This is a genomic window from Arthrobacter sp. 9MFCol3.1 (assembly GCF_000620385.1).
Taxonomy (GTDB): Bacteria; Actinomycetota; Actinomycetes; order Actinomycetales; family Micrococcaceae; genus Arthrobacter.
This window is the reverse complement of sequence record NZ_JIBJ01000013.1, coordinates 1-112,820: the sequence shown is the minus strand read 5'-3', so window position 1 is coordinate 112,820 and position 112,820 is coordinate 1. Positions and strand designations below refer to the sequence as shown.

At 67.1% G+C, this 112,820-nt stretch carries 107 protein-coding genes, 1 tRNA gene and 1 pseudogene (1 of these 109 running past the window's edge); 60 read left to right on the top strand and 49 right to left on the bottom strand.

Annotated elements, in window-relative coordinates; genetic code table 11:
* Together pepN and C560_RS0114385 are read right to left on the bottom strand one after the other, a co-directional pair.
* Window positions 1–1,354, bottom strand: the 5' portion of a protein-coding gene (gene pepN / locus C560_RS0114390; protein ID WP_026538739.1) for an aminopeptidase N. The gene continues 1,289 nt to the left of window position 1, outside the view; only the first 1,354 of its 2,643 coding nucleotides appear in the window; it begins with the start codon at window positions 1,352–1,354; the stop codon falls past the left edge of the window.
* Between the two features lie 34 nt (window positions 1,355–1,388).
* Window positions 1,389–2,414: a YeiH family protein gene (locus tag C560_RS0114385; protein WP_081801728.1), complete on the bottom strand. Its 1,026-nt coding sequence runs from the start codon at window positions 2,412–2,414 to the stop codon at window positions 1,389–1,391.
* Between the two features lie 143 nt (window positions 2,415–2,557).
* Between C560_RS0114385 and C560_RS0114380 the strand changes: the two genes are divergently transcribed.
* From C560_RS0114380 to C560_RS0114370, 3 genes are read left to right on the top strand one after another with little or no spacing between them, the layout of a single operon-like run.
* Complete coding sequence (locus C560_RS0114380; RefSeq protein ID WP_043423179.1) at window positions 2,558–4,156, top strand: circularly permuted type 2 ATP-grasp protein; 1,599 nt, start codon at window positions 2,558–2,560, stop codon at window positions 4,154–4,156.
* Window positions 4,149–5,075 (top strand): alpha-E domain-containing protein, encoded by a 927-nt coding sequence (locus C560_RS0114375; RefSeq protein WP_026266338.1) that lies wholly within the window; start codon window positions 4,149–4,151, stop codon window positions 5,073–5,075. The genes C560_RS0114380 and C560_RS0114375 overlap by 8 nt, the downstream gene beginning before the upstream one ends.
* Window positions 5,072–5,923 carry a transglutaminase family protein gene (locus tag C560_RS0114370; RefSeq protein WP_018772947.1) on the top strand — a complete coding sequence of 284 codons (852 nt, stop codon included), beginning with the start codon at window positions 5,072–5,074 and terminating at the stop codon, window positions 5,921–5,923. Before C560_RS0114375 ends, C560_RS0114370 begins: the two co-directional genes overlap by 4 nt.
* Before the next feature lie 93 nt (window positions 5,924–6,016).
* Here C560_RS0114370 and C560_RS0114365 read toward each other — a convergent pair whose 3' ends face one another.
* Window positions 6,017–6,514 (bottom strand): pyridoxamine 5'-phosphate oxidase family protein, encoded by a 498-nt coding sequence (locus tag C560_RS0114365; RefSeq protein ID WP_026538736.1) that lies wholly within the window; start codon window positions 6,512–6,514, stop codon window positions 6,017–6,019.
* 157 nt (window positions 6,515–6,671) lie between these two features.
* On the opposite strand from C560_RS0114365, the gene C560_RS0114360 reads away from it, so the two are divergent.
* Entirely contained in the window at window positions 6,672–8,372 is a 1,701-nt protein-coding gene (locus C560_RS0114360; protein WP_051533198.1) for a GAF domain-containing sensor histidine kinase, read from the top strand.
* Window positions 8,373–8,421: 49 nt separating this feature from the next.
* On the opposite strand, the gene C560_RS0114355 is transcribed toward C560_RS0114360, so the two are convergent.
* Complete coding sequence (locus tag C560_RS0114355) at window positions 8,422–9,153, bottom strand: response regulator (protein WP_026538734.1); 732 nt, start codon at window positions 9,151–9,153, stop codon at window positions 8,422–8,424.
* 309 nt (window positions 9,154–9,462) lie between these two features.
* On the opposite strand from C560_RS0114355, the gene C560_RS0114350 reads away from it, so the two are divergent.
* On the top strand, window positions 9,463–9,906 hold the full coding sequence (locus C560_RS0114350) for a universal stress protein (RefSeq protein WP_026538733.1): 444 nt from the start codon (window positions 9,463–9,465) through the stop codon (window positions 9,904–9,906).
* Window positions 9,907–9,930: 24 nt separating this feature from the next.
* On the opposite strand, the gene C560_RS0114345 is transcribed toward C560_RS0114350, so the two are convergent.
* The 3 genes from C560_RS0114345 to glgC form a co-directional block, all read right to left on the bottom strand.
* Window positions 9,931–10,398 (bottom strand): pyridoxamine 5'-phosphate oxidase family protein, encoded by a 468-nt coding sequence (locus C560_RS0114345; protein ID WP_026538732.1) that lies wholly within the window; start codon window positions 10,396–10,398, stop codon window positions 9,931–9,933.
* Between the two features lie 95 nt (window positions 10,399–10,493).
* Window positions 10,494–11,987 carry an SDR family NAD(P)-dependent oxidoreductase gene (locus C560_RS0114340; protein ID WP_051533197.1) on the bottom strand — a complete coding sequence of 498 codons (1,494 nt, stop codon included), beginning with the start codon at window positions 11,985–11,987 and terminating at the stop codon, window positions 10,494–10,496.
* A 61-nt stretch (window positions 11,988–12,048) separates the two neighbouring features.
* The gene (gene glgC, locus C560_RS21985; RefSeq protein ID WP_043423177.1) at window positions 12,049–13,464 is read right to left on the bottom strand and encodes a glucose-1-phosphate adenylyltransferase; all 1,416 of its coding nucleotides are present in this window, start codon (window positions 13,462–13,464) and stop codon (window positions 12,049–12,051) included.
* 102 nt (window positions 13,465–13,566) lie between these two features.
* On the opposite strand from glgC, the gene glgA reads away from it, so the two are divergent.
* On the top strand, window positions 13,567–14,772 hold the full coding sequence (gene glgA / locus C560_RS0114330) for a glycogen synthase (RefSeq protein WP_043423194.1): 1,206 nt from the start codon (window positions 13,567–13,569) through the stop codon (window positions 14,770–14,772).
* Between the two features lie 93 nt (window positions 14,773–14,865).
* On the opposite strand, the gene C560_RS0114325 is transcribed toward glgA, so the two are convergent.
* Together C560_RS0114325 and C560_RS0114320 are read right to left on the bottom strand one after the other, a co-directional pair.
* The gene (locus C560_RS0114325) at window positions 14,866–17,046 is read right to left on the bottom strand and encodes an acyl-CoA dehydrogenase family protein (RefSeq protein ID WP_026538730.1); all 2,181 of its coding nucleotides are present in this window, start codon (window positions 17,044–17,046) and stop codon (window positions 14,866–14,868) included.
* Between the two features lie 72 nt (window positions 17,047–17,118).
* Window positions 17,119–17,859 (bottom strand): TetR/AcrR family transcriptional regulator, encoded by a 741-nt coding sequence (locus C560_RS0114320; protein WP_155855790.1) that lies wholly within the window; start codon window positions 17,857–17,859, stop codon window positions 17,119–17,121.
* 61 nt (window positions 17,860–17,920) lie between these two features.
* Between C560_RS0114320 and C560_RS0114315 the strand changes: the two genes are divergently transcribed.
* Genes C560_RS0114315 through C560_RS0114305 form a run of 3 tightly spaced genes read left to right on the top strand, consistent with a single transcriptional unit; the run spans window position 17,921 to window position 21,583 of the window.
* Window positions 17,921–19,321, top strand: a complete 1,401-nt coding sequence (locus C560_RS0114315; RefSeq protein WP_026538728.1) for an acetyl-CoA C-acetyltransferase — start codon at window positions 17,921–17,923, stop codon at window positions 19,319–19,321.
* Window positions 19,322–19,331: 10 nt separating this feature from the next.
* Window positions 19,332–20,672 carry a 3-oxoacyl-ACP reductase gene (locus C560_RS0114310; RefSeq protein ID WP_026538727.1) on the top strand — a complete coding sequence of 447 codons (1,341 nt, stop codon included), beginning with the start codon at window positions 19,332–19,334 and terminating at the stop codon, window positions 20,670–20,672.
* Complete coding sequence (locus C560_RS0114305; RefSeq protein WP_026538726.1) at window positions 20,669–21,583, top strand: MaoC family dehydratase; 915 nt, start codon at window positions 20,669–20,671, stop codon at window positions 21,581–21,583. The genes C560_RS0114310 and C560_RS0114305 overlap by 4 nt, the downstream gene beginning before the upstream one ends.
* Window positions 21,584–21,656: 73 nt before the next feature.
* On the opposite strand, the gene C560_RS21980 is transcribed toward C560_RS0114305, so the two are convergent.
* From C560_RS21980 to C560_RS0114280, 5 genes are all read right to left on the bottom strand, one after another.
* Window positions 21,657–22,808, bottom strand: a complete 1,152-nt coding sequence (locus C560_RS21980; protein WP_231494358.1) for an FUSC family protein — start codon at window positions 22,806–22,808, stop codon at window positions 21,657–21,659.
* An 82-nt stretch (window positions 22,809–22,890) separates the two neighbouring features.
* Window positions 22,891–24,006, bottom strand: coding sequence for an EstA family serine hydrolase (locus C560_RS0114295; protein WP_026538725.1), 1,116 nt, complete (start codon window positions 24,004–24,006; stop codon window positions 22,891–22,893).
* Complete coding sequence (locus C560_RS0114290; protein ID WP_026538724.1) at window positions 24,006–25,073, bottom strand: glutathione S-transferase family protein; 1,068 nt, start codon at window positions 25,071–25,073, stop codon at window positions 24,006–24,008. Before C560_RS0114290 ends, C560_RS0114295 begins: the two co-directional genes overlap by 1 nt.
* A 48-nt stretch (window positions 25,074–25,121) precedes the next feature.
* On the bottom strand, window positions 25,122–25,886 hold the full coding sequence (locus C560_RS0114285) for a M50 family metallopeptidase (RefSeq protein WP_026538723.1): 765 nt from the start codon (window positions 25,884–25,886) through the stop codon (window positions 25,122–25,124).
* The gene (locus tag C560_RS0114280; protein WP_018772929.1) at window positions 25,883–26,236 is read right to left on the bottom strand and encodes a TraR/DksA family transcriptional regulator; all 354 of its coding nucleotides are present in this window, start codon (window positions 26,234–26,236) and stop codon (window positions 25,883–25,885) included. Before C560_RS0114280 ends, C560_RS0114285 begins: the two co-directional genes overlap by 4 nt.
* Before the next feature lie 155 nt (window positions 26,237–26,391).
* On the opposite strand from C560_RS0114280, the gene malQ reads away from it, so the two are divergent.
* Window positions 26,392–28,635: a 4-alpha-glucanotransferase gene (gene malQ, locus C560_RS0114275; protein ID WP_026538722.1), complete on the top strand. Its 2,244-nt coding sequence runs from the start codon at window positions 26,392–26,394 to the stop codon at window positions 28,633–28,635.
* Between the two features lie 127 nt (window positions 28,636–28,762).
* Window positions 28,763–29,794 (top strand): alkaline phosphatase family protein, encoded by a 1,032-nt coding sequence (locus tag C560_RS21975; protein ID WP_051533195.1) that lies wholly within the window; start codon window positions 28,763–28,765, stop codon window positions 29,792–29,794.
* Window positions 29,795–29,924: 130 nt separating this feature from the next.
* Here the strand turns inward: C560_RS21975 and C560_RS0114265 are convergent, their stop codons facing one another.
* The gene (locus C560_RS0114265; protein WP_018772926.1) at window positions 29,925–30,194 is read right to left on the bottom strand and encodes a hypothetical protein; all 270 of its coding nucleotides are present in this window, start codon (window positions 30,192–30,194) and stop codon (window positions 29,925–29,927) included.
* A gap of 243 nt (window positions 30,195–30,437) precedes the next feature.
* Here C560_RS0114265 and C560_RS21970 point away from each other — a divergent pair, with 243 nt between their 5' ends.
* From C560_RS21970 to C560_RS0114240, 5 genes are all read left to right on the top strand, one after another.
* Window positions 30,438–31,955 (top strand): CYTH and CHAD domain-containing protein, encoded by a 1,518-nt coding sequence (locus tag C560_RS21970; protein ID WP_051533194.1) that lies wholly within the window; start codon window positions 30,438–30,440, stop codon window positions 31,953–31,955.
* Window positions 31,916–33,127 carry an AI-2E family transporter gene (locus C560_RS21965; protein ID WP_051533193.1) on the top strand — a complete coding sequence of 404 codons (1,212 nt, stop codon included), beginning with the start codon at window positions 31,916–31,918 and terminating at the stop codon, window positions 33,125–33,127. The genes C560_RS21970 and C560_RS21965 overlap by 40 nt, the downstream gene beginning before the upstream one ends.
* A gap of 121 nt (window positions 33,128–33,248) precedes the next feature.
* Window positions 33,249–35,228 carry an APC family permease gene (locus C560_RS0114250; RefSeq protein ID WP_026538721.1) on the top strand — a complete coding sequence of 660 codons (1,980 nt, stop codon included), beginning with the start codon at window positions 33,249–33,251 and terminating at the stop codon, window positions 35,226–35,228.
* A gap of 409 nt (window positions 35,229–35,637) precedes the next feature.
* Entirely contained in the window at window positions 35,638–36,222 is a 585-nt protein-coding gene (locus C560_RS22690; RefSeq protein WP_051533192.1) for a hypothetical protein, read from the top strand.
* A gap of 30 nt (window positions 36,223–36,252) precedes the next feature.
* Window positions 36,253–36,477, top strand: coding sequence for a hypothetical protein (locus C560_RS0114240; protein WP_026538720.1), 225 nt, complete (start codon window positions 36,253–36,255; stop codon window positions 36,475–36,477).
* 108 nt (window positions 36,478–36,585) lie between these two features.
* Here C560_RS0114240 and C560_RS23640 read toward each other — a convergent pair whose 3' ends face one another.
* The 3 genes from C560_RS23640 to C560_RS23370 form a co-directional block, all read right to left on the bottom strand.
* Entirely contained in the window at window positions 36,586–37,062 is a 477-nt protein-coding gene (locus C560_RS23640; RefSeq protein WP_026538719.1) for a hypothetical protein, read from the bottom strand.
* 184 nt (window positions 37,063–37,246) lie between these two features.
* On the bottom strand, window positions 37,247–37,546 hold the full coding sequence (locus C560_RS0114230) for a hypothetical protein (RefSeq protein WP_026538718.1): 300 nt from the start codon (window positions 37,544–37,546) through the stop codon (window positions 37,247–37,249).
* 126 nt (window positions 37,547–37,672) lie between these two features.
* Window positions 37,673–38,023, bottom strand: a complete 351-nt coding sequence (locus C560_RS23370; protein ID WP_155855789.1) for a hypothetical protein — start codon at window positions 38,021–38,023, stop codon at window positions 37,673–37,675.
* Window positions 38,024–38,322: 299 nt separating this feature from the next.
* Here C560_RS23370 and C560_RS0114220 point away from each other — a divergent pair, with 299 nt between their 5' ends.
* From C560_RS0114220 to C560_RS0114210, 3 genes are all read left to right on the top strand, one after another.
* Entirely contained in the window at window positions 38,323–38,844 is a 522-nt protein-coding gene (locus tag C560_RS0114220; RefSeq protein WP_026538717.1) for a hypothetical protein, read from the top strand.
* Window positions 38,845–38,925: 81 nt separating this feature from the next.
* A complete protein-coding gene (locus C560_RS0114215; RefSeq protein WP_026538716.1) occupies window positions 38,926–39,111 on the top strand; it encodes a YegP family protein in 186 nt (61 codons plus the stop codon).
* A gap of 361 nt (window positions 39,112–39,472) precedes the next feature.
* Window positions 39,473–39,877 (top strand): hypothetical protein, encoded by a 405-nt coding sequence (locus C560_RS0114210; RefSeq protein WP_026538715.1) that lies wholly within the window; start codon window positions 39,473–39,475, stop codon window positions 39,875–39,877.
* 34 nt (window positions 39,878–39,911) lie between these two features.
* Here C560_RS0114210 and C560_RS24100 read toward each other — a convergent pair whose 3' ends face one another.
* Together C560_RS24100 and C560_RS0114195 are read right to left on the bottom strand one after the other, a co-directional pair.
* Window positions 39,912–40,481, bottom strand: coding sequence for a hypothetical protein (locus C560_RS24100; protein WP_231494357.1), 570 nt, complete (start codon window positions 40,479–40,481; stop codon window positions 39,912–39,914).
* Between the two features lie 65 nt (window positions 40,482–40,546).
* Window positions 40,547–40,858, bottom strand: a complete 312-nt coding sequence (locus tag C560_RS0114195; RefSeq protein ID WP_026538713.1) for a hypothetical protein — start codon at window positions 40,856–40,858, stop codon at window positions 40,547–40,549.
* A 435-nt stretch (window positions 40,859–41,293) separates the two neighbouring features.
* Between C560_RS0114195 and C560_RS0114190 the strand changes: the two genes are divergently transcribed.
* On the top strand, window positions 41,294–41,617 hold the full coding sequence (locus C560_RS0114190; protein WP_155855788.1) for a hypothetical protein: 324 nt from the start codon (window positions 41,294–41,296) through the stop codon (window positions 41,615–41,617).
* Between the two features lie 310 nt (window positions 41,618–41,927).
* On the opposite strand, the pseudogene C560_RS23635 reads toward C560_RS0114190, so the two are convergent.
* Window positions 41,928–42,128: pseudogene (locus C560_RS23635) on the bottom strand (DUF4158 domain-containing protein); the annotation flags it as partial.
* Between C560_RS23635 and C560_RS21950 the strand changes: the two are divergent.
* On the top strand, window positions 42,127–42,552 hold the full coding sequence (locus C560_RS21950; protein ID WP_231494356.1) for a recombinase family protein: 426 nt from the start codon (window positions 42,127–42,129) through the stop codon (window positions 42,550–42,552). The pseudogene C560_RS23635 and the gene C560_RS21950 overlap by 2 nt on opposite strands.
* 441 nt (window positions 42,553–42,993) lie before the next feature.
* Here the strand turns inward: C560_RS21950 and C560_RS0114175 are convergent.
* Window positions 42,994–43,076: transfer RNA gene (locus tag C560_RS0114175), tRNA-Leu, on the bottom strand.
* A gap of 164 nt (window positions 43,077–43,240) precedes the next feature.
* On the opposite strand from C560_RS0114175, the gene C560_RS0114170 reads away from it, so the two are divergent.
* Complete coding sequence (locus tag C560_RS0114170) at window positions 43,241–44,557, top strand: M20/M25/M40 family metallo-hydrolase (protein ID WP_026538711.1); 1,317 nt, start codon at window positions 43,241–43,243, stop codon at window positions 44,555–44,557.
* A 16-nt stretch (window positions 44,558–44,573) separates the two neighbouring features.
* Window positions 44,574–45,737 carry an acyl-CoA dehydrogenase family protein gene (locus C560_RS0114165; RefSeq protein WP_026538710.1) on the top strand — a complete coding sequence of 388 codons (1,164 nt, stop codon included), beginning with the start codon at window positions 44,574–44,576 and terminating at the stop codon, window positions 45,735–45,737.
* Window positions 45,738–45,809: 72 nt separating this feature from the next.
* Here the strand turns inward: C560_RS0114165 and C560_RS0114160 are convergent, their stop codons facing one another.
* The gene (locus C560_RS0114160) at window positions 45,810–46,043 is read right to left on the bottom strand and encodes a DUF5703 family protein (protein ID WP_018772920.1); all 234 of its coding nucleotides are present in this window, start codon (window positions 46,041–46,043) and stop codon (window positions 45,810–45,812) included.
* Window positions 46,044–46,082: 39 nt separating this feature from the next.
* On the opposite strand from C560_RS0114160, the gene C560_RS0114155 reads away from it, so the two are divergent.
* Window positions 46,083–46,355: a hypothetical protein gene (locus C560_RS0114155; protein ID WP_018772919.1), complete on the top strand. Its 273-nt coding sequence runs from the start codon at window positions 46,083–46,085 to the stop codon at window positions 46,353–46,355.
* A 29-nt stretch (window positions 46,356–46,384) separates the two neighbouring features.
* Here C560_RS0114155 and C560_RS0114150 read toward each other — a convergent pair whose 3' ends face one another.
* Complete coding sequence (locus C560_RS0114150; RefSeq protein WP_026266333.1) at window positions 46,385–47,320, bottom strand: aldo/keto reductase; 936 nt, start codon at window positions 47,318–47,320, stop codon at window positions 46,385–46,387.
* 50 nt (window positions 47,321–47,370) lie between these two features.
* On the opposite strand from C560_RS0114150, the gene C560_RS0114145 reads away from it, so the two are divergent.
* Window positions 47,371–48,204 (top strand): undecaprenyl-diphosphate phosphatase, encoded by an 834-nt coding sequence (locus tag C560_RS0114145; protein WP_026538709.1) that lies wholly within the window; start codon window positions 47,371–47,373, stop codon window positions 48,202–48,204.
* Between the two features lie 15 nt (window positions 48,205–48,219).
* The gene (gene mshC, locus C560_RS0114140; protein WP_026538708.1) at window positions 48,220–49,500 is read left to right on the top strand and encodes a cysteine--1-D-myo-inosityl 2-amino-2-deoxy-alpha-D-glucopyranoside ligase; all 1,281 of its coding nucleotides are present in this window, start codon (window positions 48,220–48,222) and stop codon (window positions 49,498–49,500) included.
* A 9-nt stretch (window positions 49,501–49,509) separates the two neighbouring features.
* On the opposite strand, the gene C560_RS0114135 is transcribed toward mshC, so the two are convergent.
* Entirely contained in the window at window positions 49,510–50,028 is a 519-nt protein-coding gene (locus C560_RS0114135) for a DUF1269 domain-containing protein (RefSeq protein WP_026538707.1), read from the bottom strand.
* Window positions 50,029–50,177: 149 nt separating this feature from the next.
* Window positions 50,178–51,083, bottom strand: a complete 906-nt coding sequence (locus C560_RS0114130; RefSeq protein WP_018772914.1) for a PAC2 family protein — start codon at window positions 51,081–51,083, stop codon at window positions 50,178–50,180.
* A gap of 153 nt (window positions 51,084–51,236) precedes the next feature.
* Here C560_RS0114130 and C560_RS0114125 point away from each other — a divergent pair, with 153 nt between their 5' ends.
* The 19 genes from C560_RS0114125 to C560_RS0114035 all read left to right on the top strand — a co-directional run bounded on the left by C560_RS0114125 (window position 51,237) and on the right by C560_RS0114035 (window position 73,309).
* Window positions 51,237–52,034, top strand: a complete 798-nt coding sequence (locus tag C560_RS0114125) for an HAD family hydrolase (protein ID WP_081801724.1) — start codon at window positions 51,237–51,239, stop codon at window positions 52,032–52,034.
* Window positions 52,027–53,214, top strand: a complete 1,188-nt coding sequence (locus tag C560_RS0114120) for a site-2 protease family protein (protein ID WP_026538705.1) — start codon at window positions 52,027–52,029, stop codon at window positions 53,212–53,214. The genes C560_RS0114125 and C560_RS0114120 overlap by 8 nt, the downstream gene beginning before the upstream one ends.
* Before the next feature lie 101 nt (window positions 53,215–53,315).
* Window positions 53,316–54,416, top strand: coding sequence for a tRNA (adenine-N1)-methyltransferase (locus C560_RS0114115; RefSeq protein ID WP_026538704.1), 1,101 nt, complete (start codon window positions 53,316–53,318; stop codon window positions 54,414–54,416).
* A gap of 84 nt (window positions 54,417–54,500) precedes the next feature.
* Window positions 54,501–56,312, top strand: a complete 1,812-nt coding sequence (gene arc / locus C560_RS0114110; RefSeq protein WP_026538703.1) for a proteasome ATPase — start codon at window positions 54,501–54,503, stop codon at window positions 56,310–56,312.
* Complete coding sequence (dop, locus tag C560_RS0114105) at window positions 56,309–57,982, top strand: depupylase/deamidase Dop (RefSeq protein ID WP_026538702.1); 1,674 nt, start codon at window positions 56,309–56,311, stop codon at window positions 57,980–57,982. The genes arc and dop overlap by 4 nt, the downstream gene beginning before the upstream one ends.
* 90 nt (window positions 57,983–58,072) lie before the next feature.
* Entirely contained in the window at window positions 58,073–58,276 is a 204-nt protein-coding gene (locus C560_RS0114100; RefSeq protein ID WP_026266331.1) for a ubiquitin-like protein Pup, read from the top strand.
* Window positions 58,277–58,362: 86 nt separating this feature from the next.
* Window positions 58,363–59,205: a proteasome subunit beta gene (gene prcB, locus C560_RS0114095; RefSeq protein ID WP_026538701.1), complete on the top strand. Its 843-nt coding sequence runs from the start codon at window positions 58,363–58,365 to the stop codon at window positions 59,203–59,205.
* A gap of 1 nt (window position 59,206) precedes the next feature.
* Window positions 59,207–59,914 carry a proteasome subunit alpha gene (gene prcA / locus C560_RS0114090; RefSeq protein WP_026538700.1) on the top strand — a complete coding sequence of 236 codons (708 nt, stop codon included), beginning with the start codon at window positions 59,207–59,209 and terminating at the stop codon, window positions 59,912–59,914.
* A gap of 1 nt (window position 59,915) precedes the next feature.
* On the top strand, window positions 59,916–61,280 hold the full coding sequence (gene pafA / locus C560_RS0114085; RefSeq protein ID WP_026538699.1) for a Pup--protein ligase: 1,365 nt from the start codon (window positions 59,916–59,918) through the stop codon (window positions 61,278–61,280).
* Window positions 61,281–61,391: 111 nt separating this feature from the next.
* Window positions 61,392–62,327, top strand: coding sequence for an FKBP-type peptidyl-prolyl cis-trans isomerase (locus tag C560_RS0114080; protein ID WP_026538698.1), 936 nt, complete (start codon window positions 61,392–61,394; stop codon window positions 62,325–62,327).
* Window positions 62,328–62,375: 48 nt separating this feature from the next.
* On the top strand, window positions 62,376–62,771 hold the full coding sequence (locus tag C560_RS0114075) for an FKBP-type peptidyl-prolyl cis-trans isomerase (protein WP_018772903.1): 396 nt from the start codon (window positions 62,376–62,378) through the stop codon (window positions 62,769–62,771).
* A 177-nt stretch (window positions 62,772–62,948) separates the two neighbouring features.
* Window positions 62,949–65,012, top strand: a complete 2,064-nt coding sequence (locus tag C560_RS0114070; protein ID WP_026538697.1) for a helix-turn-helix transcriptional regulator — start codon at window positions 62,949–62,951, stop codon at window positions 65,010–65,012.
* A gap of 5 nt (window positions 65,013–65,017) precedes the next feature.
* Window positions 65,018–65,425 (top strand): hypothetical protein, encoded by a 408-nt coding sequence (locus C560_RS0114065; protein ID WP_026538696.1) that lies wholly within the window; start codon window positions 65,018–65,020, stop codon window positions 65,423–65,425.
* Window positions 65,426–65,460: 35 nt separating this feature from the next.
* A complete protein-coding gene (gene tatA / locus C560_RS0114060) occupies window positions 65,461–65,730 on the top strand; it encodes a Sec-independent protein translocase subunit TatA (RefSeq protein WP_018772900.1) in 270 nt (89 codons plus the stop codon).
* 48 nt (window positions 65,731–65,778) lie between these two features.
* A complete protein-coding gene (gene tatC / locus C560_RS0114055; protein ID WP_018772899.1) occupies window positions 65,779–66,573 on the top strand; it encodes a twin-arginine translocase subunit TatC in 795 nt (264 codons plus the stop codon).
* Window positions 66,574–66,597: 24 nt separating this feature from the next.
* Entirely contained in the window at window positions 66,598–69,531 is a 2,934-nt protein-coding gene (locus C560_RS0114050; protein WP_026538695.1) for a DEAD/DEAH box helicase, read from the top strand.
* Window positions 69,532–69,635: 104 nt separating this feature from the next.
* Window positions 69,636–71,318 (top strand): amidohydrolase, encoded by a 1,683-nt coding sequence (locus C560_RS0114045; RefSeq protein WP_026538694.1) that lies wholly within the window; start codon window positions 69,636–69,638, stop codon window positions 71,316–71,318.
* 471 nt (window positions 71,319–71,789) lie between these two features.
* The gene (locus tag C560_RS0114040) at window positions 71,790–72,524 is read left to right on the top strand and encodes a polyprenol monophosphomannose synthase (protein ID WP_026538693.1); all 735 of its coding nucleotides are present in this window, start codon (window positions 71,790–71,792) and stop codon (window positions 72,522–72,524) included.
* A 47-nt stretch (window positions 72,525–72,571) separates the two neighbouring features.
* Entirely contained in the window at window positions 72,572–73,309 is a 738-nt protein-coding gene (locus C560_RS0114035; protein ID WP_026538692.1) for a VOC family protein, read from the top strand.
* A 149-nt stretch (window positions 73,310–73,458) separates the two neighbouring features.
* Here the strand turns inward: C560_RS0114035 and C560_RS0114030 are convergent, their stop codons facing one another.
* The 4 genes from C560_RS0114030 to C560_RS0114015 all read right to left on the bottom strand — a co-directional run bounded on the left by C560_RS0114030 (window position 73,459) and on the right by C560_RS0114015 (window position 76,835).
* Window positions 73,459–73,806, bottom strand: a complete 348-nt coding sequence (locus C560_RS0114030; protein ID WP_026266329.1) for an RNA polymerase-binding protein RbpA — start codon at window positions 73,804–73,806, stop codon at window positions 73,459–73,461.
* A 420-nt stretch (window positions 73,807–74,226) separates the two neighbouring features.
* A complete protein-coding gene (locus tag C560_RS0114025; protein WP_026538691.1) occupies window positions 74,227–75,183 on the bottom strand; it encodes an SPFH domain-containing protein in 957 nt (318 codons plus the stop codon).
* Between the two features lie 89 nt (window positions 75,184–75,272).
* Entirely contained in the window at window positions 75,273–75,734 is a 462-nt protein-coding gene (locus C560_RS0114020; RefSeq protein WP_026266328.1) for an NfeD family protein, read from the bottom strand.
* A gap of 234 nt (window positions 75,735–75,968) precedes the next feature.
* Entirely contained in the window at window positions 75,969–76,835 is an 867-nt protein-coding gene (locus tag C560_RS0114015; protein ID WP_026538690.1) for a methyltransferase domain-containing protein, read from the bottom strand.
* Between the two features lie 167 nt (window positions 76,836–77,002).
* Between C560_RS0114015 and C560_RS0114010 the strand changes: the two genes are divergently transcribed.
* Window positions 77,003–79,066 carry a S9 family peptidase gene (locus tag C560_RS0114010; protein WP_026538689.1) on the top strand — a complete coding sequence of 688 codons (2,064 nt, stop codon included), beginning with the start codon at window positions 77,003–77,005 and terminating at the stop codon, window positions 79,064–79,066.
* 22 nt (window positions 79,067–79,088) lie between these two features.
* Here C560_RS0114010 and C560_RS0114005 read toward each other — a convergent pair whose 3' ends face one another.
* The 5 genes from C560_RS0114005 to C560_RS0113985 all read right to left on the bottom strand — a co-directional run bounded on the left by C560_RS0114005 (window position 79,089) and on the right by C560_RS0113985 (window position 84,113).
* Window positions 79,089–79,799: a peptide deformylase gene (locus tag C560_RS0114005; RefSeq protein ID WP_026538688.1), complete on the bottom strand. Its 711-nt coding sequence runs from the start codon at window positions 79,797–79,799 to the stop codon at window positions 79,089–79,091.
* A gap of 9 nt (window positions 79,800–79,808) precedes the next feature.
* Complete coding sequence (locus tag C560_RS0114000) at window positions 79,809–80,834, bottom strand: hypothetical protein (protein ID WP_026538687.1); 1,026 nt, start codon at window positions 80,832–80,834, stop codon at window positions 79,809–79,811.
* A 93-nt stretch (window positions 80,835–80,927) separates the two neighbouring features.
* Entirely contained in the window at window positions 80,928–82,106 is a 1,179-nt protein-coding gene (locus C560_RS0113995) for an FAD-dependent oxidoreductase (protein ID WP_026538686.1), read from the bottom strand.
* Complete coding sequence (locus C560_RS21945) at window positions 82,099–82,809, bottom strand: class I SAM-dependent methyltransferase (RefSeq protein ID WP_197026169.1); 711 nt, start codon at window positions 82,807–82,809, stop codon at window positions 82,099–82,101. Before C560_RS21945 ends, C560_RS0113995 begins: the two co-directional genes overlap by 8 nt.
* Before the next feature lie 62 nt (window positions 82,810–82,871).
* A complete protein-coding gene (locus C560_RS0113985) occupies window positions 82,872–84,113 on the bottom strand; it encodes a type III polyketide synthase (RefSeq protein ID WP_026538685.1) in 1,242 nt (413 codons plus the stop codon).
* Between the two features lie 173 nt (window positions 84,114–84,286).
* Between C560_RS0113985 and C560_RS0113980 the strand changes: the two genes are divergently transcribed.
* From C560_RS0113980 to C560_RS23360, 4 genes are all read left to right on the top strand, one after another.
* A complete protein-coding gene (locus C560_RS0113980) occupies window positions 84,287–84,667 on the top strand; it encodes a helix-turn-helix transcriptional regulator (protein ID WP_231494355.1) in 381 nt (126 codons plus the stop codon).
* Window positions 84,668–84,672: 5 nt separating this feature from the next.
* On the top strand, window positions 84,673–85,083 hold the full coding sequence (locus C560_RS0113975; protein WP_043423172.1) for a VOC family protein: 411 nt from the start codon (window positions 84,673–84,675) through the stop codon (window positions 85,081–85,083).
* A 108-nt stretch (window positions 85,084–85,191) separates the two neighbouring features.
* Window positions 85,192–87,606: an ATP-binding cassette domain-containing protein gene (locus C560_RS0113970; RefSeq protein ID WP_026538682.1), complete on the top strand. Its 2,415-nt coding sequence runs from the start codon at window positions 85,192–85,194 to the stop codon at window positions 87,604–87,606.
* 35 nt (window positions 87,607–87,641) lie between these two features.
* The gene (locus tag C560_RS23360; protein ID WP_155855787.1) at window positions 87,642–87,761 is read left to right on the top strand and encodes a TetR family transcriptional regulator; all 120 of its coding nucleotides are present in this window, start codon (window positions 87,642–87,644) and stop codon (window positions 87,759–87,761) included.
* Between the two features lie 58 nt (window positions 87,762–87,819).
* Here C560_RS23360 and C560_RS21940 read toward each other — a convergent pair whose 3' ends face one another.
* From C560_RS21940 to C560_RS21935, 6 genes are all read right to left on the bottom strand, one after another.
* Window positions 87,820–89,574, bottom strand: a complete 1,755-nt coding sequence (locus C560_RS21940) for a CocE/NonD family hydrolase (protein ID WP_043423171.1) — start codon at window positions 89,572–89,574, stop codon at window positions 87,820–87,822.
* Window positions 89,575–89,592: 18 nt separating this feature from the next.
* Window positions 89,593–90,534 (bottom strand): MBL fold metallo-hydrolase, encoded by a 942-nt coding sequence (locus C560_RS0113955; protein WP_026538681.1) that lies wholly within the window; start codon window positions 90,532–90,534, stop codon window positions 89,593–89,595.
* Window positions 90,531–91,463: an alpha/beta hydrolase gene (locus C560_RS0113950; protein ID WP_026538680.1), complete on the bottom strand. Its 933-nt coding sequence runs from the start codon at window positions 91,461–91,463 to the stop codon at window positions 90,531–90,533. Before C560_RS0113950 ends, C560_RS0113955 begins: the two co-directional genes overlap by 4 nt.
* A 4-nt stretch (window positions 91,464–91,467) precedes the next feature.
* A complete protein-coding gene (locus C560_RS0113945) occupies window positions 91,468–92,610 on the bottom strand; it encodes an FAD-dependent oxidoreductase (RefSeq protein WP_026538679.1) in 1,143 nt (380 codons plus the stop codon).
* 78 nt (window positions 92,611–92,688) lie between these two features.
* Entirely contained in the window at window positions 92,689–93,642 is a 954-nt protein-coding gene (locus C560_RS0113940) for an aryldialkylphosphatase (protein ID WP_026538678.1), read from the bottom strand.
* Entirely contained in the window at window positions 93,639–94,706 is a 1,068-nt protein-coding gene (locus tag C560_RS21935; RefSeq protein WP_051533189.1) for an aryldialkylphosphatase, read from the bottom strand. Before C560_RS21935 ends, C560_RS0113940 begins: the two co-directional genes overlap by 4 nt.
* A 316-nt stretch (window positions 94,707–95,022) precedes the next feature.
* Here C560_RS21935 and C560_RS0113930 point away from each other — a divergent pair, with 316 nt between their 5' ends.
* From C560_RS0113930 to C560_RS0113910, 5 genes are read left to right on the top strand one after another with little or no spacing between them, the layout of a single operon-like run.
* Window positions 95,023–96,753, top strand: a complete 1,731-nt coding sequence (locus C560_RS0113930) for an MFS transporter (protein WP_026538677.1) — start codon at window positions 95,023–95,025, stop codon at window positions 96,751–96,753.
* A 54-nt stretch (window positions 96,754–96,807) separates the two neighbouring features.
* The gene (locus C560_RS0113925) at window positions 96,808–97,980 is read left to right on the top strand and encodes a cytochrome P450 (protein WP_026538676.1); all 1,173 of its coding nucleotides are present in this window, start codon (window positions 96,808–96,810) and stop codon (window positions 97,978–97,980) included.
* Window positions 97,977–98,171, top strand: coding sequence for a ferredoxin (locus C560_RS0113920; RefSeq protein WP_018772872.1), 195 nt, complete (start codon window positions 97,977–97,979; stop codon window positions 98,169–98,171). The genes C560_RS0113925 and C560_RS0113920 overlap by 4 nt, the downstream gene beginning before the upstream one ends.
* The gene (locus C560_RS0113915; protein WP_026538675.1) at window positions 98,168–99,412 is read left to right on the top strand and encodes an NAD(P)/FAD-dependent oxidoreductase; all 1,245 of its coding nucleotides are present in this window, start codon (window positions 98,168–98,170) and stop codon (window positions 99,410–99,412) included. Before C560_RS0113920 ends, C560_RS0113915 begins: the two co-directional genes overlap by 4 nt.
* A gap of 28 nt (window positions 99,413–99,440) precedes the next feature.
* Window positions 99,441–100,055 carry a TetR/AcrR family transcriptional regulator gene (locus C560_RS0113910; protein ID WP_026538674.1) on the top strand — a complete coding sequence of 205 codons (615 nt, stop codon included), beginning with the start codon at window positions 99,441–99,443 and terminating at the stop codon, window positions 100,053–100,055.
* Window positions 100,056–100,290: 235 nt separating this feature from the next.
* Here the strand turns inward: C560_RS0113910 and C560_RS0113905 are convergent, their stop codons facing one another.
* The 4 genes from C560_RS0113905 to C560_RS0113890 form a co-directional block, all read right to left on the bottom strand.
* The gene (locus C560_RS0113905) at window positions 100,291–101,049 is read right to left on the bottom strand and encodes a maleylpyruvate isomerase family mycothiol-dependent enzyme (protein WP_026538673.1); all 759 of its coding nucleotides are present in this window, start codon (window positions 101,047–101,049) and stop codon (window positions 100,291–100,293) included.
* Window positions 101,049–101,885, bottom strand: a complete 837-nt coding sequence (locus C560_RS0113900; protein ID WP_026538672.1) for a fumarylacetoacetate hydrolase family protein — start codon at window positions 101,883–101,885, stop codon at window positions 101,049–101,051. Before C560_RS0113900 ends, C560_RS0113905 begins: the two co-directional genes overlap by 1 nt.
* The gene (locus C560_RS0113895) at window positions 101,885–103,015 is read right to left on the bottom strand and encodes a cupin domain-containing protein (RefSeq protein WP_026538671.1); all 1,131 of its coding nucleotides are present in this window, start codon (window positions 103,013–103,015) and stop codon (window positions 101,885–101,887) included. The genes C560_RS0113900 and C560_RS0113895 overlap by 1 nt, the downstream gene beginning before the upstream one ends.
* A 117-nt stretch (window positions 103,016–103,132) precedes the next feature.
* Window positions 103,133–103,954, bottom strand: coding sequence for an IclR family transcriptional regulator (locus C560_RS0113890; RefSeq protein ID WP_026538670.1), 822 nt, complete (start codon window positions 103,952–103,954; stop codon window positions 103,133–103,135).
* 153 nt (window positions 103,955–104,107) lie between these two features.
* On the opposite strand from C560_RS0113890, the gene C560_RS0113885 reads away from it, so the two are divergent.
* Window positions 104,108–105,328: an MFS transporter gene (locus C560_RS0113885; RefSeq protein ID WP_231494354.1), complete on the top strand. Its 1,221-nt coding sequence runs from the start codon at window positions 104,108–104,110 to the stop codon at window positions 105,326–105,328.
* Window positions 105,321–106,607, top strand: coding sequence for an FAD-dependent oxidoreductase (locus tag C560_RS0113880; RefSeq protein WP_026538668.1), 1,287 nt, complete (start codon window positions 105,321–105,323; stop codon window positions 106,605–106,607). Before C560_RS0113885 ends, C560_RS0113880 begins: the two co-directional genes overlap by 8 nt.
* Before the next feature lie 8 nt (window positions 106,608–106,615).
* On the opposite strand, the gene C560_RS0113875 is transcribed toward C560_RS0113880, so the two are convergent.
* A complete protein-coding gene (locus C560_RS0113875; protein WP_026538667.1) occupies window positions 106,616–107,278 on the bottom strand; it encodes a hypothetical protein in 663 nt (220 codons plus the stop codon).
* Window positions 107,279–107,364: 86 nt separating this feature from the next.
* On the bottom strand, window positions 107,365–107,931 hold the full coding sequence (locus C560_RS0113870) for a dihydrofolate reductase family protein (RefSeq protein WP_026538666.1): 567 nt from the start codon (window positions 107,929–107,931) through the stop codon (window positions 107,365–107,367).
* Between the two features lie 107 nt (window positions 107,932–108,038).
* Between C560_RS0113870 and C560_RS0113865 the strand changes: the two genes are divergently transcribed.
* Window positions 108,039–108,476 (top strand): VOC family protein, encoded by a 438-nt coding sequence (locus C560_RS0113865; RefSeq protein ID WP_026538665.1) that lies wholly within the window; start codon window positions 108,039–108,041, stop codon window positions 108,474–108,476.
* A 386-nt stretch (window positions 108,477–108,862) separates the two neighbouring features.
* Here the strand turns inward: C560_RS0113865 and C560_RS0113860 are convergent, their stop codons facing one another.
* Window positions 108,863–109,084, bottom strand: a complete 222-nt coding sequence (locus C560_RS0113860; protein ID WP_026538664.1) for a hypothetical protein — start codon at window positions 109,082–109,084, stop codon at window positions 108,863–108,865.
* Between the two features lie 105 nt (window positions 109,085–109,189).
* Window positions 109,190–109,726, bottom strand: a complete 537-nt coding sequence (locus C560_RS0113855) for a hypothetical protein (protein ID WP_155855786.1) — start codon at window positions 109,724–109,726, stop codon at window positions 109,190–109,192.
* 904 nt (window positions 109,727–110,630) lie between these two features.
* Here C560_RS0113855 and C560_RS0113845 point away from each other — a divergent pair.
* Window positions 110,631–111,182 (top strand): GNAT family N-acetyltransferase, encoded by a 552-nt coding sequence (locus C560_RS0113845; protein ID WP_043423169.1) that lies wholly within the window; start codon window positions 110,631–110,633, stop codon window positions 111,180–111,182.
* 439 nt (window positions 111,183–111,621) lie between these two features.
* Window positions 111,622–112,788, top strand: a complete 1,167-nt coding sequence (locus C560_RS0113840; RefSeq protein ID WP_026536638.1) for an IS30 family transposase — start codon at window positions 111,622–111,624, stop codon at window positions 112,786–112,788.
* The last annotated feature ends 32 nt before the right edge of the window (window positions 112,789–112,820 follow it).

Genomic DNA, 112,820 nt, shown 5'->3' with positions numbered 1-112,820 from the left:
ATTCGCCGAGGTCGCGGCCGGACGCCGCGCTCAGGGCGGCCAGCAGTTCAGCGAGGGTGGTGTTGCCGTAGGCGTGGTCCCGGAAGTACTGCCGGGACCCGGCGATGAACGCCTCGAACCCGACGTAGGCCACCAGCTGCTTCAGCACCGACGCGCCCTTGGCGTAGGTGATGCCGTCGAAGTTCTGCTTCGCGGCTTCCAAGTCCGGGATGTCGGCGACGATGGGGTGCGTGGTGGGCAGCTGGTCCTGGACGTAGGCCCACGCCTTGCGGTTGTTGGCGAAGTTCACCCAGGCCGTGTCCCAGTCCGTGGTCCGGTCCACGCCGAGGGTGCCCATGTAATCCGCGAAGGATTCCTTGAGCCACAAATCATCCCACCACTTCATGGTGACGAGGTCGCCGAACCACATGTGCGCCATCTCGTGCAGGAGCGTGTTGGCGCGGGCCTGGTACTGCGAGTCGGCGGCCCGGGAGGTGAAGACGTAGCTTTCGGTGAAGGTCACCAGGCCGGGGTTTTCCATGGCGCCGAGGTTGTACTCGGGAACGAACGCCTGCTCGTATTTGCCCCACGGATAGGGGAAATCGAAGAGCTCGTTGAAGAAGGACAGCCCGTTCCTGGTGAGGCGAAACAGGGCGTCGGTGTCGAAGGACGCGGCCATGGAGGCGCGGCAGTAGAGCGCCAGCGGCACGTCCAGGACGGTGCCGTCGCCGAGTGTGCCCCGCCAGGTGTCCTCTGCCTTGAAGTACGGTCCGGCGAGGACGGTGGTGATGTAGGTGGACATCGCCTTGGTGGGCGCGAAGTCCCAGCGGCTGGTGGCGGGATCGCTCGTCAGTTGGGTGCGCAGCACCTCCGCGCCGTTGGAGGACACCTGCCAGTCGGAGGGGGCCATGACGTGGAAGGTGAACTCGGCCTTCAGGTCGGGCTGTTCGAAGTTCGCGAACACCCGGCGGGCGTCGGCGGGTTCGTACTGCGTGTAGAGGTAGCACTGGCCGTCGGCGGGGTCCACGAAGCGGTGCATGCCTTCACCGGAGGTGCTGTACAGGGCCGTCCCCGTGATGGTGACCTGGTTCTCCGGCTGCAGGTTCTCAAGCCGGATCCGGGATCCGTCCACGACATCGGCGACGGCGAGCCCCTTGCCGTTGAGGAAGACGCTGTGCACGCTGCCGGCGATGAAATCCACGAAGGTCGTCGCCCCGGGTTCGCTGGCCGAGAAGGAGATGATGCTGCGGCTCGTGTAGCCGGCGACGTTCGGGTCGGCCGCCTGCCGGACGTCGAGGGAGACATCGTAGCTGTGAGTGGTGATGAGGGCGGCGCGGGCCGCGGCCTCGTCGCGGCGCAGATTCTGGTTTGACACCCAGCTATCTAATCACGGGAGCGTGTGCGCCCGGTCACGCCGGCGGGAACATCAGGAAGGCGGCCGCCAGGCCCAGCAGGGCGATCAGCAGCCAGGACGCCAGTGCGGCCAGCAGCGCGCGTGCGCCGGTGTGCACCAGCTGCCGCACCCGGACGGCGGAGCCCAGCCCGAACAAGGCCATGCCCAGCAGCAGGTCCTGGAGGGCGGCGGCCGCGTCCAGGACCGCGGGGGACAGCCACCCGGTGGTTCGCAGGGCCGCCAGGGCCACGAATCCGATGACGAACAGCGGGATCACCGGGGGGCGCTTGGCTCCGTCGGCCGCGGTGCCCAGCCGGTGGTGGAAGCCCGCGGCGGCGACCATCGGCGCCAGCAGGATCACCCGGGTGAGTTTGACGACGACGGCGACGGCCAGGGCCGCGGTGCCCGCGGTCTGGGCGGTGGCGACCACCTGTCCGACGTCGTGCACCGAGGCGCCGGTCCACGCCCCGAAGAGCTCCGGCCCCAGGCCCAGCGGCCGCGCGAGCAACGGCAGCACGCCGATCGCCAGCGTTCCGCACAGGGTCACGAGCGCCACGGGCAGCACGGTTTCTTCCTGCCGGATTTTGCGCACGGCGGCCATCGCCCCGATCGCGGACGCCCCGCAGATGGCGAAGCCCGTGGCCACCAGCAGCGCCACGCGGGGAGGCAGCCGGAAAAGCCTGCTGATCCCGTACGTGCCGGCGAAGGCGGCCAGCACCACAGCGGTCACCAGCAGCAGCGCCGCCCAGCCCAGGCCCAGCACGTCGCCGAGGCTGACTTTCAGGCCCAGCAGCACGATTCCGGCCCGCATGAGGTGTTTGCCGGCGAAGTCCAGCCCGGGCCGCGCCGGCCCGGCGGTCCAGCCAGACACGCCCGGCAGGTTGGCCGCCAACAGCCCCAGGAGCACGGCCAGGGTCATCGCCGGCAGCGCGGGGAGGAACAAGTGGACGGCGACGGCAACGGCGACGGCCGCCGCAGCGCCGGTCAGGCCAGGCGCGGCCGCTGTCAGGCCTGACGCGGCGGCGGATCTCTTCGGGGGCACGCCCCTACATTGCCGTACCCGGCCGGAAAAGCCGTAACCGCGGCCATTCCGGCAGGCGGCTGCGGGCCGTGCGGCCGGCACTGAGCCCCGCGCCGCGGGCCGTCGAAATGATTTCGTAACGAAAAAGTGGTTGGCTAGTGACCATGTCTGACCTATTCCAGGAGTACTCCGAGGCCGCCGGCCGCACCGGCGCCTACGACGAGATGTTTGCCCCCGGCCAGCAGGCCCGGAAATCCTACGGGCAGGTGGCCCTGGCCCTGCGCGAACTTTCGTTGGCTGATGTCAGCGCCCGTGCCGATTCCATGGCACGGACCTTCCTGGACCGCGGCGTGACGTTCGACTTTGCCGGTGAGGAACGGCCCTTCCCCCTGGACATCGTCCCCCGGGTGATCCCCGCCGACGAGTGGAGCGTCCTGGAGCGCGGCGTGGCCCAGCGCGTCCGTGCGCTTGAAGCCTTCCTCAATGACGTCTACGACAAGATGACGGTGGTGTCCGACGGCGTCATCCCGCGCCAGCTCGTCACGACCAGCGCCCACTTCCACCGCCAGGTGCACGGTTTTGAACCGGCCGGCGGCGTCCGGGTCCACATTTCCGGAATCGACGTCGTCCGCGACGCCGAGGGCACGTTCCGGGTCCTGGAGGACAACGTGCGCGTGCCCTCGGGCGTCAGCTATGTCCTCGAGAACCGCCGGGCCATGGCCAAGGGCCTGCCCGAGGCTTTCGGCCAGCAGCTCATCCGCCCGGTCGAGGAGTACCCCCGCCGGCTCCTGTCCGCCCTGCGGAAGACGGCGCCCTCCGGCGTCGACGATCCCACCGTGGTGGTCCTGACCCCCGGCGTCTTCAACAGCGCCTACTTCGAGCACACCCTGCTCGCCGGCCTCATGGGCGTCGAACTCGTCGAGGGCCGCGACCTCATCTGCCGCGGCAACCGGGTCTACATGCGCACCACGGCGGGCGAGCAGCGTGTGGACGTCATCTACAAACGCATCGACGACGAATTCCTGGACCCGCTGCAGTTCCGTGCCGATTCCATGCTCGGCTGCCCCGGCCTGGTCAACGCCGCCCGCGCCGGCGGCGTCACGATCGCCAACGCCGTGGGCAACGGCGTCGCCGATGACAAGCTGGTCTACAGCTACGTGCCCGACCTCATCCGGTACTACCTCAATGAAGAGCCCGTGATCGCCAACGTGGACACGTTCCGGCTCGAAGAGAAGGAGGCCCGGGAACACGTCCTGGACCGCCTGGACGAGCTCGTCGTCAAACCGGTGGACGGCTCGGGCGGCAAGGGCCTGGTGATCGGCCCGGACGCGTCCAGGGACGAACTCGATGCCCTGCGCAAGCGGATCATCGCCGACCCCCGCGGATGGATCGCCCAGCCGGTGCTGCAGCTGTCCACGGTGCCCACGCTCAGCGGCGACAAGTTCGGCCCCCGGCACGTGGACCTGCGCCCCTTCGCCGTCAATGACGGCGAGGACGTCTGGGTCCTCCCCGGCGGACTGACCCGTGTGGCGCTCAAGGAGGGCTCGCTGATCGTCAATTCCAGCCAGGGCGGCGGCTCCAAGGACACCTGGGTCCTGGCCGACTCCCCGCAGGTCCCCGTCGAAGTGATCCCGCGGCCCACCATCCCAGTCCGCGAGCGGGTTTCGGTCTGGCCGGTGGAGAGCAACTGGCGCGACAGCCAGAAAGAGCAGCAACAGCAGCAGCAGATTTCTGATGCGCAGGAGGTAACCGCGAATGCTTAGCCGTATTGCCGAGTCATTGTTTTGGATCGGCCGCTACGTGGAACGGGCCGACGGTACCGCCCGGATCCTCGACGTCCACCTCGAACGGCTCAACCATCTGCCCATGGAGGAACAGCGCAGCGTGGCGCAGGAACTCCTGGCCGTCATGGGCGCCCGCGCACAAAGCGACGATTTCGGCCTGCCCGAACTGCTCAACGCCCTCGCCTACGACAAGCAGAGTGCCACCTCCATTGCCGGTTCCCTCGGTGCCGCCCGGGAAAACGCCCGCCGCGCCCGCGAGACCGTCTCCTCCGGGCTCTGGGAGAGCCTCAACACGACCTACTACGGGCTGAACCAGCACCGCAAGGACGTGGTGGGCACCTACCGGTTCTGCAACTGGGTCCTGGAGCGTACCGCCATGGTCAGCGGCCTGGCGGACACCACCGTCAGCCATGACGAGAGCTGGCAGTTCCTGGTCCTGGGCCGGTCCCTGGAGCGTGCCGATATGACCGCGCGCATGCTCTCCACCCGCGATGTCCTCTCGGCCGGCATGTCCTGGGTGAACATGCTCCGCTGCGCCGGCGCCTACGAATCGTTCCTGCGGACCCGCCGGGCGGCGTTCGGGGACCAGCACGCGGCCGAATTCCTGCTGCTGGACCGGCTGTTCCCGCGGTCCATTGTCTACGCCCTGCGCGACGCCGACGAGTGCCTGGCGAAGCTCGACCCCTCGGCCCAGCGCGTCGGCTTCATCAACGACGCCCGCCGGATCGTGGGCCAGGCCCGCACCTTCCTGGAGTTCCACCGCACCGATGACCTCATGTCGGAGCTGCCGGAGCACATGGAGCGTGTGCAAAAAGCCGTGTCGCAGGCCTCGGACGCCATTTCCCGTAAGTACTTCAATCAGGCAGACGAACTGGCCTGGGTGGGAGAAGTTTCATGACCCGGCTGAACATCGTCCACAAGACGGCCTACAAGTACAACAAACGCGTCACCCTGTCCTACAACGAGGCCCGGATGACCCCGCTGACGGACCCGCAGCAGGTGGTGCTGGAGTCCTCCATGAAGGTTTCGCCTTCACAGGCGGCCCTGAGCAGCTACCGCGACTACTGGGGCACCCGGGTGACCGCCTTCGACATGCAGATGCCGCACGAGCACCTCGAAGTCCTGTCCACCACCACCGTCGAGGTTCACCGGGTCGAGAAGATCGCAGCCGAGGCCGACATCGTCGGGTGGGACGTCCTGTCCGCTCCGGAGACGCTGAACCAGTTCAGTGACTGGATTCCGCAGTCCCAGCTGACAGGTCCCGGCTCCGAAGTGCTCGCCATCATTCCCGGGGTTGTCGAGGGGAAATCGCCGCACGAGGCCGCCATGGCGATCTTTGCCTGGATGCGCGGTGAAATGACCTACATGAAGGGCTCCACCGGCGTCACCACCAACGCCGAACAGGCCTGGAACCAGCGGCAGGGCGTCTGCCAGGACCTGGCGCACCTCGCCATCGGGTCACTGCGCAGCTGCGGTATCCCGGCCCGCTACGTGTCCGGCTACCTTCACCCGCGTTCGACGGCGGAGCTCGGCGAGACGGTTGCCGGCCAGTCGCATGCGTGGCTCGAGTGGTGGGACGGTGAATGGCGCAGCTGGGACCCGACCAACCACAAACCGGCGGGGGACTTCCACGTCACCGTGGCCCGGGGCCGCGACTACCGCGACGTGCCGCCGCTGAAGGGCATCCTGTCCGGCGGCGGGGGATCGGCCCTCAGCGTCAGCGTGGAAATCACCCGCGTCGCGTAGGCGCACCCCACACCTCGCGTTGCGCTATCAGACCGGGCTGCCCTGAAGCCCCACGGCAGCCCGGTCTGATAGCGCAAGAGGTGTTTGTGGGGGTTACTCGAGGCCGGAGCGCGTGGCGTCGTCCAAGGGTGTCCACCACGTTTGCGGCGGCACCACTTTGAAGCGCCGGCCCGTGACGGTATCCGGCGTGATCCGGACGAAGTGTTCCTTCTTTCCGGCCTGCCACGGGAACAGCAACAGGCCCACCGTGTCCATGACCTCCTGGGGGTTCTGCACTGGCGCGGCCTGGCCCTTGATGACAACGCTCCAGGCGACTCCGGTGTCCGCGTTGATGCCGTCGGCCTCCACGGCCACCGGCGTGCCGCCGGTGGCCGCCTGCAGCTTGGTGCCTTCCGCGGTCCGGAACACCAGCGTGCCGTGGTCCACTTTGTAGTTAATGGGGAAGATGTCGGGATGATCGTCCACCCAGACCGCCAGCCTGCCCACCGAGACACTGCGTAGCAGCTGCCAGCATGTGTGGTGGTCGAGGTCTTCGACGGCGTGGGTCTGGTCCTTTGGCTCGTGACGGCCCGGGCTCGATTCAGTACTCATGCCGGCGAGCGTACGCGGCCGGGCTTACGGCGGCTAGGGCAAATGGACCCAGCCGCCGGGTTTATCTCCGAATTCCGGGGCTTTCCTGAGTCGTTCGCGCTATTCTGGCATAGGGCCGTCAGCGTCTACATTGGCCGGAGCGATTGGGGGCAATGACATGCATTCAACGGGTGAGGGCTCAGGCCATACCGTGTCCGAGCCAAATCCCGTAGTTGAGGAGTTGCTGAAGGGGTTCGGTGCCCGGGCGGAAGAGCTGCTTCAATCCAAGGAACGCATCGCCGGCCTGCTGGAAGCCGTCGTCGCCCTGGCCGAGGACCTGAGCCTTGATGCCGTCCTGGAACGCGTGGTCGGGTCGGCCTGCCGGTTGTTGCACGCTCGGTTCGGCGCCCTTGGCGTCATCGGTGATGACCACGCTCTCAGCCACTTCATCACCGTCGGCATCGATGGCAAACTGGCGCGGCAGATCGGTCCGCTGCCAACCGGCCACGGCGTCCTCGGCCTCCTGATCACAGACCCGCGGCCGCTCCGGCTGCATGAACTGAGCAAGCACCCCGAGGCCTACGGGTTCCCCGCGCACCACCCTCCCATGAAGTCCTTCCTGGGGGTACCGGTCCGCGTCCGGGACGTGGTGTTCGGAAACCTCTACCTCACGGAAAAAGAAGGCGGTGAGGACTTTTCCCCCGAAGACGAGGCCTTGGCCGTCGCCTTGGCGGCAGCAGCCGGCGTAGCCATCGAAAATGCCCGGCTCTACGACGACGCCCGCCGCCGGGCACGCTGGCTGGAGGCCTGCATGGACGTCTCCGGGCTGATGCTGAGCACGGACCGCGACTACACCTCGGGCGGCCTGGACCCGATCGCCGGCCGGGCGCTCCAGGAGTCCGCGTCCTCGCTCGCCCTGCTGGTGGCCCCCGCCGCCAACGGGGTGGCCCACGTGGTGATCGGCGTCGCCGGTGAGCGCGGCACGGCGTTTTCAGGACGGTCACTGCACCTGGAGTCAGAGCTCCTGGAAGATGTCCTCGAAGGCGGCGAGCCGGTCCTGTTCGACGACGCATCCGAAGTGCTGGGGGAGGTCGACGGCGCCGTCACCGGCCCGCTGCTGGCAGTGGCGCTGAGTACCCAGGGCGCCCACCACGGCCTCCTGCTGCTGGCACGGGACAAGGAGTCGGTGCGCTACGCCCGGACCGACATCGAAATGGGGGCCGTCTTCGGCTCCCACGTGGCCCTCGCCTTGGAACTGGCCCGGGTGCACCGGCTGCGCGAGGAGCTCCTGGTCTTCACCGACCGCGACAGGATCGCCCGGGACCTGCACGACCTCGTCATCCAGCGGCTGTTCGCCGCCGGGCTGAGCGTGCAGAGCCTGACCCGTTTCACCAAGGAGGAACTGGCGCTGGAGCGCATCCGCAACATCACCGGCGAACTCGACGAAGCCATCCGCAGCCTGCGCGACACAATTTACTCGCTCAAGAGCAACACAGGCGAGATCGAACTGCTGAGCGGCCGGATCCGTCGGGTCACACGCAGCTCGTCGAAGTCGATGCCGTTCCCGCCGCGCCTGACCATCACCGGACCGGTGGATGCCGTGACGCCGGACAAGGCCGACAACGTCGTGGCCGTGGTTTCCGAGGGGCTCAGCAACGCCATCCGGCACTCCGGGGCGGATACTATCTCGGTCTCGGTTGCGGTCGTCAAGGGCCGGGTGACGGTGGTGATCAGCGACAACGGCGCCGGATTCGCCCAACCCGAAAAACGCAACGGGCTAAGCAACCTCGAAGACCGGGCGCGCATGCTCGACGGCGAATGCACCATCACGAGCGCGCCCGACTCCGGTACCAGCCTGGAATGGTCGGTGCCCCTCTAGCCGGCGGCTCCTGCAGCCGGCGCGCCCGGAGGCACCGTGACCGCGGAGCCTACCCGACGCTGCGCGGCCGGATTACTTCGCCGGTTCTCCCGCCGGCGGCCGCCGGAAATGCCGGGCTGGCGATGAAGACGGCGGCCTGCGTGCGGCGTTCGAATCCAAGCTTGGCCAGCAGGGACGACACATAGTTCTTCACGGTCTTTTCCGCCAGGAACATTTCGGCGGCAATCTGCCGGTTGGTCAGTCCGCCGCCCACCAGCTCCAGGACCTTGCGCTCTTGGGGCGTGAGGGAGGACGTGCGCGGGTCGACCTCTTCGGCCTCCACCAGGCTGTCCACGACGCCGGCGGCCACGCCCTCCTCGAAGAGGGACTCGCCCGCTGCTGCCCGCCGCAGGGCGCCGATCAGGTCCGTGCCGCCGATCTCCTTCAGCACGTATCCCCGCGCGCCGGCCAGGACGGCCCCGCGCAGGGCCTGTTCGTCGTCGAAGCTCGTCAGGATGATGCAGTTCAGGGACGGGTCCACTGACCTCACATCCCGGCAGACCTCAATGCCGGTCCCGTCCGGCAGGCGTGCGTCCAGCACACAGACATCGGGGTGCAGAGCGGGAATCCGGCGGGTCGCCTCCACCGCGGATCCGGAACTGCCGACCACAGCAAACCCCTCGCCTTCGAGAAGTTCCTGCAGCCCGCGCCTGACAAGTTCGTGGTCATCAAGAATAAAGACGCGGATCACCGCCTGCCCGCCATCAGGTGCAGTGAGACCTGCGTCTGCCCAGGCAATCATGATTCTCCCGTCCGGCCGCTCGCGCGACCGCTCAATTCTCTTAGTAACACGCTGATTTTTGTCTCGAGATACTGCTTTTCATCTGCTGACCCCAGCCTCTGCCATTCTTCTGCACTGGGGCGGCGCGAACAAGGGTCATAGTGCCCAACAGGCCGGCTCCGGCCAGTTGCCCGGAGCGTTTCGGGGTAGCCCGCCGGCTGGCCGGGGTGCATGCCCTTTGGCCCTAGGCGTCGTGCCGGCCGAGGGAAATCATGGGAGCGTCGCCATCTGGCGCGGGAAGCTCGGCCGGTACGAGGGCAAAGGATTGGGATGAACGAAGTCAGGGACGTCCGCACGATCGTGGTGGGCGTTGACGGCTCGGACGCTTCGGTGTCCGCGTTACGGCATGCGCAGGGCCTCGCGGTGCCACTGGCCGCCAAAGTCGTCGCGGTGGCATGCTGGGACTACCCACCGGTGTACGACGGCTATGTCGCCGTCGGGATCGACGACTTCGACGTCCGGGCCGGCGAAATCCTGGCCGAGGCGGTGGTGAAGGCCTTCGGCCCGGACACCCCGGACAACGTCGAGACCCGCCTCATCCAGGGACACCCCCGCCGCATACTGATCGAGGAGAGCAAAACCGCGGACATGCTCGTGCTGGGCCGCCGCGGCCACGGGGGATTCGGTGGACTGTTACTGGGATCGGTGAGTTCCGCCTGTGTGGCACATGCGCATTGTCCGGTGCTGGTGGTCCACTCGCCCGAACACGACTGACGCCGCACTCCTGCCTGGAGGATCCTATTCGAACGTGGCCCGGCGCGGATCCGAGAGCCGCGTGGTCCACACATCGGGCCGGTTGACCTTGAAGCGTCGTCCGGTCAGGGCTTTGGGAGCCACCCGCACGTAGTAGGCCTTCTCGCCGGGCTGCCAGGGCTCCAGGAGCAGGGAGTCCACTTCGTCCTTCTCTTCCTGGCTCTCGATGACCTCGGCTTCGCCGCGCGCCATCACACTCCAGGCCGTTTCGTCGCGGACGTCGTAGCCGTCGATCTCGAATGCAACCGGCTTGCCCGTGATGGCACCCCAAAGCTTCGTGCCGCCGGCGGTGCGGAAGGCAATCGCCCGCCGTTCGAGGACGAAATTCACCGGGAAGATCTCCGGGTGGTTGTCTACGATCAGCGCTACGCGCCCCACGACTTCGGTGTCGAGCAGCGCCCAGCACTGGTCCATGGTCAGCGAGTATTCCGGTGAGGGCGTGGTTGAGTCCATGTCGAGACACGATACGGGCCGGCCAGGATCCCGATCAGGGCCATAGGTCCCGCAGCGGACACCAGGTGACGTGCGCTGCGGCCCGCCGGCGCGGGTCACCAGGGGCTGGGCTTGTAGTCCTTCAGGAAGACGCCGTACTGGTCCTCACCGGATTCGCCCATCACGATGGGGTCGTAAACGCGGGCGGCGCCGTCAACGAGGTCCAGGGGCGCGTGGAAGCCCTCTTCCATGAGGCGGACTTTGGTGTAGTGCGGCCGTTCGTCCGTGATCCAGCCGGTGTCCACGGCCGTCATGAGGATGCCGTCGGCGTCGAGCATTTCCTGGGCGCTGGTTCGCGTCATCATGTTCAGCGCAGCCTTGGCCATGTTCGTGTGCGGGTGCCCGGGGCCCTTGTAGGCGCGGGAGAACTGGCCCTCCATGGCGCTGACATTGACGATGTACTTCCGCCGCGCGGTGGATCGCTTCATGGCACCCCGCAGCCGGCTGACCAGCAGGAACGGAGCCGTCACGTTGCACAGCTGCACTTCGAGCATCTCCAGCGGGTCCACTTCGTCCAGCACCTGGGTCCAGCTGTTGATGGTGGCGAGGTCCGGGACCAGGCCACCCGCGTCTATCGCGGTGCCGGAGGCAATACGCTCCAGCGACGCCGAACCGGTGGACAGGGCCAGGGACGTGATCGCGTCCCCGGCCAGTACGGGATGGTCGAGCACGCTGCTGGCCAGGGCAAGCGGGTGCTTGTCGTGGGCGTGGCCGAACGTGACGAGCTCCGGGCCACCGTTGGCAGCCTGGAGGGCGGCGGGCAGCGGCTCGTCTTCGGCGTCGACGAGCGGCTTGTAGGCATTGCCGGAGCGCCGCACCGTCTGGGCCGCGTTGTTAATGATGATGTCCAGCGGTCCTGCGGCATCCAGGGAATCCGTCAGGGCCATTACCTGGGACGGGTCGCGGAGGTCGATGCCCACGATCCGGAGCCGGTGCAGCCAGTCGGCGCTGTCCTCCATCGCCGCGAAGCGGCGGGCGGCGTCCTTCGGGAACCGGGTGGTGATGGTGGTGTGTGCGCCGTCCCGCAGGAGCCGGAGCGCGATGTACATGCCGATCTTTGCCCGCCCGCCGGTCAGGAGGGCCCTGCGGCCGGTCAGATCGGTGCGGGCGTCGCGCTTGCTGTGGCTGAACAGGGCGCACTCGGGGCACAGCTGGTGGTAGAAGGCATCCACCTGGGTGTAGTGCTGCTTGCAGATGTAGCACGGCCGGGACCTGATCAGGTGGCCGGCGATTTCCCCGGTCGCGGACGTGGCGAGCTTGTTGCCGCGCGTTTCGTCGTCGATCCTGTCGGGGGCCGCCGTCGCCGTCTGTGCGATCACGGCGCGGTCCGCCTCGGCGATCTCATCGCGCTTGCTGACCCGCCGGTGGCGTTTGACGGCCTTGAACATCTTCCCGGTGGCGCGGCGCACTGAGACGTAGTCCGGGTGCTCCTCGTCATAGGCGTGGATCGTGTTCAGGACTTTCAGGCAGGCCTGGATTTCCTCCGGGGTCAGCCCGGCAAGACCAGACTCGGCGGCGGAAACGTCGGAGGACAGATCGGGGGAGCTCATTGCCCTAATTTTACAGGGTGCGGGGAGCCCGGCCGGACGAGCGTGCCGGGCCCCCGCCTGCCTATGCCGTGGGTGATTGCTTGACCGGTCCGTCCGTGCCGACAGCGGCTGCCTGGACGTCGGCCACCTTGTCCACGGACTCCCGCAGTTCGGGCCAGTTCTCGGTTGCGGTGCGGACGGCGTCGGGCACCAGGCGCAGGTTGGCCGCGGACAGCGCCCGTTCCGCATCGCTGGGGTCCGGGACGTGCTGGCCCTTGGACAGGACCGTGATTCCGGAGTCGGTGACCTTGAAGCCGCGGGCGCGGTCCAAGTCGGGATCGAGCCCGATCGCGGCCCCGGCCGGAACCTTGACGTTCTTGTCGATGATGGCGCGTTTGATGACTGCGCCTTCACCGACGTTGACCTTGTCCATCAGGACCGAGTCCAGGACCCGGCTCGAGGTGCCGACGTAGACGTCGTTGGAGAGCACGGAGCCTTCCACGATGCCGCCGGAGACGACCACGCCGCTGGCCACGATCGAATCCAGTGCCGTGCCCACCGTGTTCGACTTGCCGCGGACAAACTTGGCCGGCGGGGAGATGGTCTGGCGGGTGTAGATCGGCCACTCGGAGTTGTAGAGGTTGAAGACCGGGACGGGGGAGATCAGGTCCATGTGGGCGTCGTAGAACGAATCGATGGTGCCGACGTCGCGCCAGTAGGTGCGGTCCCGTTCGGTGGATCCGGGGATGTCGTTGAGGGTGAAGTCGTAAACGCCGGCCTCGCCCTGGTTCACGAAGTAGGGAATGATGTCCCCGCCCATGTCGTGCTTGGTGTCGAGGCGCTCGGCGTCAACGTGGAGGGCTTCAATCAGGGCGTCGGCGTTGAACACGTAGTTGCCCATGGAGGCCAGGAACTGGCTGGGGTCCGCCGCGAGGCCGGGCGTCGACGACGGCTTCTCGACGAACGCGGCAATCTTCTCCGGGTTGTCCGCGTCCGTTTCGATCACGCCGAACTGGTCCGCCATGTGCAGCGGCTGGCGGACGGCGGCGACTGTGGCTTTCGCCCCGCTGGCGACGTGCTGGGCCACCATCTGGGAGAAGTCCATCCGGTAGACGTGGTCTGCGCCGACCACGACGACGATGTCGGGATTGGCGTCATGAATGAGGTTCAGGGACTGGTAGATGGCGTTGGCGCTGCCCAGGAACCAGCTCTTGCCGACGCGCTGCTGGGCCGGGACCGAGGCCACGTAGTTCCCGAGCTGGGTGGACATGCGCCACGTTTCGGAAATGTGCCGGTCAAGGCTGTGGGACTTGTATTGCGTCAACACCACAATTTGCAGATAGCGGGAATTCACAAGATTTGAAAGGGCAAAGTCAATAAGCCGGTAGCTTCCGGCAAACGGGACACCAGGCTTGGCCCGGTCCGCCGTCAACGGCATGAGCCGGTTTCCCTCGCCACCTGCGAGGACAATTGCCAAAACTCTCTTTTGATGCGGCATGGTGATAGCTCCTGAACGCCTTCGTTACTCCCCAATACAGTCCGGCATGCCCGAACGTCTTCACACTAGATCAGTTCCACCGTAACGACTACCTTGGTGCATGTGCGAATAGATATTGTGACCAAAGAATTCCCGCCGGAAATCTACGGCGGCGCCGGGGTCCACGTGGCCGAGCTCAGCAGGGTGCTGGCCCAACGCGTGGACCTTCAGGTGCGTGCCTTCGGCGCGCCCCGCGAGCCCGGGTATCACGGAGCGACCGTCACGTCGTATTCCGTGCCCGAAGACCTGGGCTCAGCAAACGCCGCTATCCAGACCCTCGGGGTGGACCTGAGGATCGTTCCGGATATCGCCGGCGCGGACCTGGTCCACTCCCACACCTGGTACGCCAACATGGCCGGACACATCGCGTCGCTGCTCCACGGCATCCCGCATGTCCTCAGCGCCCACAGCCTGGAGCCGCTGCGCCCGTGGAAGGCCGAGCAGCTCGGTGGCGGCTACGCGGTGTCTTCATGGGTGGAAAAGACCGCCTACGAGGCCGCTGCCGCCATCATCGCCGTCTCGGAAGGCATGCGCCAGGACATCCTGCGCAGCTATCCGGACGTCGACCCGGCCAAGGTCAAGGTGGTCCACAACGGCATTGATGTCAGCCAGTGGAACCGGGACGAGGCTGATGACATCATCCGGCCGCTCGGGATCGATCCGGAGCGCCCCAGCGTTGTTTTTGTGGGCCGGAACACCCGGCAAAAGGGCGTACCGTACCTGCTGCGGGCCGCCGCCAAGCTCCCGGCCGACGTCCAGCTGGTGTTGTGCCTCGGTGCGGCGGACACGCCGGAACTGGCGGCTGAGACGGCACGCCTGATCGAGGAGCTCCAGAGCCAGCGCAGCGGCGTGATCCTGATCGAACGGATGCTGCCCCGCAACGAGGTCATCCAGGTGCTCAGCCACGCGACGGCGTTCGCGTGCCCGTCCATCTACGAACCGCTGGGCATCGTCAACCTGGAGGCGATGGCGTGCGGCGCCGCCGTGGTGGCCAGCGCCACGGGTGGCATTCCGGAGGTCGTCGAGCATGGCAAGACCGGGCTGCTTGTTCCGATCGAGCAGGTCACCGACGGTACCGGCATCCCGCTGGACCCGGAGAAGTTCGTCACCGACTTTGCCGAGGCCCTCATAGAAGTGGTGTCCGATCCCGCCCGGGCCCGCGCCATGGGTGAAGCGGGCCGGCGCAGGGCCGAGGAACACTTCTCTTGGGAATCCATCACGGAGACCACGCTCGAGGTCTACCGTTCGGTGCTCAACAAGGACTCCTGACCGCGCGACGGAACAGCAGTACGTCCAAACGGCAGAACGACGACGGCGCCGCCCCGGCTGAGGGGGCGGCGCCGTCGTCGCATTTCTGCTGGGTCAGCCGCGGGCTTTGGTGCCGTGGGCCTTCGTACCGTGGGCCTTTGTGCCGTGAACGGCGCGGGCCAGCATAATCTTTTCGTCCAGCGGCGCCTGGCCGCTAGCGCGCTGCTTGCGGAAGTAGTCCCGGGCCTCGTCCTGGCGGACCTTCTCCGCGCCGGTGGAGATCTCAGCGCGGAGGTGCTCCGGGCCGTAACCGAACGCGTCCACCAGGTCCAGGGCGTGCGGGCGGATCTTCACGAGCAGGCGGTTGATGTATTCGCCCACAGTGCGTCCGCGCTGCATCGACAGCCTGCCGTTCATGAGGTACCAGGACAGGTTCTTCTCGATCAGGGACAGGCCGAACAGATCGCGCAGCCACGTCAGGACCTTGCGCGTGCCCGGGTCAGTCACTTTGCCGAGGGCCTCAGTAAAGGCCTCCCACTGCAGCAGCTCCGCATGTGCCTGGGCGGCTTCGATGAGTTCGTGCTGGTGGGCGTTGAACAAGGCGGCGCCCTGCTGCTGCGGGAGCTTGTTCGCACCCTTGAGGGCCGTGGCCACCTCAGCGACCATGGTCTGGACGCGGTCCGTGAGCAGGGTCCGCTGGCTTGCCTCGTCCTTGATCGCCAGCGCGGCTTTCTGCACTGATCCGGTGTCCGCCACGAACTGGGCGACGCCGCGCAGTCCGGTGCGGTGGATCGCGGCACCGGTGGCCTGGCCCACGACGTAGCGGGCCAGCACGCCGACGTTGACGGTGCGGAATTCCTTGGCGTAGTCCGCCAGCAGGCGCTTGGCGACCAACTGCAGCAGGACCGTGTTGTCGCCCTCGAACGTGGCGTACACGTCGAGGTCGGCACGGAGCGAGGCGAAACGGTTCTCGATCAGGAACCCGGCGCCGCCGCAGGCCTCGCGGCATTCCTGCAGGGTGTCCAGGGCGTGCCAGGTGCTCAGCGGCTTCAGGGCCGCGGCCAGGGTTTCGAGGTCCTGGCGGTCCTGGTCGGTGTCGTGACGGCCGGAGAAGACATCGTCGAATTTCTGCAGCAGCTGCTCGCTGGCGAAGCTGGCGGCATACGTGGTGGCCAGCCGGGTGAAGAGCCGGCGCTGGTGCCGCTGGTAGTCCAGCAGGACTTCCTCGTCGGTCTGGGAGGAGGCATTGAACTGCCGGCGTTCGGTGGCGTACTGGATGGCGGTTTTCAGGGCCAGTTTCGACGCCGTCACGGCGGCGCCATCGAGGGAGACCCGGCCCTGGACCAGCGTGCCGAGCATCGTGAAGAAGCGACGGCCCGGGCTGGCGATGGGGGACGTGTAGTTGCCCTCGGGGTCGACGTCGCCGTAGCGGTTCAGGAGGTTGGTGCGGGGGATCCGGACGTTCGTGAAGTGCAGCCGGCCGTTGTCGATGCCGTTCAGGCCGCCTTTGACGCCGTCGTCCTCGCCCCCGATGCCCGGCAGGAAGTCCCCGGTCCCGGCGTCCCGGAGGTCCATGTAGAACGCGTGCACGCCGTGGTTGACGCCCTTTGTCACCAGTTGGGCGAAAACGACCGCGGCCAGACCATCGTTGGCGGCGTTGCCGATGTAGTCCTTCCACGCGGCCCGGAACGGCGTGTGGACCACGAACTCCCCGGCGGCGGGGTCGTAGGTGGCGGTGGTGGCAATGCTGGCCACGTCCGAGCCGTGCCCGGTTTCGGTCATGGCGAAGCAGCCCGGGATGTCCAGGCTCATGATGCCGGGCAGCCACTTCTCGTGGTGTTCCGCGGTGCCAAGGTGGTTCACTGCGGAGCCAAACAGTCCCCACTGGACGCCGGCCTTGATCTGCAGCGACGGGTCGGCGATGACCAGCTCCTGGAAACCGGCCACGTTCCCGCCGTGATCATCCGAGCCGCCCACGGACGTGGGGAATGCGCGGTGGACGGCGCCATTGTCCACCAGGATCCTGAGCTGGCCGAACACGCGTTGGCGATGTTCGGTGTGGGTCTGGCCCTCGATCTTGTGCAGTTCCGGGCGGCCGGCGAGGCCCCTGGACTGCAGCCTGATGTCGGCCCACTTGCCGAGCAGCTGTTCGCCAAGGGCCGCGACGTCGACGGCGGGCGCCTCGGGGGAGCCGGGCTGGCCGGAACGGCCGGCTGCTGTGGTTGCCGCCGGCCGCTGTGGTTGCGGCCGGCTGCGGGGGGCGTTGCCGGTGGTGCGGTCGGCTAGTTCAGTCATGTCGTTTCCTTCTGTGGTTCTGACAATCTCTAGTGCTGACAGTTCAGTTCGCGGGTGTGGGCAGGGCCGGTGCTACGGTGTGCCCCGGCCTGCCGGGCCCGTTCGTTCCGTTTGTGCTGTTTCTTCCGGAGGAGGCGCCTGCAGCTCGGGGGCGATGCCGAAGCACAGCCAGTCCGTGATCTGCCGCGCCATGGCCTCCTGGCCGGGCTTGGCCGGTCCGGGCGGGCTGGCGAGCCACTGTTCGCCGGCATTGCGGACCAGGCCGATCGCGGCATTGGGCCAGTAGCCGATCACGGCTTCCTTGTCCTGGCCGCCGCCCAGATGGCTGCGCATGGGCCGGGCAATCATGTCGCTGATGGCGGCGAAGAAGTGGCTCAACGCTCCGGCTGTGGACATAGTCGGCCCGGCCGTCTCGGCCTCGCCGGACGCATGGCGCGTGACGAAGGTGTAGACGTTTGGGCTGGTCTCGGCCATTTGCAGGTATGCGGACACCATGGCGAACAGGCCTTCGCGGGGCGTCTGGGCGCTCTGTGCCGCCTCCTGGATGCGCCGCTGCATCTGGCTGAGGACCACCTCGCCCACGGCCTGCTGGAGTCCGGCCTTGTCGCCGAAATAGCGGTAGAACACGGACTTTGACGTTCCCGCTGCTGCGGCGATGTCCTCCATGGACGCGTCACTGCCGAGGGCATGCACCGCCTTCCGGGCCGACTTGATCAGTTCCCGCCGCCGTTCCTCGCGGTGGGACTGCCAGCGGGAAGCGCGGCCGTCGACGGTGGCCTGCCCGGCGGGCGGGGTGGCTTTGGGGCTGTTCACGATACCCAGCGTATCAGGTACGCTGGGTATCGGTAATCGCTTTGATCGAAGGAGACAGCCCATGTCCGTCAACGGACAGTCAGTGCCCCGCCCCCAACCAGCCACCGCATCAGCCGCCGCCGCACCCGCCGCCGGAACGAATCAGCATGCCGGCGCGGTCCCGGCGCAACTCCGCAAGGCGGTGGTGGTGGGTGGCAACCGCATCCCGTTTGCCCGGACCGGAGGTGCCTACACCAAGTCCTCCAACCAGGACATGCTCACGGCCGCTCTGGATGGCCTGATTGCCCGCTTCGGCCTTCAGGACGAGCGGATCGGAGAAGTGGCCGCGGGGGCGGTCCTCAAACACTCCCGGGACTTCAACCTCACCCGTGAAGCCGTGCTCGGCTCGGCACTCTCTGCCGAGACCCCGGCGTATGACCTCCAGCAGGCCTGCGCCACCGGCCTGGAAACGGTGCTCGGCCTGGCGAACAAGATCAAGCTGGGCCAGATCGACTCCGCGATCGCCGGCGGCGTCGACTCCGCCTCTGACGCTCCCATCGCCGTCAGCGAGGGACTCCGCGAGGTGCTCCTCGACCTCAACCGCGCCAAGACGGTCTCCCGGAAGCTGCAGGTCCTCAGCCGGCTCCGTCCCAAGGATCTGGCCCCCGATGCCCCGAACACGGGGGAGCCGCGTACTGGCTTGTCGATGGGCGAGCACCAGGCGCTGACCACGGCGCAGTGGAAGATCACCCGCGAGGCCCAGGACGAGCTCGCCTTCAACAGCCACCGGAACCTTGCCGCGGCCTACGACGCCGGCTTCTTCGATGACCTCCTGACCCCGTACCGGGGACTGAGCCGCGACTCCAACCTGCGCGCCGACACGAGCCTGGAGAAACTGGCCACCCTCAAGCCCGTTTTCGGCAAGAACCTGGGCGCCGAAGCGACCATGACGGCCGGCAATTCCACCCCGCTGACCGATGGCGCGTCCACCGTGCTGCTCTCGTCCGAGGAATGGGCCGACGCCCATGACCTCCCCAAGCTCGCCGCGGTCATCGACGGCGAGGCTGCGGCCGTCGACTTTGTCCACGGCAAAGACGGACTGCTCATGGCGCCGGCCTTCGCCGTGCCCCGGCTGCTCGCGCGCCACAACCTCACCCTCGCGGACTTCGACTTCTTCGAGATCCACGAGGCCTTTGCCGGCACGGTGCTGAGCACGCTCGCCGCGTGGGAGGACGAGGAATTCGGCCGCACCCGCCTGGGCCTGGACGGCGCCTTCGGCAGCATCGACCGGGTCAAGCTGAACGTCAACGGCTCCTCGCTGGCCGCCGGGCACCCGTTTGCGGCCACAGGCGGCCGGATCGTGGCCTCACTGGCAAAAATGCTGCACGACAAGGGCCAGGTCAACGGCCGCCCGGCCCGCGGCCTTGTGTCCATTTGCGCCGCCGGCGGCCAGGGCGTCGTCGCAATCCTCGAAGCACTCTAGGGAGAACCGGATGAGCGACAAGTACACCCGGCTGGTCAGCCACGGACTCGGCAAGGACCTCGCCAAGCGGCTCGGCCTCCCGCAGCCGGTGGTCCTCCGGCGTCACGAGCCCGGCCGCCCCCTCATCGATGGACCGGTCTTGGTCCAGGGATCAACCGGCGGCGCCGACGAGCTCGCCGCCACCCTGCTGGACTGGAATCTCGACGTCCGCCGCCACGCGATCCCCAAGGAAAAGCTCGGCGCCATCATCCTGGTGCTGGACGAACTGGCCCATCCCGGCGACCTTGAGAAACCGGTCCTCACCGCGGCCGCATCGCTGCGTGACCTCGCCCCGAACGCCCGCGTCATCACCGTCTCCCGCACGGCAGGCTCGGCGACGGAACCGGCAACGGCCGCTGCCAGGCAGGGCGTGGACGGTCTCCTGCGGTCTTTGGCGAAGGAACTCCGCGCCGGAGCCACCGGCAACGGCATCCTGCTCGCCGACGGCACCCGGGCCACGAGCCCGGCAGCACTGGGGGCGTTGAGGTTCTTCCTCTCGGGCCGTTCGGCGTTCGTGGACGGGCAGTTCCTGACCGTCAGCTCCGGCGCCGGTCAGCTGCCCGACGACGTCGAGAAGCCGCTGGCCGGCAAGGTGGCCGTCGTGACCGGCGCCGCGCGCGGAATCGGGGCAGCGATTGCCCGCACCCTGTACCGCGACGGCGCCACGCTCATTCTCGTCGACATTCCAGCGGCGGGGGACCATCTGGCGGCAGTGGCCAACGAGGTCCACGGGACGGCCCTGCAGCTGGACATCAGCCGCGACGACGCCGGCCAACGGATCATCGACCACGCCGCGGCACGGCACGGCCGGCTGGACATCATGATCCACAACGCCGGGATCACCCGGGACAAGCTCCTGGCCAACATGGACGCCGGCCGCTGGAACGCCGTGATCGGCGTCAACATCGCCGCGCAGCTGCGGATCAATGAGGCCCTCCTCGCGTCGGAGCACTTCCGCGACTCGCCCCGGATCGTGTCCGTGGCCTCTACCAGCGGGATCGCCGGAAACCGCGGCCAGACCAACTATGCCGCGTCCAAGGCCGGCGTGATCGGCATGGTCCGCGCCACGGCGGCGCTGGTCGGCGAGCGCGGCGGGTCGATCAACGCCGTCGCGCCGGGCTTCATTGAAACGGAGATGACCGCCAGGATCCCATTCGCCACCCGCGAAGTGGCGCGCCGGCTCAACTCCCTGCAGCAGGGCGGCCAGCCGCGCGACGTCGCCGAGGCCATCGCGTTCCTGGCCAGCGACGCCGCGGGTGGGATTTCCGGGGAGGTGCTGCGCGTCTGCGGGCAGAACCTGGTCGGCGCATGAGCGGATCCCAGACCGTCATCCTGGGCGAGATGCCCGCACTGTCCAAGCTCTACGTCAACGCGGCGGCCGCCGCGGCGCGGCGCCGGGTCCTGGGCACCCACGGCGGCACCGAACTGCCGGCCTACACCCACGAGGTCCGTGGCGTGAAGGCCGACGTCGCCAATCTGACGGCCTACCAGCACCTGATCGGCGAGAGCGCGAGCGATGTCCTCCCGGCCGGCTTCATCCATGCGCTGGCGTTTCCGCTGGCCATGAGCGTGATGAACCGGGACGACTTTCCGCTGCCCCTGCTGGGCATGATCCACCTGAGGAACAACGTGGTGCAGTCCGCGCCGGTCCTGTTCACCCAGGCCCTGGATATCCGGGCCCGGGTGGAGAACCTGCGCGGGCACCGGGCCGGTACGCAGCTGGATGTCGTCGCGGAGGTCCGTGCCGCCGGGCAGGAAGACGTCCGCTGGCGCGGGGTCTCAACGTACCTGGCCAAGGGGGTGTTCCTTCCGGGGATCGACAAGGCCTCGGTGGCCGTGCCGCCGCCGCCGTTTTCCGTGCCGGATCCCACGGCCATGTGGCAGCTGGGCGTGGATACCGGGCGTGCCTACGCGGCTGTCTCTGGGGACTTCAACCCCATCCACCTGAGCGTCCTGACTGCCAAGGCCCTCGGACAGCGGCGGTCCCTTGCCCACGGCATGTACCTGGCCTCCCGTGCGCTGGCCGACGTCGGTGCCGTCCGGGGGGATTCGTTCAGCTGGGAGGTGGCCTTCGAAGCGCCCGTGTTCCTGCCGGCCCGCGTGGCACTCGATATCAGCACTGTGCAGGCCGACGGCGGTGCGTGGCAGCGCTCGGACTATGTGGCGTGGAATCCGCTGTCCGGGCGCCGGCACTTCAGCGGCTCTGTGGCGGCGCTGCCCTAGCCGGCGGGCGCGGTGCCGCCCGGGCCCGGAAAGGCCGGCCGGGCCCGCCCCGCCGGCGGACAGTGCGTTCGTCCTAGTCTGCCGGCGCCGTGGCCGGTTTGGCCTCCGGCCGCCCGGGCGTGGCCACCCGCAGCATGCGGTGCAGGCTCAAGAGAATGGATTCGACTGCGCTCGGAGCGTCCTTGCTGTGCTGTTCGGTGGCAAGCCTGGCGGTGAGCTCGTTGATCGCCGCGTCGGCGGTGCGGGCCAGCCCGGTCTGGCGATCCGGGTTGTCCTCCTCCGTGGCTCGCAGCACGTTGCCGACGGCGGACATGGCGTTACCGAGGGGTGCCGCATATTCGTCCGGGACCACGAACGGGGTGTCCTCGGCCCAGATGACGTCCGAGAGCACCTGGGTGACGTCCTGCACGTGGAACGTGAGCCGCTCGAGGTCGCGCAGGTTGCGGTAGTCGAGGTTCATGTCGCGCGGATGCAGCCGGCGGCGGGGATTGGCCCGGCGGCTGGCGTCGGCTTTCTCGACGGCGAGCCGCACCGAGCGGGCGTGCGCGGCGAGCGATTCCGAGCGCCGGGACCAGTCAACATGCTCCGGCGGCCAGCTTTCCTTGAGTGCCTTGCCCATGTCCCAGAGTTGCTGGGCGAGCGCCTGGCGCAGTTCCACGATGCTCAGCGCCGCGGCCCGGAAGTGCAGTGGCGGGAAGACCAGCAGGTTCACGACGATGCCCACGGTGACGCCGACCGCCATCTGGAAAAGGTACCCGAACGAGAATGAGTCCGGGTTGTGGCCGCCGACCAGCAGCACCAGGAGGGCCGCCGTCGGGATCCAATCCCGGCCCGAACCGATCTTCGGCAACCCGGCCAGGACCACGCCCAGGCCCATGACCACCGCAACCGTCAGCGGAGTCGGATGACCGAGGCTGAACAGCATGAAAGCCAGTCCCACCCCGATCGCCAGACCGACCAGCGCCTGCAGGCCCTGGCGCATGGAACCGGCGACGTTCTCGTACATGGCCACCAAGGCGCCGAGCGGGGCGTAGTACGGATACTCGGCCGCCGAGCCCGGCATGAAGGGAGCGATCGCGAAGGCAATGCCCGCGGCAAGCGCCGCCTTAAGAGCCAGCTGGAGCCGCGGCCACACGAGCGCTGCCGCGACGCCGCTTGCCACGCTGTGGGCCCGAATGCGCAGCGCGGAGGGGGGCTTTTCTGTTGTCTTTTCTGGATTGGCCATCCCGGCTCACCCTAGGGCCGTGTGGTTGCTGCTACAAATGGACGAACCCGTTGCCGCGCCGCAGGAGCCTGCGGCTACACGCTCAGGACGCGGCGTGGGCGGCCCGCCGCACCGCCGCGGACAGCCGCTGGGCCCGTCCGGCGGTCCGGCCCTCTTCGCTGCGGCGGGGCACATACCCGAACCCGAGGCCGTAGCCGGGATCCGCGAAGCCGAGGGCCGCGCTGGCGCCCTCGTGCCCGAAGGCCAGATGGCTGCCGAAGTTCCGCCCCGGCTGGGGTTTCATGAACCCGACGGCAAAGGCGTTGTCCTGCCCGGAGCACCGGTCAAGTCCCCAGACCTGCTCCGCGGCCATGAGCTCGATCGTGGCCGGACCCAGGAACGCGGGGCTGCCGTCCACCCCGGTGGTGGCGGCGTAGAGCCTGGCCAGCCCTTCAGCTGATCCCACGCCTCCGGCGCCGCTCATGCCCGAGGCGCGCACCACGCGATGGTTGGGCAGTTCCATGATGGTGCTGACCGGCGCGTTGCTGTTCAGCCCGTCGAGGCTGAGCGGGTCCAGCCACGGCTGGGCCGGGTCAGGGTCGTAAAGCACCTCGCGGTACCGCGGTTCCTGGTCCTCGGGCAGGCCCAGGAAGAAGTCGATCCCCCACGGGCGGCGGAGGCGTTCATCGTAGAGCCCCTGCAGCGTCATCCCCGAGGCGCGGCGGCAGAGCTCCTCCATCAGGATCCCCAGGGTCAGGGCGTGGTAGCCGAAGGCTGTGCCCGGGCGCCATAGCGGCGCCGCGGCCGCGAGACGCCGTGCGGCGGCCGGCGTCGTGAATTCCGCCAGGGGAATACCGCCCACGACGCCTGGCAGCCCCGCCTGGTGGGAAAGGGCCTGCCGCACGGTGAGCCGGTCCTTGCCGTGGACGCCAAACTCGGGCCAGTAGGACGCGACGGTGCGGTCGAGGTCGAGCAGGCCGTCCTGGACGAGGAGGGCGATGACGAAGGCAGCGACTCCCTTGGAACAGGAGTAGGTGCCCGTGATCTCGCCTGGGGCCAATCCCGGTCCGCCGCAGAGGTCCAGCACCCTGGTGCCGTGGTGGTAGACCGCCAGCTGCGCGCTGTAGCCCGGATCCTCACAAAGGAAGGCGTCGAAGAGCTCACGCACACCCGTGAAACCGGGGGCGGCAAACCCATCCGAGACGGCCGCCGTCGACATCAGGCTGCGCCGTGTCCGGGGGTGACCTCTTCGCCGGCCCGGACGGGTCCGGGAGGCGTGCCGTCGCCGAACGGCCGGCCGCCGAGGGCCTCGCGGCCGTGCTCCGAGAGCCAGTTGCCCAGTTCCGGCCCGCGGGGGACCACTCCGGTGGGATTGATGTCCTCATGCACGATGTAGTAGTGCTGCTTGATTTGCACAAAGTCGGTGGTGTCACCGAACCCTGGCGTCTGGAACAAGTCGCGCGCGTAGGCCCACAGGACCGGCATCTCGCTGAGCTTTTGCCGGTTGCACTTGAAGTGGCCGTGGTACACGGCATCGAAGCGGGCCAGTGTGGTGAACAGCCGGACGTCGGCCTCCGTGATCGTGTCACCCACCAAGTACCTTTGGCCCGCCAGGCGTTCCTCGAGCCAGTCCAACGCCGTCCAGAGCCGATCGTAGGCAGCGTCGTAGGCCTTCTGGGAACCGGCGAAGCCGCAGCGGTAGACGCCGTTGTTCACCTCGGTAAAGACACGCTTGTTGACGGCGTCGATTTCTTCCCTCAGGTGCTCCGGGTACAGCTCCGGCGCGCCGGCCCGGTGGTACTGCGCCCACTCCGTGGAAAAGTCGAGCGTGATCTGCGGGAAGTTGTTGGTGACTACCTGCCCGCTGGGTACGTCCACGATCGCCGGGACGGTAATCCCGCGGGGGTAGCCGGGGAAGCGGCGGAAGTAGGCGTCCTGGATGCGCTCGATCCCGAGGACGGGATCTCTGCCGTCCGGGTCAAGATCGAACGTCCAGGACCGGGCGTCGTGGGTGGGGCCGGGCTGGCCGAGCGAGATGACCTCTTCCAGGCCGAGGAGCCGGCGCACGATCACCGTGCGGTTGGCCCACGGGCAGGCACGCGCGGCGATGAGGCGGTAGCGGCCAGGTTCCACGGGCCAGCCGGGCTCGCCGTGGGGGCCCGCGGCGCCGTCCCGGGTGATCCGGTCCTCAATGTAGTTGGTATCCCGGGTGAATTCCTCGCCGCCGGTCACGTACGCGCCCTTGGTGCTGAATCCCGGATCGTCGGTGTGGGTACTCTGGCTCATGGTCCCAGCCTAAGGCCGGGAAGAGAACGGCCCGAACGCTGTTGTGAACTACAGTGCCGTGAACACGGGCGCCATCGGCTGCCAGGCAAACCACCAGGCGCCGGCCACAACCGCGGCGAAGAGGGCAATCCACACCGCGGCGGGGACGGAGGTGGCCCGGGCCAGCAGGTAGGCGTCCGACGTCGGGAGCCTGTCACGGTGCCGCAGGTGGACGTTGGCCAGTTTGCCGAGGTCCCTGACGGCAGCGACCAGCAGCGCCAGGCCCAGCACGATCATCACGTGGCCGTTGAATACCGGCGGCACAAAGAGCACCAGGAGCGCCGAGGCCAGCACGGCGGCGGCGGTGATGAGGAGGCCGACGCCGTTGCGGAGGAACAGGAAGGACGCCAGGAGGATGAGCGTGCCCACCGACATCGCGGCCGGCCCCCAGCCGTTGAAACCGCACCAGACCATCGCCGCCCCGACGACAGCGGGCACGGGGTAACCCCAGAACGTCGACCACGCGGCGGACAGGCGGCTCCGGCTGTACGTCGTGGTGGTACCGGAGTGGTCCAGGCCCAGCCGGATGCCGCCGAGCCGCTGGCCGGTGGTGAGGGCGGCAAACGCGTGGCCGAGTTCGTGGGTCACGGTGGCGAGCAGGCCAAAGTAGCGCCAGGACAAGCGGGGCAGGGAGACGGCCACTGCCAGCAGGATCACCGCCACGAGCTCCGTGCTGCTCACGTGCGGGCTGGACGCGTGGGTGAATCCGGCAACGATCCGCTCCCACCATGTCAGGGCGAGGTTCGGTTCCCCCAGCAGGCCGGGCCGGATCATGCCCTACCCGAGGCATGCGCGATGCAATACGCCGTCCAGGGCCTGGCTTCCAGCCGGTCCCCGGGGATCGGGGTGCCACATACAGCGCAGATTCCGTAGGTGCCCTCGTCCAGGCGGGCTAGGGCGGCATCGATCTGCAGCAGGGAAGCCCTGCTCTGTTCCAGGAGCGCGGAGGCCTGGGACAGTTCGAAGGCGATCGTTGTGCCCTCGGGGTCGTGTTCATCGTCGACGTTGGAGTCGAGACGGGCCGCGTTGACCGAGGTGATGTCCCGGCGGAGAGCGGGCAGGAGGGCAAGCTTCCGGTCACGTTCCTCGCGCAGGAGTATCCGGAACCGTTCGACGTCAACCATAGGGTTCAAGGCTAGCGCGGTCGCTGCGGCGGCGCCTAAACGGGCCGAAGGACCCGTCCGCACCGGGAGCCGCCGAGGGACTCAAAGAACTGGTAGATGATTCCCACATCCACGGAAAGGGCGCGGGCGGTGGGGGCAGCGTCTAGAGTGGGCGCATGGTGGACCAGACGCATCCCGAGACCCCCGCAAATCCCGAGAACCGTCCAAACCCCGATAATCCTGCAGACACCGGCAACACCGCGGCACTGGGAAGTCCCGTGCGGGCCGGGGACACTGATACGGCCGACGAACTCCTGCGCGAACTCGCCGCAGCCTACGGGGTAGACACCAGCTACTGGGGCTGGGACGGAGTGCAGCGTTCCGTGGCCGCCGGGACCCTTCGGGATGTGCTGGCGGCCCTCGGGGTCCCCGCCGACGGGCCCCAGGAGCAGCAACGCTCCCTGGCAGAGTCCCGGCTGGCACCCTGGCGGCGCATCCTGCCCCCGGTCCTGGTAGTGAGGGAGGGGCAGGAGAGCCATGTCGAGGTCCACGTCCCGCACGGAAGCGAAGTCCGCGTCTGGATCGACGCCGAGGACGGCAGCAGCCACGAGGTGGCCCAGCGGGAGAACTGGGACCAGCCGGTCGACGTCGACGGCGTCCTCACCGGACGTGCCACGTTCGCCATCCCCGGCAGCCTCGGCCTCGGCTGGCACACCCTGAGAGCCGACGCCGAAGGCACCGCGGAACAGTGTCCGCTGGTTGTGACGCCCGGCCGGCTCCGTGCCTCGGCCCTGCTCAAGGAACGCCGCATCTGGGGACTGACGGCCCAGCTGTACTCCGTGCGGTCCTCCCGGTCCTGGGGGATTGGCGACTTCGCCGATCTCAGCGACCTCGCCGCGGTTGCCGGTGAGCAGGGGGCGGGGTTTGTGCTGGTCAATCCGCTGCATGCCGCCGAACCAGTGCCGCCGGTCGAGGATTCCCCTTACCTGCCCACCACGCGGCGCTTTTTCAACCCGCTCTACCTGCGGGTGGAGGAAATCCCGGAATACGGCTACCTGGACGCTGCCGGCCGGGCCGAAGTGGCACGCCTGGCCGAGGGCCTGCAGGCGGCCAACCATTCCCGGGACCTCCTGGACCGCAACGCCAGCTACGCGGCGAAGCTCTCGGCCCTGGAACTCGTGTTTGCGGTCCGCCGCGGCCCGGCCCGCACCCGGCAGTTCGCCGACTTCTGCGTCGAGCAGGGGCAAGGACTCAAAGACTTTGCGCTGTGGTCGGCGCTCGCCGAAGAGCTGCCGCCGTCGGCGCCGGAATGGACCGGTGCGGCGGCATCCCCAGCATCGCCCTACTGTGTTGACCAGCGGCCGAGGCTGGCAGCCCGAATCGAATTCCACAGCTGGCTCCAGTGGCTCTGCGACCAGCAGCTCGAGGCGGCCCAGCGTTCGGCGCGCCAGGCGGGGATGGGGATCGGCGTCGTCCATGACCTCGCCGTCGGCGTAAAACCCGGCGGTGCCGACGCCTGGACCCTCTCCGGCGTTCTTGCCCGGGGCGTGAGCGTTGGCGCACCTCCAGACATGTTCAACCAGTTGGGCCAGAACTGGTCGCAGCCGCCGTGGCATCCGGGCCGGCTCGCCGAATCCGGCTATGCCGCCTACCGGGACATGCTCCGTACCGTCCTGCGGCACGCCGGCGGCATCCGGGTGGACCATATCCTCGGCCTGTTCCGGTTGTGGTGGATCCCCGAGGGCGCAGGACCGGAGAGCGGCACCTATGTGCACTACGACCACGAGGCGCTCATCGGCATCCTTGCCCTCGAGGCGCAACGGGCCGGTGCGATCGTGATCGGCGAGGACCTGGGCGTGTTCGAGCCGTGGGTCCGCGGCTACCTGGCCGAGCGGGGGATCTTCGGCACGTCGATCCTCTGGTTCGAACACGACGCCGACGGCCCGATTCCGCCGGAGGACTACCGCGAGCAGTGCCTGACGAGCGTCAACACCCACGATCTGCCCCCGACGGCGGGCTACCTCGCCGGTGAACACGTCACTTTGCGCGAATCGCTCGGACTGTTGCGGCGGCCCGTGGCGGAAGAACGCGCCGAGGCTGCGGCCGAGCAGGAGGCAGTGCTGGCCCGGGTCCGGGCACGCGGCCTGCTGGCGGAGACCGGCACGGACGTGCGGACCACGGTGGAGGCGCTGTACGCCTACACGGCGCTGGCCCCGTCAGCACTGCTGGGAGTGGCGCTGGTCGACGCCGTGGGGGAGACACGGACCCAGAACCAGCCGGGCACCAGCACCGAATACCCGAACTGGCGCATTCCGCTGGCCGCTCCCGAGGGCGTGGTGCTGATCGATGACCTGCCGGATAACGAGCGGTTCCTGTCCCTGCTGGGCACCGTCCGCGGTGCGCTGCATCCAGGAGCCTGATCCGACACGGGGGAGCCGAGACCTGAACACTGAACCGGGCGCGGGCAGTTCCTTGACCTGAGCCTGGCCTGAGACGGGGAATGCAGACAGCATTGGCCGCACCAATACCGGCCGCTAGCATGGACCGATGACGCGGATCGGCCGACTCTCCCTGGCCGGCGGATGGGCGCTGGCGATGCTGCTGGTGGGGTGCACGCCGGCGCAGCCCTTCCAGGCCGGCCCGCCCTCGCAGTCCCCAACCGCCGGGTCCCCACCGGCCGAGACTCTGCCTGCCGAGACACCGACCGAATCGCCGCCCTCCGCGACCCCGCCGCCGTCCCCGTATTTCGCGCAGCCTGCCCCGCACCCCGCGCCGGGCGGGCCGGCCAGCGGCGGGATCGCGCACATTGTGGTCATCGTCCAGGAGAACAAGGCGGCCTCACAGATCATGGGTTCCAGCGAAGCGGGCTACTTCAACAAGCTTGCGGCGGAATTTTCAGTGGCCGCCAACTACCGGGCCATCACCCACCCGAGCCTGCCCAACTACCTGGCCCTCACTGGCGGAACCAGCGCGGGGATCACCAGCGACTGCAAACCGAACTCCTGCACCGCCGATGTGCGCTCCATCGCCGATGAGATCACCCAATCCGGACGGAGCTGGAAAATGTACGCCGAGGGCATGCCCGCGCCCTGCACCGCGCATGACTCCCGCCGGTATGCGGTGAAACACAATCCGTTCATGTACTACCCTGCCGTGACGGGCAACAAGGCCTCCTGCTCGGACCATGTTGTGCCGTACAGCCGGCTAAGGAAGGACCTGCAGTCCCCGTCCACCCTGCCGGACTACTCGTTCATCAGCCCGGACATGTGCAACGACACCCACGACTGTCCCATCGGCACCGGAGACGACTGGCTCGCCCGCGAAGTGCCCAAAATCCTGGGGTCCCCGGCCTTCACGACGCAGAACTCCCTCCTCGTGCTCACGTGGGATGAGGGCAGCAAAGAGGACAATCGGGTGGCTATGGTATTCGCCGGCCCGGCGGCGCGGAAGGGCTTCACATCCAATGCCGCCTACTCGCACTACTCTTTGCTGCACACCATCGAGGACGTGTGGGGGCTGAGCCCCCTGACCGACGATGTCCGCAAGGCGCCCCTCATGGGCGAATTGCTCAACCACTAGCGGTCAGCCTTTTCCCGGCCAATACACAGGAACCACTGCCCATAATGGACCCGAAGCTCCGGTCAACCGCTATTTGACCGGAGCTTCGCCACATCCGCTTGCACCGCCGGCGGTCTCCGCCCGGGTACAGCTAGGGCTGGGCCTCGACGAGGATGACCAAGGTCTCGGGCAGTACGCCGTCGTAGGCCATCGCCTCGCCCATGACGTCATTTTGCATCGCGGCCATGAGGGCATCCACATCAGGAACATCCATCATCACTGCGACTTGCGTCGGGTTCTCGGGGTTGACGAACGTACGAATGTTGGTGATCCCCAGGGGGCCGAACACCTCTTCGCGCTTCGGTGAGGCAAGCCAGTGATCCTTGTCCTTGACATCGTGGTGGCCGATTATGGTTGGCATGGCGGTCCTCTCGCAGGGGGCCAGCGGTCCGCCGGCCCACTGCTCCGAAAGTTACTCGCCGCTGCATGCCCGGGCAAGTCTATTTTCCGGCCGCACCCCGCCGCGTCTGTGTGTGTCTTCTGGAGGGCCGTGTCCCGGTCCAGGACGGCCGCCCGCCCCCAGCGCCCCGTTCGCGTGACAGTCTCCTGCGATAGGGGCCTTTGGGCACACGCCGGGCGCGTGTGGGAGTTCCTAGAATGAAGCATGGCCGCCGACGCGATCGAGGTCGAACACAAGTACAGCCCTTCGGAATCCGACGCCCTCCCGCCACTGGCATCAATCCCGGGGGTGGATCGCGCCGGGCAATCCGCAAACGAAATGCTGGACGCCGTCTATTTTGATACCAAAGCTCTGGCATTGGCGGGGCAGCGGATCACCCTGCGCCGCCGGTCCGGCGGTCCGGATGACGGATGGCACCTAAAACTCCCGGTCGCGGCGGGGGAGCGCCGGGAGATACGGGAGCCGCTTGGCGGCGATCAGGATGCCGTGCCGGAAAATCTGCGGCAGCTGGTGCTCGTCCACACCCGCAGCCACGCGCTGGTGCCGGTTGCACGCATCAGGACCAGCCGCAGGTTGACGCCGTTGTACGCCGCCGACGGCGCCGTCCTTGCCCACTTCAGTGACGACCGTGTCGAGGCGCAATCCCTGCTAACCCCCGCGGAACCGTCGCGGTGGCGGGAATGGGAGCTGGAACTCGAGGACGGCCCCCGACAGCTGCTCCAGGACGCTGACGCTCTGTTCGCCGCAGAGGGAGTCACCGTCACCGCCCTCCCGTCCAAGCTCGCCCGGGCGCTCGGACCGGACTATCCGGAGAATCCCGGCACGGCGCCAAAGCCCAGCCGGAGCGGGCCGGCTTCGGACGTCATGCTCTCCTATCTATCCCAACAGGTACGCGCCGTGAAGCTGCATGATCCTCGCGTCCGGGTCGATGCGCCCGATGCCGTGCATCAATTCCGGGTGGCCGCGCGCCGGTTACGGTCTGCACTGGCCACCTTCCGAAAGCTGACAGATACGACGTCGGCCAGGTTCCTTCGGGGCGAGCTCCAGTGGCTCGCCGGCACTGTGGGCCAGGCCCGGGACGCCGAGGTCATCCGCGCCCGGCTGAAGGACATGATCGGTGCCGAACCTCCGGAGCTGTTGATCGGACCCGTTGCGCAGCAGATCCAGGAGCACCTCGGCATCGTCCAGCAACAAGGCCGTGCCGCCGGCCTGGCAGCGCTGGACAGCACCCGCTACTTCCGCCTCCTTGATGCCCTCGATGCCTTCCTTGCGGTACCTCCGCTTAGCGCCTGTGCGGGCAATGATGCGCTGGGGACGGTTGGCCGGCTCGTCTCCGCGGAACGAAAACGCCTCAAGGCGGCGGTCCGGTCCTTGGATGGCGGCGCAGGCGGGACCCCGCAGGATGCCGCATTGCATGAAGTTCGAAAGAGCGCCAAGCGGCTGCGCTATGCCGCCGAGGCGGCTACCCCCATTTTCGGCACTCAGGCAACAAACCTTGCCCGGGCCGCGGAGGGCATCCAGGAGATACTCGGAGACTTCCAGGACAGCGTCGTCACCCGGGCAACCCTGCTGGTGCTGGCTCGGAAGGCCGCGGACGGCTCCGGCAACGAATTTACCTACGGGCGCCTGCATGCCCTGGAACAGCAGCGCGGCAACGAGGCCCGCTTGCGGTTCTATGATGCGTGGCAACAGTCCAGGCCGAAACCCCTGCGCTGGACCTAGCCACCGCGTCCGAACGCCGGGAGAAACCCATGATCGAACCCCGCAGCGGAATGCCGGCCATCTGGTCGGACGGACTGGGCCGCGCGAGCATCCGCTCCATCCAGGTCCTTGCCGTGTCCGCCCTCGCCTGGGCGATCATCTGGGCCGCCAGCCGCATCCCGCTCGTCATCATCCCGGTCCTGATCGCCGTTATCCTCGCCGCGGCGATCTCCCCGCTGGTCCGCTGGCTCACGGGGCACGCCTGGCCCCGCGCCCTCGCGGTGGTTGCCTCGTTCGTGGCCATTCTCACCGTTTTCGGCAGCGTCATCGCCGGCATCGTCATTCTGGTCTCCAACCAGTGGGGCGAGCTCACGGCCCGCGCCACTGCCGGGGTCGAACAACTGCACTCATTCCTGAACCACGGACCTGTCCCTGTCAGCGACCAGCAGATCACTGCCCTCACGGACTCGGTGCGGGAGTTCTTCACCTCGAGCACGTTCGGTGCAGAAGCCCTCACCGGTGCCCGCACCGTGGTGGAGATCTTCACCGGTGGGGTGCTGATGGCGGTCACCCTGTTCTTTTTCCTCAAGGACGGGCCCGAGATCCGGGCCTTCCTCATTGGCATGCTGCCCGCTGACCACCGCGCCAGGGCACACCTGGCGGCGGACCGCAGTACCGTCGTCCTGGGCGGGTATGTCCGCGGCACCGCGATGGTGGCCGCGGTTGACGGTCTCGTCGTCGGGGTCACCCTCGCCATCATGGGAGTGCCGCTGGCCCTGCCGCTGGGAGTGTTCATCTTCATTGGCGGATTCATCCCGATCGTCGGCGCCACCGTCGCAGGCACCCTTGCCATTGCCGTCACGCTGGTCTCCAACGGGCTGGCCCAGGCGCTCATCGTTGTGGCCGTGGTCATCGGGGTGAACCAGCTCGAACACCACTTCCTGCAACCGGTCCTGATGGGCAAAGTCCTCAGCATCCACGGCCTGGCGATCCTGCTCGTCCTGGCGGCCGGCACCATACTCGCCGGCATTGTCGGCGCGCTGCTGGCCGTGCCGGTCACTGCCGTCACCTGGACCGTCGTCAAGACGTGGTCCGGCAAGGACCCGCTGCCCGGGCCGGAACTGCCCGGGCCGGAACTGCCCGGGCCAGAGCTGCCCGGGCCTGAGCCGCTGCCCGAACCTGAGCCGCGGTAGGCTCGCCGTTCCGGACACTGCCTGCAGCTGACAGCTGGCACTGGGAGCCGGCACTACAATTGACCGGTTCCTACGACTTGCTCCTGCCCGGCAGACGCCCGGCCACCGACAGAAAGATCCGATGCAGACCACTTCTGACCACGCCGTCCCGGCCCAAGTCGACCTGAAGCAGGCCGACCGCCCGGACCGCAAGCCCCTGGTCCGCTGGCTACTGGCCAACCAGGTCGCACCCGCCGGCCCCGAGGCCGAGGAAGATAACAAGCCCAACGCCTGGTGGAAGGTCATGTGCCTGACCGGCGTCGACTATTTCTCGACCTTGTCCTACCTTCCGGGCATCGCCGCCCTGGCCGCCGGTGCCCTGTCGCCGCTGGCCACCCTGCTCATTGTGGCCCTGACGCTGCTGGGCATGCTGCCCATGTACCGCCGGGTCGCGCAGGAGAGCCCGCACGGGCAGGGCTCGGTTGCCATGCTGGAGAAGCTGCTCCCGTTCTGGCGCGGCAAGTTCTTCGTGCTGCTGCTGCTCGGGTTCGTTGCGACCTCGTGGATCATCACCATCACGCTCTCGGGGGCCGACGCGACGGTGCACCTGCTGGAGAATCCGATCGTCCCGGAGGGCTTGAAAGGCAGTGCCGTGATCATCACCGTGATCCTGCTGCTGATTCTGGGCGGGGTGTTCCTGCTGGGCTTCAACGAGGCCGTGGGCGTCGCCATCCCGCTCGTGGCCATCTACCTGCTCCTGAACGCCGCCGTCGTCGCCGCAGGATTCGCACGTGTCCTCTCCGAACCGTCCCTGATCGCCGGCTGGACCGATCGGCTGTTCGCCAGCGCCGGCGGCGGCCCCATGGACCTGATCGGCCCTGCCGTCATCGCTTTCCCGCTGCTGGTCCTGGGCCTCTCCGGATTCGAGACCGGCGTTTCCATGATGCCGCTGATCAAGGCCACCGGCGACAGCCCTGAGCAGGTCATGGCGTCCCGGGTCAGGAACACCCGCAAGCTGCTCACCACGGCGGCGGCCATCATGAGCGTCTACCTGATGTCCACCAGCTTCCTCACCACGGTCATGATCCCGGCCCAGGAGTTCGAGGAGGGCGGACAGGCCAACGGCCGCGCCCTGGCGTTCCTCGCCCACGACCTGTTCGGCGCCGGGTTCGGCACCGTTTACGACATTTCCAGCGCCCTGATCCTCTGGTTCGCCGGGGCCTCCGCCATGGCCGGGCTCATCAACATCGTGCCCCGGTACCTGCCGGCCTACGGCATGGCACCGGAATGGGGCCGGGCGGTCCGCCCGGTCGTGATCGTCTACACCGTGCTGAGCGTCGGCATCACCATCGCTTTCAACGCCGACGTCAACGCCCAGGCAGGGGCCTACGCCACCGGCATCCTGGCCATGATGGTCTCCGGAGCCGTCGCCGTGACGGTCTCCGCAATCCGCCGGCACAGCCGGGCCGGCACCATCGGCTTCGGTGTGCTGACCTTGGTCCTGCTGTACGCACTGGGCGCCAACGTCATCGAAAAGCCCGACGGCATTGCGATCTCGGCGTTCTTCATCGCCGGCATCATCGTCGTCTCGCTCATCTCCCGGGTGCAGCGCACCACCGAACTGCGGCTGGAAACCATCGAGTTCGACGAGGCAGCCCGGCAGTTCATCACCGATTCGATTGCCTTTGACGGTCAATTGAACGTCATCGCCAACAAACGACAGGCCGGTGACAAGGCTGAGTACGCGGACAAGGAGTACGAACAGCGCGGGCTGAACCCGGTCCCGGGCCCGGCGGATGTCATCTTCCTCGAGGTGGAAATCTCCGATCCTTCGGCGTTCAGCCACACGCTCCGGGTCGAAGGCGTCGAAGTGGACGGCTACCGGGTGCTGCGGGTGAAGTCCCCGGCCGTGCCGAACGCGATCGCAGCGGTCCTGCTGGCCATGCGCGACTCGACCGGCACGAAGCCCCAGTGCTATTTCGAGTGGTCCGAAGGCAACCCCGTCGGCCACCTCATGCGGTACCTGTTCCTGGGCGAGGGCGACACCGCGCCTTTGGTGCGCGAAATCCTCCGCGAGACCGAGCCCGACCAGGCACTCCGGCCATCCATTCACGTGGGCTAGGCACAACGCACGATAACGACCACGAACAGCCCCGCCGGGATTCCGGCGGGGCTGTTCGCACGATGCGGCCGGTACCTGAACCCACACCCCGGCGGGCGGCCGGCTAGCCATTTTCGGGAGCGGGTCCGCGGGGGAGGCTCGCGTAGTCAGGGTCGGCGTTGTCCGTGGGGGAATCATGACCGACCCGAACATCCAGCCCCAGTACGGCCGGCAGGCGCCGCCGCCCTACACGCAGCAGCCGTCTCAGTTCGCCCCCGGGCCATACGAGCCTGTCCCAGGGCAATCCGGACAGCCCCCGTACAGCACGCCGCCGGGCCAATGGCAACCGCCGCAGCCGGCGCCCAAGCCGAGGGGTCGCTTTGCGCCATCGTTCTGGATTGTCGGCAGTGTGCTGGCCTTGGTTCTACTGATGAACGCCCTCGCCGGTCAGGGCGAGGGCGTTCTGGTCATCGCCGGACTCGTGACACTCTTTACGGCGCTGTACTCCCTGGTGTTCAAGCGCCGGTCCTGGCTGGGTCTGCCCCATCACGGGATTGCTACCACCGTCATGGTTGCCGGCCTTGCCTGCACGATGCTCGGAATCATTGCCGGCGTTTCCAGCGTTGGTCGGTCAAACACCACGCAGGCGGCACCTGCACCCACGGTCACGGCAGCACCGACGGCCAATGCCCAACCGGACGCTGATGCCGCCGCGAAGCTCAAGGAGCGCGAAGACGCGGTCGCCAAACGGGAAGCCGCCGTAACGGTCAAGGAAACCCCGGCGAAAACCTTCGGGGAAGGTACTTGGACGGTTGGGACCGACCTCGAGCCCGCAACGTATCGGATCACCAAGGCCGTGGTCGGGGACTGCTCCTGGAAGATCACCCGGACCGGCAGCAACGGCAAGGATTCCATCGCCTACGACTACTTCGTCAAGGGCGGGTTCCCACAAGTGGCACTAGCCGACGGGCAGACTTTCAACACCGACGGCTGCGGGGACTGGGCCAAGCAGTAACAATCGGGGTCCGGCCGCACACAGTCTGGCATGACCACGACCGCCCCGCTTCCGCCGCGCCAGCCCAGAGGCATTCCCGCCGGCGGCGAGTACGCCTCTTACGCCCATGCCGAAGGTGATCTCACGCTCCAGCCGGCCGGGGCGGTCATCCCGGACCTGATCGAGCTGACCCCGGAAACCCGGAGGTCCTTGACGCGCTCCGGGCCGCCGGCGGCCGGCCGCTCATCGTCGGCGGCGCCGTCCGCGACGTACTAGCCTGACGCGGGCCCGCCGTCGGGGAAGATCATGGGGTCGTCGTGCGGGTCAGCTAGAGATTCCTTGGCAAGGGCTTTGGTGACGGCAGGTGTTGGTCGTCCAAGGCGCTCATCGAGCGTGACGCGTAGCCTGGCCGCGGCAACCTGAACCCGGTGCTGGGACGCGGTCGTCGATCTGGAAACCTTCACGGAGACGCGCCGGGGAGTATGGACGTTCTTCGGCTCCGGTGTACCCGTACTCATCGCCTGCCCTCCACGTGTTTTCTTGATCTGTGCCTTCATTGTTGCCCACGGTGTCGTCGTGGGTACGGACGAGCGCGTCGATGGCGTGGAACCGGATGGTGCCGTGCTGCTTGATGCCGGCGCCGATCCGGTCCGGGGTCCAGTCGCGGACGGCGCTGTTGGGCCTGAGCGCACCCGTGACGGAACCGATGCGCTCACCATCGAGGTAGACGTCGGCGGTCAGCAGGGACCCCGTGCCCTCCCCGGCCTTCTGGTCGGGTCCGAGTTCGGCGGTGCGGGTGCGGAACCAGGCAGGTTTGTTCAGCTTGCCAGGGGTGACGGTCTTCAGCTTGAGGTCAGTCATAGAACTCCAATCGGGGCTGTTCAGCCCCTCATGTGTGCGGAGTCCACCGCCGCCCTCACCGCCTGAAGGAATCGCGGAGACATCCGTGGGGTGAACATCCATCTCACCCGCCCGAGTCTGCACGAATTATTCCGCCCGCATCGCTCGGGCACAGGGGGCACCTAGGCGGGGCCTGCGGTCATTCTTAGCGCTTTTGGGGTTCTTCGGGTTCAAGGGGAAGCCCAGCTGCGATGCGGCGTCGATCAGCTTTATGCGAGATGTGAACCCCCTTGAAACGGAGCAATCCGGCTACCAGGAACCCGCCTGCAGCGAGCATAAGGACGGCCCCTACGACCAGAGCCCAATAGGTGTTCTCATCATCGAGATTCGGCTGGGCCACGGCTAGGAAGATGAAGGCCACAAGCATGAACAGGTTGGCGATCGCATAGGGCCCGAACATGGAATAAACCGCGCGCCAGGTATCTTTGCTGGTTTTCTCAGTCATTCGAGTGGTCCTTCCTTACCCAGTTATGCCGTTGGCGCCTGGGCAGTACATTAGGCGTCACGCTAAGCGTTGAACGAGTCCGTGGATAGATCAAAGGCTTGACAGTTTTAGTCACGGCGGTTCTGGCTAAGGCCTGCTCACTTTCCGCCAGGGCAGCTCTGCGAGGGCTGTTCCTGCCTCGATGTGCGCCACGGGGTAGAAGTCGATGCGGTTCTTGTCCTCGCGGGCGTAGATGAGCATGTTGTCGGACGCGGTCCCGCCGCCGATGAGGGACGCGATCTCGGCGCGGGCCGCTGCCAGGCTCGCGTAGGTGACCCATTTGGCGCGGCCCTCGAGGCGGGCGCGGGTGAGGTAGTCGGGGGAGTCGGCTCCGCGGGCGCGGCGTTCAGGCGGGCCATGACGTCGTCCATGTCGGCGGCGAGCTCCAGCAGGGTTGTCAGGGCAACGTCCGGGTTCGCGGCGACGTGCTCGCGGCACCAGCCGGCGTCGGAGTCGTGCTGGCCGCGGTCACCGGGCAAGTTGATCAGCTCGTGCAGGCGCGCGGGAGACGTCTCGGGGTTCTGGGCTTCATCTCGAAGGGAGGTCATGGGTCTCATGTGTGCGGATGTCCTCGCGCGGCTCACCGTTGGCGGGCCGCAATGAGCCGGCTTCGCTAAGCGAGTAGGTACTACGCTTGTCGGGCCCGCGCCGCGAGCCTATGATGCGCAGACATTCGTCAGGGATTTTCCCGTGCCCATTGGGGGGACTTTTTTCGCAAGCTACGAAGGAGCAACCCCATGAGGCGCGCACTCCTACCCATCGTCCTCCTGCTCGCCCTTTTCGCCGGGACGGGCGCCGCCGTTGCAGACCCACCGACTGCAGGCCCACCGACACCCAACGATCCGTCAACCGTTCAGTACCAGTGCCCTGGCTTCATGGTCAACGCCACGGCGACTGGCAAGAGCAAAGTCATTGACTGGGCCTTCTGGCCTGCTGCTCCTTCCAAGCCCCTACCAGTCGTTACTATTACGGGCGCCGCAACCACTGAAACTTTCACGTCCGTCACGGCGACGCCAAAAACGGTGACTTACCAACTCAACGGGACCTACAGGGTGGCACTTCAGCTCGAACCCTCCTTCGACATTGTGTTCAAGTCGACCGGGTGGAACGTGATGTACGTTCCACCCGTTTACGGCACACCTGGCCTGTTTCTCTCGGTGGGTCAAGTGACGTGGACTGAATTCGGACCCGCATACCCGAATGGGGGAATGACCGGGCCGGGCAAAATAACGGACATCTGCGCCCTGCTGGCGCCGTAGGCGCGGCATTCCCGACCCCGGGCCGCAGGTGGGATGTGGTCAGCGGTCCGCGCGGCCGGCAGATCAACCGAAGGAATGCTCATGGCAGGCAAGTTCGAGGTCTACAAGGACAAGTCCGGCGGCTTCCGGTTCAGGCTCAAGGCAGGCAACGGCGAAACGATCGCCTCCTTGGAGAGCTACAAGACCAAGGCCAGCGCCTTGGGCGGTAACGAATCCGTGAAGAAGAACGCCGGGTCTGACATCGCGGACCTCACCGAAGAGTCCTGACTGGAGCCAGGCATGAAGAAGCCCGGCCACCTCGAGGGGTGACCGGGCTTCTGTACGGGTAGGGGACTATTTGCCGAACGCGGCGGTGTACTGGGCGTTCACGCTCGGGGACAGCTTGCCGTTGACGCGCAGCAGGGTTGCTCCGTCCAGATGGTGGTGTCCGCCGGGTTCCTGTGGCTCGGTCGGCCCGGCAGAAACGTCGGCTGACCGAGCGTCAGACGTTCAAGCTCAAGCCGGGAAAGTGGCAGGCCACCCGGCGAGACAATAGGAGACCCCGGACCGCATACCGGTCCGGGGCCTCCCCTCAGAGGCAGAGATGCGGATAGTACAGACATTGACGACTGCGAAAGGGGGAAGCTCGATGGAGGAACAGGGCCGAGAAGGAATCGGCAATCCGATTTTCCACCGCTCGGAGACATGGTTTACGCCATTGAGCCCTGAAGACCTGAAAGCCCAGTTGCTAGAAGCCTTCAGCGATAAGCGGTACGCGGTTCAAACGACAGACGATGACATCCAGGTCTTCGCCGGATCGAAACTTCTGTACAAAGCTTGGGGAGAGCTCATTCCCTGGGGGCAGGACAACGCCCCCGTCGGCCTCACGCTGTCTGTGCGGCCTGCGCTCGAAGGGGGATCGGAAGTCACGGCGGCGGTCTTCGACCGATTTGGGTGGAGGCTGACGGATAAGACGTTCTTCGGCGCCGATGAGACTTTCACCTCCAAAATGGACCACCTGATGCAGACGGCTCGCACAGTGTCGGGGCTGTAGCGGTTTCCAAAGGCCTTTGCCGCACCGTGCGCGGCTAGTGCCGGCGGTGCGGCACCCGTTCGATTTGGGTGAAGAGCCGGTCGATGAGGCGGAAGTTGCCTCGTGTGATCCGGGCGACGGCCGCGATGGCCTGGGAATCGGTGAAATCTTCGGAGTTCAGGGTCTGGCCGAATTTGTGCCATCGGAGCTCGAGGACGAAATTCAGTTCTTCCTGGGCCAGTGGGCGGTATTCGTGGGCGAACCCGACCCTGCTGTAGAGCTCTGCATAGCGGCTGAACCATTTTTCAATCCCGGGCATGCCGATGAGTATCAGGGCTATGTTGTCCCGCTGCTCCGCTAGTAGCTGCCCCACTGGCGGCCGCTGCGGTGACGGAGTGCCCTTCGACAGCGATGGCGCCGCTGGCGTCACGGACGCCAACGATTCCGTCAACCTGGAACCGCGCGGCTGCCATTGCTCCCTTTTCGCGTCGATCTTCTTGATGGCCGCCCGGATCTCGGGGAGCGAGTAGGGCCTTTCGCCGAAGGTGGCGGTGATGCCGCGCGCCTTGGCTTCGAAACGTACTTCATTGTTCCCCCGTTGTTGATTGCTTCCTTGGTTTCTCATGCGGAAATGGGTAGGTCAAAGAAACGGACCGCCGTGACGGGGTCCGTTAAGTGCGAATGGGATGGTTACTCTGCCTTGAAGCTGATCGAATCGTCGCCGCTCGACCAGAGCAGCTTGCCGTTTGGATACGTCATTGCAATGGGCCGTTTCAGGAATTCCTGAACCCAGAGTCGCTGGTAACCCTCAGCGCCTACACATCCCTCAGCGCTCATCGCGATCTTCCCGGCGACGGTGAGTATGTTCCCCTTGATGACCACCGGGGCACCCAGGGGCCCGCATGGGGTCCGCACGGTCAGAAGCAGCTCACCGTTGATGGACGTGAGCTGAGCCTTGACGGCTCCGTTCGCCGCCCACGGGAGGGCTTTACCGTTCGACACGGCTGAGACGCTGTCGTATGTGGCGCACGGCGCTTCCGGCAGGAATGGGGCGCACGTTTCCTGCGGCTGGGATGTGGTGGCCGGGAGGGGAGTGGGTGCACTCTTGTCAGCTTGAGCGGATGCTGAGAGGGGCGTCGGCGTGGCCTGCCCGCCAGGTGGCGTCGCTGCACATGAGGTCATGAGCAGCGAAGCCAGTAGAACGGAAATTTTGAGTGGCAGATGCCGAGCACGATCCATTATTCCCCCTAGAGAATGAACGCTGAACCTGAGCATAGACGTAGGACCTTTGATTGTCCTCAGGTTTGGGTGACCAATTTTTTGGGCCCCTTCCTGCATGGGCAAATAGGGAGGGGACGAATAATTGACCACGCTCTAGCGGAGCAATCCAATGGCAAATATCCACCCCCGACCGGGGGCGGGAGGGACAATGAAGCCATGACCACACCCCAGGCAGCATTCGCGGCCTTAATGATCGCAGCCCTCATCGCAACAGCGATCTACTTCACCGTCATCCACCGACGCACGACCAAGAGGATCGCAGGGAACTCCAACCTCCAGGCGGAAGCCGCACCCGCCGAAGGCACCGACCAACCGCGAAAGCCCGGCCTGGCAGCCAAGCTGAACTACATTCTCTTCACCGACAAGCACCCGCACTTTGACGCACGCGACAGCCATAACCACACCGCGCCCCACAGCGGCAGCACCAACCCAACCGCCACAGGAGCCAACGGCGGCTACAACGGCGGCGGCGGATTCTGACACCAACCCAGCTGCACGTGGCTAGTGGACATAGAAGCCCCCGGGAATCCAATGATTCCCGGGGGTTTCTGCCGTCCTTCACCTCTGCATAAACCACAAAAAATGCGAGGGAGTAGTACCTGATAAGGCGGTGCCGTAGGTTGAGCCCACGAGCACCCGCCGACGCCGACAGACCCGCCCTGTGGACCCTGGCCATCCTGGCATCTGAAGAGTTCCAGTACGTCATCGGTGGCTTTCGTTTCGAGCCATGTCAGCGTGGCCAGCAAGGTCGCGGTCCGCATGGTGTCCGGATGCCGGGCAAGTTTCGGCGCAGTAAAGCACCCAAATGACGAACGGTCACAAGCTGGAGTCCGAACCCGAGCCGGTTGTGGTCGCCCCTCCGCTTCGCCACCAATTCGCGATCCAGACCATCGAGGAAGAAAAACCGCTCCAACACCGACTGCTCCTGAGCATTATGCGCATACCGCCCGTACGCCGCCTCCTCGGCAGCCGTTAAATATTCACCAGCCATGCTCTCTCAACGATCGACGCTAGCAATCGTGGCGATGGACATGAAACTGGGGTACCCGCGGGTCAGCACCACTGACCAGGACGCACGCATGCAGATTGCCGCCCTGGTCGAGGCGGGCGTTGGCGAGGACAAGATTTTCATCGACCACATGTCGGCGGCGAAGACCGCCAAGGAACGTCCCGGCCTGACCGAGCTGCTCAAGTACGCCCGTGACGGGGACCAGGTCTATTGCTGGCGGATCGACCGACTGGGCAGGTCCCTCATCGATGTCCTGAACACCGTCGACGAGATGACCAAGAAGGGCATCGCCCTGTATTCGCTGTTCGACGGCGTAGATCCGTCCACCCCACCGAATGAGGCCCCGTGCTGCACATCGAAAATCTCTCAAAGAGCTACAGACGGACGACAGCTCTCGAGAACCTGACCGTAGCCTTTCCCTGCTCGGGGCTGCATCTGATTCAAGGGGACCACGGGGCGGGAAAAACCACGCTGCTCAAATGGGCTCCTGGGATTGTTCGTTGGACTGGCGACTCGAACAACACTGAATCCTGGTCTCGTGGCCGGAGTCTTCCTCATGGTCGTTCCGTTCGCGGGCCCCTATGACCCTCGCAATATCCTGACTACCGCTGGACGTGCCGTCTTCAACTTTGGGGCGGGTTCAGTCCCCGAACCCTGTTCCCGGTGCCGTTGGATGCCGGTCTCACCCTCACGGTGCGGGGTCTGGGCGTTGTTGTTGCAGGCTGTAGCTACATCTGGTCCCGCATGACGAAGTTCGTGTGAGCGTCCCTTTCTTGAAACTGGAACTCGCGTGGTCGGAGACAGAAAAAAACCCCTGGAATCCTTGGATTCCAGGGGTTTTCCCTTGTGCGCGGAGGGGGACTTGAACCCCCACCCCCTTTCGAGGACTAGCACCTCAAGCTAGCGCGTCTGCCATTCCGCCACCCGCGCAGGTGGTAATTCCGAGTTCGTTTCGCCTTTCAGCGTTTTGCTTTTCTCGGAAGCAGCGAGAAAGACTCTAGCACGACTTTTCCGGAAACAAATAATCGGGGTCCGCGGGGGTGGTGTGGGTAGGCTGAAGCAAGCAATTGAGCCACCCGCCACGAGGAGCCGCTATGACTGACAACCGGACCGAAACCAGGCCTGAGGACGAGGTCGTCAGGATCTGCCAGGAGCTGATCCGGATCGACACGTCCAACTACGGCGACGGCTCCGGCCCCGGTGAACGCGCGGCCGCCGAATACACCGCCGGGCTCATGGCCGAAGTCGGGCTGGACGCCGAAATCTTCGAAGCCGCCCCCGGCCGCGCCAGCGTGGTCACCCGGTTGGCGGGGGAGGACGCCTCCGCCAGCGCCCTGGTGGTCCACGGCCACCTGGACGTCGTCCCGGCCCTGCGCGAACAGTGGTCGGTTGACCCCTTCGGAGCCGAATTGAAGGACGGCCTGATCTGGGGACGCGGCGCCGTGGACATGAAGGACATGGACGCCATGATCCTGTCCGTGCTGCGCAACTTCGCCCGCACGGGACGCAAGCCCAAGCGCGACCTCATCTTCGCGTTCTTCGCCGACGAGGAAGCCGGCGGCACCTACGGCGCCCGCTACGCCGTCGAAAAGCGGCCCGAACTCTTTGAGGGCGCCACGGAGGCGATCTCCGAAGTCGGCGGATTCTCCGCCACCATCGGCGGCCAGCGCACCTATCTGCTCCAGACGGCGGAAAAGGGCCTCTCCTGGCTCCGCCTTGTGGCCCACGGCCGCGCAGGCCACGGCTCCCAGATCAACACCGACAACGCCGTGACCAGGCTTGCCGGCGCGGTTTCCCGGATTGGTGCCTACAACTGGCCGATCGAGCTCACCCCGACCACCCGGCAGTTCCTCGACGGCGTCACCGAACTCACCGGCGTCGAATTCGATCCCGATGATCCGGACAAGATCCTCAAGGAACTCGGCACGGTGGCCCGCTTTGTCGGCGCCACACTGCAGAACACCACCAACCCCACCCTCCTCAAAGGCGGCTACAAGCACAACGTCATTCCGGAATCGGCCGAGGCCCTCATCGACTGCCGGACCCTGCCCGGGCAGGAACAGCAGGTGCTGGAAATCGTGCGCGAACTCGCCGGCACCGGCGTGGACATCAGCTACGTGCACAACGACGTCTCGCTGGAGGTGCCGTTCGCCGGCAACCTCGTCGATTCGATGATCGATGCCCTGCACTCCGAGGATCCGGGCGCCAAGGTGCTGCCATACACGCTCTCCGGCGGCACGGACAACAAGTCCCTGAGCCGGCTCGGCATCACCGGCTACGGCTTCGCCCCGTTGATGCTTCCGGACGAGCTCGACTTCACCGGCATGTTCCACGGCGTCGACGAACGGGTCCCCGCGGACTCCCTGAAATTCGGTGCGCGGGTGCTGGACACCCTGCTCACCAACTACTGAGCGGACACCGCCTGCCATGACGCCCGAGGACATCCTCAGCGCGCCGCTGCTGGAACGGATCCGCGGCCGCGCCGCCGGCTACGACCGCGACAACGCCTTCTTCCACGAGGACCTCGCGGACCTCAGGGCGGCCGGCTACCTGAAAATCTTCGTCCCCGCGGTCGACGGCGGACTCGGGCTCGGGCTGGCGGAAGCGGCGCAGCTGCAACGCAGGCTGGCGACCGCGGCGCCGGCGACGGCGCTGGCCGTGAACATGCACCTGGTGTGGACCGGCGTCGGCCAGGTCCTTGCCGCCCGCGGTGACTCCTCGCTGGATTTCATCCTCAAGGAAGCGGCGCAGGGTGAGGTCTTCGCGTTCGGCAATTCGGAGGCCGGCAACGACTCCGTGCTGTTCGATTCCCGCACGGAGGCCGTCCCGCTGCCCGGTGGCGGCTACAGCTTCACCGGCCGCAAGATCTTCACCAGCCTGTCCCCGGCGTGGACCCGGCTGGGGATCTTCGGGAAGGACGCCAACGCCGCGGACGGCGCCGGGCAACTGGTCCACGGGTTCATCACCCGGGAAACCCCCGGTTACGAGATCCTGCCCGACTGGGACACGCTCGGCATGCGGGCCAGCCAGTCCAACACGACCGTTCTCGACGGCGCCGTAGTGCCCGCGGAACGGATCTTCCGGAAACTGCCGGTGGGCCCGAACGCCGACCCCCTGATCTTCGCGATCTTCGCCTGCTTCGAGACCCTCCTCGCCGCGGTGTACACGGGAATCGGCGAACGGGCCCTCACGCTCGGGGTCGAAGCGGTGCAGCGCCGGACATCGTTCAAGAACGGCGGCCGCAGCTACGCCCAGGACCCGGACATCCGATGGAAGGTGGCAGAGGCGGCGATGGCCATGGATGCGCTCTACCCGCAGCTGTCCCGGGTGGCGGCCGACGTCGACGGCCTCGCGGACCACGGCAGCCAATGGTTCCCCCGGCTCGTGGGGCTCAAGGTCTGGGCCACGGAAACGGCGCGGACCGTGGTGGACCTCGCTATCCGGGTGTCCGGCGGCTCCAGCTACTTCCGCGGCTCCGAGCTGGAGCGGCTGTACCGGGACGTGCTCGCAGGCATGTTCCATCCCTCAGATGACGAGTCGGCGCACAATACCGTGGCGAACGCCTGGCTGGGCCCTCTGGAGACGCCCTAGGGCGGCCCCGGACTCCCTGCGGCGTTCGCGGCTGCCGATCCCGGCCGATGTGCGGCCGGGGTCCGCGGCGGCCTAGACGGTGCGCTGGACTTGGATGACTTTCCGGCGCAGCCAGAAACGCCTTCCGCCGCCCACGTAGAGGCGGCTGCGTTCCAGTTCCCATTTGCCGTACTCGGAATGCTCCACGAGCCGGCGGCGGGCCTCGGGGAGCGAATCCTCAGGGCCGACCGTCAGCACGAGGTACTCGTACTGCTTCACATAGTCCCGTTCCCGCCGGACCGAGCTGCTCAGAAAATGTTCTTTCATTGCTCTCCATTTTCGTCTTTTTCCGACTAACGTGAAGTCATGAGCATCGATCCGCGTGTCGCGCTTCAGTCCCTGACCTCTGCACTGGAAGAACACCTGGCGGCGGCCTCCGCCCGCAGAAGTGACGGGGATCCCGCGGTCGAGGCGGCGTTCTTCGCCGTTGCCGATGCCTTTGAAGTCTACGACGATGCGCTGTACGAGGCGTATGGGGAAGTGACGCCGCTCGAAGTGATCGACGGCGACGAAGACGACGACGAAGACGATGTCGACGACGAAGAGGATCTTGAGATCCTGCAGAATTCGGAGAACTAGGGGGACCTGCGGATCTCCGGGGACCGCCCTCAGCCGGGGTCGGACACGTCTTCGAGCGCCTGCGCGATCTCCGGCGGCAGCGGCGCGAGCGCCGAATCCAGGATTTCCTTGAGCTGAACCGGTGTCCGGGGGCCGACAACGGCGGTCGCGACGCCTTGCTGGGACAGGAGCCAGCTCAGCGACACATCCAGGGCGGTCCGGCCGAGCCCCTTCGCCGCCATGGCGACGGCCTCCACCACGCTTGACGCCGGTCCCTCGAGATAGGGCTCCACGTAGGTCGCCAGCCGCTGGTTCGCGGCGCGGGAATCAGCCGGAATGTGGCCGCGGTATTTGCCGCTCAGGACGCCGCGTCCGATCGGAGCCCAGGCCATCAGGCCCAGCCCCGCGTCCTCGATGGCCGGAATCAACTCAATCTCCGCGTTGCGCTGCAGGAGCGAGTACTCGGACTGGTTGGCCACGAGGGGGAAGCCTGCGATCGCGGCGGCCTTTGCGGTCTGCCAGCCGTTGAAGTTGGAGACGCCGGCGTAACGTGCCCGGCCGGACCGCACTGCGTGGTCCAACGCGGACAGGGTTTCCTCCAGCGGAACATTCGAATCCCAGGCGTGCGCGAACCAGAGATCCACGTAATCGGTTCCCAGCCGGGCAAGGCTCGCGTCCAGCCCCGAGAGCATGCCGTTGCGGGAGGTGTCGACGCTGCGGCGCCCGTCCGCCGTCGTGAGTCCGGCCTTCGTGGAGATCACCACTTCGGAGCGCGCCACGACGTCGCCCAGTATTCCGCCGAGCATCGCCTCGGCCTGCCCGTCGGCGTAGGACGCCGCCGTATCGATCAGGGTTCCGCCGGCATCGACGAAGGATCGCACCAGGGCGGCGGCATCCTGTTCCTCGGTTTCCCTGGCCCAGGACATGGTGCCAAGGGATAGGGCGGACACGCGCAACCCACTGTTGCCGACATAACGCTGCTGCATGTCAGCTAGCTTACGGGGTCGGGCAGCTTCGTAACGTAGGGTCTATAAACGTGAACTGGATACAAGCGGCTCTGTTGGGCCTGGTACAGGGGCTGACCGAGTTCCTCCCGATTTCCTCGAGCGCCCATCTGCGGATTGTCGGCGCCTTCCTCCCGGAAGCGTCCGATCCCGGCGCCGCCTTCACGGCCATCACGCAACTGGGCACCGAGACGGCGGTGATCGTCTATTTCTGGCGCGACATCTTGCGGATCATCCGGGCCTGGGCCGGTTCGCTGACCGGCAAAGTGTCCCGGCAGGACCCGGATGCGCGCATGGGCTGGCTTGTGATCCTCGGCAGCATCCCGATCATCGTCCTGGGCCTGCTGTTCCAGGACCAGATTGAATCGGTACTGCGCAGCCTGTGGGGCGTCGCGACCATGCTGATTGTCTTCGGCATGGTCCTCGCGGTGGCCGACACCATCGGCCGGCAGGACCGCGAACTGACGCAGCTGACCTACAAACACGGCCTCTACTACGGTCTCGCGCAGGCCCTGGCCCTGTTCCCCGGTGTGTCCCGCTCCGGCGGCACGATCAGCGCCGGGCTCCTGATGGGCTACACCCGTGAGGCGGCGGCCCGGTACTCGTTCCTGCTGGCCATCCCCGCCGTGTTCGGCAGCGGCCTGTACCAGCTGTACAAGGTGGTCTCCAAGGAAGGCATCACCGGCCCGTACGGTCTCCCGGAAACGGCCCTGGCCACCGTGATCGCCTTCATTGTGGGCTACGTCATCATCGGCTGGTTCCTGAAATACGTCTCCACCCGCGGCTACCGGCTCTTCGTCTGGTACCGGATCATCCTGGGAATGTCCTTGTTCCTGCTGCTCGGTTTCAATGTCATCAGCGCCTAGCACTAGGCTTGGGCTGTGAAATCCTGGATCTCCCGCCCTGTTGCCCAGCTCCCCGGCAGCATGCCCGCCCTGCGTCTCTTCGACACCGCCAAGGGCGGGATCGTCACCCTGGAGGCCACGGGTGAGCAGTCCATGTATGTCTGTGGCATCACCCCCTATGACGCCACGCACATGGGCCACGCGGCCAGCTATGTCGCCTTCGACCTCCTCAACCGCGCGTGGCGGGACGGCGGGCAGCAAGTCGCCTACGTCCAGAACGTGACCGACGTCGACGACCCCCTCCTGGAGCGCGCCACGGCCACCGGCGTCGACTGGCGCGATCTCGCGGCGAGCCAAATCGAGCTCTTCCAGACCGACATGGAGGCCCTGAACGTCCTCGCCCCGGACCACTACATCGGTGCCGTCGAGGCCGTTCCCCTGATCGTTCCCGCCATCGAGCGGCTCCTGCGCAACGGACTCGCGTACCGCGTCCCCGGCACCGGCGGCGAGCCCGACGGCGACGTCTACTACGACGTCGAAGCCGCCGGGAAGCACTCGACGGACGACGTCGACGCCTGGACCCTGGGATCCATTTCCGGACTGTCCGACGCCGAAATGCTGGAACTCTTCGCCGAACGCGGTGGCGACCCTGGCCGGGCCGGGAAGCGCCAGGCGCTGGATCCGCTGCTCTGGCGGGTTGCCCGCGAGGGCGAGCCCAGCTGGCCCGGCGGCGAGCTGGGGGAGGGCCGGCCCGGCTGGCACGTCGAATGTACCGTGATCGCCCAGGAGTACCTGCCCAAGCCGTTCACGGTCCAGGGCGGCGGCTCGGACCTTATTTTCCCGCACCACGAAATGGGTGCCGGGCACGCGTACTCACTGGCCGGCGTGCCGCTGGCCCGCCACTTCGCGCACGCCGGCATGGTGGGCCTCGACGGGGAGAAGATGAGCAAGTCCAAGGGCAACCTTGTCCTGGTTTCCAGGCTCCGCGCTGACGGGGAAGAGCCTGCCGCGATCCGCCTGGCGATCCTGGCCCACCACTACCGCACGGACTGGTCCTGGACCGACGCCGGGTTCGCGGAGGCCAAAGACCGGCTCCGCACCTGGCGCGAGGCCCTCGCCGTGGCCCCGGAAGGCTCCGCCGCGGCCCTGATCGGCCGGCTGCGGACCGAACTCGCCAACGACCTGAACGCGCCCGGCGCACTCGCTGCCGTCGATGCCTGGGCCAAGTCTGCCCTGGCCGCCCCGGGGGAGGCCTCAGCCACGGACGCCGCGCTGGTGAGCGACGCCGTCAACGCCCTGCTCGGCGTCGAAATCTAAGGCAAACGGTCAGGACGAAGCGGCTTCGATGATCTTCTCGTCGCCCTCGTTCACGGCCTTGACGACGGCGTCGTAGTCACCACTGTCGATGGCCTTGCTGACCTTCTTGGTGGCCTTGCTGATCGCCTTGTCGACGCGGTCGAGGTAGAGGTCGTCGACGATCGCAACGATCGCCGAGGAACCCGGCGGCAGAAACTCCTCCGCGTTGACGCCGATGGACTTCTCCTCGTGGCGCTTCCTGATGGCACCCACGCCTGCGCCGATTCCGGCACCGATCACGCCGGACAGCAGCAGCGGCGGAGCGAACAGTCCGACCACCAGCCCGCCGACTGCGCCGGCCGTGGTGCCGCCGGCGACCAGTCCGCCGCCGTGCTCCTTGACCTCGGTCTTGCCCGAGGAGTCACGCGACAGGACGACCGCAGCCGCCACGTCCGCGTCCTCCATGCCCTTGATCGCCTTGAAATCCTCTGCCGCCGAGCCCTCGTCGGCGTACGACGACACGAACAAGATGTAGTTGTGATCTGTCATGGTGTGCCCTCCACTGAGTTCTTGGCCGGCGCTGCGGCCAGGTCCAACTCTTGCCGCGACAGGCGCGGGCCGGCAGGGTCATAAGACTCTGGTCCGGGGGAGAACCCCCGCAGGCGGCCGGTCCGGCTGCCGCCATGAGGCAGATGCGGCTAGGGCTTGTCCTTGCCCCGGCGCTTGAGGTAGCGCTCAAATTCGCGGGCGATCGATTCACCGCTGGCCTCCGGCAGGTCGGCAGTGTCCTTGGCCTCCTCCAGCTGGCGCACATACGCGGCAATTTCCGGGTCCTCTGTCGCGAGCTCGTCCACGCCGCGCTCCCACGCGTCGGCCTCCTCGACCAGTTCCGTGGTGTCCAGCGGAACTTGGAGCAGCTCTTCGACCCGGTGCAGCAGGGCCAGTTGTGCCTTGGGTGACGGGGCCTGGGCCACGTAGTGCGGCACGGCCGCCCAGAGCGACACGGTCGGGAGCCCGGCCAGCAGTGCCACCTCGCCGAGCACGCCCACAATTCCCACCGGGCCCTCGTACTGCGAGGCCTCCAGGTCCATCCGCTCACGCAGGGCGGCGTCGTCCGTGGACGTGCTGACCGGAATGGGCCGGCTGTGCGGCACGTCAGCCAGCAGCGCACCGACCAGGATGACGTAGTCGACATGCAGGGCCTCGGCATGCACCAGCAGCTCCGCCGTGTAGGCACGCCACTTGTAGGACGGCTCGGTGCCCTGGACGAAGATGACGTCCACATTCGAGTCCGGGACGCTGGCCTTGAAGATCCGCGTCGAAGGCCACTTGATCTTCCGCTCGCCGGCCGCCGTCCGCCGGATCGTGGGCCGGGTGAACTGGAAGTCGTAGTACTCGTCGGCGTCGATCGCCCCGACCTTCTTGCCGCCCCAGAGCTTGTTCAGGTAGCGCAGGGCATCGCTGGCGGCCTCCCCGGCGTCGTTCCAGCCTTCGAAGGCCGCGAGCATGACGGTGATGCGCCGGCCCTCGGGCACTGGCTGCAGCAGCCGCTCCGGCTCGGAGACGGCGCCTGGTTCGGTGGGGTCTGCCTCGAAGCTGTTCATGCCATCACCCTACGTCCAAGAACCCGCCGTGCGCAGGCAATCGCGCGCCAAGGCACCGCAAATTCCGCCCGGAATCCCGCGCCCGGGCGGACGGAATTCGCCGTAGGCGTAGCGCGGGCGCCCGGCCGAGGGCTTCCCCGTAGACTGGAAGGCATGCGATCCTCAGCTTCCCGGCCCCTCCTTAAAGCAGCGCTCTGGGACATGGATGGCACCATTGTCGACACCGAGCCCTACTGGATCGCAGCCGAACACGCACTCGTCGAAGCCCACGGCGGACAGTGGTCGCACGCACAGGCCATGCAGCTCGTGGGACAGTCCCTGATGTTTTCCGCGGGAATCCTGCAGGAAGCCGGCGTGGCGCTGGAACAGCGGGAGATCATTGACACCCTCACCGGCCACGTGATCAGCCAGGTCCGGACCTCCATTCCCTGGCGTCCCGGGGCCCGGGAACTGCTCGACGAGCTGTACAACGCCGGCGTCCGCTGCGCCCTGGTCACCATGTCCGAGGCCCCGCTGGCCCGGGAGATCGTTGCGAGCCTGCCCGAGCCCTACTTCGAGTTCCTCGTCACGGGGGACACTGTCACCCAGGGCAAGCCGCACCCGGAGGCTTACCTCACGGCCGTTGAGCTCCTGCAGCAGCAGGACCCCGAACTCGGCCTGCACCACTGTGTGGCTCTGGAAGATTCCGTGCCGGGTGTCGCCGCCGCCGTGGCCTCCGGCATCGTCACGGTCGCAATTCCGCACATCCTGCCTCTCCCGCACGATCCCCGCCGCGCCACTTGGGACACCCTGGAGGGCCGGACAGTCGCGGACCTGGAAGAACTCGTCGCCCTGCGGCACGAATTCCCGGACGCCACGTTCGGTGCCGCAGCGGATGCCACCGGCCGCTTAGCATCGGACCCGACCGCACTCTCGACCGCACTTTCGACCGCGGGTCACGTCCGTGGCTGACCCCGGCAGCCAGGGACAGCCCGGCAAGACTCCGGCCACCCGCCGGGAGGGGATCCCGCTCGGCCGCATCGCCGGCATTCCGGTGTTTCTGGCGTATTCGTGGTTCATCATCGCGGCCTTCACGGTGATCGCCTACGGGCCGGTCCTGCAGAGCAACAACCCGCGCCTCGGCGTCACCGCCTTCTTCGTCGCCTTCGCCTACGCGCTGCTGCTCCTGGTATCCGTGCTGGCCCACGAGCTCGCGCACGCACTGACCGCGAAGCTGTTCAAGTGGCCCACGGAGAAAATTGTCCTCAACCTCTGGGGCGGCCACACCCAGTTCCAGAGCTTCACGGCCACACCTGGCCGCTCCGTCCTGGTGGCAATGGCGGGCCCGGCCGCGAACTTCGTCCTTGCCGGCGCAGGCTGGCTCCCGCTCGCCTACGGGGACCTGAATGGCGTGGCCGATATCCTGGCCAACATCTTCGTCTGGGCCAACCTGCTGATCGGCATCTTCAACGTCCTTCCCGGCCTTCCGCTGGACGGGGGCCGGCTGGTCGAGTCCGCCGTGTGGAAAGCCACCGGCAGCCAGGAAAAGGGCACGATTGCCGCGGGCTGGGCGGGCCGGATCATCGTGATTGCCCTGGCCCTGTGGTTTATTGTCCTGCCCCTGGCCAGCGGCGCACGGCCGGATATTTCCTTTACCCTTATCACCGCCCTGGTGGGCAGCTTCCTGTGGATGGGGGCGTCGGCGTCGATCCAGCAGGCCCGCCTGCGGGGCCGCCTGCACCTCGTCGACGCCGCGGCCCTCGCCGAACCCGCCCTCGGCCTCCCGGAAACCGCCACGGTCGCGGACTTCCTGGACCGGGCGCCGGCAGGAACGCCCGCCGTGGTGCTGTGCGACCGGGACGGCCGTCCCGTGGCCATCGTCGACGCCGGCGCCGCAGCCACCGTGCCTGCCGGCCTGGCCGCAGCAACCGCCCTGACCGCGGTCTCCTACCCCCTTGGCGCGGGCGCCTATGTCCCCGAATGGTCCAGGGGCCAGGAACTGGTCCAGTACTTGGCCCAGCTCGAGGGCCAGGAGTACGCAGTGGTGAACCGCGAGGGTGCCGTCACCGGGCTGCTGCGCCAGTCCGCCGTCGTCCGGGTCGTAACGGGCAAGTACCGGAACGAACGCCAGAACCAGGGCCAGAACCGGTAGAGTTACTGGGCGGTCGTGAATTTCCGGCCCCCACGCGCAAAGACCGGTGCCCGCCGGCATGTCCGCGGCCACACAGCTTTACAGGAGCGAGGAACATCTTCATGAGCAGCGACACCGCCGCAGGCACTAACACCGCCACCACCGCCGGCACTGACACCGCCACCGGCACTGACACTGCCGCAGGCACCACCGCGGCCGGCGCGAATGGTGCCACCGGCGCGGCGCGCCGCCGCGGACCGTTCCGCGAAGGCGAACGCGTCCAGCTCACGGACGAGCGCGGCCGGATGAACACGATCACCCTCGAAGTCGGCGGGGCCTTCCACACCCACCGGGGCTTCCTGAACCATGACGAGATCATCGGCAAGCCTGACGGCTCGGTGGTGGTCAACAACGTCGGGCAGCAGTACCAGACCCTGCGCCCGCTGCTTTCGGACTTCGTGCTCTCGATGCCGCGCGGCGCGGCCGTGGTCTACCCCAAGGACGCGGGCCAGATCGTGACCATGGCGGACATCTTCCCCGGCGCGCGCGTTGTCGAAGCCGGCGTCGGCTCGGGCGCCCTGTCCATCTCCCTGCTGCGCGCGGTGGGGGACAACGGATACCTGCATTCCTTCGAACGCCGCCAGGAGTTCGCGGACATCGCCCGCGGCAACGTCGAGACCATCTTCGGCGGCCCGCACCCGGCCTGGAAGATCTCCCTTGGCGACTTCCAGGAAGAAGTGGTGCGCACCGAGGAACCCGGCTCCGTGGACCGCGTTGTCCTGGACATGCTTGCGCCGTGGGAATGCCTCGACGCCGTCGCCACCGTCCTGGCCCCCGGCGGCGTGTGGATCAATTATGTCGCGACTGTGACGCAGCTTTCGCGGACAGCCGAAGCCATCCGCGCGGACGGACGATTCACCGAACCCGACGCGTGGGAATCCATGGTCCGCGGCTGGCATCTCGAAGGCCTGGCCGTCCGCCCGGACCACCGCATGGTCGCCCACACGGGCTTCCTGCTGGTAACCCGCCGGCTCGCCGACGGCGTCACGGGCATCTCGGTAAAGCGCCGCCCCTCCAAGACCGACTTTAACGAAGAAGACGTCAATGCCTGGACCCCGGGCGCTGTGGGCGAGCGGGCGGTCTCGGACAAAAAGCTGCGCCGCGCCGCCCGCGACGCAATCGCCGGAACAAACGTCGTCGACACCCCGGAGATAACGAACTAGGCAGCATATTTCGGATGTCTCCAGCGGCACCCGCCTTCTTAGGGCTATGGTCTTAACAGAAGAGCAGGAAGGGGCTGATGCACGATGGAGACTCCGAATACTGACCCGGGCCGCACACCGGCCGAGGACGCAGCGGATGCTGCCGCCCGCACGGACGCGGCCCGCGCCGCGGCCGGCGACGGCGACCGCTATGCCGCCAATGAACTGTCCGTCGCCGAGCGGCAGGTCAACATCCTCCGGGACAAGCTCCGCCACATTGACCGCCAGCTTGCCGCCGCGACGCAGAACAATTCCAAACTGGTCAGCATGCTGGAAACGGCCAAGGCCGAGATCCTGCGGCTGAAGAATGCCCTCGACCAGGAGGGACAGCCGCCGTACAGCTTCGGCACCATCCTCCACCTCAACCCGAAAAGGCAGCCGACGGCCGGGAACAGCGGCCAGGCGGCCACGGAAGAATCCGTGGATATCTTCAACGCCGGCCGCAAGATGCGGGTGGGGATCAGCCCGCTGGTCAACATCAGCCAGCTCGCCGTCGGGCAGGAAGTCCTGCTCAACGAGGCCCTGATGGTGGTCGCCGGGCTCGGCTACGAGCGGGCCGGGGACCTCGTCACGCTCAAGGAACTGCTGGGGACCGACCGTGCCCTGGTGGTGGGCCGCGCCGATGAGGAGCGGGTCATCCGGCTCTCCGGCGCCCTGCTCGCCCAGCGGCTCCGGGTCGGCGACGCGCTGTCCATCGATTCCCGGACCGGGTACGCGCTGGAAAAGATCCCCCGCTCCGAGGTGGAGAACCTCGTGCTCGAGGAAGTCCCGGACATCACCTACCAGGACATCGGGGGACTGGGCCCGCAGATCGAACAGATCCGCGACGCCGTCGAACTGCCGTTCCTGCACCCGGACCTGTACCGGGAGCACGGGCTGAAGGCGCCCAAGGGCATCCTGCTGTACGGCCCGCCCGGCTGCGGCAAGACCCTGATCGCCAAGGCCGTGGCCAACTCGCTGGCCGCCCGTGCCGCCGAGCGCGCCGGCAAGACGGACATGAAGAGCTACTTCCTGAACATCAAGGGACCCGAGCTGCTCGATAAGTACGTCGGCGAGACCGAACGCCACATCCGCCTGATCTTCGCGCGCGCCCGGGAAAAGGCGTCCGAGGGCAGCCCGGTGGTGGTGTTCTTCGACGAAATGGACTCCCTGTTCCGGACCCGCGGCACCGGCATTTCCTCCGACGTCGAAACCACCATCGTCCCGCAGCTCCTCAGCGAGATCGACGGAGTCGAACGGCTGGACAACGTGATCGTGATCGGCGCCTCCAACCGGGAAGACATGATCGATCCGGCGATCCTGCGCCCGGGCCGCCTGGACGTCAAGGTGAAGATCCAGCGACCCGACGCCGAGGCCGCGGCGGACATCTTCAACAAATACATCACCACGGACCTGCCCTTCCACGAGACCGACCTCGCCGAACACAACGGCGACGTGCAGGCGACCGTGGACGCCATGGTCCAGCGCACCGTCGAGGCGATGTACTCCACCGAGAAGTCCAACGAATACCTCGAGGTCACGTACGCCAACGGCGACACCGAAATGCTCTACTTCAAGGACTTTAACTCCGGCGCCGTGGTGCAGAACGTGGTGGACCGGGCCAAGAAGTACGCCATCAAGGACCTTTTGACCATCGGCCAGAAGGGCCTGCGGATCGACCACTTGCTCCGGGCAGTCGTGGACGAGTTCCGTGAACACGAGGACATGCCCAACACCACCAACCCGGACGACTGGGCACGCATCTCCGGCAAGAAGGGCGAGCGCATCACGTACATCCGCACTATCGTCCAGGGCAAGGCCGGCCAGGAGCCCGGGAAGTCCATCGAGACCATGCCCAGCACAGGCCAGTACCTGTGACGGCTGTTGTCCCCGGCAAGCCCGCCGACACCGCGGGCGGGCTGCCGGTCGGCGGGGCGATGCGGGTGATGGGCTCGGAGACCGAATACGGCATCCACGCGCCCTCGGCCCCGGGAGCCAACGCCACGATGATGTCGGCCCGGGTCATCCAGGCGTACGCCCAGGTCACCCGGCAGCGGGCCGCCGGCGGCGCCGAGACCCGGTGGGACTACACCGACGAGGAACCGCTGCACGACGCCCGCGGTTGGACCCTGGAACGCGCCAGCGCGGACCCGGAACAACTCACCGACCAGCCGCCCGTCCTCGACGCCGAGGCGATCGCCCTCGCCTACGGCCGGCAGGAACTCGAAGCCGACGGCCAGGACGAGTCCGGGACGCTGCTGATGAACATGGTGCTGGGCAACGGCGCGCGGTTGTACGTGGACCACGCCCATCCGGAGTACTCCAGCCCCGAGGTGACCAACCCCCGCGCCGCCGTCACATGGGACGCCGCCGGCGACCTCGTGGCCCTGGCCGCGGTCCGGCGCCTCGCCGCCGATCCCGAACTGCCGCCGATCAACCTGTACAAGAACAACACGGACAACAAGTCGGTCTCCTACGGCTCGCATGAGAATTACCTGATGCCCCGCTCGGTGCCGTTCGGCGAGATCGTGCGCGGCCTCACGCCGTTTTTCGTCACCCGGCAGATCATCTGCGGTGCCGGGCGGGTGGGCCTGGGGCAGGACAGCGCCCGGGCCGGCTACCAGATCAGCCAGCGCGCCGACTTCTTCGAAACCGAAGTGGGCCTGGAGACCACCATCCGGCGCCCCATCATCAACACCCGGGACGAACCCCACGCCACCGCGGACAAATACCGCAGGCTGCACGTCATCATCGGCGACGCCAACCTCAGCCAGGCGTCCAACTTCCTCAAGTTCGGCACCACCGCCATGGTCCTGAGCCTGATCGAGGCAAGGCTGGCGCCGCGGATTGAAGTCCACGAGCCCGTCGCCGCGCTGCAGGCCGTCAGTCACGACACCGCACTCAGCGGGCTGCTGCGCCTGGGCGACGGGCGGCGGATCAGCGCCCTGGATCTCCAGTGGATCTATTTCGAGGCCGCCTCCAAGCACGCGCAGGACACCGGCGTCGCGGACGCCGTGGACGGTGACGGACACACCCACGAGGTCCTGGAGCGGTGGTCCGCAACGCTGAGCGAGCTCGGCGGCGACCGGGCGGCGGCCGCGTCCTCGGTCGAGTGGCTCGCCAAACTGTCCCTGCTGGAGGGCTACCGCCAGCGTGACGGCCTGGGCTGGGACAACGCGCGGCTCGGCCTCGTGGACCTGCAGTGGGCCGACATCCGCCCCGAAAAGGGGCTCTACTACCGGCTGCTGGCCCGTGACCGGATGCACCGGATCGTCGACGACGCCGCGATTGCGCGTGCGGTGACCGAACCGCCGTCGGACACGCGGGCGTACTTCCGCGGGCGCTGCGTCAGCAGGTTCGGAGCGGACCTCGCGGGGGCCAGCTGGGACTCGGTGATCTTCGATGTCCCCGGCCGCGGCAGGCTCCAGCGGGTCCCCACCCGCGAGCCGCTGCGCGGAACCGAAGCCCTCACCGGCGGCCTGTTTGCCCGGCACCGGGAGGCCGGGACCTTCCTGGCCGAACTGCTCGGACTCAGCCCCGGTTCCTGAAAACAAAGCCCCCCGCGGGCGCCCCGGGCGTGGCACTATTGCTACAGGATGTCCCTTACGAGAAAAGGGACGGACATGAAGGAGAAGACAATGGCAGGCCAGGAGCAGCAGCAGCCGCAGTCGCGGGACACCGAGGTTGACGAGGACGTCCCCGCCGCGCCGCCGGCCCCGGCGGACGCCCAGGCGTCGGCAGCCACCCAGGGCGTCGACGATCTCCTCGATGAGATCGACGGCGTGCTGGAGTCCAATGCCGAGGAGTTTGTGCGCGCATTCGTCCAAAAGGGCGGCCAGTAGGAGCGCCGCCGGCCGCCGGATGAGGGCGGCGGGAGGGGCTAAGGGCCGGAAGAGTCGTTGATCCACCACGTTGAGGGAGAGCGTTAGTGCAGGAAACAACAGCCAACCGAGTAGCAGCCAACGCGACGTCCTCATTCACCGAGCATCTGCAGCGCGAACGGCCCGATCTAATGCCCTTCGGCCAAGTGCCGTTCAACCAGTTGCCCGCCGCCGGGCACACCGGACAGCCGGGAGCACCGCTGCAGGTCCCGCACGGGACCACGATCGTGGCGATGACCTATGCCGGGGGAGTGCTGATGGCCGGGGACCGCCGCGCCACCATGGGCAACGTGATCGCGAGCCGGCACATCGAGAAGGTCTTTCCCGCCGACCAGTATTCAGTGCTGGGCATCGCCGGGACCGCCGGAATCGCGCTGGACATCACCCGGCTGTTCCAGGTTGAACTCGAACACTACGAGAAGATCGAAGGCACGCTCCTGAGCCTGGACGGCAAGGCGAACCGGCTCGGCGCCATGGTGCGCGGCAACCTGCCCATGGCCATGCAGGGCCTCGCCGTCGTCCCCCTTTTCGCGGGATTCGACCGGCCCGCAGGCTTCGGCCGGCTCTTCTCCTACGACGTCACGGGCGGCCGCTACGAGGAACAGGAGCACCACGCGGTGGGATCCGGCTCGATGTTCGCCCGCGGCGCGCTGAAGAAACTGTGGCGTCCCGGCCTCTCGGAGCAGGACGCCGTGGCGGTCGCCGTCGAGGCCCTGTACGACGCCGCCGACGACGACTCGGCCACGGGCGGCCCGGACCCGGTCCGGCAGCTGTGGCCGGTGGTGTACATCGTGAACCGAACAGGCGCCTTCCGCGTCCCGGACCGCGATCTTGCCGCCGTGGCCGGCCGCGTCATCGAATCCCGCGCCGTCGCCCAGCGGGAGGCCTGAGATGACCCAGCAGTTCTATGTATCCCCCGAACAGCTGATGAAGGACCGTGCGGATTTCGCACGGAAGGGCATCGCCCGCGGACGCTCGGTGGTGGTCATCAGTTGCCGGGACGGGATTGCCCTCGTGGCAGAGAACGCGTCCCCGTCGCTGCACAAGATCGGCGAGATCTACGACAAAATCGCGTTCGCCGCCGTCGGGAAGTACAACGAGTTTGAGAGCTTGCGGCAAGCCGGAGTGCGGTACGCCGATGTCCGCGGATATTCCTACGACCGCGAGGACGTCACGGCCCGAGGGCTCGCCAGCGTGTACGCACAGAGCCTCGGCGCGGTGTTTACGGCCGAACAGAAACCCTTCGAGGTGGAACTGGCCGTGGCCGAAGTCGGTCAGTCCCAGGAGGCGGACCATTTGTACCGGTTGACCTTTGACGGGTCCATTGCCGACGAGCACGGCTTTATCGTGATGGGCGGCCAGGCGGACAAGGTCTCCGAGGCTGTCGCGGCGGGCTGGCAGGGCGAACTCGACTTCGCGGGCGCCATCCGGCTGGCCCTCGCCGGACTCGTGGCGGACAAGGAAACCACCACCCTGCCGGTATCCGCACTGGAAGTTGCGGTACTGGACCGGGATTCTGAAAGCGGCCGCGGCACCCGCCGCGCCTTCCGCCGGCTCGAGGACCCGGACATCGTGGCATTGCTGGCTGAGGAGAAGTGAGATGGACAAGCGCATATTCGGCATCGAAACCGAATTCGGAATTTCCTATTCAAGCCCGGAGTCCCGGCCGCTGGCACCGGAGGAAGTGGCCCGCTACCTCTTCCGCAAGGTGGTCAGCTGGGGACGGTCCTCCAACGTCTTCCTGACCAACGGCTCGCGCCTTTACCTGGACGTCGGGTCCCACCCGGAATACGCCACCGCCGAGTGCGACGACCTCGCCCAGCTGATCGCCCATGACCGCGCCGGGGAACTGATCCTGTGCGACCTCGTGGACGAAGCCCAGGAACGGCTCGCGGCGGAGGGCTTCAACGGCACCGTCTACCTGTTCAAGAACAACACGGACTCGGCCGGGAACTCCTACGGCAGCCACGAAAACTACCTCATCCCGCGGCGCGGGGAATTTTCCCGGCTCGCGGAGATCCTCATCCCCTTCCTCGTGACCCGCCAGCTGATCGCGGGGGCCGGCAAGATCCTCAAGACCCCGCACGGGGCGACCTTCGCGTTCTCCCAGCGGGCCGACCACATCTGGGAAGGCGTCTCCTCCGCCACCACCCGCTCCAGGCCCATCATCAACACCCGGGACGAGCCGCACGCGGACGCCGAATTTTACCGGCGCCTGCACGTGATCGTGGGCGACTCCAACATGTCCGAAACAACGGCGCTGCTCAAGATCGGCACGGTGGACCTGATCCTGCGGATGATCGAGGCCGGGGTGATCATGCGCGACATGCGGATGGAGAACCCGATCCGCAGCATCCGGGAAATCTCCCACGACCTCAGCGGCCGGGCACTGGTCCGGCTCGCCAACGGCAGGCAGCTCACGGCCCTGGAAATCCAGCGCGAGTACCTGGGCAAGGTCACCGCGTTCGTGGCCGAACACGGTGCCCACAACCCCCACGTGCCGCTGATCCTGGACCTCTGGGAGCGCACGCTCGACGCCATCGAAAGCGGCGACACGAGCACGATCGATACCGAAGTGGACTGGGCCATCAAGAAGAAGCTCATGGACAACTACCGGGAACGGCACGGGCTGGGCCTTGACGCTCCCAGAATTGCGCAGCTGGACCTGACCTACCACGACATTTCCCGCGGCCGCGGCCTCTTCTACCTGCTCCAGGCCCGCGGCGCCGTGCGCCGGGTGGTGGACGACACCGCGGTCAAGGACGCGGTGGATGCACCCCCGCAGACCACGCGCGCCAAACTCCGCGGCGACTTCGTCCGGCGGGCCCAGGAGCTTGGCCGCGACTACACCGTGGACTGGGTTCATCTGAAGCTGAACGACCGCGCCCACCAGACCATTCTGTGCAAGGATCCCTTCCGGAGCGTGGACGACCGGGTGGATGCGCTGCTGGACTCGATGGGCTGATACCCAGCTTCGCACGTTATTCTGGGGTAGGGCCGCCTTGCGGCCGCTGCTATCTTTGCCACGGGAAACCGCACGGCACTGAGTCCACCCTGCCCCGACGAAAGTTTCCAATTGCGCCGACTACTAGCAATTCTTCTTCCCGGACTGCTGCTGCTGACCGCCTGCGGCGGCAGCGAAGCGCCTCCGGCTCCGGAACCCACCAGCCAGTCCGCGGGTGAGACCGCCAAGCTGGACTCGGTCAAATTAACCGAGAACGGTGACAAGAAGGCCCCCGGCGTCGACTTCACCAAGCCGCTCGACGTCAAGGAACCCACTGTCAAGGTGGTCACCGAGGGCGGTGGCGAGCGGGTCAAGGCCAACCAGATCGCCGACATTTCGATCGTGGCTTTCAACGGCACGGACGGCTCCACCCTCGAAGACACGTTCCCGAACGATCCCGAGCCGCTGGAGCTGAACGACGAGCTCAAGGGCAGCAGCCCTGTCATCTACAACGCGTTCGTGGGCGCCAAGATCGGCTCGCACCTCGCCCTGGCCGTTCCCGGCCAGGCCGCAGCCGAGGGGACCGCGGCCAAACCGACCCAGCTGCTGATCGTCAAGGTGCTCGCCGCCAAGGACGCCCCGCCGGTCCTGGACAAGCCTGAGGGCGACGCCGTCACCCCGCCGGCCGGACTGCCCACCGTCAAGGAAAACGACAAGGGCGTCCCGGAGATCTCCGTCACCGGCGTCAAGGCCCCGACCGCGCTGGTCTCCCAGGACCTCATCACCGGCAAGGGCCAGGCCCTCAAGGAAACCGACACCATCACCGTGAACTACGTCGGCGTCGCCCTCGCCACCGGCAAGGTCTTCGACTCCAGCTTCGAGAGTGGCAAGAAGGCCACCTTCCCGCTGACCGGCGTCATCAAGGGCTGGACCCAGGGCCTGGCCGGCAAGACGGTCGGCTCCCGCGTCCTCCTGGTCGTCCCGAAGGATCTCGCTTACGGAGACCAGGGCCAGGGCGACGCCAAGGGCGACCTCGTCTTCGTCGTCGATATCCTCGGCGTCAAGTAATCCACCGCAACAACGACAGTCACTACACGTCACCTCAAAGGAGTAACCATGTCATTTGGACAGCGCAACCTCGACCGCGAGAAGCCGGAAATTGACTTCCCCGAAGGAGACGTCCCCACCGAACTGGTCATCACCGACCTCATCGAAGGGGACGGCGCCGAGGCCAAGCCCGGCGACACCGTTTCCACCCACTACGTGGGCGTCGCCTGGTCCACCGGTGAAGAATTCGACGCCTCCTGGGGCCGCGGCGCGCCGCTGGACTTCCGGGTCGGCGTCGGCCAGGTCATCCAGGGCTGGGACCAGGGCCTGCTGGGCATGAAGGTCGGCGGCCGCCGCCGCCTCGAGATCCCGTCCGAGCTTGCCTACGGCTCCCGTGGCGCCGGCGGGGCGATCGGCCCCAACGAGGCCCTGATCTTCGTCGTGGACCTCGTCGCCGTCCGCTAACGGACGCCACACAGACGCGGCCCGCACGGTGGCTGAACCAGCCGGCTGATTCCGCCGGCTTAATCAGCCGACTGATTTATCCCCCAGGGGCCGAAGCGCGGTAACAATCGGAAAAGTTCTTCCGGCTGTTGCCGCGCTTTCGTCATTTTCCGGGACCGGCTTTAGTACCCTTGCGAGGTGTCCGCCTCACGTACAGAACGCCTCCTGAACCTGCTCATCGCCCTGCTCAACACCAAGTACGGCCTGCGCCGCAGCGAACTGCGCGACAAGGTCTACCACGACACCACGAGCAGTGACGTCGCCTTCGGCCGCATGTTCGAACGCGACAAAGGCGAGCTGCGCCAGTTTGGCTTCGACGTCGAGGCCGTGATGGACACGGGCTGGGGTTCCGACGACCCGGCAACCACCCGCTACCGGATCGGCAAGGAATCGAACCGGCTGCCCGACGTCAGCCTCACACCCGAAGAGTGCACAGTCCTCATCCTCGCGGCCCAGCTCTGGGAGCACGCCGCCCTCGGCTCCGCCGCCGTGGACGCGGTCCGGAAGCTGCAGGCCGCCGGCGGCCTCGTCGACGCCGAACTCCCCACCGGCGTCCAGCCGCGCATCCGCCCCGCCGGCCAGGCCTTCGAGGACCTGGTTGCCGCGATACACGCCCAGCACCCGGTCCGGTTCAGCTACCTCGCCGGCAGCACGGGCCAGGAGCAGGAACGGCTGGTGGAGCCCTGGGGCCTGGGCAGCCGCTTCGGCCAGTGGTACCTCGTCGGCCACGACCGGGGCCGGGGGGACAAACGGTTCTTCCGCCTGTCCCGCCTGACGTCAGCAGTGACCGTCCTGGAGAAGGAGGGCTTCACGCCGCCCGCCGGGTTCAACGTCCGCGCCGAGCTGGCCGGCCTGGCCGAACTGCCAGTACAGCATGCCGTGGTCGACGTCGAGCACGGGCGGCTCCTGGGCCTCCGCAAACGTGCCCAAGTGCTTCCAGCCCCAACGTCGGCAGCCGCAACGCCGGGGGCCGGGACGCCGGAACCCGGGGCCCCGGAACAGGGAACACAAGGGCCCGCGGCCGGGACGGACCGCCTCGCGGTGCCCTTCCGCGACGCCGAGACCCTGGGTGAGGAGCTGGCCTCCTACGGTCCCCGCGTCACCGTGATTTCACCTCCCGAACTCGCCGGCGCCGTCCGCCGCCGCCTCACGGCAGCCGCCGAATTCGCCGACAGGCCCCTGCCGGACGTGGCTTTCCCGGAGGCGGCCCGCGCCGGCCGCGCCCGCAAACGCACCTCGGAGGACCAGCTCAAGCGGATGCTGCAACTCGTGCCCTTCCTGGTCCACAACCAGGGACTGCACATCAGCGAGGTCGCCGCCAGGTTTGGCATCACCCGCAAGGCGCTCGAGGACGACCTCCGGATCCTGATCTGCTCGGGCCTGCCGGAAGGCTACCCGGACGATCTGCTGGACATCCAGTGGGACGATGACCACGTCTTCATCACCCAGGCCCTGGACATGACCCGCCCCGTACGGTTCACCGTGGACGAGGCCTGCGCGCTCCTGACCGGCCTGGAGACCCTCAACAGCCTGCCCGAGCTCGCCGAAGGCGGCGCACTGGAATCGGTGACGCTCAAACTCATGGCAGCGGCGGGGGAGGAGGGCGTCAAAGCGGCGGCGCTCTCCGGGCCTGAGGTCGCCCCCGGTGACTCCGCCACCCTCGATACCGCCCGCGCGGCCCTCGAATCCGGCGCGCAGCTGCACCTGAGGTACTTCTCGCCGCAGCGCGACGCCGTGTCCGAACGCGACGTGGACCCCTTGCGGCTCTATTCGCTGGACAACACGTGGTACCTCGAGGCGTACTGCCACTCCGCCCAGGGCCTCCGCAACTTCCGGCTGGACAGGATCGAGGCCCTTGAACCCAACGGCCGGCCGGCAGCCGCGGCGGCCAAGCCCACGGGCAGCTTTCCGGTGAAACTGTTCACTCCGAACGACGACGACACGGTGGTCGTGGTGGAACTCGCGCCCCGCGGCACCGGCCTCGCTGACGACTATTACGCCGAGCGGACCGCAGCTCTGCCCGGCGGCGGGATGCTCGCCGAAATCCGGTTCGGCAGCACGGACTGGCTGCCGATGTTCGTGGCCCAGCACGGCGGGATGGTGCGGATACTGCAGCCGGAGGCCCTTGCGGCCGCGTCACGGGACTGGCTCGCCGCGGCCCTGACGCAATACGAAGCCTCGTCGGATCGCCCGATAGACTGATCTGCATGCCTTGGTGGTCCTGGATCGTTATTTGGATAGCGCTGGTCGCGTTGTCGCTGTTGTTCTTCGGCGTGCTCGGCTTGCGGCTGTTCCGCCAAGCCACGACGACGCTCTCGGAATTGGGTGAAGCCGCTGACCGCTTTTCCACCCTGCCCGCACCAGCAGGCCCGGCCGGTATAGCAGGAACCGGTACAACAGGAACCGGTTCAGCGGCCGGCGCCAGTGACCCGGCCGGCGCGGACGAACCGCTACGGCCGGTTCCCGGCGACGCCATTTTTGCCTCGCCCGCGCGGATGCGACATGATTACCACGCATCCAAGCTCGCCCGGCAAAACGCCCGCCGGCTGCGCCGCATCCAACGCAAGAAGGACCGCGGTCAACCCCAGGCGCTGCGCGACATCGAAACGCGTTAGACATAGGATGTATTCAAACGAAAGGACCTCTCCACATGAGGCTTGAAGGCTGGCATCTCATCATCATCATCGTTCTGGCACTGGTGCTCTTCGCTGCGCCGAAGCTGCCGGGCATGGCCCGCAGCCTGGGCCAGTCGATGCGCATTTTCAAGTCGGAAGTCCGAGAAATGAAGAAGGACGGCACCACCGATGCCAAGGATGGCTCCGAGCCGGTTGAAGGACGGGTTATCAACCACCCGCAGGCCGGCGCACCGGAAAGCCGCACGGGCGACGGAACCGACGTTCCGCCGTCGACCCGCGCCTAAGACCGCATGGCAGTAACCATGAGCCGTCGATCGAACCCCGAGGGGAGGATGGCGCTCCTCGACCACCTCAAAGAGCTGCGCAACCGGCTCTTCAAGGCGGCAATCGCCGTCGTCCTTGGGACGGTAGTGGGTTTCCTTGTCTACCAGCCAATGCTGGCGGCGCTGATCAAGCCGATCCGCGACCTGAACGAACACGAAGGCCGCCAGGCCACCCTGAATTTTGACGGTGTCGCGAGTTCGTTCGACCTCATGATCCAGGTCTCGGTGTTCCTGGGCCTGATCATCGCCAGCCCCGTCTGGCTTTATCAGCTCTGGGCCTTCATTGTGCCCGGGCTACACAAGAAGGAACGCCGCCTGGCCCTGTCCTTCGTGGCGGCGGCCGTGCCGCTCTTCGTCGGCGGCGTCCTGCTGGCCTGGCTCGTGCTGCCCAACGCGGTGCGCGTCCTGACCGACTTCACGCCGTCGGGCGGCTCCAACTTCATCAGCGCACAGGTGTACCTGTCCTTCGTGCTGCGGCTGCTGCTCGCCTTCGGCATCGCCTTCCTCCTCCCGGTGGTCCTGTTCGGGCTGAACCTGGCCGGCCTCATCAAGGGCCAGCAGCTCGTCAAGAGCTGGCGGATCACGGTTTTCCTGGTCTGCCTGTTCGCCGCGATGGCCGCTCCCGGCGCCGACGCCATGAGCATGTTCTACCTGGCCGGGCCCATGCTGGCGCTGTTCTTCGCCGCGATCGGGCTGTGCCTGCTCAACGACCGACGGCGCGAGCGGCGCGCCGTCAAACGCGACGCGGAGACCGAAGCCACCGCCGACCAGGCCACCCCCAGTTCCGAGCTGGAGAATCTCTAGCCTTTCGCGCACTAGGCTGGAAGCATGTCGTCACACCCCGGGCCGGAATCACCGTCCGAACGTTACCGCGCCAGCGTCGAGCGGGCTGCTGAAGCCAAGACCTACCTGGGCGGTTTCATCCGCTCGCTCGAATTTGAACTCGATGACTTCCAGCGCGAGGCTTGCCTGTCCCTGCAGGCCGGCCGGGGCGTGCTGGTGGCCGCCCCCACCGGCGCCGGGAAGACGATCGTGGGGGAATTCGCCATCTATCTGGCCCTCCAGCGCGGGCTCAAGGCGTTCTACACCACCCCCATCAAGGCCCTGAGCAACCAGAAGTACTCCGAGCTGGCCGCCAAGTACGGCGCCGCCCAGGTGGGCCTGCTCACCGGTGATACCAGCATCAACGGCGACGCCCCGGTGGTGGTCATGACCACCGAAGTGCTCCGCAACATGCTCTACGCCGATTCGGACACCCTGGACGATCTCGGCTTCGTGGTCATGGACGAGGTCCACTACCTCGCCGACCGCTTCCGCGGCGCCGTGTGGGAGGAAGTCATCATCCATCTGCCCAGCGAGGTCCAGGTCGCCTCCCTGAGTGCCACGGTCTCCAACGCCGAGGAGTTCGGTGCGTGGCTCGACACCGTCCGCGGGCAGACCGACGTGATCGTCTCCGAGCACCGCCCGGTGCCGCTGTGGCAGCACGTCATGGTGGGCCGGAAGATCGTGGACCTGTTTGCCGGTGACACCAGCTTTGACGAGATCGCGCTGCCTGGTGAGGCAGCCGCCGGGACCGTAGGAGGTGCCGTAGCCGGCGCTCCCGCCGGCGGCAGCGGCTCCTCGGCTGCCGTCACGGCAGAAGTGCCCGGGCGGGCCGGCTTCGAGGTCAACCCTGAACTGCTGTCCATGGCCCGGGCCGAGAGCCAGATGAATTTCCGTGGCCGCTTCGGCCACGGCGGACGCAACCAGCGCCGGCAGCAACGCAGCCAGCGGGACGAACCGCAAGGCGCCCAGCGCAGCCCGGTGCGGAAGGCCAGCCGGCCGCAGGTCATCGCCAGCCTGGACCGGCAGGACCTCCTGCCGGCCATCACGTTCATCTTCTCGCGGGCCGGCTGCGATGCCGCCGTGGCCCAGTGCGTCGCGGCCGGACTCTGGCTGACCACCGAGCGGGAACAACAGATCATCGCCCAGCGCGTCGACGAGGCCGCCCAGGACATCCCCTCGGACGACCTCGATGTGCTCGGCTTCTGGAGCTGGCGGGACGGCCTGCTGCGCGGGCTCGCCGCGCACCACGCCGGTATGCTGCCGACCTTCAAGGAGGTTGTGGAGAAGCTGTTCGTCGACGGGCTGGTCAAGGCCGTCTTCGCCACCGAAACACTGGCTCTGGGCGTCAACATGCCGGCCCGCTGCGTCGTGCTGGAAAAGCTGGACAAGTTCAACGGAGAAGCCCATGTCAATATCACGGCGGGGGAGTACACCCAGCTGACGGGCCGGGCCGGCCGCCGCGGCATCGACGTGGAGGGCCACGCCGTCGTGCTGTGGCAGCCCGGCACGGATCCGGCCGCTGTCGCCGGCCTGGCCTCACGGCGGACTTATCCGCTGAACTCCAGCTTCCGGCCCACGTACAACATGTCGATCAATCTTTTGGCGCAGTTCGGCCGGGCGCGCGCCCGGGAGATCCTCGAATCGTCCTTTGCCCAGTTCCAGGCGGACCGCTCCGTGGTGGGCCTGGCCCGGCAGGTCAGGAGCCGGGAAGAATCCATTGCCGGGTTCAGCAAGGCCATGACCTGCCACCTGGGCGACTTCACCGAATACGCGAAGTTGCGGCGGGCCCTGGGCGATGCCGAGACCATGGCCTCCCGGAGCACGTCCCGGGCCAGGAAGTCCCTGACCGAGGACTCCCTGAGCAGGCTGCTCCCGGGTGACGTGGTGGATGTTCCCGCCGGCAAGTCGCCGGGACTGGCGGTGGTGCTCAGCTCCGACCACGAATCGCGCGAGCCCCGCCCCGCCGTCATGACGCTGGACAACCAGCTCCGGCGGATTGGCCTGCACGACGTCGAAGGGCCGTTGTCGCCGATCACCCGGATCAGGATTCCCAAGTCCTTCAACGCCAAGGTTCCCAAGTCCCGCCGCGACTTGGCGTCCTCGGTACGCAACGCCATCCGCGAGCACCGGCCGCCGGCGCCGCCGCGGCGCGACGACGACTTCGGCCGGGCCTCCGCGGCACCCAACCAGGAGAAGCGGATCGCCGAGCTGCGCCGGGAGCTCCGCTCCCATCCTTGCCACGGCTGCAGCGAACGCGAGGACCATGCCCGGTGGTCCGAACGCTGGTGGAAACTCCGCCAGGAAACGGACGGGCTCATCCGGCAGATCCAGGGCCGGACCAACACCATCGCCAAGACGTTCGACCGTGTATGCGGCGTCCTGACGGGCTACGGCTACCTGGAAACCTCGGACGCCGGCGTGCTGTCCATCAGCCCCGACGGGCAACGCCTGCGGCGGATCTACGGCGAAAAGGACCTGCTGATTTCGCAATCCCTGCGGATGGGGGCCTTCGACGACCTCGACGCCGCCGAGATCGCCGCCCTTGCCAGCGTGCTCGTCTACCAGGCCAAGCGTGAGGACCGCGGGCTGCGGCCCAAGATGCCGAGCGTGTCCCTGGAATCCGCGGTAGACACCGTGGTCCGCGAATGGTCCGCCCTGGAAGATATCGAGGAAGCCAACAAGCTGCCCCTCACCGGCGAGCCTGAGCTCGGCCTCGTCTGGCCGATCTTCAAGTGGGCCAAGGGCCGGCACCTCCAGGACGTGCTGAGCGGCACCGACCTGGCCGCGGGCGACTTTGTCCGCTGGGTCAAACAGGTGATCGACCTCCTGGACCAGCTCGCCGACATCCCGAACCTCGACCCCCGGATTGCGCGGCTGTGCGCGGACGCCATCAAACTCGTCAAACGCGGCGTCGTCGCCTATTCCTCCGTGGCGTAGGGAGCGGGCCGGACCGGCCCGCTCCCTGGACCACTAACGCGTCTTCCCAGACTTTCGAACCGCCGGCGCTGGGCCGGCCACCAGTAACAAGGAGTTCCCGCCCCATGACCGATTCGCCGGCCGCCCCCGCCCCCCGCAACGTCACGCTGTACCGCAACGGCTCCGTCTACACGGCGGCCGATCCCTTTGCGACGGCGATGCTGGTCGACGGCGACACGGTCGCCTGGGTCGGTTCCGAACAGGCCGCCACGTCCATCGCGGACGCCTCGATGGAGGTGGTCGATCTGCAGGGCGCGCTCCTGGCCCCCGGCTTCGTCGACTCCCACGTCCACCTGACGGAAACCGGAATAGCCCTGGAGGGCCTGCAGCTGGCCGGGGTGCGTTCCGCCGCTGAACTGCTCGAGGCCGTTGCCGGCTTCGGCGTTTCCGCTTCCGGCGCGGACGGTATTGTCCTGGGCCACGGCTGGGATGAGACCACCTGGGCCGATCCCACCCTGCCCTCCCGGGACGAAATCGAACGCGCGGCCGGCGGCCGCCAGGTCTACCTCTCCCGCGTGGACGTCCACTCGGCCCTGGTATCGAACTCCCTGGCCGCGTCGGCTGGACTGGACGGGCTCGACGGCGGCGCCGGCAGCCAGGTCAAACGGGCGGCCCACACCGCCGCCCGCCTGGCGGCCCGCCGGCTGCCGGCCGACGCGCTGCGCGCCTACCAGCAGCGTGCCCTCGCCGAGGCTGCGGCCAACGGCTACGTGGCCGTCGCCGAGATGGCCGCGCCGCATATCGGAAGCATCGAGGACCTGCGGCTCGCGGTGGCCTGGAACAGCAACTCCGGCGGTGGCCCGAACGGGGTGAACGGAGTGGCAGTGCCGGAGATCCTGCCGTATTGGGGCGAGCTCGCCGCGTCCGCCGAACATGCCCAGTCCATCCTGGACGGATTGGGCCTGCCCGTGCTGGGCCTGGCCGGCGACCTCAACATCGACGGCTCGATCGGCTCACGGACCGCCTTCATGCGGGAGGACTACACCGACGCGCCCGGAGAGCGCGGCAACCTGTACCTCTCCGTGGCCGAGGCCGCCGCCCACCTCGCCGCGTGCTCCCTCCTGGGGATCCAGGCGGGTTTCCACGTGATTGGCGACGCCGGCCTGGACGCGGCCCTCGACGCCCTCGACCTCGCCGCGGCTGAGGTGGGGGAGCAGCGCGTCCGCGCCGCGGGGCACCGGTTCGAGCACGTCGAGCTCGCGGATGCCGCCGCGATCAGCCGGCTGGCCCGCTATTCGGTCAGCGTCAGCGCGCAGCCGGTCTTCGACGCCCTCTGGGGCGGCGGGGACCGTCTTTACCAGCAGCGCATCGGCTCCCGCCGGCTCGGAATGAATGCCTTTGGCAGCCTCTACGCTGCGGGTGTGCCGATCTGCTTCGGCAGCGACAGCCCGGTGACGCCGCTGCGGCCGTGGTCCAGTGTGCGCGCGTGCCTGCAGCACACCAATCCCGCCGAACAGATCTCCGCCCGCGCCGCGTTCCTTGGCCACACGCGGGCCGGCTGGCGGGCAGCCCGCTACCCCAACCCCATGGCCGGGCAACTGGTGCCGGGGGCTCCGGCCAGCTTTGCGGTCTGGGAGGTCGAGGAGCTCATGGTCCAGGTGGCCGACGGGCGCGTGCAGTCGTGGAGCACCGACCCGCGCGCCCGCACCCCGCTCTTGCCGGCGCTGGACACCGGTAGCGATCCTGCATGCCTCCTGACGGTACGGGACGGCCAGGAACTCCATGCCAGCGGCGCCCTCGGCGCCTGAGCACACGGCGCCTCATCCGGCCGGCCGCGCAGGGCCTCAACCGGCCCCGTCATCCAGCCGGCGGAGCGGAAACATTGCCGCCCGCGACCCCGCCCTGAACTGCACCGACAGACAAAACGGCAGGTCACGGCTCGGTTGACAGATGTTCCCGCCCCCGTAGCATTGAGGGGCAACGGAGGGTTGCGTACGGCGCAGACTCCGGCAGTCCCCGGTCCATCCCAGGTTGCCGCACGCGCGGGAGCTTCACTTGGTCATGACCACGGGAACCCGAGGGGCGGGTCCACTTCGCAGCAGAAAACGGTTCCGGCGCCGCAATTCGCGGCCTGCCGTAACTGGCCCGAAGCGGGTGGACCTGCCCGGGTGGTCACACAGCCGCCTGGCGGGCTCGCAACTCCCTATAATGGGGAGTTGCGCCTGAAGAACGATTGACTTTCGGCGCACCGACCGCTCCCTTCAAGGAAAGGCCTCGCTGTGCGTGTCCTCACCATCATCCCGACCTATAACGAGCTGGAATCGTTGCCCAAGACCCTCGGACGCCTGCGCACAGCCGTGCCCGCCTCCGACGTGCTGGTTGTCGACGACAACAGCCCTGACGGCACGGGTCAGCTGGCGGACCGCATGGCCGCCGAAGACGGCCAGGTCCACGTCCTGCACCGCGCCGGAAAGGCCGGTCTGGGAGCGGCGTACATTGCGGGCTTCAAGTGGGGCCTGGAGGCCGGCTACGACATCCTCGTGGAGATGGACGCCGACGGCTCGCACCAGCCCGAGCAGCTGCCCCAGCTGATCGAGGCCGTGGAGCAGGGCGCCGACCTCGCCATGGGCTCCCGCTGGGTGCCCGGCGGCCGCGTGGTCAACTGGCCGCTCTACCGCCAGGCCATCAGCCGCGTCGGCAGCACCTACGCGCGGATCATGCTCGGAGTAAAGATCAAGGACGTCACCGGCGGCTTCCGCGCCTTCCGGCGGACCACGCTGGAGAAGCTGAACCTGGATGCGGTGGACTCGGTTGGCTATGGCTTCCAGGTGGATCTGGCCTGGCGTGTGGCCAAGCTCGGCCTGACCATCGTGGAACGGCCCATCACCTTCGTCGAGCGCGAGCTCGGCGCGTCGAAGATGAGCGGCAACATCGTCGTCGAAGCCATGATCAACGTCACCAAGTGGGGACTCACGGCGCGCTGGAACAAGCTTCGGGGCAAGCAGGACGCCTAAGGCGTGTCTCCCGGATCGGGCATTTCCTGGGTATAGGGTCGGGCGGTATGGCGTTGCGACTAGTTCAGGTGAATTTCAAGGCCCGGGATGACTCAGCACTCGGCCGGTTTTGGGCCGAGGCACTCGGCTGGGGTGTTTCCAGCGAAGGGCCCGGTGTGACCAATGTTGAACCCCTGGGATTCGTCTGGCCGGACCCCGCCGCCGTCTGCGTCGATGTTGTCACCGTCCCGGACCCCGAGACGGTGAGATACCGGGCGCGCCTCGATCTCGCCACCACCTCTGAGGCCCATCAGGCTCAGCTGGTCGCGCACCTGTTGGAACTGGGCGCGACGCCCGCGGACGCGGGCCAGGGTGCTGTGCCGTGGACGCTTCTGGCCGACCCGGAGGGCAACCTGTTCCGTGTGTTGGAGCCCCGCCCGATCTATCAGGACACCGGGCCGATCGCCGCGGTGGTTGTCAGCTGCGCAGACCCGCGGGCCATGGCCCGTTTCTGGGGTGGGGCGATGGACTGGACCCTGCACGAGGTCACCGGCGATCATGCGAGGCTGCGTTCGGCCAAGGGTGTGGGGCCGTATCTGGAGTTTCTCCGCACGCCCGGCGGGAAGACCGTGTGGGGCCGTGTCCATCTCGACCTGAGGCCGTACCCGGGTGATGATCAAGGGGCGGAGGTGGCCCGGCTGCGGGCTCTGGGCGCCACCGACGCCGACGTCGGCCAGGGCGATGTGCCCTGGGTCTGCCTCGCCGACGCGGAGGGCAACGAGTTCTGCGTCCTCACCCCGGGCTGACGCCGACTCCAGGTCCTCTGTGCGTGCAGGGGAGTGCGGCTCCAGAGGAGGCAGGCGCCGGAACAGAACAAGGGCCGGAACAGAACAAGGGCCGGGCCCGCATCGAAATGATGCGGGCCCGGCCCTTGCCGTAGCCGGTGCGCCGGGGGCTAGGCCGAGCGGCGTTCGCCGCGGCGTTCGCGCAGGATCGTGAGGCGATCTTCGAGGATCTGCTCAAGTTCGGGAAGCGAGCGGCGCTCCAGCAGCATGTCCCAGTGCGTGCGCACTGCCTTCTCGTTGCTGTTGACGGGGCGTTCGCCGTCCACCAGCAACGCCTCCTTGCCCGTCTTCGAAACCCAGACCGGGGGGATTTCGGCTTCCGAGGAGAACGTCACGAACACCTGTTCGCCGTCCTCGCAACGGTATTCAACCCGCTGGCGCGGAGCCGGTTCGACGCCGGATTCGGTCTCCATGCTCTGTGCGCCAAGGCGCATACCCCGCAGGCTGCGATCGCTCATCTTTTCTCCCTCTATTCGGTTCGCAGGGTCCAGCCCTGCGGTGTCCGGGGACCGTCAGGCGCCGGACTTCTGGTTGCACCGCGTTGTACCGTACCCGACCCGGTGTGGCCCGGCCGGATGACAGTCACCAGTGCACAAAACTGTTTGGAACATCATTGGAATCAACGCTGTGCGGAGCGTTTTTGTTCCGGACGGCTGAACTGACCGGACAAATATTCAAGTATACGGGAGTGGTGCATGCGAGGTAAAGCGAGTAGCCCCGCGGCGCGGACTGCGTAACCTGTACCCGACTGACCCGGACTTAAACTGGCAGGCCCCCGCAACCGGGCCGAAACGGCCGGGCTGCGGGGGCCAGGACGGAGCTACCCGGTCCGCACGTTCATGCCGGCTGGATCCGGGGGATCCAGCGCGGGTGCAGGCTCAGGGCCGGTTCCCCTGGCCGTCGGCTGCCGCGGGCGGTGAGTACGGGGCAACGTCCGGCATCGAGGCCGTCTGCTCCTGCACCGCCCCGGCACCCAGTACGCTGCCGATCCCTTTGAGCGCCTCGCCAACCTCGCTGGGAATGATCCACAGCTTGTTCGAGGACCCCTCGGCAATCTTCGGGAGGGTCTGGAGGTACTGGTACGCCAGCAGTTTCTGGTCCGGGTTGCCCTTGTGGATCGCGTCGAAGACCTTCTGGATGGCCTGGGCCTCGCCGTCGGCCCGCAGGATCGCCGCCTTCGCGTCGCCCTCGGCTTTCAGGATGGAGGACTGGCGCTGGCCTTCGGCGGTGAGGATTGCAGACTGCTTGGTGCCCTCGGCCGTCAGGATGGCAGCGCGGCGGTCACGTTCGGCCCGCATCTGCTTTTCCATCGAGTCCTGGATGGAGTGGGGCGGATCGATCGCCTTGAGCTCCACCCGGGAGACCCGGATGCCCCAGCGTCCGGTCGCTTCGTCCAGGACGCCCCGGAGCTGGCCGTTGATCTGGTCGCGCGAGGTCAGCGCTTCCTCCAGGTTGAGGCCGCCAACCACGTTGCGCAGGGTGGTGGTGGTCAGCTGTTCCACGGCCTGGATGTAGTTGGCGATCTCGTAGGTGGCGGCCCGGGCGTCCGTGACCTGGAAATAGACGACCGTGTCGATCGAGACCACCAGGTTGTCCTCGGTGATGACGGGCTGGGGCGGGAAGGACACCACCTGCTCTCGCAGGTCGAGCAACGGCAGCAAGCGGTCCACAAACGGGATCAGCAGGGTAAGTCCGGGATTCAGGGTGCGTTGGTATTTGCCCAGCCGTTCAACGACGCCGGCCCGGGCCTGTGGAATGATCCGGACCGACCGGACCAGCACAATAATGACGAACACAATTAGTACCAGCAGCACAATTGCGACTGCGATATCCATACATCACCTATTCCCCAGTTGTTTTGTTTTAGTCTCGCACCGGCAGTTCCGACGCCGGCGGGACGGCGGTTCCCGCCTTGCGGTGTCCCTTATTGGATGGCGGATTCCGGTTGCGGGGCCACGATCGCGGTGGCCCCTTCGATGGCGCTGACCACAGCCTGTTGTCCGGGCGCCAGCACTCCCGATTCGGACCGCGCACTCCAGACGTCCCCGCCAATCTTGACGAGCCCGCCGTTTTCGCTCACAGCCTCCATGACGACGGCGGATTCGCCGATGAGGCGCTCGATGTTGGTGCGCCGATCCGCCGGGCCATGGTGGAGATGCTTGAGGGCCACCGGCCGGACGAAGCCGATCATGAGCAGGGACACCACGCAGAAGGCGATAATCTGCAGCCACGGATCGGCACCGGCAAAGTCCGCCACCAGCCCGGCGAGGGCGCCGCCGCCGAGCATGATGAAGAACAGGTCGAGTGTGATCATCTCGACCACGGCAAACAGGAGAAAGAGCGTGAGCCACAACGCCCACCAATTCTCGATCAACCATTCAGACATCAATTCCCCCTTGAGTCCCGGGAACTGCAGGCACAGTTCCCCAGTACTGTGATTCCATCCTAAGCGGAAGGGCAATAGCTGGGACCGGCGGGCGGGAATTGATGATCAAAGTGGCCAAGTCGTTATTTCGCGGGCCGATTCCCCGCCCTGGTCTTCCGCGCCGGCTCCCTTCCCGGGGGTGGTTTCAGGGCGGCCCCGGACGGCACGCCGCGATGCGGTGCCGCGGCGGACTGGTCAGCGGATGGGTTGAAAAACACTGATCCGGAAGCGGGCCGTGACGGCGGTCAGCTCCGGAAGCGCGGCCTCCAGGGCGGCGAGTGCGGCACGGTCCAGGTGGTGGCCTGCCGGTCCCATGTAGGCCAGGTTGGCGACGTCGCGCGGACCGAGGGCCAACGCCAGGTCCAGATCAGTTGCCTCAACGGGCGCGAAGTGCTTGCCCAGCGACGCGGCGAGCCGCTCGTCTTTGGCCGGCTCGATCCCCAGCATCCCGGCCGGGCCGGCAACCTCCGCCAGGTGGCCGGGCCGCGGCGTGACCACGACCAGGCGGCCGCCGGGGCGGAGCACCCGGGCGAACTCAGGCGCGTTGCGCGGCGCAAAGACCACAGTGACGACGTCGACGGCGTTCTCCGCCACCGGCAACGGCTGCCAGACATCCCCGACCACGTTCAAAGCCTCGGGGTTCAGCCTGGCTGCACGGCGCAGCGCGAACTTGGAAATGTCCAGGCCGATTGCCGCGGCCGGAACACTGCCAGCGGCCCGGTCCAGCACGGCCCTGAGGTAGTGGCCAGTACCTGTTCCGGCGTCGAGCACGAGGGGCCGGCCGGCGGGGGTTTCCCGGAGCGCCGGTGTGGCGAGCCCGGCAACGGCATCGGCCAGGGGCTGATAGTGCCCCGCGGAGAGGAAATCGAAGCGGGCCGCCACCATGTCTGCGCTGTCGGCTTCAAAAACAGTCCCCTTGCCGACCAGGAAATTGAAGTAGCCCTGCCGGGCCGCGTCAAAGCTGTGGCCGGCGCCGCACACAAGAGTGCGGGCGCCGCCGGTGAACCGGAGGCCATTGCGGCACACCGGGCACAAGAGGGGAAGATCGGCGGCGGCAGGCATAGCTTTCATCCTATGCGCGGATCCGGGGCCCGCCGCGCGGCGCGGGCGCCGGGGACCGTGCACCCCGGTCTGGGCGCCGGGGACCGTGCACCCCGGGTCATGCCGCGCCGCACCGGCGCAACGTGAGGTGTTTCACAGCGGCCGCGCCACGGGCTAGGCTCGCACTCGTGAAATCTGAACATCTTCCGCTGCTCAATTCCGTGTCCGCCCCGGCCGTCCACCCCGACGGTTCCCGCGCCGTGGTTTCCGTGACCCGCCCGGACTTCGATGCCGATGCCTACGTGGGCCAGCTCTGGACCGTGCCCCTGGGCCCGGATGGCCCGGACTTCAACAACCCGGACCAGAAGCCGCGCCGGCTGACCCGCGGCTTCCGCGACACGGCACCGGACTTTTCACCTGACGGCCAGGCCCTTGGGTTCCTGCGTGCGGCAGCCGGCGGAAAGCCGCAGCTGTTCGTGGTGGAAGCCGCCGGCGGCGAACCCCAGCTGTTGACGGCGGCCCCGCTGGGGGTCAGCTCCTTCACGTGGTCGCCTGATTCCACGAGCATTGTCTTCAGCGCCAGGACGCCCGATGAGGGCCGGTACGGCAGCGTCGACGGCGTGGGTGCGGGCAGCGAGGACGCCCGGCTGATCACGGATTTCCAGTACCGGATGAACGGTCTTGGCTACACCGCCGACAAGCCGTTGCAGCTATTCATCCTCGAAGTGCCGCAGCTTGGCGCCGAGCCGAAGGTGGCCCCGGCCGGACGCGCCCTGAAGGCCCTCGGCACCGCGGCCGATCCCGCGGAGAATGAAGCCGGGCTGCTGCCGGCCGCCAAACAACTCACCACCGCGGAAGCGGACCACAACGGGGCCAGCTTCAGCGCCGACGGCGGCACCATCTACTTCACCGCGGCCCTGCACGATGGGCGGGACACGGACCTTGTCAGCGGAATCTACGCGATTCCCGCCGCCGGAGGGCAGCCCCAGGCCGTGCTGCCAGCCAATACCGGACGGCAGAGCATCGGCGCCGTGCGCCAATCCGCGGATGGGCAGTGGCTGTTCTTCCTCGCCCAGGACCTCGGCGCATCCGGCCGGGACTTCGTGGCCAGGAACACCGCCCTCTACGCGATGCCTGCCGCCGGGGGAGAAGCCACGGCGCTCAGCGATGCCGAGACGCTGGACCTGTCCGGCGGCAGCTGGATCGAGCTGCGCGGCGGTGCGGGGGCCCTGGTGCTGAACAATGCGCGGGGAACCGTGGAGCTGCACGAGTTCCTCGCGACGGGCGGCCACACCGTCCTCGTGGAAGGCAACCGGGTGGTGACCGGCGCCGCGGAAGGCGGCGGGAGGCTCGTGGCGAGTTTCAGCGATTCGACCACGGCCGGTGATCTTGCCGTGCTCGAGGGCGGGCAGGTGCGCCGCCTGACGGACTTCTCCGCCCAGCTGCGGAGCGTGGCGGGGATCAGTGAGCCGCAGGAACTGACTTTGCCCTCGGCCGACGGGTACCCGGTCCATGGCTGGCTCGTGAAGCCGGCGGGCCCGGGCCCGCACCCGGTGTTGCTGAACATCCACGGCGGCCCTTTTGCCCAGTTCAGCGGGGCGTTGTTCGACGAAGCGCAGGTTTATGCGGGGGCCGGTTACGCCGTGCTCATGTGCAATCCGCGGGGTTCAGCCGGCTACGGCCAGGAACACGGCCGGTCCATCAAGGAACGAATGGGAACAGTGGACATGCAGGACGTCCTCGCGTTCCTTGACGGTGCAGTGGAGAAGTTCGAGGATCTGGACGCCGCCAATGTCGGCATCATGGGCGGATCCTACGGCGGCTACCTGACGGCATGGACCATAAGCCACGACCACCGTTTCCGGGCGGCCATAGTCGAGCGTGGTTTCCTGGACCCCGTGAGCTTCACGGGTTCTTCCGACATCGGCTGGTTCTTCGGCGGCGAATACACCGGCCCGTCGGCGGAGCAAATGGCGGCCCAGAGTCCCATGGCGCGCGTGGAGCATGTCCGGACGCCGTCGCTGGTGATTCACAGCGAAGAGGACCTCAGGTGTCCCGTGGAACAGGGGCAGCGGTACTTCACCGCCCTGAAGCAGCAGGGTGTCGAGACCGGATTCCTGGTCTTCCCGGGCGAGAACCATGAGCTTTCCCGATCCGGCACGCCGCACCACCGGAAGCAGCGGTTCGATGAAATCCTGAGGTGGTGGGCCCGCTACCTGCCGTCCGCAACGAATCCGGCACCGCAGCCCTAGTCTGCAGCCCTAGTCTGCAGCCCTAGTCTGTAGCCCCAGTCTGCAGCCCCAGTCCGCTGCCCTCGTCCTCGGCCGGGTCAGGCAGGAACCCGAGTTCCTGCCTGGCGAGGCTGATGTCCGGTTGGGCCCAGCGGGCGGAGTATTCGGCATTGTTGCTGAGGGAGCGCAGTTCGGCCCGGTCAAGGAAGAGGACCCCGTGCAGGTGGTCGGTTTCATGCTGGACAATCCGGGCTTGCCAGCCGGAGAAAGTCTGTTGGAGTTTCGTGCCGTCCGGCGCCGTGAAGTCGAGCTGGACTGATTCCGGCCGCACCACGGCTGCCTGCAGGCCTCCAATGGAGAGGCAGCCTTCGTAGAACGCCACGGACTTCGCGCCCAGGGGACGATAGCTCGGGTTCAGCATGGCAAAGAACGGCAGCGGCTCCCGCCCGCGGACGGCCGCGACGTCGGGATCGACGTCGAACTGGTCCTCCAAGACGGCGAGCTGCAGCGGAATTCCCAGCTGCGGGGCCGCCAGGCCCACACCCGGGGCCTTGTGCATCACTCTGCGCATGAGGTCGATGAGGTGACCGAGTTCGGCGTCAGTCAACTGGCCATCATACGGCGCCGCCACGTGCCGGAGCACCGGATGTCCGGCCTGGATAATCGGCGGAAGGAGGCCCGCGCTCAGGATCTCCTGGACAGTCTCGCTTATCCGGGCGGCGCTGAAGTCGGTGGGCCTGGCGTCAAAGGGCATGCCCCCAGACTACTGGCGCCCGCACGCCTTTGTAACAAAGTCGTAAATGCGGCCGCGAAGCTGGTTGCCGGCGTCGATCTTCAAAATTCCCTCGCGGCCCGCAACCCTGACCTGCAGCGGCAGGAGCGTGCCCACCTTGTCTTCGGCCACTGCATGGGGATCGCAGCGGGAGGGCCTGATGCCGAGGCGTACTTCGGCCGGGGCCCCGCCGGCGCGGACCGTCACCGACCGGGGCCACGGGGCTTGTCCGGCCTCCGCCAGCAAGGTAGTTTCCTCGATCCGGTCAATCACCAGTTCACCGGTGCCTCCGGCGGCGCGGGGTTGCAGCAGCAGACGCACGACGGCGGTCCGGCCGTCCGCGGCGACCTCAAGATCTTGGGTAAGCGCGATCGTGGCGACAGCCGAGGCTTCCCGGGCCAGGCACAGCTCCGAATTGTTCCGCGCCAGGACGCCGAACGGGTCTGCCGCCGGGGCCATGGCCTGGACCGGCACGGCTCCTTCCGGTGTGGCCAGCCGCAAGGACACACGGGCGTCTCCCGCTGCCCGGGAGGTGGCTCCCGCCCCGGCTCCAGGCCCGGCTCCGGGTCCCGTTCTCCGCTGGGCTTCAGGCGCCGCCGGGCTGCCGCAATCCGGGGCGGGCAGCGGCGCCGGCAGGCTCTTGGGCTGTCCGGGCGGAAGCTCGATCCCGCCGGTTCGGGCGGGCCAGGTGATTGGGGCCGCGAACAGAGGGCTGGTCAGTTCCGCGCCGAGGACCGTCAGGGCGTGGCCGGTGGTGTTCGTGAGCTGGATTTCGATGATCTGCTTGCTGTAGTTGTCGCGGAACTGGCTGATTTCTGCGGTCACAGGGCCTGTGGAGATCGAGGGCGCGGACGCCGTCGCGGTTGCGGTTGCCGGGGACGCGGTGCCGCCGACCGTACCGGCGCTGCATGACGCCGCCGTGCCCAGCAGCACCGTGGCAGCCGCTGCCCGCAACCCCCAACAGGATACGGCGCCGCGCGTCACAGGAAGTCCGCGCGTCACGGGAAGTCCGTCCATGCGCACAGTCTATTCCGGGGCAAACCGGTCACACGGTGGCGTGTGACAGTGGCCGCGGCAGGAGGGGCTTTGGATCGCAGACGCCTGCGCTGCCTATTGCATCGTGAAACGGCGGGCGATCAGGGAATTCACCGCAGGAACCGCGGCCACCCCTGCGATGCCACGGTTCCGCAGCGCCAAGAGACGGTCCGTGAGGGGCCGGCCCAGGGCCATATTGATTTCGGCCTGGCGTGCCGCCCTGGCAGCCGCCCTCAACCGGGTCCGTTCAAAGGCCCTCAGGGCGCCTCCCACCTCCTGGCCGCGCACGGCCGCCGACACGATCGGTGCCAGCGCGGCCGCATCAAGCCACCCCAGGTTCATGCCCTGCCCGCCGATGGGGCTCACCTCGTGGGCCGCGTCCCCGATCATCACCACCCGTCCGGCCACCATCCGGCGGGCCAGGCGCGTGCGGACGCCGAAGCGGCTGAGCATGCTGTTGGTCCCGCCGTCGATGTCGAACCCCGTCCGCTCGCGCACGCAGCGCACAAGCCACCGCGCGTCCGCGCCGGGACGGCCGGCTGATGGTCCGCCGGCTGCAGGTCCGCCGGCCGTGGAGTCGCCGGTGCCCAGCCGGACCACCCAGCGGCGGAGCCGGCCAGGCAAGGGGAACGACTCCACGATGCCGGCGCCGGAGAGGAACAGTGCGGCGTCCGGACCGAACCCGGTCCCGTCCGCAAAGTCACCCATGAGATAGCTGTCCGGGTACTCCTTCACGCGCAGGTCAATGCCCTGCAGAGCCCGCACGGTGGAGCGTACGCCGTCGGCGGCGATGACCAGCGGCGCCGAATAGCCCAAGGTGCCCCTCCCGGCGTCGGCTTCCACGCTGACCCGGCCTCCGTCGTCGGAGAGCCGGGTGAGGCGGACGCCGCGGTGCAGGGCGCCGTCGCCGAGCTCGTTGACCCGCCGTTCCAGGTGCGCCTCAGTCCGGGCCTGGGGCAGGGACAGGACGAACGGAAAGCGGTCCGAGACGCCGGCAAAGGACATCCGGGCGAGGCATTTTCCACCGGCCAGGGCCATGCCGCCGCGGATCTGGACCCCCTCGGCAACCAGGTCCCCGGCAACGCCGGCTCCCGCGAGCGCGGCCAGCGCCGGCGGATGGATGCCAATGGCACGCGACTGCGGTTCCGGTGCGCTCCGCTGTTCCAGGACCTGCACCTCCACGCCGTCCTGCAGCAGCAACGCCGCCATGAACAGTCCCACCGGGCCGGCACCGATGATCAGCACGTCAGCCACTGGCAGCGGACCTGTCCGGGTGGCCGCCGTCAGGAGTGCCGTGCAGCAGCAGGTTGCGGAAGGGGGCGTGGCGGGCAGCCGTCCAGCCCGGGGGAGCGGCCGCGGCCAGCTCCGCGGCGGTGTAGCTTCGCCGGATCGAGGTCAGCCCGTCCCGGCGGATGTAGGAGCCGGTGAGCACCCAGGAGCCGGCGAAGAACAGCGCGTAGGCGGCGGGGCTGCGGCGAATGTCGTTGTGGACCACGGTGCCACGGGACAACTGGGCCGACTCGGCCAGGAACGCTTCCAGCCCGTCAAGGTGGTGCAGGACATGGTTGGACACCACGAAGTCGTACCGGGAGCCCTCTTCGAGCAGCTCCGCACTGGCCGCCTGGCGGAACGTCACGTCCGCCGTCGCGTGGCGGGCGCGGGCGAACAGGATCGCCCGCGGATCCGGGTCAATGGCGGTGACCTCCAGACGCAGTCCGTCCCGGGCTGCCCAGCGGGCCAGCAGCACGGAAACGTCGCCCCCGCCGCACCCGATATCCAGCAGGGACGTGGCGAAGGCAGTGGACAGCCGGGGCCGGATCCGGGACCGATAGATGCCGCGCCAGCCGGCGACGGCACGGTTGACGAGCGCAAACTGGGCGTACGTGCGCTCCAAGCGGCCGGGGTCGCAGCCCGGCAGGTCCATTTCCTCGACGGCGTCTGACGCGCGGTCCCGCAGGAGGGCGGCCCGAAGGCGTTCCGGGCCCTGCTTCGCGCTGAACGGTTTCAGTGTGGCCGCTTTCAGACCCGCACCGCTACTGACGGCGCTGATTCCGCCGGTTCCGCTGATTGCGCCGCTGGCTCCTGCCGCGGAACCGCGCCGGGCCGCGGGGCAGCCAGCCGGGTGAAGAGCGCCGTCTCAACCGTCAGGCCCGGGCCGAAGGCCATGGAGCAGATCCGTTCCGCGCCGGGGCCGGCGTCGTCCGCGGCGTCGTCCGCTGCCGGCAGCTCGAGGATGTGCTTGAGGACGAACAGGACGGTGGCGCTGCTCATGTTGCCGAAGTTCCGGAGGGTTTCGCGGGCCGGGACCAGCTGCTCGTCGCTGAGCTCCAGCCTGGACTGGACCTTGTCCAGAATGCTCCGGCCGCCCGGGTGGATGCCCCAGTGCTGGATCTCCCGGTAGGGGAGCCCCAGCAGCGAGCTGTCGCGGGACAGGAGCGGTTCGAGCGCGCCGATGATGTGGTCGTCGATGATGTGCGGGACATAGTTGCCCAGCACCATCTCGAAGCCCTCGTCGCCGATGTTCCAGGCCATCGAGTCCTCCCCGACGGGCGTCAGGACGGTTTCGAAGTGGTCCAGCCGCAGCAGGGCAGGTTCGCCAGGGATGTCCCGCGCGGTGATGATGGCCGCCGCGGCGCCGTCGGCGAACAAGGCCGATCCCATGATGGTGTCCGGATCATTGGAGGTCCGGACGTGAAGGGAGCAGAGTTCGGCGCAGACCACCAGCACCGTCGCATCCGGATCCGCCTCGCAGAAGGACTTCGCGGCCCGCAGCGCCGGGAAGGCTGCATAGCAGCCCATGAAGCCGAGGTGGTACCGCTGGACGGCCGGGTTGAGGCCGAGGGCACGGACAATCTTGTAGTCCGGGCCGGGATTGAAGAATCCGGTGCAGGAGACCGTGATCAGGTGGGTGATGTCCGGCGCATCGACACCCGGACAGGCCTCCAGGGCTTTTTGGGCGGCCTCAATGAAGAGCTTGGTCGCCTCCGTGGCGAAAATGCCGTTGCGGATCTTGGTGCTGGGGCTGAGCACCAAGCCGGTGGCGGGGTCGAAGAACTGGGGGTTTTCCGCCTGGCTGTCCGCCGTGAGTTCCTCCACCGCCGTGTGCCGGGTGTCGATGGCTGCGGAGTCAAAGCACGTGTTGACCAGCCGGGATCCGAGCCGGGTGAGGCCCGGCTGGGCGGCGAACACGGCCCTGGCCTCGGGCTGGACCAGGATGGTTGGCGGGACTGCAGTTTCCAGTGACCTCAGGTAGACCGTCATGGTTCATTCTCAGTGAGCCCGCCGCCAAAGACAATGGAATGCCCGGAGATTCAGGGACACCTCCGGGCTGGACAACCTCGGCACGACGTAGCACGATCGCACATGTGACCAGCAAACCCGACCGGGCGCAGCACTTGCGCGACCTAGCGCGGTTGCGCCGCGTCCGTGACCGAATGGACCGGGAGTACGCACAGCCGCTGGATGTCGAGGCCCTCGCCCGCGGCGCCCACATGTCCGCCGGGCACCTCAGCCGAGAGTTCCGGCTGGCGTACGGCGAGTCGCCGTACAGCTATCTCATGACGCGGCGCATCGAACGCGCGATGGCCCTGCTGCGACGCGGCGACCTGAGCGTCACCGAGGTCTGCTTCACGGTCGGTTGCTCGTCGCTGGGCACCTTCAGCACCCGTTTCACCGAACTGGTTGGCGTGCCGCCCAGCGTCTACCGGCGCCAGGCTGCCCGTGCAACCGCGGGGATGCCCTCCTGCGTCGCGAAACAGGTCACCAGACCGGTCAGGAATCGAGAAGTGCCGGACCCCGAACCGCAACTAGCATAATTTTCATGGACATCAACATTCACGCGAGTTTCCTCCCACACAACGATCCCGACGCCGCCTTGGCCTTCTATCGGGACACCCTCGGCTTCGAGGTCCGCAACGACGTCGGCTACGGCGGGATGCGCTGGATCACGGTCGGCCCGGCCGGCCAGCCGGGCACATCAATCGTCCTGGAGCCGCCGGCCGCCGATCCCGGCGTCACGGACGATGAGCGCCGCACCATCGACGAAATGATGGCCAAGGGCACCTATGCGCGCATCCTCCTGGCCACTAAAGACGTCGATGCCACCTTCGAGCGGCTGCAGGCCAACGGCGCCGAGGTGGTCCAGGAACCGACAGAGCAGGCCTACGGGGTGCGCGACTGTGCCTTCCGCGATCCCGCGGGCAACCTGATCCGCATCCAGCGGCCGCTCTGAGCTGTCCGCCGGCATGGACCGCCGGAGCAGCTGCCAGCTGGTTAGATAGAGCCAGTCGACGACGACGGGGACCGTTTGGGGCTGCCCCGCCTTACAGATGGAGACACGATGAGCATTGCCACGAGCACGGACACGCAGTCGCCTGCGCTGCATGAAGCGGACAGCCACGATCTGATCCGCGTGCAGGGGGCACGGGAGAACAACCTCAAGGACATCAGCGTCGAGATCCCGAAGCGCCGCTTGACGGTGTTCACCGGCGTGTCCGGCTCCGGCAAGAGTTCGCTGGTGTTCGCCACCATCGCCGCTGAGTCGCAGCGGATGATCAACGAGACCTACAGCGCGTTTGTGCAGGGCTTCATGCCCAACCTGGCGCGGCCCGAGGTGGACCACCTCGAGGGTCTGACCACGGCGATCATCGTTGACCAGGAACGGATGGGCGCCAACCCCAGGTCCACGGTCGGCACCGCCACCGACGCGAACGCCATGCTCCGGATCCTCTTCAGCCGCCTGGGCATGCCCCGCATCGGGCCACCGACCGCCTTCTCCTTCAACGTCCCGACGCGCAAGGCGAGCGGGGTGATGAGTACCGAGAAGGCCGGCGGCCGGGTCGAGCGAAGCGTGGTGCGCGATGTGGTCTATCTGGGCGGCATGTGTGCGCGCTGCGAGGGCATGGGCTCGGTGTCCGACTTCGACCTCACCGCGTTGTACGACGACAGCAAGTCCCTCAGTGAGGGTGCGCTGACGATTCCCGGCTACAGCATGGACGGCTGGTACGGCCGGATCTTCAGCGGTGCCGGCTTCGACATGGACAAGCCGATCGCGAAGTTCACCAAGAAGGAAATGCACGACCTCCTCTACAAGGAGCCCACCAAGATCAAGGTCGAGGGCATCAATCTGACCTACGAGGGCGTGATCCCGAAGATCCAGAAGTCGATGCTGTCCAAGGACGTCGACGCCATGCAGCCGCATATCCGGGCCTTCGTGGAGCGCGCCATCACGTTCCAGACCTGCCCCGAGTGCGACGGCACCCGGCTGAGCCCGGAGGCCAGGTCCGCGAAGATCCACGGCAAGAACATCGCCGACCTGTGCGAGATGCAGATCAGCGACCTCGCCGCATGGATCCGCGAGCTCGAAGAGCCTTCGGTCGCACCCCTGCTGAAAGGCCTGCAGCATCTGCTCGACTCGTTCGCCGAAATCGGACTGGGTTACCTCTCACTGGCCCGCCCCGCGGGCACCCTGTCCGGCGGAGAGGCGCAGCGCACCAAAATGATCCGGCACCTGGGCTCGTCCCTCACAGACATCACCTACGTCTTTGATGAGCCGACGATCGGCCTGCACCCCCATGACATCGAACGGATGAACCAGCTGCTGCTGCAGCTGCGGGACAAGGGCAACACCGTGCTCGTCGTCGAGCACAAGCCGGAGACCATCGCCATCGCCGACCACGTCATTGACCTTGGCCCCGGCGCGGGCACTGAGGGCGGCAACGTGTGCTTCGAGGGAACCGTGGAGGGCCTGCGGGCCAGTGACACCATCACCGGCCGCCACCTCGATGACCGGGCCAAGGTCAAGGAATCGGTGCGAAAGCCCTCAGGCGCGATGGAGGTGCGGGGCGCGTCGACGCACAACCTCAAGGAAGTCGACGTCGACGTTCCGCTCGGCGTGCTGTGCGTGGTCACGGGGGTCGCGGGTTCGGGCAAGAGCTCGCTGATCCAGGGCTCGGTGGCCGGCCGCGACGGTGTGGTGGTGATCGACCAGGGCGCCATCAAGGGATCCCGGCGCAGCAACCCTGCGACCTACACGGGCCTTCTCGAACCGATCCGCAAGGCGTTCGCCAAGGCCAACGGCGTCAAACCGGCGCTGTTCAGCTCCAACTCAGAAGGTGCCTGCCCGACCTGCAACGGCGCGGGTGTCATCTTCACCGAACTCGGCGTTATGGCCACCGTCGAGTCCACCTGCGAGGACTGCGAGGGCAGGAGGTTCCAGGCGTCGGTCCTGGAATACAGGCTGGGCGGGCGCAACATCGCCGAAGTGCTGGCAATGTCCATGACCGAGGCCGAGGATTTCTTCGGTGCAGGCGAGGCGAAGACACCGGCTGCGCACAAGATCCTTGCCCGGCTCGTCGACGTCGGGCTCGGCTACCTCACCCTCGGCCAGCCGCTCACCACGCTGTCCGGTGGCGAGCGGCAGCGCGTCAAGCTCGCCACCCAAATGGCGGAGAAGGGTGATGTCTACGTCCTCGACGAGCCCACCACCGGGCTGCACCTCGCCGACGTCCAGAACCTGCTGGGCCTCCTCGACCGCCTGGTGGACTCCGGCAAATCGGTCATCGTCATCGAGCACCACCAGGCGGTCATGGCGCACGCCGACTGGATCATCGACCTCGGTCCCGGCGCAGGGCACGACGGCGGCCGGATAGTTTTCGAGGGCACGCCCGGCAGCCTCGTCGCCGCCCGCTCCACCCTCACCGGCGAGCATCTGGCGGCCTACGTCGGTTCAGTGCCTGAACACAGCATCAAGTGAGCGAACGTGGTGAATCAGGGGACTAATCTGGGCACGTGGCAAGCATTCGAGACGCTCAAAGGCAGATGACCCGCCGGCTTTTTCTCGACAAGGGGCTGCAGCTTTTCGAGGAGAAGGGGTTCGCCGCCACCACAGTGGATGACATTTTTGAGTGAGCCGGCAACGCCAGGGCGCAGTCTGTTGGCTGCGCCCTGGCGTTCAGGTGCCACGGCATCAGTGCGCCTGGTCTTCGGCCGCCCGGCCCTCCGCCGGCTGGCGGGAGGTGAACGGCAGGACCAGCCTGGAGTGGTGGGCGGCGTCGCGATAGATCTTGTGAGTGACGGGCCGGCCCACCGGCAGGTGGAAGGCATCCGGCGGCAGCAGCGAATTATGCTCGTCGGCGAGCGGCTCGCCGTTCGACAGCTCCACAGTCAGCTTGTGACCTGGCTTGAACGTGTTCGCGAACGGGTAGAGGCGCAGCACGTACTCCTCGATCTGCCCCGGCTCCACCGGAACGGAGCGGTTGTGCGGGTGGTACGGGTTGCCCTCGGTGGTCCGCCCGTCCAGCTCGCGGTGCGAGGCCTTGAGGTAGCCGCTGGTGATCAGCTGGCGCTTGCCGTTGGGTGCGTAGTCCCACAGGCGCAGGATGAAGTTCGTGTCCGGCTGGTCGATCTCCACGAAGATGTGTGCGGCACCGGCGCCGATCAGCTCCGTGTCCTCCTCGAACGGGTCCGTGGACCAGCTCAGGATCTCCACCTTGTCCGTCACCGTCAGCGGAGCCTGGTAGAACCCGTCCGGGGCGGCGTACTCGGCCCCCATCAGCTCGGGCTCGGTCGACAGCTTGTGGCGCGGGCGCAGATACAGGGACGTGTATTCGATGTCCTTCGGCGGCCACGCCTTCGCGGTCACCACCTCGCGGGAGCCCTCCACGAAGACAGTCACGGCCGGCTCGTCCATGACGCCGTTGTCGATGCCCTTGATCCAGTAGTCGTACCACCGGAACATCTTGTCGTGCTCCTCGATGAAGGGGCGCGACTGCATCGGCGGGTAGGGGCCGATGTCCAGCTTCTTCGGGCCCTTCAGCTCCTTGAACAGCTCGATGGTGCCGTCCAGGGTCCAGCCGCGGCCCTGGTCCAGCTGCAGCCACACCGGGATGTCGATGTTCGGGGCCAGCGTGATGGGGTTGCGCTCCTCGTACCAGTCCCCGTCGAGCTCGTTCATCACGATGTCGAACCAGGCCTCGTGGTTCTTCGGGTAGTTGAGGACGTGGACCAGGTTCGGCCACGCGGCGACGTCGGGATCCTCGAGGCGCTGGGCGACAAGCTTCTTCAGCTCCCCGGGGGAGTACTTCTCGATCATGCGGGACTTGACGCCGTCGGTGAATGCCCAGCCGGAGTCACCGCCGCGGCCCTCGCGGGCGGCCCGCGGCATGAACCACATGATGCCGCCGTGGTAGGTGGTCTCGTAGAAGTCGTAGTGGCCGCCGCTGACGAAGATCGCCTTTAGGTGGGGCGGGCGCTCGGCCGCGGCCAGCACCTGCATGGAGCCGAAATAGGAGATCCCGACCATGCCGACATTGCCGTCGCACCAGGGCTGCTCGGCCACCCACTCGATGAAGTCGTAGGCATCCTGGCCCAGCGAGACACCGCCGGCGTTGTAGTTGCCGATGTGCTCGCCACCGGAGTGGCCGGAGCCGCGGAGGTCGCCGATGACGTGGACGTAGTCCTCTTTGACGATGCGGGCAATGTCGCCGGCCTCGATGCAGCCGTCCCACATGGGGCTGGGGCGCCGCTGCGGCGGGGTGGTGAGGGCCAGTGCCTGCAGTTCCTTGCCGTAGGGGCTCAGCGCCACCAGCGCCGGACGCGGCCTGTCATCAACGCCCTGGTAGGCGTCCGCGGCGAGCTCGACGCCGTCCCGCATGGGGACCCGGAGGTCCTTGCGCACGGCGATCTTCTGCCCACCGGCGTCGATTGTCTGATACTCATTCATGATTGCGAGACTCCTCAGTTAAGACGTCTGGTTGAACTGCGTGAGATGGCCGTGCATCGTGGTGAAGAACGGGGACGGTTCCAGTGTGGGGTCCCCCGTGTAGCCGAGTTCTTCGGCCACCGGCGCGAAGGGGGAGTACACCGAATCGGACTCCCGCAGCCCCGCGTGAAAGTACCGGTGGGCGGCGTCGTCGATCCTGGCCTCGAGGTCCAGGCTGCCCTGCAGGGCATGGTGGGCCGCCTCACGGTCCAGTTCGACGCCGAACGGGACGCCGTCCGCGTTCCGGTACGGGTGGCCGAGGTACAGGTGCTGCGGCCGGACCTCGTCGCGCAGGTACCGCAGGCTTGAGCGGTAGGCGGCCGGATCCTCGTAGCCGGGGAAGCCGTTGGCCGCTCCGTGGATCTGCACGGCGTCGCCGACGAAGACCGACTGCTGGCCGTCGATGACGTACGCGACCGACCCTGCCGTGTGGCCGGGGATGTGATGGACCGAGACGGTGACGTCCCCGCCCAAGGCGAGGGTCTCGCCGCCCCTAACCAGCATGGTTGGCTCCATTTCGCCGGAGATGACACGGTTGGCTGCTTGTGTCTGCTCCTCGACGGCATGCGGATTGTCGATGTACTGCTGGCGCACGTCCAGGTACTGGTCAACGTGCGCGCGCCGGGAGCGCAGCAGAGGTGCGTCGGCCTGGTGGATCACGACCCTCGCGCGCCGTCCGGTGAGCTCCCACAGGGCGCGCGCCCCGCCGAGATGGTCGATGTGGCCGTGGGTCAGCAGGATCCAGCGCACGTCCTCGATCCGGCGGCCGATCGCCTCCAGTGCCGGGACCATGCCTTCGGCGGGCGAGGACGCGATCCCGGTGTCGACGATGGCGGGCTCGGGAGCGTCGATGAAGAAGCTGTAGAGTCCGAACCGGCCCCACGGCGAGACCAGGGGATGGACAGCGACTGGCTCCGTCATTGCCCGGCCCTCGCGTTCAGGAAATCGCCTGTCTCCTCGAAGGCCCGGTAGAACTCCGGGATCCAGGAGAAATGCTGGACAAAGCCGTGGTTGGCCCCCGCGTATCGCCTGACCGAAGCGGCGACGCCGGCCTCCGCCAGTCGCTGGCCGTAGCGCTCGCCCTCATCGCGCAGAGGATCGTGCTCGGCGGTGATGATGAGGGCCGCGGGCAGGCCAGCGAGGTCATCGCGCTTGATGGGGGAGACGAGTGGGTCCGCCGGGTCCGCACCGTTCTCAAGGTAGAAGGAGTTGAACGGTCTGAGGCCCGCCGTCTCCAGGCCGTATCCCTCGGCGTTCTCCCGCAGCGAGGCGTAACGGTCGACGTCGAAGTCCAGGTCCAGGGACGGGTAGAAGAGGACCTGGTGCGTGATCCGGTCAAACCCGTCGTCGTGGGCTTTCGCGGCGACGGCGGCCGCGAAGTTGCCGCCCGAACTGTCGCCGGCGATGGCGAGGTTTTTCCCGTCCCAGCCCAGGGTCGTACCCTGCTCGGCGGCCCAACGGACCACCCCGTAGCAGTCGTCGAGGCCGGCAGGGAAAGCAGCCTCGGGCGCCAGGCGGTAGCCCACCGAGATGACCTTGTGGCCAGTTTCCGTGGCCAGGGCCCGAGCGACGTGGTCGTGGGTGTCCAGATTGCCGAGGAAGAACGCCCCGCCGTGGAGGTACACCAGAAGCCCATATGCGTCGGCCTCGGCCGGCGTGTAGATCCGTACGGGCACTTCGCCCGACGGCGTCACGGCAGTGGCGTCCTCGACAGAGTACAGCGCCAGGCGCTCTTCCAGTGGGGGAACCTGCGCGGCTTCGCCGGCGCGCATGGCCTCGGGGTTCAGCGGTGAACCGTCGGGCGCCGGCGGGGTGCTGAGGATCTTGGCGATTTCGGGATGGATGGTCATGGGATCAGGCTTTCGACTGTGCTGGTGCGTTGACGGTGGCGGGCTTCTGGGACGTGGGTTTTTGTCCCGGGAAGACATCATTGACCTCGTCCTCGGTCCACCCCTGGCGCGAGATGCGCTGCAGCTCGTCCGTTACCGGCTTGCGGGATGCCTGGAACAGGGCCAGTGCATCCTTGACCGTGCTGGCCTCCGTCAAGGCATCGGCGAGCGCGCCGGCGTCCTCGATGGCCGAGTTGGCGCCCTGGCCCTGGTGGTGCAGCATCGAGTGGGCCGCATCGCCCATGAGCACGACGGAGTCCGTGTGCCACGTGTCTACCGGGTCGATGTCGTAAACGGCGCGGACGTTCACGGTGTCCATGTCGAGGCCGCGGGCGATGTTGACGATCCGCTCGTCGAAGCCCTCCACCGTCGCCACGAGATCGTCCTTCGTGATTGTGGGGGCCCAGGTGCTGTCCGGGCACAGTGCGGTGATGTCGAAGGACATCTGGTTGCGGTGGCGCAGCGGCAACAGGTAGACCTTCGTGCCCCGGCCCATGTACATCCGCAGGTTATCGTCCACCACCATGCCGTGGGCGTCGTCGGTGGAGATCACAGCGCGGTAGGCGTGTTCGCCGGAAAACACCGGGCCTTTGATGCTGAAGAGCTGCTCGCGCACCACGGACTTGATGCCGTCGGCGCCCACCACCAGGTCGGCCTCGACCGTCTTGCCGTTGGTGAAAGTCAGGACGGAGCGGCCGCCCTTGTCCTCGATGGTCTCCAGCTTGTGGCCAAGGTGCACCATGCCCTCCGGCAGCACGCTCAGGAGGGCCTCGATGAAGTCGCCGCGGTGGATCAGGTGGGTCTGGGTCTGCTCGCCGAACTCCGGCCAGGTGTCCTTCATGATCGGGTCACCCGTGGCGGTGAGGATTTCGAAGTAGTCGCTCGGCGAGCTGACTTTCGCGATCGTGTCGAAGATGCCCCACTGGCGGAACCGGTGCATGGTGGCGGGGCGCAGCCCGATGCCGGCGCCGACCTCCCTCATCTGGGATGCCTGTTCGTACACGGTGACGTCGGCACCGAGCAGGCTCAGGGCCTTGGCCGCCGCTGCGCCGCCGTACCCCGCGCCGATGATGGCGATGTTGAGGTTCTTGATGTCTTCAGCCTTCATGGTTCATCTCTTTCTTGACTCTTTCTGGGCCCGGGCCATGAATGGGGGAGCGGGCAGGTTGTGGTGGCCTGTCCGGGATCAGGCGTGAAGCGCTAGGAAGTCGGCCGGGTTGTCCTCGAGCAGGAGTTTGAGGGTGGCGTCGTCGATGCCGGCCGCGCGCATGTCGGGGATCATGTCCTCGAAGATGTAGTTGATGGTGTGGCCCTTCACGCCCGGCCAGCCCAGCGGGCTGCAGTTCGCGTCGGCCGAGACGAGGAGCTTGTCCGCATAGCCCTTGTTCACCAGGTTGACGAAGTGCTGCATGCGTTCGGCGCGTTTGCGGCCCCAAAACGGCGGATCCGGCAGCTCGAGGTCGTAGCCGAAGGTGTCGAAGCCGATGCGGCCGCCCTGCTCGTAGATCCAATCGTGCGGGGTGATCGGAGCGTTTAGGCCGTCGTCGGCGTGGCCGAAGAGCACGCGGTCCAGCCCGAGGCCCTCTTCGTTGAAGATGGTCACCGCCGGTTCGGGGTCGATGGCCAGGTGGGTCAGGATGGGTGCTCCGGTGACGACGGCGGCGCGGGCCGCGGCCCGGTAAATGCGCTTGTCCAGGTCCGTCATGCGTCCGCCGCGGCTCACGCCGACCTTGATGACGCCGGCCTTGGCGCCTGTGTTGCCGATGCCGACGGTGATCTCGTGGATGAACACCTTCGTGAGGTAGTCCACGGTGGCGCGGGAGAAGTGCGGCAGGGCGGTGTCGCCGCCGACGAAGCCGGTGCAGGCAACGATGTGCACCCCCGTCTTCTGGGACAGGGACTTGTAGTAGTCGACGTCGCGGCCGTTGCAGATACCCGTGGCGTCCACGAAGGTTCCGCCGCCGTATTCGCGGAACTTCCGCAGCTTTGGCACGGTTTCCTCGTAAGCCTGCTCCGGCGACTTCCACCACTTGGTGTCCAGTTCAGACCCGGGCATGCCGTAGCCGATGTGTTCGTGGACCGCCACGATTTCCAGTTCTTCGGCCGGGATGGTTCCCAGCACGGTGTTGACCTTGGTCATTCGTTCACCTCAGGGGTTCGAAAGGCTTGATGTGTGTGGGGGCCGACGGGTGCCTGGCGCACGGTCAGCAGGTTGCGCGGGTTGTCCACGAGGATGCGCTGGGCGTCTTCTTCGCTCAGGCCGCGGGCCTTGAGGAACGGCACGAACGTCGTCAGGACGTGGCTGTAAGGCAGGTTGTACTCCGGCAGGCCCTTGGCAACGCCGATCGAGTTGCCCGACAGGATGATCCTGTCGGCGTGGCCGGCCTTGACGAGCCCGAGCACCAGTTCGGCGCGATCGTGGTCGGTGAGGTAGTCCGGGTGGTCGTTCAGGCCCACGTGGTCGATGCCGACGAAGGCTCCCCGGCCGGCCACCGCAATGGCGGAGCCGGCGGCGTCCCTGCGGTCCAGGTCGCCGACGATCACCCGGTCGGCTCCGATCTGCTCGTCCAGGACGATGTCCAGATCGTGCAGGGCATCGGCGCCGAAGCGGATGGAGACCGGGACACCGGTGTTCCTGGCGGCGCGGGCGGAGCCGCGGAACAGGCTTTCCTCGGTCGGGGTCATGCCGGCACGGTCGGCAACGGTCGCGACGATCCCGGCGGCGGCGCGGCGCTCGACCCGGGGAACCACCATCCCTTCAGTAACCTCCTTGCCGAAGAGATCGCCGAACTTTTCGGCCGGCCACGGGGTGGGCGGGTTGGTCTGCGGCGTCAGGAAGTATCCGCCGAGTTCTTCCTCCGGGCCCAGGCCCGTGGAGGCGACGATGTGGACGCCGGTGGAGCGGGACAACGCCTCGTAGAGCTTGAGGTCGCGGCCGTGGAACATGCCGGTGCTGTCGACGATCGTCTGGCCGCCGTGCGCGCGGAAGTCCTTGAGCTTGGCCGCCAGGGCCTCGAAGATCTCCGCCCGGTCCATGGAGATGTCCGGTGCGTACTGGGCGCCCGGGACCACCGACAGCAAGGCCTCGTGGAGCGCGACGACGCCCAGTTTCGAGGCGGGGACGGGACCCAATACCGTATTGACGGTTTGCCCGGTGGAGGCGAGGAACGCGCCACCGCTATCGACGGGTTTGGTGTGACTCACTTGGCTTCTCCCTTGAAGATCGGGTGCTGAATGTAGGGCGCCGCGGTGTCTGACCGTGCCGTAGCCCCGTTGCGAGGTAGCCAGCATCACATTTTTCTTTACAGCGTGTCAAGAAAACATTCGAAGCGTAAGCACGGAAGGATGATCGGAGCGTTCATGAAGCCAACGTTCAGTAAATGTTCTTGACATTCTGTAAACCTTGACACCAAACTGTGGGGAGCGCCACACCCACTTCCGCCTGCCGGCTCCTGCTCCGGTAGGGCCCTAGCCCTGGCGCTTCACCGGAGAATCGACCGGAAACAAAGGAGTTTCATCGATGAGTCAGACAATTTCGGCGCCGAGCCGCAGCTCGGTTCGAGCCACCTTCATAGCCGCTTACAGCGCCGTCACGCTGGCCCAAATCACGAATGCACTGCCTGGCGCCCTCAACGGCACCTTTGCCGTGGAATTCCACACCTCGGGCGCAGGCCTGACCTGGATCGCAGGCATGTTCATGATGGGCATCGTGGTGTTTGAGCTCAGCTGGGGGCTCCTGGGCGACCTGTTCGGACGCAAGAAGCTGCTCTACGCGGGCGCTGTGGTCAGCGTCGTCGGCTCCGTGCTGGCAGCGCTGGCGTCCACCACCGAGATGATGATCGCGGCGCAGGCGGTGGGCGGCATCGGGGCGGGCATACTCTTCCCCATTTCGCTGTCCATGATCGCGGCCATCACCCCGGACCATCGCGCCCGGGCGAAAGTTATCGCCACCTGGGCGGGGTTTCTGTCCCTTGGTGCAGTGATCTCACCGATGCTGGCAGGCCTGACGGCACAAGCCTTCACCGTGGCGGGTCCGGCGGCGGGCGCGCCCAACACCTTCAGTGGGTGGCGCGTTGCCTATTACATTGCCGCCGCGATCGCCGTCGCCGTCCTCATCGTCGCTGTCCGGGCGCAGGACTCCGCAGCAGCCGAGGGGCGCAAGTTGGACATCCCCGGCCAGATCACGCTCGCGCTTGGCCTGATCGCTGTCCTCTTCGCCACCGTGCAGGCGGTCGACGCCGGATTCGGCAGCACCGAGGTGATCGCAAGCTACATCGCGGGCGGCATCCTCCTGGTCGCCTTCGTCATCATCGAAACACGCACCCGGCAGCCACTCATTCACCTGTCGCTGTTCAAGAACAGCGCCTACTCCATCACGGGTGTTGTTGCCGTCACCGGCATGTTCGCTTTCCTCGCGGTCTGCTACAGCACCAGCGTCGCCGTCGGCGGACTTGCCCTCGCCGAAGCCTGGAAGGTCGGCGTGCTGTTCGTCTTCATCCAGGGCCCGGCCTTCGCCTTCATCCCGGTGGTGGGCTGGCTCATCCACCACGTGGCCCCGCGCTGGGTGCTCACCGCGGGCTTCGCATTCATGGCCGCCTCCGCCTACTGGCTCTCGACGTTCTCCCTGGGCACGCCGGAAGCCTTCGGCGGAACTCCCTGGACGGCCTTCATTCCGCCGCTCCTGCTCTTGGGCATCGGGTTCGCGCTCACGGTCGGCTCCATCACTGCCGTGGCCATCAACACCGTGCAGCCGCAGCACATCGGCATGGCCTCTGCCACGACCAACCTCCTGCGCGACCTCGGGTTCGCCCTGGGCCCTGTCATCGGCTCAGCCATCGCCTTCGGAATCGGCGCCACCGTCTTTGCGGCACCCCTCGCCGGGATCCTCGGCGGGTTAGGGCTGCCGGCCGACGCCGTCGCCGGGCTGTCGAACGTGCCGCCATTGGGCTACCTCTCAGGCTGGGATGGCGTCATCGCGCAGTTCTCCGGCCAGGCAACGGCCAGCGGCGCACCGGCCCAGGCCGTCGACGGCATGGTCAAGGCCCTCGGCTCCGCGCAGCAGCAGATCCAGGGCGTGGCCGGGACGTCCCTTGGCCAGGGTTTCCAGGCCGTGTACCTGGCCGCGGGCATCGCGGCGGCCCTCTCCGCCATTCTTACCCTCTTCATCTCGGCACGTTCCTCGGCACCTTCGCCGGATGCCATCGCGGAGACCTCGAAAACCACCCAAGCCAATGCAGAAGCGATCGTCTAAGCCTGACGGCCTCCGGCCCCGGGCCGACCACCCACCATCCATAAGGAGAACACCATGACTGCACCCACCGAATCCGGCATCGACATCTGGGACGACGACGTCCTGGTCGACCCTTACCCCACCTACGCCGCGCTCCGCGAGCAGGCCGCAGTGGTCCACCTCCCAAAGAACGACATGTACGTCCTGACACGCTACGGCGTCATCCGCGACGCGCTCGGTGATCCGGAGACCTTCTCGTCCACCAGCATCGGTTTCAACCCCATGGTGAACGAGGCCCTGCAGGGCACCTCCCTCGCCTCCGACCCGCCCATTCACACGCAGCTCCGCGCCACGCTGTCACAGAACCTCACCCCCCGGGCGCTCCGCGGCCTGAAAGTCGTCATCGACGAAAAGGCGGACAAGCTCGTCGGCGAGCTCGCCGCCAGCGGCAGCTTCGAGGCCATCGATTCGCTGGCCCGGGCCTTCCCGATCGAAATCGTTGCCGACCTCATTGGCTTCAGCGGGCACGTCAAGGACAACATGCTGCGCTGGGGCCAGGCCGCGATGCAGGTCATCGGCCCGCTGAACCAGCGCACCCAGGAGAGCTTCCCGATCGCCGGCGAGCTCTACGGCTGGTGCTCGTCGGTCACCGCAGAAGACCTCACACCCGGCTCAATCGGCCGAGGTATTTTCGATGCCGAGACGCGCGGCGACATTCCCCAAGGCTCTGCGGGGCACATCATCCACCAATACCTGGGAGCCGGCGTTGATACGACCATCGCGTCAATCGGGAACATCATTGCGCTGTTCGGCCGCCACCCGGAGCAGTTCGAACTGGTCCGGAAGAACCCGGAACTGGTCCCCGCAGCGTTCGCCGAAGTGCTGCGCTACTGGGCCCCGGTCCACATCTGGGGCCGCAAGGCCATGCGCGACGTGGAGATCGAGGGCGTCACGATTCCCGCAGGCGCCCAGGTGGGCATCCTCTTTGGGGCCGGCAACCGCGACCCGCGGCACTACGAGGATCCCGACACCTTCGACGTGATGCGGAACCCGGTGGACCACCTGTCCTTCGGCTACGGACCGCACGGCTGCGCCGGCCAGGGCCTGGCGAAGCTGGAAGCGCATGCGATCATTGAGGCGCTTGCCCGCAGGGTTAAAACGCTGACGATCTCCGACGAGGTCCGGGAGCCGAGCAACATCACGCGAAGCCTCGAATCGCTCCAGGTCGCCAAGGTGGTGGCAGCATGAGGATCCACCTCGACCGGCCGCGCTGCGAGGGACACGGCCTCTGCGAAGAAGCCGCGCCCCGGCTGATGCACCTCGACGATGACGGCGAGCTGGTACTCGACGTCCCGGACGTGGAAGGGGCTGACTTGGACGCCGCGAAGGCGGCGGTAAGGGTCTGCCCGGTTGCCGCACTGCGATTGGCCGCGGCATGACGATGCGAAAAATCGTGGTGGTCGGCAACGGCATCGCCGGACTCACGGCCTGCGACTCGCTGCGCTCGGCCGGCTTCGACGGTGAGCTCACTGTCGTGGGCGCGGAGCGCCACCAGCCCTACAGCCGGCCGGCCCTCTCCAAGGCGCTGCTGCACGCTGTCGAGGAGAACAGTGCCGACGGAAACGGTGACGGTGGACTCCAAGCGCATGTGCTCCCCGAGCCGACCCATGAAGCAACGGAGCTGCTCGGGGTCAGTGCCACGGGCCTGGACGTCGAGGCCCGGATTGTGCGCCTGGACGGGGGAGGGGAGTTGGCGTATGACGGCCTCGTCATCGCTTCGGGTTCCCGGGCCAGGCGCCTCGACGCGGGTGCGCGAAGGACGCAAAAGAAGGGTACAGCGCAACCGCAACGGGACGGCGACCTCCGAGAACTCACCCTGCGCACCATCGAGGATGCGTTCCTTCTTAAGGAACGCATCGCATCGCGCCCCTCGGTTATCGTGATCGGCGGCGGAGCACTGGGCATGGAGGTCGCGTCCGGTTGCGTGCACGTGGGCTGCGAGGTCACCCTCGTCGCCGACGTCAAGCCCCTGACGCGTCAGCTCGGCGACCATCTGGCGGACATCTTCACCTCCGCCGCCATCCGGCGCGGACTGCGGGTGGTTGGCGGCGGGAAGGCCCGGCTTGTCGATCACCGTGCCGGGGTAAAGGTGGTCCTGGCCAACGGCACCGAGCTGGAAGCTGATCTGGTGGTCACCGCCATCGGCGACGAGCCGAACACCGGCTGGCTCGCTGGCTCGAACCTCCTCGTCGACGGACAGCTGCGGGTCGATTCGCGCGGCAGGCTCCGGCCGGACATCGTCGCCGCCGGCGACGTGGCGTCCTTCCCGACCCGCCGCGGGGTGGAACGGGTGCCCCTGTGGACCAGCGCCATCGACCAGGCCAAGATCGCCGGCGTCGGTCTGCTCCGGGGTGACGCGGCGCCCGAGTTCAATTTCCAGCCGTACTTCTGGACCGAGGCATTCGGCCTCTCGCTCAAGTCGGTGGGCTTCGCGCCGGACCTCGGAGCTCCCGACTACTGCGAGCCCGGCGGGGGTGCGGACTCGATGCTGCTTCGCTGGGACAACGCGGACGGTTCCGGCACCGCCGCTGCGATCAACTACCGGATCCCCGTCCCCAAGCTGCGCCGGTTGGCCGACGCCGGTCCGGCCGCGCTGCGTGCGGCGCGCGCTCGCGCCTGACGCCGCGCAACACCGTTAGGATTGATCCATGTCGTCGTTGCGAGAAGCCCAGAAGCAGCTGACCCGCGACGTGATCGTCGAACGGGCGCTGGAACTCTTCACCGAGAAGGGCTACGCCGCTACGACGATCGATGAGATCGCCGCTGCGGCCGGTACCACCCGGGTGACTTTTTACGCCTACTACCCCACGCGCAGCGACCTGATGCGAGACTTCATGGCGCGCGTCAATGCCGTGCTGGACCGCGCAGACGGCCCCGACCGGGGATCGACTGCGGCAGACCTCGTCGACGTCGTCCGCGCAGGCGAGCTGTCGGGCATCCTGGCCTGGCTGGAGTCGCGGGCGGCGCTCTGGCCGGTTTTCCGCCCGTACCTCGACGTGCTTGAGGAGGCCGCCGCCGTCGATCGCGAGGTGCGCGCCTTGGTCGAAGGATGGCATGAGGAGGTCATCTCCGACCTCGTGCGCGGAATGGAGCTGGCAGGGCGCTTCTCGGAGGAGACGCACCACATTCGCGGCACCCTTGCCTTCACCTCGCTCGATTACGTGGCCACGCTCTGGACACGACGGAAGTTTGAACCAAACCGCGAACACGCCCTCGAGGTGCTCGCCGACAACTGGTACCACCTGCTCTGCGACGAAGGCTAACCCGCCGTCGCAGAGTGGACGCCTATGCCAGGCATCGCGATCCTGATCGGCCCTGGCCACAACCCGGGGACAGGTCTGCGGTCCGGGGGCACTTTGGCGCGGACACGCCGTCAACCAGGGCTCCGGCGTCGAACATTGCCCGCAAAGGGCCCCCGGGCGCAGGCAACCACAATACGAAAGCGGAAGGCCCCCTCACCGAGGGGGCCTTCCGCTTTTGCGGCCGTTTAGCCAGTGCTCAAATCCACTTCGGGGCGGCTGGGACCTTTCCGTCCAGGTCTGCAGTGCCGGGCCCGGTGGCGGTGACGCCGCTGGTGCCGCGGCCGGCGGCCCATTCGACGACGGCGGCGAGCGGTCCGGCGACCACCGTAGGGGTCGCCGACGCCGTGTCCCCGAACGTCAGGCCGTGGTCGGTGACCTTGAGGATGAGATCCTTGTCGGTGCCGCGGTTTTTCCAGACGCCGGTGATGTCCGTCAGCAGCCGCTCGAGCACGGGTGCGGGGATGTCGGCGAAGCTGGCGCCGTTGGCGAGGTCGACGGCGTGCATCCAGACTTCGCGGCTGCGCATCCAGACGGTTTCGGTGGCGGGCACCTCGCGGCCCTGGATGGTGCGGACCGTGTGGTGCCAGGCGTCCGCCGGGAGGTCGCGCCACTCGACGTTCAGGTGCACGGCGGAGTGGTCGAAGAGGTGCCGCAGCGCGATCGGGCTCAGCGTGCCGCCGAAGTCGATCTCGTGGTCCCGGACCGCGGTGGAGGCGTACATCGGGGTCTCGACCCCGGTGGCCGCCCACTCGATGAGCCGGGCGATGGCCCGGGCGTTGTAGCCGATGTGCGCCGTGATGTGGCGGCGGGTCCAGCCCGGCAGCAGCGAGTCGCCGTCGAGCTCCGCGTCACTGAGCTCGTTGAGCTTGCGGGCGAAGAACGCGGTGCCGCGCCGGGCCTGCAGCAGCGCCGCAAGCAGCTCCGGGTCCGTGGTCTGGTCCTGGCGGGCAACCATCAGGCTTCCTTGATGACGCGGTTCTTCAGCTGGCCCAGTCCCTCGATGGTGGTGACCAGGAGCTGGCCTTCCTGCAGGTAGCGCTTCGGGTCCTGGGCGTGGCCCACCCCGCCGGGGGTGCCGGTCGCGATCACATCGCCCGGGTTCAGCGTGATGATGGTGGAAATGTAGGAGACCAGGAACTCCGGGGTGAAGACGAGGTCGCCGGTCGGGGTGCTTTGCTGGATCTCGCCGTCGACCGCGGAGGTCATCAGCGGCCCGGTGCTGAATTCGTCCCTGGTGACGAGGGCGGGGCCGAACGGGGTGGACTTCTCCCAGGTCTTGCCCTGCAGCCACTGGATGGTGCGGAACTGGTAGTCCCGCATGGACACGTCGTTCAGCACGGCGTACCCGGCGATGTGGTCCGCGGCGTCGGCCTCGGGGATCCGGCGGCCCTTCTTGCCGATCACGACGGCGAGTTCGGCTTCCCAGTCGACGGCGTCGGATTCCTGCGGCAGGGCCAGGTCATCGTTGGGGCCGATCAGGGATTCGGCGTACTTCGCGAACAGGGTGGGGAACTCGGGGACTTCCCGGCCCATTTCCTTGATGTGGTTGCGGTAGTTGTGGCCCACGCAGATGATCTTGCCGGGGGAGGGGACCACCGGGGCGAGGTCCGCGCCCTCGGCCGGGTGCGTCGCGCCGGCCGCGGCCCTCGCGGTCGCCTCCCAGCCTTCTGAACGGAGGAGTTCTCCGACGTCGGCGAAGCCGTCGATCTCGGTCAGGGTGCCGCCGTCCTGGCGGACCGCCTTCGTGACTGTGTTCTCGCCGGCGGCGAGGCGGAGGGTGAGGAGTTTCATTACTTGGTGCGTCCTTCGATGTAGGTGCGGTTGAAGTTCAGCCGTTCGAAAATGGGGGCATCACTGAAGCGGAACAGATCAAACTCCGTCTGAGCTTGGAGTGACCATTCGGCCCAGGACGGGACCACGAAGAGGTCGCCCTTGGCCAAGGTCCTTGTTTCGCCGTTCAGGACCACGGAGCCGGAGCCTTCGAAGACCTGCCAGACGCTGGAGCCGACCTCGCGGAGGCCTTGCGTGGTGGCGCCGGCGCGGAGCCGGTGGAATTCGGCCCGGATGGTCGGCATCACGTCCCCGCCGGTGGTCGGATTCGAGTACCGGACCGCGGCGTGGCCCTGGGACACGGTGGCCGGGTGGCCCTCGTCCTCGAGCAGCAGCTGCTCGGCCAGCGCCCGGTCGGTGTATTCCCAGCGGTAGGCCGCGATCGGGGAGCTCGTGGTGTCATCCAGCCCTGAGAGCGGCCGCAGGCCAGGGTGCGCCCAGAGCCGTTCGGAGCGGGAGATGTCCGGGGTGGCCTCATCGGTCACGCGTTCGGTGCCGAACTCGAAGAACCCGGCGTCGGCGTAGTGCACGAACGGGATGTCCAGCCCGTCGATCCAGGCCATCGGTTCATCGGTGTCGTTGTGGTGGCCGTGGAAGTTCCAGCCCGGGGTCAGCAGGAAATCGCCGCGGGACATCCGGACCGGGTCCCCGTTCACCACCGTCCAGACCCCCTCGCCCTCGACGACGAACCGGAAGGCGTTCTGCGAGTGCCGGTGCTCCGGCGCGGTCTCCCGGGCACCGAGGTACTGGATGGCCGCCCACAGCGTGGGCGTGGCGTACGGGGTGCCGGCCAGGCCCGGGTTGGCCAGGGCGATCGCCCGGCGTTCCCCGCCCCGGCCCACCGGGACCAGGTCCCCGGCACGTGCCGCCAGCGGATACAGATCACTCCACCGCCACACGTGCGGCACCGCCTTCGGGGTCGGGACCATCGGCATCAGGTCCGCGATCTCGGTCCACAGCGGGATCAGGTTCTCCCGGTCAAAATCCTGGTACAGCTCCTTGAGCTGGGCAGCCTCTTCAGGCGTCGGCTCCGGGACAGTGTGCCCCGCGGCCACTGATTCGTGAGTCGTGTTCTCGGCGCTGATGGACACGTGGGCCTCCTCGGTAGGTCAGAACTCTATTGGCGTAGTTCGACTCTACGGATGCTGGCGTGTGACCCCGAGCATATTCTGCCCAACAGAATTTCTCGCGCAGGGCGCAGGGTGCACTCAGTCCGGCTCGGCCGGGTTTGCGGCGATGTCGATCTCCAGCTGCCGACAGGTTTCCCGCAGGGCTGGGACGAGTCCGGCGTCGAACACCCGGCGGAAGCGGGTCGCGGGAGTGGCGACGGTGATCGCGCCGACGACGTGCCCATGCCGGTTGTGCAGGGCCATCCCGAGGGCACTCACGCCCTCTTCGGTGCCTTCGAAGTTGGCTGCGAACCCGTTGCTGCGGATGGATTCCAGCTCGCGCAGAAATGCCGGAAATTCCCGGTCCGGGATGGTGTCGCCGCCGATTTCAGCGTTGTGGCTGCGGAACAACTGCTCGATCATGTGCGGTTCCAGTTCGGCAAGCATGGCCTTGCCGCCGGACGTCCTATTGGCAGGCATCACCGTTCCCTGCCGGTCACCAACACGCAACACGTTGTTCCCTTCCACGGTGGCCAGGAAGCGCACTTTCGTGCCCACCCGCACCATAAGGTTGACCGTCTCGTTGAGTTGCGCCGAGAGCAGCTCCATGTGCGGCTGCGCGAGGGTGCGCAGCATCCGGGTCCAGCTCAGCCCGGCGGGCCCGACGCCCATGGCCGGGCCGGGGACGTAGCGGCGGGTTTCGTCCTGGACGGCGAAGCCCCGGTAGACCAGCATCGCCAACAGGCGGTGGGCGGTGGAGGGGGCCACGCCCAGCTCGACGGCGGCGTCCTTGAGCCGCAGCGCGCCGCCGTCGCGAAGGAGCTGGAGGAGCTGCAGTGCGTTGTCCACCGCCTCAATGGAATAGGTCGGCCGCTTCTGAACGGGCTTGCGGGCGGACTTTGCTGACGGGTTGTTCTGCACATCAGAATTGTATTGTGGTTCACCTGCGGCGGCTAGGACAGTGGTGGCATGAATCACACACCTTCCGCTGCAGCGCCGGAGCGGCCAACCCCGAGTCTTGACGGCTCGACCACCGCTGATGGGCCTGCATCGCGTTTCTCCAAAGGCTCGGCAATGGCCGTCCTCGTCTGCTGGCTCCTGGTGGTCTTCGATGGTTACGACCTGATCGTCTACGGCACGGTCCAGTCGTCCCTGATCTCTGAGACCGGCTGGGGCCTGAACAAGGCCACCGCCGGAACGATCGGCTCAATGGCCTTCGTCGGCATGATGATCGGGGCGATCTTCGCCGGTCGGATGGCTGACTCCTGGGGCCGCCGTCGCACCATCCTGGGGTGTGCCATCGTCTTTTCGCTCTTCACGATCCTGTGCGCGTTCGCCCCCAGCGCCCCCGTCTTCGGTGCTCTGCGGCTCCTCGCCGGCATCGGGCTCGGCGGCCTGGTGCCCTCGGCGAATGCGCTCGTGGCCGAACTTGTCACGGCCAAGTGGCGGTCCACTGTCGCCACCCTGATGATGTCCGGCGTCCCGATCGGCGGATCGATCGCGGCCCTCGTCGGCATCCAGCTGATTCCCGCCTTCGGCTGGCAATCCATGTTCCTCGTGGCCGTGCTCGCACTGCTGATCGTGGTGCCACTCGGACTCAAATACCTCCCGGAAACCCTGGCACCGGTCAGCGGCACAGCCGGAAAGGACCATGCGGTCAAGGAGCCGTCCGGTTTCAAATCCCTGCTCCGCGCCCCGTACCTGGGCGTCAGCGTGCTGTTCGCCCTGGCGACGATCGCCACCCTGTTTGCCTGGTACGGGCTGGGAACCTGGCTGCCCAACCTCATGCAGCTGGCCGGCTACAACCTTGGGTCCGCCCTGACCTTCGCCCTGGCCTTGAACCTGGGCGCGGTGGCCGGCTCGGTCATCACGGCTTGGGCCGGGACCCGCTTCGGTCCGATTCCGACGGCGATCGCCGCGGCCGCCGTCGCCGCCGGCGCGCTCGTAGTGCTGGTTACGGGACCGCCGGTCACCGTCGTCTATCTCATGCTGGTCCTCGCCGGCGTCGGCACCCACGGCACGCAGTGCCTCATCATCGCCGCCGTCGCGAGCCACTATCCCGGCCACCTGCGCGGCACCGCGCTGGGCTGGGCGTTGGGGACGGGCCGCATCGGCGCCGTGGCCGCCCCGCAGGTAGGCGGCCTCCTGCTGGCCGCCGGGCTGGGCGTCAATTCCAATTTCCTCGCCTTCGCCGGTGCAGCCGCCATCGCGGCGGTCCTGCTGGCCGCCGTCGGCCTCAAGCTCAAGTCCAAAATCTCAACCCCTCACTCACTTACAGGAGCAAGCAATGTCTGAGCACGCCCCGTCCACCAGTTCCCTGTCCACCGACGGCTCGTCCACCGATGTCCTCGTCATCGGAGGGGGAATGGCCGGACTGGCCGGAGCCCTCGCGCTGCGGGAAAACGGCGCCAACGTCACCCTCGTGGAGCGGGCCCCCGAATTCGGCGAGGTCGGCGCGGGGCTGCAGATGGCCCCCAACGCCTCCCGGGTCCTGAAGCGCTGGGGCCTGCTGGAGAAGGCCCTGGAGATTGGCGTCCAGCCCAAGCATCTGGTGTTCCGCGACGCCGTCACCGGCGAGGAGCTCACGCGCCAGAGCCTCGGCGGGGAATTCGAGGAACGTTACGGTGCGCCCTACGTGGTGATCCACCGCAGCGACCTTCACCGGGTCCTGCTCGAAGGCTGCGAAGCGGCGGGCGTGAAACTCGTCAACGATGTCATGGTGGAGAGCGTGGAGACCGTGAACGGCAGGGGAGTGGCCCACACCGCCGCCGGTGTGGACTACGAGGCCGACGTCGTGATCGGCGCCGACGGGCTCAAGTCCACCCTGCGTCCGCTCGTGGCCGGCGACGAGCCGGTTCCCTCGGCCTACGTCGCCTACCGCGGCACCGTGCCGATCACCGAACACACACCCAAGGCAGACCTCGAGGACGTCATTGTCTACCTCGGACCGGACTGCCACCTCGTGCAGTACCCGCTGCGCAAGGGCGAGCTGCTGAACACCGTAGCCGTTTTCAAGTCCGCATCCTTCGAACGTGGCGAGGAGCAATACGGCGGAGTGGACGAGCTTGAGGCCGCGTACAAGGATTGCGTCCCCGCCGTTCAGGCTGCGCTGAAAAACCTGGGCACCAGCATGCGCTGGCCCATGTACGACCGCGATCCGATCGAAAACTGGGTGGCCGGCCGGATGGTGCTGATGGGCGACGCCGCGCACCCGATGCTGCAGTACCTGGCCCAGGGCGCCTGCCAGGCGCTCGAGGACGCAGCCGTGCTGCAGGACGTCAGCAACGGCACCGTGTTCACCGCGGACGGCGTCAACCCCGACGCCTGGGAAGGCGCGATCAAGGAGTTCAACAACCTCCGTGCCGGCCGCACCGCCAAGGTCCAGCGCACCGCCCGTGTCTGGGGCGAATCCTGGCACGTCTCCGGGCTGGCCCGGACGCTGCGCAATCTGCTCTTCAAGAGCAGGATGGATAACGACTTCCGGTACAACGACTGGCTGTACGGCCAGGACGGCGACGGCGTGCCGGCGGCGCGCGCGGCCCACTCCGGCGTGGCGGACAAGATTTCCGCCTGATCCGGGCGCTAGCGCAGTCCGGGCTCTCCGGGCTCTCCGGGCGCCGGCGGGTACGGCTGCTGTGCCGTCGGCGCTTGGGGCGGGTACTGACTCTGCGGGGGATACTGCCCCTGCTGGGGCGGGTAGGGCTGTCCCTGGGCGTAGGGGGACGGAGCCGGCCACGGGGGCTGCTGTACCGGGGCGTATTGCGGCTGCATGGGTGTCCGGGCGTAGGCGGCCTCCGCCCGTGACTTTGCCCGGGCCTCGACGGCACGGGCGGAGAAGAACCGCTGATGCCCGAGATAGACCACCACGAAGAGGCCGACGGCGACGGAGAAGAACGCGACTGCGGTCACCCCGGAGGTCAGGCCCCGCATGAGGCCGTAGATGAGCGTCAGCAGGCCGCCGATCAGGAACCCTCCGGCGAACAGTGGCTTCCTCGATTCAGTCCAGATGCTGGCCCCCAGGATCACGAGGGCCGAGACGAGCGCCGCAATGGTGACGTTGCGGTTGTAGTCGTGCACCGCCGACTGATGGGCCTCGATGGCTGCCTGCCTGGCCGCGGCGTCGAGACCCACCAGCGACGACAGTTCAGGGGCTGGATAGAAGGTGGCGATGCCGAGGCCAACGAAGAGCACGATGATGATGCCCAGGCCGATTGAGTAGAGGACGCGCAGGGATTTTTCGGTCATACCCCTATCATGCGTAGGCAGTCAGGCCGGGACGGGGAGGCGCGCCTCCCGGCCACCAACGGCGTCGTCCAGGGCGGGCTTTCCGCTTATTTCTTGATCTCGTAGCGCAGCAGGACCACGCCGTTTTCGAACGGCGTGGCCTCGACCAGCACCAGGTCCTGCCGATCCTCGAAAATGCGCGTTCCCTTGCCGCGTGCCACCGGGCAGACCCGCATTTGGACTTCGTCGACAACGCCGGCATCCAGCAGAAAGTGCATGAGTTTCATGCTTCCCCACAGCCAGAGGTCCTTGCCCTCTTGCTCCTTGAGCTCCCGGATGGTGGCGGCCGGGTCGCGCGTCACGGTCGCGGCGGGAAAGTCGCCCCAGGGGGCGTCATTCAGCTTCGATGAGGCGACGAACTTGGTGAGGTTGTTCAGCTTCTCACCAAATTCGGCCTGTTCGTCGGCGTACGGCCAGTAAGCCTTGGACTGGGCGTAGGTATTCGCGCCCAGAATCATCGTGTCGACCGAGTCGATGAACGCCATCACGCTCGCCTTGAACGCCGGGTCGGTGGTCTCGGAAAAAGGCTCACCCGACACGAAGCTGAGCCCGCCATCCTCCTCTGCGGCGATGTTGTCGACGGTAACCCACTGCTGGACTATGAGCTTTCGCATGGCGCCAACTGTAGCCCGCCGGGGCGATCCACGCGCCCCATTTTTCGGCGGTGGGCGGCTCGGTGCGGGCCGACGGCGACAAGCCTCGGTCACCTAAGCTGTGGGGCATGACGATTTACAGGATGGATCACGTCGGAGTTGTGGTCGAGGATCTCGCGGCCGCTATCGCGTTCTTCGTCGAACTGGGCCTGGAACTGGAGGGTGAGGCAGCGGTCGAGGGTGAATGGGTGGACCAGCTCGTCGGCCTTGACGGCGTCCGCGCGGACCTCGCCGTCGTGCGGACACCGGACGGCCATGGCCGGGTCGAGCTGTCGACGTTCCACACGCCGGTGGCCACCAGTCCGGCGCCGAGGGCGCCGATCAACACACCGGGAATCCCTCGCCTCACGTTCGCTGTCGACGCCGTCGACGACGTCCTCGAGCGCCTGCGCGCCCACGGCGCCGACCTCGTGGGGGAGGTGGCGCAGTACGGGGACATGTACCGGTATTGCTATGTCCGCGGCCCGGCCGGGATCATCATCGGGCTTGTCGAGGAGCTCCGCTGAACGACATTCAGGGCATCGGTGTCCCGACGTGAAGGCGCCCTGAATCCGTCGCATGGCACCTAATGCTGATGGGGGAGTAGCCGAGCGCCTCCGCGGTAATGGCTACGAGCGCGAGTTACGTGTTCTCGTGGACGGTTCCGAGCCGTACAGCCCCCGTGTGAAGACATTGCGCTGGGGAACCGTTGGTGATTGTGTCGTCCGGGGGAGACACCGGGGCAGTCGGGGATGGTCAGAACGGACCGCCGTCCGGGTCCCAAACCAACGGTGCCCCCAGGACGCGGAACAGCCGCAGCAGGATCTTGCCGCCGGCAGCGAACTCGCCGTTGATGAGACAGTCGATAAGGTCGAAAGCCGCTGCAGCTCTGCCTCAGTGAAAGCGCGGCGTCTCAACAAAGCATTTTGCCGGCCGGGCGCTCGGGAGTTTTCCACTCGAAGCTGATGCAGCTCGGAATGTCCCTCAACGCACATTCAGAAAACTGACTCAGCGATACCCAGGATGCGACAGCCCGGGACAGCATCGCCTCGGCATTGCTGTAGGAACGCCGCGTCGTGATGCTGATCTGCTTTTCACCGGCCTGCAATCCGGCAGGAATTTCGTCGATGTCCACCGGACGTCAATGCCGCAGAAACTCATCTCATCCGGGCGTTCGGCAGCCACTCCACCTCTAACTATTCAAGCGCCGATAATCAACATTATGTCAAGTAGAACTGATTCAAGCGCAGAATTTGCAGATTAGGACCCGGTGATACGCACTCCCCCGGTTCAGGTGTCCGGCTAGGCATGGGTACAACCCGAGGTTCCGCAAGCCAGCCGCCGTCAAGGCCAAGGCGGGAACCGACACGATCGCCACCGTAAGCAACAACGCCCGGAAATCCGGGATACCCAGTACGGTGATCTTCCCGCTGGTCAGCTGGTCGGTCACAGCGGCCGCTTCAGCGCAGAAGAAAACCCCAGCGACCCCCAGCAAAAACAAAGCCTTCAGAAAGAAAGATGACGGGCTGACGGGGTCCGGGAGCTTGTTTCGTGCCCGCCTAAAGGCGCGGTAGGTGCTGCGTAAAGCTACGAAGAGCATCACGCAGAGCAGGATGAAGAACGCCAGGATCGCCAGCGGCTTATCTGACTCGTAATTCAACGGGTTGCCAATGGCCCTGATGATGATGAAGCCAAGCGCTGCAGCCACGACCAGCCAGACCGTCCCGCGCACCCCCGGGCCGAACCATCGCTTGTGCTGTTTCATCTGCATGTCCACGGAAGCCAGCATGCCATAGCAGAGGAGATACGCGGCGGGTGTCAGTAGGGCATCCGCCTCCGGAAGGCTTAGTCATTCAAAGGCCGCCCTATGCCGTAAAAACTGGGCGTCTTGCAAGCCCAGGCTAGTAAGTCCTTGGTCCTTCAGTTTCTGCTGAGGCTCCCTGCCGTATGGTCCGGCCAAGACGGACTAACCTAGCCGCCCAGAAAGTGGTCAGCGCAGTGCCTGCCACCACAAAGAAGACATTGGCCCCTGTGCAGCCTTCCTTCTCCAGGCGTAGCAGCGCCGGAAGAATAAGGCACACGCCGACGCCCAGTCCGCAAAAAGGTCTCCAGCGGCAGATGAGGACCTGGACGACATGGACTGGACATCGAGCGCCAAGGTCCGTTATTTACATACCCCGAATCGTTACCGAGAAGCGGGCGAAACCGGGCCCGCTTGAGAGCCAACCGCTACCTCTACGCGGGTGCCAACCCTGCAACCGCACTGATCCCACTGGCCTTGCCAGCGCTGCCTGCTGGTGGCGGCCGGAGGAGTGTTGCTGGCAGGAGCAGCCTTCATTGCCACGGGAGGAATCGCACTGGCCGCATACGCGTATGGCGTGGCCATCTTCGCCAGCGAGGTCGCATTTGCAGGCGCTGGCTTTGGGCTGTTCACGTCCGCTTTCGGGGCGTCCAGAATCTGCGATTAGGAGCTTCAATTGATATGACTCAGGACGACAGTGATAGCGGGGGTCTTTGCCTTTTTGTGCCTGCGGCCTCCCAGCTAATCTTCGGCATTTTCATTCTCTCGGGATCGGTGTCGGCATTCCATTCGCTTATTGCAAAGCATCTGGCGCGCAAACGAGAGAATTAGACCGCGGCAGCATTGACGGTCCATCCGCAATTTGAATAAACTCCTCTCCGTGCCCTATCCACTGAGAACACCCCGGCTTGCCCTCTCTCCCTTGACTACCGGTGACATTCCCGCGTTCGTCGCCTACCGCCAAGATACTGACGTGGCCCGGTGGCAAGGATGGGACCCGAGCTACAAAGAGGCGGACGCCGCGGAGCTCATAGCATCCCAGCCGACCGCGGAGCTTCCCAGCCCGGGCGGATGGCTGCAGCTCGCGATTCGAAATCCCGAGGACGGGACCCTCTACGGTGATGTCGCAATTCACTCCCTCGATGAATTCCACGACACGTTCGAGATCGGAGTCACCCTCGCCCGTTCAAACCAGCACCGCGGGATCGCCCGCGAAGCGGTCACGCGGGTCCTGGATCACCTCTTCACCTCTGCAAATGCCCACCGGGTCACGGCGAACTGCGACACCCGAAACGCACCCGTGGCCAAGCTCCTAACCGCGGTAGGCATGAAAAAGGAATCGACAGAGACCGACGCCGAATTCTCCAAAGGAGAATGGATCACCCTCGACAATTACGCCATCCTCAAAACGGAGCTCCCCCCGAAGCCCTGACACGGGCACACAGGGCTAAGCCGCCCCGCCAAAGTCACCTGGCGGAATTCGTGGAGGCAAGCCACCCGGCGGGAATCTCAAAACGGATGGTTGCACCGACGACCAGCCCCACGGGAGCAGGCGCAGGGTCCACCCGACCGGTGACCTGCACCCACCACGCGGCCTCATAGGACGGCACAACCCCCGGCCGACATCCGAGGAAGCCAAAGTCGAGACCGGAAAGCACTAAGCCGTGCCATGACCATGCCTACTTCCTGGAACACCTAGTTCACTCCAGGGATGAACCGTCGGCACATCTTTGAGTGGGCACCAAAACATTACCGCCACTACCGCGCGCAACACCCCTAAGACATCTCCAGTGTGAAGGCGAGTCTTATAACCGTAGGGTGGCGAGTTCAGGTGGTGAGAGCAACACCCTGAATTCTGTGGGGTGTCGTCGATGGGCAGGCCGTGGTCGCCGTTGAGTGTTCGTTTAGCGTTCTGGGAAGGGCTGGATGCCGGGCTGCCGGTAGCCGTAGCGGCGCGGGCCGCGGGGGTGTCGCGTCCGACTGCGTACCGGTGGTTGAGCGACCATCAGAAGGTGTTGCCATCGCCGGTTCCGGATTTCAGTGTGCCCCGTGCAGGGCTCTTGTCGTTGCGTGAGCGGGAAGAGATCGGGTTTCAGCTTGCCCAGGGCCATGGAGTGCGGCGTATCGCCGGCATTCTGGGCCGGGCTCCGTCGACAATCAGCCGGGAGATCGCGAGGAACCGTGTCAGTGACCGGTATTCGCCATCGCTCGCGCAGGAGCAGACGTGGGCTCGTGCACGCAGGCCGAAGCCGCGGAAGTTGGACGGGTTAGCGTTACGGGAACAGGTCACCACGATGCTCACCGACCGGTTCAGCCCGGAACAGGTCGCTGGCCGCTTGAAGGTGGAGCATCCGAAGAATCCGGAGATGCAGGTGTCACACGAAACGATCTATCAGGCCCTCTACGTCCAAGGCCGCGGATCCTTGCGCCTGGAAGTTGCGACGGCGCTGCGGTCCGGACGGGTGCGTCGGCGCCCGCAAAGGCCAGAGGGTCCTCGCCCGCAACGGTTCCAGGAGATGTTGATGATCTCTGACCGGCCGGCCGAGGTCGAGGACCGCGCCGTTCCCGGCCATTGGGAAGGGGACTTAATCATCGGATCAACGGCATCGAAATCCGCGATCGGGACCCTCGTCGAACGCACTACGGGATACGTGATGTTGCTGCATCTGCCCGAGAACCATACTGCCCGCACCGTCGCCGACGCCATGATCACCGCGATGAATAGCCTCCCCGAGCAGTTGCGCCGTTCGACGACCTGGGATCAAGGAGCGGAGATGTCCCGGCATCAGGAGATCACGATGGCGACCGGCATGCCGATCTATTTCTGCGACCCACATTCGCCCTGGCAGCGCGGCAGCAACGAAAACACCAACGGGCTCCTGCGCGAGTACTTCCCGAAAAGCACCGATCTGTCGTTCCACGGGCCCGGAATCCTCGAGAACGTCGCCGCGGAACTCAACCGCCGGCCACGCAAACGACACGGCTACCGAACGCCCGCAGAAGTCCTCGCCGAGCTAGTCTCGAACCCAGTCAACTAAATCCCGTGTTGCAGGCACCACTGGAATTCGCC

What these genes read in the sequence shown, in the direction of transcription:
- C560_RS0114015 (WP_026538690.1), bottom strand. Translation starts at nt 76,835, where the DNA reads ATGCCTGCCGCCGCCGATCTTCCCCTCTTGTGCCCGGTGTGCCGCAAT.
- C560_RS0113840 (WP_026536638.1), top strand. Translation starts at nt 111,622, where the DNA reads ATGGGCAGGCCGTGGTCGCCGTTGAGTGTTCGTTTAGCGTTCTGGGAA.
- C560_RS0114045 (WP_026538694.1), top strand. Translation starts at nt 69,636, where the DNA reads ATGACCGATTCGCCGGCCGCCCCCGCCCCCCGCAACGTCACGCTGTAC.
- C560_RS0114005 (WP_026538688.1), bottom strand. Translation starts at nt 79,799, where the DNA reads ATGCCCTTTGACGCCAGGCCCACCGACTTCAGCGCCGCCCGGATAAGC.
- C560_RS0114025 (WP_026538691.1), bottom strand. Translation starts at nt 75,183, where the DNA reads ATGGATATCGCAGTCGCAATTGTGCTGCTGGTACTAATTGTGTTCGTC.
- C560_RS0114285 (WP_026538723.1), bottom strand. Translation starts at nt 25,886, where the DNA reads ATGATCCGGCCCGGCCTGCTGGGGGAACCGAACCTCGCCCTGACATGG.
- C560_RS0114125 (WP_081801724.1), top strand. Translation starts at nt 51,237, where the DNA reads ATGCGATCCTCAGCTTCCCGGCCCCTCCTTAAAGCAGCGCTCTGGGAC.
- C560_RS0114155 (WP_018772919.1), top strand. Translation starts at nt 46,083, where the DNA reads ATGAGCATCGATCCGCGTGTCGCGCTTCAGTCCCTGACCTCTGCACTG.
- C560_RS21980 (WP_231494358.1), bottom strand. Translation starts at nt 22,808, where the DNA reads ATGGCCAATCCAGAAAAGACAACAGAAAAGCCCCCCTCCGCGCTGCGC.
- C560_RS0114230 (WP_026538718.1), bottom strand. Translation starts at nt 37,546, where the DNA reads ATGACTGAGAAAACCAGCAAAGATACCTGGCGCGCGGTTTATTCCATG.
- C560_RS0114350 (WP_026538733.1), top strand. Translation starts at nt 9,463, where the DNA reads ATGAACGAAGTCAGGGACGTCCGCACGATCGTGGTGGGCGTTGACGGC.
- C560_RS21950 (WP_231494356.1), top strand. Translation starts at nt 42,127, where the DNA reads ATGCTCTCTCAACGATCGACGCTAGCAATCGTGGCGATGGACATGAAA.
- C560_RS0113920 (WP_018772872.1), top strand. Translation starts at nt 97,977, where the DNA reads ATGAGGATCCACCTCGACCGGCCGCGCTGCGAGGGACACGGCCTCTGC.
- arc (WP_026538703.1), top strand. Translation starts at nt 54,501, where the DNA reads ATGGAGACTCCGAATACTGACCCGGGCCGCACACCGGCCGAGGACGCA.
- C560_RS24100 (WP_231494357.1), bottom strand. Translation starts at nt 40,481, where the DNA reads ATGAGAAACCAAGGAAGCAATCAACAACGGGGGAACAATGAAGTACGT.
- glgC (WP_043423177.1), bottom strand. Translation starts at nt 13,464, where the DNA reads ATGCCGCATCAAAAGAGAGTTTTGGCAATTGTCCTCGCAGGTGGCGAG.
- C560_RS0114035 (WP_026538692.1), top strand. Translation starts at nt 72,572, where the DNA reads ATGGCGTTGCGACTAGTTCAGGTGAATTTCAAGGCCCGGGATGACTCA.
- C560_RS0114240 (WP_026538720.1), top strand. Translation starts at nt 36,253, where the DNA reads ATGACCACGACCGCCCCGCTTCCGCCGCGCCAGCCCAGAGGCATTCCC.
- C560_RS0113885 (WP_231494354.1), top strand. Translation starts at nt 104,108, where the DNA reads ATGGCCGTCCTCGTCTGCTGGCTCCTGGTGGTCTTCGATGGTTACGAC.
- C560_RS0114220 (WP_026538717.1), top strand. Translation starts at nt 38,323, where the DNA reads ATGAGGCGCGCACTCCTACCCATCGTCCTCCTGCTCGCCCTTTTCGCC.
- C560_RS22690 (WP_051533192.1), top strand. Translation starts at nt 35,638, where the DNA reads ATGAACGCCCTCGCCGGTCAGGGCGAGGGCGTTCTGGTCATCGCCGGA.
- C560_RS0114310 (WP_026538727.1), top strand. Translation starts at nt 19,332, where the DNA reads ATGAGCGACAAGTACACCCGGCTGGTCAGCCACGGACTCGGCAAGGAC.
- C560_RS0114115 (WP_026538704.1), top strand. Translation starts at nt 53,316, where the DNA reads ATGAGCAGCGACACCGCCGCAGGCACTAACACCGCCACCACCGCCGGC.
- pafA (WP_026538699.1), top strand. Translation starts at nt 59,916, where the DNA reads ATGGACAAGCGCATATTCGGCATCGAAACCGAATTCGGAATTTCCTAT.
- C560_RS0113940 (WP_026538678.1), bottom strand. Translation starts at nt 93,642, where the DNA reads ATGACCAAGGTCAACACCGTGCTGGGAACCATCCCGGCCGAAGAACTG.
- C560_RS0114130 (WP_018772914.1), bottom strand. Translation starts at nt 51,083, where the DNA reads ATGAACAGCTTCGAGGCAGACCCCACCGAACCAGGCGCCGTCTCCGAG.
- tatC (WP_018772899.1), top strand. Translation starts at nt 65,779, where the DNA reads ATGGCGCTCCTCGACCACCTCAAAGAGCTGCGCAACCGGCTCTTCAAG.
- C560_RS0114000 (WP_026538687.1), bottom strand. Translation starts at nt 80,834, where the DNA reads ATGGACGGACTTCCCGTGACGCGCGGACTTCCTGTGACGCGCGGCGCC.
- C560_RS21970 (WP_051533194.1), top strand. Translation starts at nt 30,438, where the DNA reads ATGGCCGCCGACGCGATCGAGGTCGAACACAAGTACAGCCCTTCGGAA.
- C560_RS0114345 (WP_026538732.1), bottom strand. Translation starts at nt 10,398, where the DNA reads ATGGACTCAACCACGCCCTCACCGGAATACTCGCTGACCATGGACCAG.
- malQ (WP_026538722.1), top strand. Translation starts at nt 26,392, where the DNA reads ATGGTGGACCAGACGCATCCCGAGACCCCCGCAAATCCCGAGAACCGT.
- C560_RS0113950 (WP_026538680.1), bottom strand. Translation starts at nt 91,463, where the DNA reads ATGACCATCCATCCCGAAATCGCCAAGATCCTCAGCACCCCGCCGGCG.
- C560_RS0113970 (WP_026538682.1), top strand. Translation starts at nt 85,192, where the DNA reads ATGAGCATTGCCACGAGCACGGACACGCAGTCGCCTGCGCTGCATGAA.
- C560_RS0114100 (WP_026266331.1), top strand. Translation starts at nt 58,073, where the DNA reads ATGGCAGGCCAGGAGCAGCAGCAGCCGCAGTCGCGGGACACCGAGGTT.
- C560_RS0114340 (WP_051533197.1), bottom strand. Translation starts at nt 11,987, where the DNA reads ATGAGCTCCCCCGATCTGTCCTCCGACGTTTCCGCCGCCGAGTCTGGT.
- C560_RS0114165 (WP_026538710.1), top strand. Translation starts at nt 44,574, where the DNA reads ATGACGCCCGAGGACATCCTCAGCGCGCCGCTGCTGGAACGGATCCGC.
- C560_RS0114190 (WP_155855788.1), top strand. Translation starts at nt 41,294, where the DNA reads ATGACCACACCCCAGGCAGCATTCGCGGCCTTAATGATCGCAGCCCTC.
- prcA (WP_026538700.1), top strand. Translation starts at nt 59,207, where the DNA reads ATGACCCAGCAGTTCTATGTATCCCCCGAACAGCTGATGAAGGACCGT.
- C560_RS0114050 (WP_026538695.1), top strand. Translation starts at nt 66,598, where the DNA reads ATGTCGTCACACCCCGGGCCGGAATCACCGTCCGAACGTTACCGCGCC.
- C560_RS0114370 (WP_018772947.1), top strand. Translation starts at nt 5,072, where the DNA reads ATGACCCGGCTGAACATCGTCCACAAGACGGCCTACAAGTACAACAAA.
- C560_RS0113865 (WP_026538665.1), top strand. Translation starts at nt 108,039, where the DNA reads ATGACGATTTACAGGATGGATCACGTCGGAGTTGTGGTCGAGGATCTC.
- C560_RS0114365 (WP_026538736.1), bottom strand. Translation starts at nt 6,514, where the DNA reads ATGAGTACTGAATCGAGCCCGGGCCGTCACGAGCCAAAGGACCAGACC.
- C560_RS0114210 (WP_026538715.1), top strand. Translation starts at nt 39,473, where the DNA reads ATGGAGGAACAGGGCCGAGAAGGAATCGGCAATCCGATTTTCCACCGC.
- C560_RS0113975 (WP_043423172.1), top strand. Translation starts at nt 84,673, where the DNA reads ATGGACATCAACATTCACGCGAGTTTCCTCCCACACAACGATCCCGAC.
- C560_RS0113875 (WP_026538667.1), bottom strand. Translation starts at nt 107,278, where the DNA reads ATGACCGAAAAATCCCTGCGCGTCCTCTACTCAATCGGCCTGGGCATC.
- C560_RS0114030 (WP_026266329.1), bottom strand. Translation starts at nt 73,806, where the DNA reads ATGAGCGATCGCAGCCTGCGGGGTATGCGCCTTGGCGCACAGAGCATG.
- C560_RS0113980 (WP_231494355.1), top strand. Translation starts at nt 84,287, where the DNA reads ATGGACCGGGAGTACGCACAGCCGCTGGATGTCGAGGCCCTCGCCCGC.
- C560_RS0113880 (WP_026538668.1), top strand. Translation starts at nt 105,321, where the DNA reads ATGTCTGAGCACGCCCCGTCCACCAGTTCCCTGTCCACCGACGGCTCG.
- C560_RS0113870 (WP_026538666.1), bottom strand. Translation starts at nt 107,931, where the DNA reads ATGCGAAAGCTCATAGTCCAGCAGTGGGTTACCGTCGACAACATCGCC.
- C560_RS0114325 (WP_026538730.1), bottom strand. Translation starts at nt 17,046, where the DNA reads ATGACTGAACTAGCCGACCGCACCACCGGCAACGCCCCCCGCAGCCGG.
- C560_RS0114150 (WP_026266333.1), bottom strand. Translation starts at nt 47,320, where the DNA reads ATGCAGCAGCGTTATGTCGGCAACAGTGGGTTGCGCGTGTCCGCCCTA.
- C560_RS0114355 (WP_026538734.1), bottom strand. Translation starts at nt 9,153, where the DNA reads ATGATTGCCTGGGCAGACGCAGGTCTCACTGCACCTGATGGCGGGCAG.
- C560_RS0114160 (WP_018772920.1), bottom strand. Translation starts at nt 46,043, where the DNA reads ATGAAAGAACATTTTCTGAGCAGCTCGGTCCGGCGGGAACGGGACTAT.
- tatA (WP_018772900.1), top strand. Translation starts at nt 65,461, where the DNA reads ATGAGGCTTGAAGGCTGGCATCTCATCATCATCATCGTTCTGGCACTG.
- C560_RS0114020 (WP_026266328.1), bottom strand. Translation starts at nt 75,734, where the DNA reads ATGTCTGAATGGTTGATCGAGAATTGGTGGGCGTTGTGGCTCACGCTC.
- C560_RS21940 (WP_043423171.1), bottom strand. Translation starts at nt 89,574, where the DNA reads ATGAATGAGTATCAGACAATCGACGCCGGTGGGCAGAAGATCGCCGTG.
- C560_RS0113945 (WP_026538679.1), bottom strand. Translation starts at nt 92,610, where the DNA reads ATGAAGGCTGAAGACATCAAGAACCTCAACATCGCCATCATCGGCGCG.
- C560_RS0114075 (WP_018772903.1), top strand. Translation starts at nt 62,376, where the DNA reads ATGTCATTTGGACAGCGCAACCTCGACCGCGAGAAGCCGGAAATTGAC.
- C560_RS0113905 (WP_026538673.1), bottom strand. Translation starts at nt 101,049, where the DNA reads ATGGTTGCCCGCCAGGACCAGACCACGGACCCGGAGCTGCTTGCGGCG.
- C560_RS0114215 (WP_026538716.1), top strand. Translation starts at nt 38,926, where the DNA reads ATGGCAGGCAAGTTCGAGGTCTACAAGGACAAGTCCGGCGGCTTCCGG.
- C560_RS0114295 (WP_026538725.1), bottom strand. Translation starts at nt 24,006, where the DNA reads ATGTCGACGGCGGCCGTCTCGGATGGGTTTGCCGCCCCCGGTTTCACG.
- C560_RS0113955 (WP_026538681.1), bottom strand. Translation starts at nt 90,534, where the DNA reads ATGACGGAGCCAGTCGCTGTCCATCCCCTGGTCTCGCCGTGGGGCCGG.
- C560_RS0114380 (WP_043423179.1), top strand. Translation starts at nt 2,558, where the DNA reads ATGTCTGACCTATTCCAGGAGTACTCCGAGGCCGCCGGCCGCACCGGC.
- C560_RS0114315 (WP_026538728.1), top strand. Translation starts at nt 17,921, where the DNA reads ATGTCCGTCAACGGACAGTCAGTGCCCCGCCCCCAACCAGCCACCGCA.
- C560_RS23640 (WP_026538719.1), bottom strand. Translation starts at nt 37,062, where the DNA reads ATGACTGACCTCAAGCTGAAGACCGTCACCCCTGGCAAGCTGAACAAA.
- C560_RS0114305 (WP_026538726.1), top strand. Translation starts at nt 20,669, where the DNA reads ATGAGCGGATCCCAGACCGTCATCCTGGGCGAGATGCCCGCACTGTCC.
- C560_RS0114265 (WP_018772926.1), bottom strand. Translation starts at nt 30,194, where the DNA reads ATGCCAACCATAATCGGCCACCACGATGTCAAGGACAAGGATCACTGG.
- C560_RS0114375 (WP_026266338.1), top strand. Translation starts at nt 4,149, where the DNA reads ATGCTTAGCCGTATTGCCGAGTCATTGTTTTGGATCGGCCGCTACGTG.
- C560_RS0114250 (WP_026538721.1), top strand. Translation starts at nt 33,249, where the DNA reads ATGCAGACCACTTCTGACCACGCCGTCCCGGCCCAAGTCGACCTGAAG.
- C560_RS0114065 (WP_026538696.1), top strand. Translation starts at nt 65,018, where the DNA reads ATGCCTTGGTGGTCCTGGATCGTTATTTGGATAGCGCTGGTCGCGTTG.
- C560_RS0114280 (WP_018772929.1), bottom strand. Translation starts at nt 26,236, where the DNA reads ATGGTTGACGTCGAACGGTTCCGGATACTCCTGCGCGAGGAACGTGAC.
- C560_RS0114170 (WP_026538711.1), top strand. Translation starts at nt 43,241, where the DNA reads ATGACTGACAACCGGACCGAAACCAGGCCTGAGGACGAGGTCGTCAGG.
- C560_RS0113985 (WP_026538685.1), bottom strand. Translation starts at nt 84,113, where the DNA reads ATGACGGTCTACCTGAGGTCACTGGAAACTGCAGTCCCGCCAACCATC.
- C560_RS0114135 (WP_026538707.1), bottom strand. Translation starts at nt 50,028, where the DNA reads ATGACAGATCACAACTACATCTTGTTCGTGTCGTCGTACGCCGACGAG.
- C560_RS0113930 (WP_026538677.1), top strand. Translation starts at nt 95,023, where the DNA reads ATGAGTCAGACAATTTCGGCGCCGAGCCGCAGCTCGGTTCGAGCCACC.
- C560_RS0114360 (WP_051533198.1), top strand. Translation starts at nt 6,672, where the DNA reads ATGCATTCAACGGGTGAGGGCTCAGGCCATACCGTGTCCGAGCCAAAT.
- C560_RS0114290 (WP_026538724.1), bottom strand. Translation starts at nt 25,073, where the DNA reads ATGAGCCAGAGTACCCACACCGACGATCCGGGATTCAGCACCAAGGGC.
- C560_RS21975 (WP_051533195.1), top strand. Translation starts at nt 28,763, where the DNA reads ATGACGCGGATCGGCCGACTCTCCCTGGCCGGCGGATGGGCGCTGGCG.
- C560_RS0113915 (WP_026538675.1), top strand. Translation starts at nt 98,168, where the DNA reads ATGACGATGCGAAAAATCGTGGTGGTCGGCAACGGCATCGCCGGACTC.
- C560_RS0113900 (WP_026538672.1), bottom strand. Translation starts at nt 101,885, where the DNA reads ATGAAACTCCTCACCCTCCGCCTCGCCGCCGGCGAGAACACAGTCACG.
- C560_RS0113925 (WP_026538676.1), top strand. Translation starts at nt 96,808, where the DNA reads ATGACTGCACCCACCGAATCCGGCATCGACATCTGGGACGACGACGTC.
- C560_RS0113910 (WP_026538674.1), top strand. Translation starts at nt 99,441, where the DNA reads ATGTCGTCGTTGCGAGAAGCCCAGAAGCAGCTGACCCGCGACGTGATC.